Source organism: Stenotrophomonas sp. YJH_SMC_10, from assembly GCF_059371555.1.
Genome location: NZ_JCAFUS010000006.1, coordinates 114,414 through 228,123, shown reverse-complemented (window position 1 = coordinate 228,123; position 113,710 = coordinate 114,414). Strand labels below are relative to the sequence as shown.

Annotated in this window: 96 protein-coding genes, 1 tRNA gene, 2 pseudogenes and 1 riboswitch (2 of these 100 only partly in view); of the genes and pseudogenes, 37 read left to right on the top strand and 62 right to left on the bottom strand. The window is 68.0% G+C overall.

The window, feature by feature from the left end:
* Nucleotides 1–3,270, bottom strand: partial view of a sensor histidine kinase gene (locus AC5P9C_RS10735; RefSeq protein ID WP_049465678.1) — the 5' portion only. 273 nt of this gene lie to the left of the window's left edge; only the first 3,270 of its 3,543 coding nucleotides appear in the window; the start codon lies at nucleotides 3,268–3,270; the stop codon falls past the left edge of the window.
* Between the two features lie 164 nt (nucleotides 3,271–3,434).
* Between AC5P9C_RS10735 and AC5P9C_RS10730 the strand changes: the two genes are divergently transcribed.
* From AC5P9C_RS10730 to AC5P9C_RS10720, 3 genes are read left to right on the top strand one after another with little or no spacing between them, the layout of a single operon-like run.
* A complete protein-coding gene (locus AC5P9C_RS10730) occupies nucleotides 3,435–4,079 on the top strand; it encodes a YceI family protein (RefSeq protein WP_343542155.1) in 645 nt (214 codons plus the stop codon).
* Nucleotides 4,076–4,648 carry a cytochrome b gene (locus AC5P9C_RS10725; protein WP_049465672.1) on the top strand — a complete coding sequence of 191 codons (573 nt, stop codon included), beginning with the start codon at nucleotides 4,076–4,078 and terminating at the stop codon, nucleotides 4,646–4,648. Before AC5P9C_RS10730 ends, AC5P9C_RS10725 begins: the two co-directional genes overlap by 4 nt.
* A 3-nt stretch (nucleotides 4,649–4,651) precedes the next feature.
* Nucleotides 4,652–5,224, top strand: a complete 573-nt coding sequence (locus AC5P9C_RS10720; RefSeq protein WP_021202032.1) for a YceI family protein — start codon at nucleotides 4,652–4,654, stop codon at nucleotides 5,222–5,224.
* Between the two features lie 118 nt (nucleotides 5,225–5,342).
* Here the strand turns inward: AC5P9C_RS10720 and AC5P9C_RS10715 are convergent, their stop codons facing one another.
* Entirely contained in the window at nucleotides 5,343–5,573 is a 231-nt protein-coding gene (locus AC5P9C_RS10715) for a glutaredoxin family protein (RefSeq protein WP_312558283.1), read from the bottom strand.
* 100 nt (nucleotides 5,574–5,673) lie between these two features.
* Here AC5P9C_RS10715 and AC5P9C_RS10710 point away from each other — a divergent pair, with 100 nt between their 5' ends.
* Both AC5P9C_RS10710 and AC5P9C_RS10705 read left to right on the top strand, forming a co-directional pair.
* The gene (locus AC5P9C_RS10710) at nucleotides 5,674–7,056 is read left to right on the top strand and encodes an L-serine ammonia-lyase (RefSeq protein WP_024956918.1); all 1,383 of its coding nucleotides are present in this window, start codon (nucleotides 5,674–5,676) and stop codon (nucleotides 7,054–7,056) included.
* A 204-nt stretch (nucleotides 7,057–7,260) separates the two neighbouring features.
* Nucleotides 7,261–8,256, top strand: a complete 996-nt coding sequence (locus AC5P9C_RS10705) for an alpha/beta fold hydrolase (RefSeq protein WP_414615352.1) — start codon at nucleotides 7,261–7,263, stop codon at nucleotides 8,254–8,256.
* Nucleotides 8,257–8,311: 55 nt separating this feature from the next.
* Here AC5P9C_RS10705 and AC5P9C_RS10700 read toward each other — a convergent pair whose 3' ends face one another.
* From AC5P9C_RS10700 to metX, 3 genes are read right to left on the bottom strand one after another with little or no spacing between them, the layout of a single operon-like run.
* Nucleotides 8,312–9,379 (bottom strand): homoserine dehydrogenase family protein, encoded by a 1,068-nt coding sequence (locus tag AC5P9C_RS10700; RefSeq protein ID WP_414615353.1) that lies wholly within the window; start codon nucleotides 9,377–9,379, stop codon nucleotides 8,312–8,314.
* Entirely contained in the window at nucleotides 9,376–10,611 is a 1,236-nt protein-coding gene (locus AC5P9C_RS10695; RefSeq protein WP_049465652.1) for an O-succinylhomoserine (thiol)-lyase, read from the bottom strand. The genes AC5P9C_RS10700 and AC5P9C_RS10695 overlap by 4 nt, the downstream gene beginning before the upstream one ends.
* Nucleotides 10,608–11,639, bottom strand: coding sequence for a homoserine O-succinyltransferase MetX (metX, locus tag AC5P9C_RS10690; RefSeq protein ID WP_049465649.1), 1,032 nt, complete (start codon nucleotides 11,637–11,639; stop codon nucleotides 10,608–10,610). Before metX ends, AC5P9C_RS10695 begins: the two co-directional genes overlap by 4 nt.
* A 77-nt stretch (nucleotides 11,640–11,716) precedes the next feature.
* Nucleotides 11,717–11,835: riboswitch (SAM riboswitch) on the bottom strand.
* Between the two features lie 148 nt (nucleotides 11,836–11,983).
* On the opposite strand from metX, the gene AC5P9C_RS10685 reads away from it, so the two are divergent.
* The 4 genes from AC5P9C_RS10685 to AC5P9C_RS10670 all read left to right on the top strand — a co-directional run bounded on the left by AC5P9C_RS10685 (nucleotide 11,984) and on the right by AC5P9C_RS10670 (nucleotide 17,393).
* The gene (locus tag AC5P9C_RS10685; RefSeq protein ID WP_343543432.1) at nucleotides 11,984–12,868 is read left to right on the top strand and encodes a M23 family metallopeptidase; all 885 of its coding nucleotides are present in this window, start codon (nucleotides 11,984–11,986) and stop codon (nucleotides 12,866–12,868) included.
* A gap of 66 nt (nucleotides 12,869–12,934) precedes the next feature.
* Nucleotides 12,935–14,539 (top strand): peptide chain release factor 3, encoded by a 1,605-nt coding sequence (locus tag AC5P9C_RS10680; RefSeq protein ID WP_049428108.1) that lies wholly within the window; start codon nucleotides 12,935–12,937, stop codon nucleotides 14,537–14,539.
* A 160-nt stretch (nucleotides 14,540–14,699) separates the two neighbouring features.
* Nucleotides 14,700–15,338, top strand: coding sequence for a PAQR family membrane homeostasis protein TrhA (trhA, locus tag AC5P9C_RS10675; RefSeq protein WP_049465643.1), 639 nt, complete (start codon nucleotides 14,700–14,702; stop codon nucleotides 15,336–15,338).
* An 81-nt stretch (nucleotides 15,339–15,419) separates the two neighbouring features.
* Nucleotides 15,420–17,393, top strand: a complete 1,974-nt coding sequence (locus tag AC5P9C_RS10670) for an AsmA family protein (RefSeq protein ID WP_103282544.1) — start codon at nucleotides 15,420–15,422, stop codon at nucleotides 17,391–17,393.
* Between the two features lie 480 nt (nucleotides 17,394–17,873).
* On the opposite strand, the gene AC5P9C_RS10665 is transcribed toward AC5P9C_RS10670, so the two are convergent.
* From AC5P9C_RS10665 to mtgA, 3 genes are all read right to left on the bottom strand, one after another.
* Complete coding sequence (locus tag AC5P9C_RS10665; protein WP_049469311.1) at nucleotides 17,874–18,305, bottom strand: CBS domain-containing protein; 432 nt, start codon at nucleotides 18,303–18,305, stop codon at nucleotides 17,874–17,876.
* Nucleotides 18,265–19,284, bottom strand: coding sequence for a glycosyltransferase family 2 protein (locus tag AC5P9C_RS10660; RefSeq protein ID WP_495205158.1), 1,020 nt, complete (start codon nucleotides 19,282–19,284; stop codon nucleotides 18,265–18,267). The genes AC5P9C_RS10665 and AC5P9C_RS10660 overlap by 41 nt, the downstream gene beginning before the upstream one ends.
* A gap of 63 nt (nucleotides 19,285–19,347) precedes the next feature.
* The gene (gene mtgA / locus AC5P9C_RS10655; RefSeq protein WP_049469305.1) at nucleotides 19,348–20,097 is read right to left on the bottom strand and encodes a monofunctional biosynthetic peptidoglycan transglycosylase; all 750 of its coding nucleotides are present in this window, start codon (nucleotides 20,095–20,097) and stop codon (nucleotides 19,348–19,350) included.
* A gap of 77 nt (nucleotides 20,098–20,174) precedes the next feature.
* On the opposite strand from mtgA, the gene hslO reads away from it, so the two are divergent.
* The 3 genes from hslO to AC5P9C_RS10640 all read left to right on the top strand — a co-directional run bounded on the left by hslO (nucleotide 20,175) and on the right by AC5P9C_RS10640 (nucleotide 25,299).
* The gene (gene hslO / locus AC5P9C_RS10650; protein WP_049469301.1) at nucleotides 20,175–21,068 is read left to right on the top strand and encodes an Hsp33 family molecular chaperone HslO; all 894 of its coding nucleotides are present in this window, start codon (nucleotides 20,175–20,177) and stop codon (nucleotides 21,066–21,068) included.
* Between the two features lie 116 nt (nucleotides 21,069–21,184).
* A complete protein-coding gene (locus tag AC5P9C_RS10645) occupies nucleotides 21,185–22,033 on the top strand; it encodes an XOO1806 family protein (RefSeq protein WP_057493486.1) in 849 nt (282 codons plus the stop codon).
* 383 nt (nucleotides 22,034–22,416) lie between these two features.
* Nucleotides 22,417–25,299 (top strand): TonB-dependent receptor, encoded by a 2,883-nt coding sequence (locus tag AC5P9C_RS10640; RefSeq protein ID WP_074725014.1) that lies wholly within the window; start codon nucleotides 22,417–22,419, stop codon nucleotides 25,297–25,299.
* Between the two features lie 137 nt (nucleotides 25,300–25,436).
* Here AC5P9C_RS10640 and AC5P9C_RS10635 read toward each other — a convergent pair whose 3' ends face one another.
* Complete coding sequence (locus AC5P9C_RS10635; protein WP_005418411.1) at nucleotides 25,437–26,039, bottom strand: TetR/AcrR family transcriptional regulator; 603 nt, start codon at nucleotides 26,037–26,039, stop codon at nucleotides 25,437–25,439.
* A 152-nt stretch (nucleotides 26,040–26,191) separates the two neighbouring features.
* Here AC5P9C_RS10635 and AC5P9C_RS10630 point away from each other — a divergent pair, with 152 nt between their 5' ends.
* The 3 genes from AC5P9C_RS10630 (at nucleotide 26,192) to AC5P9C_RS10620 (ending at nucleotide 30,126) form a co-directional block, all read left to right on the top strand.
* Complete coding sequence (locus AC5P9C_RS10630; protein ID WP_053461095.1) at nucleotides 26,192–27,109, top strand: alpha/beta fold hydrolase; 918 nt, start codon at nucleotides 26,192–26,194, stop codon at nucleotides 27,107–27,109.
* Nucleotides 27,106–29,583 (top strand): acyl-CoA dehydrogenase, encoded by a 2,478-nt coding sequence (locus AC5P9C_RS10625; RefSeq protein WP_343542547.1) that lies wholly within the window; start codon nucleotides 27,106–27,108, stop codon nucleotides 29,581–29,583. The genes AC5P9C_RS10630 and AC5P9C_RS10625 overlap by 4 nt, the downstream gene beginning before the upstream one ends.
* Nucleotides 29,584–29,658: 75 nt before the next feature.
* Nucleotides 29,659–30,126, top strand: coding sequence for a hotdog fold domain-containing protein (locus tag AC5P9C_RS10620; protein WP_064239027.1), 468 nt, complete (start codon nucleotides 29,659–29,661; stop codon nucleotides 30,124–30,126).
* Nucleotides 30,127–30,644: 518 nt separating this feature from the next.
* Here AC5P9C_RS10620 and AC5P9C_RS10615 read toward each other — a convergent pair.
* Nucleotides 30,645–30,995 carry a DUF1304 domain-containing protein gene (locus AC5P9C_RS10615; protein WP_343542546.1) on the bottom strand — a complete coding sequence of 117 codons (351 nt, stop codon included), beginning with the start codon at nucleotides 30,993–30,995 and terminating at the stop codon, nucleotides 30,645–30,647.
* 76 nt (nucleotides 30,996–31,071) lie between these two features.
* Nucleotides 31,072–32,400, bottom strand: coding sequence for an NTP/NDP exchange transporter (locus tag AC5P9C_RS10610; protein WP_414615360.1), 1,329 nt, complete (start codon nucleotides 32,398–32,400; stop codon nucleotides 31,072–31,074).
* A gap of 284 nt (nucleotides 32,401–32,684) precedes the next feature.
* Here AC5P9C_RS10610 and AC5P9C_RS10605 point away from each other — a divergent pair, with 284 nt between their 5' ends.
* The gene (locus AC5P9C_RS10605; RefSeq protein WP_049469759.1) at nucleotides 32,685–34,085 is read left to right on the top strand and encodes a serine hydrolase domain-containing protein; all 1,401 of its coding nucleotides are present in this window, start codon (nucleotides 32,685–32,687) and stop codon (nucleotides 34,083–34,085) included.
* 141 nt (nucleotides 34,086–34,226) lie between these two features.
* Here the strand turns inward: AC5P9C_RS10605 and AC5P9C_RS10600 are convergent, their stop codons facing one another.
* Entirely contained in the window at nucleotides 34,227–34,985 is a 759-nt protein-coding gene (locus AC5P9C_RS10600; RefSeq protein WP_057494972.1) for an SDR family NAD(P)-dependent oxidoreductase, read from the bottom strand.
* A gap of 114 nt (nucleotides 34,986–35,099) precedes the next feature.
* Between AC5P9C_RS10600 and AC5P9C_RS10595 the strand changes: the two genes are divergently transcribed.
* Nucleotides 35,100–35,993, top strand: a complete 894-nt coding sequence (locus AC5P9C_RS10595) for a LysR family transcriptional regulator (protein WP_343541652.1) — start codon at nucleotides 35,100–35,102, stop codon at nucleotides 35,991–35,993.
* A 119-nt stretch (nucleotides 35,994–36,112) separates the two neighbouring features.
* Here the strand turns inward: AC5P9C_RS10595 and AC5P9C_RS10590 are convergent, their stop codons facing one another.
* From AC5P9C_RS10590 to nudE, 10 genes are all read right to left on the bottom strand, one after another.
* Nucleotides 36,113–36,607 carry a hypothetical protein gene (locus AC5P9C_RS10590; RefSeq protein ID WP_049469766.1) on the bottom strand — a complete coding sequence of 165 codons (495 nt, stop codon included), beginning with the start codon at nucleotides 36,605–36,607 and terminating at the stop codon, nucleotides 36,113–36,115.
* 775 nt (nucleotides 36,608–37,382) lie between these two features.
* Complete coding sequence (gene gcvH / locus AC5P9C_RS10585) at nucleotides 37,383–37,778, bottom strand: glycine cleavage system protein GcvH (RefSeq protein ID WP_049469771.1); 396 nt, start codon at nucleotides 37,776–37,778, stop codon at nucleotides 37,383–37,385.
* A gap of 94 nt (nucleotides 37,779–37,872) precedes the next feature.
* Nucleotides 37,873–38,985, bottom strand: coding sequence for a glycine cleavage system aminomethyltransferase GcvT (gene gcvT, locus AC5P9C_RS10580; RefSeq protein ID WP_057494970.1), 1,113 nt, complete (start codon nucleotides 38,983–38,985; stop codon nucleotides 37,873–37,875).
* 131 nt (nucleotides 38,986–39,116) lie between these two features.
* Complete coding sequence (locus tag AC5P9C_RS10575; protein WP_053461103.1) at nucleotides 39,117–39,560, bottom strand: NfeD family protein; 444 nt, start codon at nucleotides 39,558–39,560, stop codon at nucleotides 39,117–39,119.
* A 1-nt stretch (nucleotide 39,561) separates the two neighbouring features.
* On the bottom strand, nucleotides 39,562–40,521 hold the full coding sequence (locus AC5P9C_RS10570; RefSeq protein WP_049469781.1) for an SPFH domain-containing protein: 960 nt from the start codon (nucleotides 40,519–40,521) through the stop codon (nucleotides 39,562–39,564).
* Nucleotides 40,522–40,587: 66 nt separating this feature from the next.
* Entirely contained in the window at nucleotides 40,588–40,890 is a 303-nt protein-coding gene (locus tag AC5P9C_RS10565; RefSeq protein WP_064239033.1) for an Mpo1-like protein, read from the bottom strand.
* 125 nt (nucleotides 40,891–41,015) lie between these two features.
* Nucleotides 41,016–41,345, bottom strand: coding sequence for a YnfA family protein (locus AC5P9C_RS10560; RefSeq protein WP_049395784.1), 330 nt, complete (start codon nucleotides 41,343–41,345; stop codon nucleotides 41,016–41,018).
* On the bottom strand, nucleotides 41,342–42,181 hold the full coding sequence (mazG, locus tag AC5P9C_RS10555) for a nucleoside triphosphate pyrophosphohydrolase (RefSeq protein WP_343541654.1): 840 nt from the start codon (nucleotides 42,179–42,181) through the stop codon (nucleotides 41,342–41,344). Before mazG ends, AC5P9C_RS10560 begins: the two co-directional genes overlap by 4 nt.
* A 14-nt stretch (nucleotides 42,182–42,195) precedes the next feature.
* Nucleotides 42,196–42,999, bottom strand: a complete 804-nt coding sequence (gene cysQ, locus AC5P9C_RS10550) for a 3'(2'),5'-bisphosphate nucleotidase CysQ (RefSeq protein ID WP_049469789.1) — start codon at nucleotides 42,997–42,999, stop codon at nucleotides 42,196–42,198.
* Entirely contained in the window at nucleotides 42,996–43,559 is a 564-nt protein-coding gene (gene nudE / locus AC5P9C_RS10545; RefSeq protein ID WP_053506078.1) for an ADP compounds hydrolase NudE, read from the bottom strand. The genes cysQ and nudE overlap by 4 nt, the downstream gene beginning before the upstream one ends.
* A gap of 77 nt (nucleotides 43,560–43,636) precedes the next feature.
* On the opposite strand from nudE, the gene bioA reads away from it, so the two are divergent.
* The 4 genes and pseudogenes from bioA to AC5P9C_RS10525 form a co-directional block, all read left to right on the top strand.
* A complete protein-coding gene (bioA, locus tag AC5P9C_RS10540; RefSeq protein ID WP_057494967.1) occupies nucleotides 43,637–45,028 on the top strand; it encodes an adenosylmethionine--8-amino-7-oxononanoate transaminase in 1,392 nt (463 codons plus the stop codon).
* The gene (locus tag AC5P9C_RS10535) at nucleotides 45,019–45,756 is read left to right on the top strand and encodes a 16S rRNA (uracil(1498)-N(3))-methyltransferase (protein ID WP_343543571.1); all 738 of its coding nucleotides are present in this window, start codon (nucleotides 45,019–45,021) and stop codon (nucleotides 45,754–45,756) included. Before bioA ends, AC5P9C_RS10535 begins: the two co-directional genes overlap by 10 nt.
* 157 nt (nucleotides 45,757–45,913) lie before the next feature.
* Nucleotides 45,914–46,027, top strand: a pseudogene (locus AC5P9C_RS10530) (16S rRNA (uracil(1498)-N(3))-methyltransferase); the annotation flags it as partial.
* A gap of 154 nt (nucleotides 46,028–46,181) precedes the next feature.
* A pseudogene (locus AC5P9C_RS10525) lies at nucleotides 46,182–46,295 on the top strand (16S rRNA (uracil(1498)-N(3))-methyltransferase); the annotation flags it as partial.
* 102 nt (nucleotides 46,296–46,397) lie between these two features.
* Here AC5P9C_RS10525 and AC5P9C_RS10520 read toward each other — a convergent pair.
* The 7 genes from AC5P9C_RS10520 to pilG form a co-directional block, all read right to left on the bottom strand.
* Entirely contained in the window at nucleotides 46,398–46,862 is a 465-nt protein-coding gene (locus AC5P9C_RS10520; protein ID WP_049468090.1) for a chemotaxis protein CheW, read from the bottom strand.
* Nucleotides 46,859–48,184, bottom strand: coding sequence for a chemotaxis protein CheB (locus AC5P9C_RS10515; RefSeq protein WP_154331062.1), 1,326 nt, complete (start codon nucleotides 48,182–48,184; stop codon nucleotides 46,859–46,861). Before AC5P9C_RS10515 ends, AC5P9C_RS10520 begins: the two co-directional genes overlap by 4 nt.
* Nucleotides 48,171–54,899: an Hpt domain-containing protein gene (locus AC5P9C_RS10510; protein ID WP_414615313.1), complete on the bottom strand. Its 6,729-nt coding sequence runs from the start codon at nucleotides 54,897–54,899 to the stop codon at nucleotides 48,171–48,173. The genes AC5P9C_RS10515 and AC5P9C_RS10510 overlap by 14 nt, the downstream gene beginning before the upstream one ends.
* 100 nt (nucleotides 54,900–54,999) lie before the next feature.
* Nucleotides 55,000–57,036, bottom strand: a complete 2,037-nt coding sequence (locus tag AC5P9C_RS10505; RefSeq protein ID WP_049468083.1) for a methyl-accepting chemotaxis protein — start codon at nucleotides 57,034–57,036, stop codon at nucleotides 55,000–55,002.
* A 41-nt stretch (nucleotides 57,037–57,077) separates the two neighbouring features.
* Nucleotides 57,078–57,608, bottom strand: a complete 531-nt coding sequence (locus AC5P9C_RS10500) for a chemotaxis protein CheW (protein WP_049468081.1) — start codon at nucleotides 57,606–57,608, stop codon at nucleotides 57,078–57,080.
* A complete protein-coding gene (locus tag AC5P9C_RS10495) occupies nucleotides 57,608–57,970 on the bottom strand; it encodes a response regulator (RefSeq protein WP_005410717.1) in 363 nt (120 codons plus the stop codon). Before AC5P9C_RS10495 ends, AC5P9C_RS10500 begins: the two co-directional genes overlap by 1 nt.
* Before the next feature lie 18 nt (nucleotides 57,971–57,988).
* On the bottom strand, nucleotides 57,989–58,390 hold the full coding sequence (gene pilG, locus AC5P9C_RS10490; RefSeq protein WP_005418455.1) for a twitching motility response regulator PilG: 402 nt from the start codon (nucleotides 58,388–58,390) through the stop codon (nucleotides 57,989–57,991).
* Nucleotides 58,391–58,630: 240 nt separating this feature from the next.
* Here pilG and gshB point away from each other — a divergent pair, with 240 nt between their 5' ends.
* Nucleotides 58,631–59,578, top strand: coding sequence for a glutathione synthase (gshB, locus tag AC5P9C_RS10485; protein WP_057494962.1), 948 nt, complete (start codon nucleotides 58,631–58,633; stop codon nucleotides 59,576–59,578).
* Complete coding sequence (locus AC5P9C_RS10480; protein ID WP_049468077.1) at nucleotides 59,578–60,462, top strand: energy transducer TonB family protein; 885 nt, start codon at nucleotides 59,578–59,580, stop codon at nucleotides 60,460–60,462. Before gshB ends, AC5P9C_RS10480 begins: the two co-directional genes overlap by 1 nt.
* A gap of 522 nt (nucleotides 60,463–60,984) precedes the next feature.
* Here the strand turns inward: AC5P9C_RS10480 and tsaB are convergent.
* The 4 genes from tsaB to mrcB form a co-directional block, all read right to left on the bottom strand.
* Entirely contained in the window at nucleotides 60,985–61,698 is a 714-nt protein-coding gene (tsaB, locus tag AC5P9C_RS10475; protein WP_343541803.1) for a tRNA (adenosine(37)-N6)-threonylcarbamoyltransferase complex dimerization subunit type 1 TsaB, read from the bottom strand.
* A gap of 9 nt (nucleotides 61,699–61,707) precedes the next feature.
* A complete protein-coding gene (gene yoaA / locus AC5P9C_RS10470) occupies nucleotides 61,708–63,756 on the bottom strand; it encodes a DNA repair helicase YoaA (RefSeq protein WP_150826933.1) in 2,049 nt (682 codons plus the stop codon).
* Between the two features lie 559 nt (nucleotides 63,757–64,315).
* A complete protein-coding gene (locus AC5P9C_RS10465; protein WP_080355539.1) occupies nucleotides 64,316–64,852 on the bottom strand; it encodes a hypothetical protein in 537 nt (178 codons plus the stop codon).
* Nucleotides 64,849–67,278, bottom strand: a complete 2,430-nt coding sequence (gene mrcB / locus AC5P9C_RS10460) for a penicillin-binding protein 1B (protein WP_049466504.1) — start codon at nucleotides 67,276–67,278, stop codon at nucleotides 64,849–64,851. The genes AC5P9C_RS10465 and mrcB overlap by 4 nt, the downstream gene beginning before the upstream one ends.
* A 96-nt stretch (nucleotides 67,279–67,374) precedes the next feature.
* Here mrcB and AC5P9C_RS10455 point away from each other — a divergent pair, with 96 nt between their 5' ends.
* Nucleotides 67,375–69,474, top strand: a complete 2,100-nt coding sequence (locus tag AC5P9C_RS10455) for a glycosyltransferase (protein WP_103282532.1) — start codon at nucleotides 67,375–67,377, stop codon at nucleotides 69,472–69,474.
* On the opposite strand, the gene AC5P9C_RS10450 is transcribed toward AC5P9C_RS10455, so the two are convergent.
* Entirely contained in the window at nucleotides 69,471–71,036 is a 1,566-nt protein-coding gene (locus AC5P9C_RS10450; RefSeq protein ID WP_049466501.1) for a hypothetical protein, read from the bottom strand. The genes AC5P9C_RS10455 and AC5P9C_RS10450 overlap by 4 nt on opposite strands.
* A gap of 31 nt (nucleotides 71,037–71,067) precedes the next feature.
* Nucleotides 71,068–73,224, bottom strand: a complete 2,157-nt coding sequence (locus AC5P9C_RS10445; protein WP_049466499.1) for a RelA/SpoT family protein — start codon at nucleotides 73,222–73,224, stop codon at nucleotides 71,068–71,070.
* 130 nt (nucleotides 73,225–73,354) lie between these two features.
* On the opposite strand from AC5P9C_RS10445, the gene AC5P9C_RS10440 reads away from it, so the two are divergent.
* Nucleotides 73,355–73,879 (top strand): hypothetical protein, encoded by a 525-nt coding sequence (locus tag AC5P9C_RS10440; RefSeq protein ID WP_414615281.1) that lies wholly within the window; start codon nucleotides 73,355–73,357, stop codon nucleotides 73,877–73,879.
* Between the two features lie 75 nt (nucleotides 73,880–73,954).
* On the opposite strand, the gene hrpA is transcribed toward AC5P9C_RS10440, so the two are convergent.
* Nucleotides 73,955–78,037 carry an ATP-dependent RNA helicase HrpA gene (gene hrpA, locus AC5P9C_RS10435; protein WP_206631991.1) on the bottom strand — a complete coding sequence of 1,361 codons (4,083 nt, stop codon included), beginning with the start codon at nucleotides 78,035–78,037 and terminating at the stop codon, nucleotides 73,955–73,957.
* 86 nt (nucleotides 78,038–78,123) lie between these two features.
* Here hrpA and AC5P9C_RS10430 point away from each other — a divergent pair, with 86 nt between their 5' ends.
* The 6 genes from AC5P9C_RS10430 to AC5P9C_RS10405 all read left to right on the top strand — a co-directional run bounded on the left by AC5P9C_RS10430 (nucleotide 78,124) and on the right by AC5P9C_RS10405 (nucleotide 85,007).
* Nucleotides 78,124–78,672, top strand: coding sequence for a Dps family protein (locus AC5P9C_RS10430; RefSeq protein WP_005410730.1), 549 nt, complete (start codon nucleotides 78,124–78,126; stop codon nucleotides 78,670–78,672).
* Nucleotides 78,673–79,187: 515 nt separating this feature from the next.
* On the top strand, nucleotides 79,188–80,993 hold the full coding sequence (recQ, locus tag AC5P9C_RS10425; RefSeq protein ID WP_343543610.1) for a DNA helicase RecQ: 1,806 nt from the start codon (nucleotides 79,188–79,190) through the stop codon (nucleotides 80,991–80,993).
* 154 nt (nucleotides 80,994–81,147) lie between these two features.
* A complete protein-coding gene (locus AC5P9C_RS10420) occupies nucleotides 81,148–81,531 on the top strand; it encodes a CopL family metal-binding regulatory protein (protein WP_343543608.1) in 384 nt (127 codons plus the stop codon).
* 75 nt (nucleotides 81,532–81,606) lie between these two features.
* The gene (locus tag AC5P9C_RS10415) at nucleotides 81,607–83,418 is read left to right on the top strand and encodes a copper resistance system multicopper oxidase (RefSeq protein ID WP_414615267.1); all 1,812 of its coding nucleotides are present in this window, start codon (nucleotides 81,607–81,609) and stop codon (nucleotides 83,416–83,418) included.
* A complete protein-coding gene (locus AC5P9C_RS10410; protein WP_343542016.1) occupies nucleotides 83,415–84,413 on the top strand; it encodes a copper resistance protein B in 999 nt (332 codons plus the stop codon). The genes AC5P9C_RS10415 and AC5P9C_RS10410 overlap by 4 nt, the downstream gene beginning before the upstream one ends.
* A gap of 81 nt (nucleotides 84,414–84,494) precedes the next feature.
* Nucleotides 84,495–85,007, top strand: a complete 513-nt coding sequence (locus tag AC5P9C_RS10405; RefSeq protein ID WP_064239052.1) for a GNAT family N-acetyltransferase — start codon at nucleotides 84,495–84,497, stop codon at nucleotides 85,005–85,007.
* A 75-nt stretch (nucleotides 85,008–85,082) separates the two neighbouring features.
* Here the strand turns inward: AC5P9C_RS10405 and AC5P9C_RS10400 are convergent, their stop codons facing one another.
* The gene (locus AC5P9C_RS10400) at nucleotides 85,083–85,391 is read right to left on the bottom strand and encodes a TFIIB-type zinc ribbon-containing protein (RefSeq protein WP_164687660.1); all 309 of its coding nucleotides are present in this window, start codon (nucleotides 85,389–85,391) and stop codon (nucleotides 85,083–85,085) included.
* Nucleotides 85,392–85,540: 149 nt separating this feature from the next.
* Between AC5P9C_RS10400 and AC5P9C_RS10395 the strand changes: the two genes are divergently transcribed.
* Nucleotides 85,541–86,308, top strand: a complete 768-nt coding sequence (locus AC5P9C_RS10395; protein WP_343542012.1) for a CPBP family glutamic-type intramembrane protease — start codon at nucleotides 85,541–85,543, stop codon at nucleotides 86,306–86,308.
* A 94-nt stretch (nucleotides 86,309–86,402) separates the two neighbouring features.
* On the top strand, nucleotides 86,403–86,825 hold the full coding sequence (locus AC5P9C_RS10390) for a response regulator (RefSeq protein WP_049469893.1): 423 nt from the start codon (nucleotides 86,403–86,405) through the stop codon (nucleotides 86,823–86,825).
* 56 nt (nucleotides 86,826–86,881) lie between these two features.
* Here AC5P9C_RS10390 and AC5P9C_RS10385 read toward each other — a convergent pair whose 3' ends face one another.
* Entirely contained in the window at nucleotides 86,882–87,820 is a 939-nt protein-coding gene (locus AC5P9C_RS10385) for an alpha/beta hydrolase (RefSeq protein WP_343542009.1), read from the bottom strand.
* Between the two features lie 84 nt (nucleotides 87,821–87,904).
* On the bottom strand, nucleotides 87,905–88,750 hold the full coding sequence (locus AC5P9C_RS10380) for an alpha/beta hydrolase (protein WP_343542007.1): 846 nt from the start codon (nucleotides 88,748–88,750) through the stop codon (nucleotides 87,905–87,907).
* A 474-nt stretch (nucleotides 88,751–89,224) separates the two neighbouring features.
* Here AC5P9C_RS10380 and AC5P9C_RS10375 point away from each other — a divergent pair, with 474 nt between their 5' ends.
* Nucleotides 89,225–90,304: an acyltransferase family protein gene (locus AC5P9C_RS10375; RefSeq protein ID WP_343542006.1), complete on the top strand. Its 1,080-nt coding sequence runs from the start codon at nucleotides 89,225–89,227 to the stop codon at nucleotides 90,302–90,304.
* A gap of 296 nt (nucleotides 90,305–90,600) precedes the next feature.
* Nucleotides 90,601–90,909 carry a hypothetical protein gene (locus AC5P9C_RS10370; protein ID WP_343542004.1) on the top strand — a complete coding sequence of 103 codons (309 nt, stop codon included), beginning with the start codon at nucleotides 90,601–90,603 and terminating at the stop codon, nucleotides 90,907–90,909.
* Nucleotides 90,910–90,982: 73 nt separating this feature from the next.
* Here AC5P9C_RS10370 and AC5P9C_RS10365 read toward each other — a convergent pair.
* A tRNA-Lys gene (locus tag AC5P9C_RS10365) sits at nucleotides 90,983–91,058 on the bottom strand.
* A gap of 166 nt (nucleotides 91,059–91,224) precedes the next feature.
* On the opposite strand from AC5P9C_RS10365, the gene AC5P9C_RS10360 reads away from it, so the two are divergent.
* Nucleotides 91,225–92,178: a DUF2268 domain-containing putative Zn-dependent protease gene (locus AC5P9C_RS10360; protein WP_343542002.1), complete on the top strand. Its 954-nt coding sequence runs from the start codon at nucleotides 91,225–91,227 to the stop codon at nucleotides 92,176–92,178.
* A gap of 70 nt (nucleotides 92,179–92,248) precedes the next feature.
* Here AC5P9C_RS10360 and queC read toward each other — a convergent pair whose 3' ends face one another.
* The 18 genes from queC to aspS form a co-directional block, all read right to left on the bottom strand.
* Complete coding sequence (gene queC, locus AC5P9C_RS10355; protein ID WP_343542000.1) at nucleotides 92,249–92,914, bottom strand: 7-cyano-7-deazaguanine synthase QueC; 666 nt, start codon at nucleotides 92,912–92,914, stop codon at nucleotides 92,249–92,251.
* A gap of 77 nt (nucleotides 92,915–92,991) precedes the next feature.
* On the bottom strand, nucleotides 92,992–93,693 hold the full coding sequence (gene queE, locus AC5P9C_RS10350) for a 7-carboxy-7-deazaguanine synthase QueE (protein WP_049465524.1): 702 nt from the start codon (nucleotides 93,691–93,693) through the stop codon (nucleotides 92,992–92,994).
* Between the two features lie 109 nt (nucleotides 93,694–93,802).
* Entirely contained in the window at nucleotides 93,803–94,621 is an 819-nt protein-coding gene (gene ybgF, locus AC5P9C_RS10345) for a tol-pal system protein YbgF (RefSeq protein ID WP_312581765.1), read from the bottom strand.
* Nucleotides 94,622–94,624: 3 nt separating this feature from the next.
* Entirely contained in the window at nucleotides 94,625–95,143 is a 519-nt protein-coding gene (gene pal, locus AC5P9C_RS10340) for a peptidoglycan-associated lipoprotein Pal (RefSeq protein WP_049465529.1), read from the bottom strand.
* Between the two features lie 64 nt (nucleotides 95,144–95,207).
* Nucleotides 95,208–96,527 (bottom strand): Tol-Pal system beta propeller repeat protein TolB, encoded by a 1,320-nt coding sequence (gene tolB, locus AC5P9C_RS10335; protein ID WP_049465532.1) that lies wholly within the window; start codon nucleotides 96,525–96,527, stop codon nucleotides 95,208–95,210.
* A gap of 282 nt (nucleotides 96,528–96,809) precedes the next feature.
* Nucleotides 96,810–97,865, bottom strand: coding sequence for a cell envelope integrity protein TolA (gene tolA, locus AC5P9C_RS10330; RefSeq protein WP_053461156.1), 1,056 nt, complete (start codon nucleotides 97,863–97,865; stop codon nucleotides 96,810–96,812).
* Entirely contained in the window at nucleotides 97,855–98,283 is a 429-nt protein-coding gene (gene tolR, locus AC5P9C_RS10325) for a protein TolR (RefSeq protein ID WP_005410751.1), read from the bottom strand. Before tolR ends, tolA begins: the two co-directional genes overlap by 11 nt.
* Before the next feature lie 24 nt (nucleotides 98,284–98,307).
* The gene (tolQ, locus tag AC5P9C_RS10320) at nucleotides 98,308–99,087 is read right to left on the bottom strand and encodes a protein TolQ (RefSeq protein WP_005410752.1); all 780 of its coding nucleotides are present in this window, start codon (nucleotides 99,085–99,087) and stop codon (nucleotides 98,308–98,310) included.
* A 10-nt stretch (nucleotides 99,088–99,097) separates the two neighbouring features.
* Nucleotides 99,098–99,529, bottom strand: coding sequence for a tol-pal system-associated acyl-CoA thioesterase (ybgC, locus tag AC5P9C_RS10315; protein WP_049465537.1), 432 nt, complete (start codon nucleotides 99,527–99,529; stop codon nucleotides 99,098–99,100).
* Complete coding sequence (gene ruvB / locus AC5P9C_RS10310; RefSeq protein ID WP_049465540.1) at nucleotides 99,519–100,559, bottom strand: Holliday junction branch migration DNA helicase RuvB; 1,041 nt, start codon at nucleotides 100,557–100,559, stop codon at nucleotides 99,519–99,521. The genes ybgC and ruvB overlap by 11 nt, the downstream gene beginning before the upstream one ends.
* Nucleotides 100,560–100,685: 126 nt before the next feature.
* Nucleotides 100,686–102,605 carry a potassium transporter Kup gene (locus tag AC5P9C_RS10305; protein WP_049465542.1) on the bottom strand — a complete coding sequence of 640 codons (1,920 nt, stop codon included), beginning with the start codon at nucleotides 102,603–102,605 and terminating at the stop codon, nucleotides 100,686–100,688.
* A gap of 49 nt (nucleotides 102,606–102,654) precedes the next feature.
* Nucleotides 102,655–103,248 (bottom strand): Holliday junction branch migration protein RuvA, encoded by a 594-nt coding sequence (gene ruvA, locus AC5P9C_RS10300; RefSeq protein WP_005418517.1) that lies wholly within the window; start codon nucleotides 103,246–103,248, stop codon nucleotides 102,655–102,657.
* Nucleotides 103,249–103,261: 13 nt separating this feature from the next.
* The gene (gene ruvC, locus AC5P9C_RS10295) at nucleotides 103,262–103,783 is read right to left on the bottom strand and encodes a crossover junction endodeoxyribonuclease RuvC (protein WP_495205157.1); all 522 of its coding nucleotides are present in this window, start codon (nucleotides 103,781–103,783) and stop codon (nucleotides 103,262–103,264) included.
* Between the two features lie 105 nt (nucleotides 103,784–103,888).
* Complete coding sequence (locus tag AC5P9C_RS10290) at nucleotides 103,889–104,620, bottom strand: YebC/PmpR family DNA-binding transcriptional regulator (protein WP_049465548.1); 732 nt, start codon at nucleotides 104,618–104,620, stop codon at nucleotides 103,889–103,891.
* A gap of 177 nt (nucleotides 104,621–104,797) precedes the next feature.
* Complete coding sequence (locus AC5P9C_RS10285; RefSeq protein ID WP_312558259.1) at nucleotides 104,798–105,430, bottom strand: esterase/lipase family protein; 633 nt, start codon at nucleotides 105,428–105,430, stop codon at nucleotides 104,798–104,800.
* Nucleotides 105,431–105,505: 75 nt separating this feature from the next.
* A complete protein-coding gene (locus tag AC5P9C_RS10280; protein ID WP_049465553.1) occupies nucleotides 105,506–106,027 on the bottom strand; it encodes a GNAT family N-acetyltransferase in 522 nt (173 codons plus the stop codon).
* A gap of 31 nt (nucleotides 106,028–106,058) precedes the next feature.
* Complete coding sequence (locus AC5P9C_RS10275) at nucleotides 106,059–106,379, bottom strand: hypothetical protein (protein WP_053461159.1); 321 nt, start codon at nucleotides 106,377–106,379, stop codon at nucleotides 106,059–106,061.
* A gap of 16 nt (nucleotides 106,380–106,395) precedes the next feature.
* Nucleotides 106,396–108,147, bottom strand: a complete 1,752-nt coding sequence (gene aspS, locus AC5P9C_RS10270; RefSeq protein ID WP_343542137.1) for an aspartate--tRNA ligase — start codon at nucleotides 108,145–108,147, stop codon at nucleotides 106,396–106,398.
* A 158-nt stretch (nucleotides 108,148–108,305) separates the two neighbouring features.
* Here aspS and AC5P9C_RS10265 point away from each other — a divergent pair, with 158 nt between their 5' ends.
* A complete protein-coding gene (locus tag AC5P9C_RS10265; RefSeq protein WP_053461161.1) occupies nucleotides 108,306–109,043 on the top strand; it encodes a DUF3011 domain-containing protein in 738 nt (245 codons plus the stop codon).
* 99 nt (nucleotides 109,044–109,142) lie between these two features.
* Here AC5P9C_RS10265 and AC5P9C_RS10260 read toward each other — a convergent pair whose 3' ends face one another.
* The 4 genes from AC5P9C_RS10260 to blaL2 form a co-directional block, all read right to left on the bottom strand.
* Complete coding sequence (locus AC5P9C_RS10260; RefSeq protein WP_343542138.1) at nucleotides 109,143–109,784, bottom strand: hypothetical protein; 642 nt, start codon at nucleotides 109,782–109,784, stop codon at nucleotides 109,143–109,145.
* Between the two features lie 60 nt (nucleotides 109,785–109,844).
* Nucleotides 109,845–111,401 carry an ArnT family glycosyltransferase gene (locus AC5P9C_RS10255; protein ID WP_414615268.1) on the bottom strand — a complete coding sequence of 519 codons (1,557 nt, stop codon included), beginning with the start codon at nucleotides 111,399–111,401 and terminating at the stop codon, nucleotides 109,845–109,847.
* A gap of 104 nt (nucleotides 111,402–111,505) precedes the next feature.
* Nucleotides 111,506–112,735, bottom strand: coding sequence for a cation:proton antiporter (locus AC5P9C_RS10250; RefSeq protein WP_064239063.1), 1,230 nt, complete (start codon nucleotides 112,733–112,735; stop codon nucleotides 111,506–111,508).
* Between the two features lie 84 nt (nucleotides 112,736–112,819).
* Nucleotides 112,820–113,710, bottom strand: partial view of a L2 family extended-spectrum class A beta-lactamase gene (blaL2, locus tag AC5P9C_RS10245; RefSeq protein WP_343543259.1) — the 3' portion only. Its footprint extends 24 nt past the window's final position; only the last 891 of its 915 coding nucleotides appear in the window; its start codon lies beyond the right edge, outside the window — the gene reads right to left on this strand; the stop codon is at nucleotides 112,820–112,822.

Here is a 113,710-nt window from a genome sequence, read left to right as displayed (position 1 = left end):
GCCGTGCAGCACGTGCACCACCGTGTGCCCGCGCACGCGCAACAGGCCGGCGATGACCTCGGCCACCGTGGCATCGTCCTCCACCAGCAGGATGCGCAACGGTGGCAGTACCGGCAGCACTGCCGCCTCGCCCGCCGGGCTGACAGCCTGCCGCGTCCAGGGCAATGGCAGGCGAACGCGGAAGCGCGCGCCCCTGCCGGGCTGGCTGACCACATCGATACGCCCGCCCATCGCCACCGCCAGCTCCTGGCAGATCGCCAGCCCCAACCCGCTGCCCCCGTAGCGCGAGGCAGTGCGCGGGCCGTCAGCCTGCTCGAAGCGATGGAACAGGCGCTGCTGCTGCTCGGCATTGATGCCCGGGCCGCTGTCATGCACTTCAAAGCACAGCCCGCCCTTTTCTTCCAGGCGGACGGCCAGGCCGACGTGGCCACGTTCGGTGAACTTGATGGCGTTGCCGAGCAGGTTCAGCAGGATCTGGCGCACCCGCATCTCGTCGCCACTGACCGTGATCGGCCCGGGCGGGTCCTCGCCGCGCCGGAATTCCAGCTGGCGCTGCTGCGCCATCGGCTGCATCAGGCCCTGCACCTGGTCGAGCAGTTCGCCGAGGTCAAACGGGCGCAGGTCCAGTTCCAGCCGCCCGGCTTCGATGCGGGCCAGGTCCAGCGCATCATTGACCAGCCGCAGCAGGTGGCTGCCGGCCTGCTGGATCGAGCCGGCATAGCTGCGCTGTACCGGGTCCAGCGGGGTGGCCAGCAGCAGTTCGCTCATGCCCAGCACGCCGGTCATCGGCGTGCGCACTTCATGGCCCAGCGTGGCCAGGAAACGGCTCTTGGCCTGCGAGGCCTGTTCGGCCAGCTGCTGCTTGTGCACCGTCAACTGCCACTGCTGGCGACGCCGCAGCCGCGCCCGGATCGACCAGACCAGGATCACCAGCAGCAACGACCCCAGCAGGATGTAGCCGAAGATCGCCATGCCGCTTCGCCACCACGGCGGCAGCACCTTCACCTGCAATTGCTGCGAAGGCGTCCACGCGCCCCGGGCAGTCGCGGCCTGTACCTCGATGAGGTAGCTGCCGGTCGGCAGCCGCGACAGGGTGCGCTGGCCATCACCGCCCTGCTCCACCCAGTCCTGGTCGTAGCCCTGCACGCGGAACCGGTAGCGGTTGCCCTGCGGGCTGGCGTAGGACAGCAGCCGCGCATCGATCTGCAGGTCGCGGTCATCCGGCCCCAGCAGCAGGGTGCCGGTGAGCGGCAACGGCTGCCAGCCGCGGGCGTCGTCGCGGCGCACCCGCACTTCGGCGATCACCAGCGATGACGCCGGCAGCACGGTGTCGTCGGCGTTCACATCGAAGGCAACCAAACCGGTCTGGGTCACCGCCAGCACGCGACCATCGGCGTTCACCGCCGGTGGCCGGCCCGTGAACTCCGCGTCGGACAGGCCGTCGCGCTCGTTGAACTGCTGCAGGCGCCGCGTCTTCGGATCCCAGCGCAGCAGGCCGCGCGGCGTGGTCGCCCACAACTGGCCGTTGGCGGCCAGGGCCAGCCCCCCCATGGTCAGCGGTGGCACGCCGGCGCCGCCGTCGATGCGCTGGATCAGGCGCAGGCTCATGCCGTCCCACTGGTAGCGCTCGAAAGCACCTTGGCGCGCCAGCCACAACTGCTGCGGATCGATCCACACCAGGTCGTAGATCGGCCCCCGCGATACGCCCGGCACCGCCTCGAAGCGTCCGGCCTGCTCACGCCAGATGCCCATGTCACCCATCACCCACGGCCGGCCGTGGGCGTCGAAGCGGATCTGCTCGATCGGCGCATCGGCGGTACCGCGGAAATACTCCAGCGGATAGCGGTGCAGCAGCCGGCCCTCTGCACTTCGCTGCTGCAGTTCCAGGCCCATCACCGACACCCACACCGTACCGTCAGGGGCCTCGCGCATCAGATCGATGCGCTGGCGCAGGTCGGCACTGCCGTCGATCCGCAGGTCACGCAATGCACCGGAGGCCGGATCGTAGAGGGTGATGCGGCCGCCGCGCCCGAGCCACAGGCGACCGTCCGGGCGCGGCAGCACCGACCACACCACGCCGTTGCCCAGCTGCCGATCGGTGGCCAGCAGGCGCAGCGTGCCCTGCGCATCCAGCTGGTAGACCCCGCGCGCCGAGCCGACGTAGTAGTTCTTCCCGTCGCTGGCCGCACTCAACAGGTACTGGCTGTCCAACGGCTTGCCGTCGAGCTGGTTCCAGATCGAGAAGCGCCGCCAGTCCGGTGGCAGATAGGCCAGGCCCTGGGTCAGCAGGGCCACCCACAACCCACCCTCGTGATCCTGCAGCAGATCCAGCACACCGCTGTGCGCGGTCAGGAAGCCACTGCCGCGGTCGCCCTCCAGCCGGCGCAGCGCGGCCGCGTCGCCCCGCAACAGGCCATCGGAGGTGCCGGCCCAGTAGCCCCCCTGGCGATCGGCCAGCACCAGCGCCGAGCGCAGCTGGGCACTGTCGGCCCATCGCGGGCGACTGACCCGATCCTGCGCATCGATACGGTACAGCCCGTCGTTCTGGCTGCCGACCCAGATCGAACCGTCCGCATCACGGCTCAACCGCAGCACGCTCAGCGTTCCCAGCTGCGACGCGGCCACCGGCTCGAATCCGCTGCCATTCCATCGCGCCACACCGGCTTCGGTGCCTACCCACAGGCGCCCCTGCGCATCGACCAGGCTGGTGAAAATGCTGTTGCTGGGCAGCCCATCCGGGTGCGCTGGATCATGGGTGTAGAGGCGCACGCTGCCGTCTTCGCCCAGGCGGCAGACGCCGTGGTTGTTGGTGCCGATCCACAATGCATCGTCGACATAGGCCAGTGCCCAGAACTGCCCCTGGCAGGTGGCATTGACCTTGTCGAAGGTCCGGAAGCGCTCGCGGTCGGCATCCAGGCGGGCCACGCCCTTGCCGTTGATGCCCACCCAGACGCGGTCCAGCGGATCGATCAGCAGGGTCTCGATTTCGTTTCCCGGCAGCGCGCCCGGCTGTTCCGGGTCGTGCTCCCAGACCCGCAGGCTGTTGCCGTCGTAGCGGGCGAGCCCGCCATCGGTGGCGGCCCAGATATGGCCCTGCCGGTCCTCGGCCAACGCCACCACCATGCGCGACGGCAAGCCTTCGGCGGCACCGAAGCGGCGCAGGCGCGGTGTTTCTGCGATATCCAGGGTCGCAGCCGCCGTGGCCAACGCCATCAGCAGCAGTCCCATACCCGCGATGCCACGGCACCACCGGCGCCAGCCGCTCGTCATCCTGAACCCCCTGTCCTGGCCCGATTGTCACACAGGGCCGGGTTCATGGCTGCAACAGCCTGTTTCCAGCGATGGCGCCACCACGAACTGTTGCAGCCATGTACGCAACGTTGTCGGGGGGCTGTGCGTATGATCGCAGCGTCCCCTTCCGGAGCCCGCCATCGATGCGTCCCTGCCTGGCCCTGCTGCCGATGCTGCTCGCCACCGCTCCTGCCTGGGCGGCCGCTGATACCTACCGCCTCGATCCGGTGCATACGCGGGTGCTGTTCTCCATCGACCACGCGGGCTACTCGCAGGCCATGGGCACGGTGTCCGGCAGCGAGGGCCGGGTTCGGTTCGATCCCGACAACTGGCGCGACGCCACTCTGGAGGTGGATATCCCGGTGTCGCGACTGGACCTGGGCGACGCCAAGTGGAACCAGGCCACGCTGGCCCGCAGCCTGCTCGACGGCGAGCGTTACCCGACCGCGCGCTTCGTCTCCAGCCGGGTGGAGGCGATCGATGCCAGGCACGCGCATGTGATCGGCACGCTGACCCTGCGTGGGGTCAGCCAGGAAGTCACCCTGGATGTGACCTTCAACGCGCTCAAGCGTTACCCGCTTCCTCCATTCCGACGTACCGCCGGTTTTTCCGCCAGCACCACGCTGAGCCGGCGCGCGTTCGGCATCACCGCCTGGCCGGGCGTCATCGGTGATGCGGTGCAGGTGCGGATCGAGGCCGAAGCCACCCTCGACCGCAACGATGCCCCGGGAACTCCGGCTCCTGTTTCCCACTCCGACCACACGACGGCCCCCAAGGACCCTTCATGACCGCCAAGAACACCCCCGCCGCGTGGGGAAGTGTCAGCCAGATCCTGCATTGGTTGATCGCACTGCTGATCCTCGCCCTCGGCGTGGTCGGCCTGACCATGGGCGAACTGCCCAAGACGCCCAAGTACTTCTGGGTGTACACCGCGCACAAGTCGATCGGCATCACGGTCCTGGCCCTGGTGCTGTTCCGTCTCGGCTGGCGCCTGTATGCCGGTGCGCCGAAGCCGGTGCCGGGCGTGCCCAGCTGGCAGGAGCGCATCGCCAGTGCCACCCACGTGCTGCTGTACGTGCTGATGTTCGCCATTCCGCTGTCGGGCTGGTTGTACGATTCGGCCAGTGGCCTGCGCCCGTTCCGCTGGTTCGGCCTGGTTGACGTGCCCAAGCTGAGCGCGCCGGATCCGCAGGTCGTCGCGGTGTCCCATGCCCTGCACGAATATGGCTTCTGGCTGCTGATCGCGGTGGTGCTGGCACATGCCGGCGCTGCCTTCTACCACCACCTGTTCCAGCGCGATGCAACACTGTCCCGCATGTTGCCACGCGGTTGGCTCGCCTCCCCTCAGAAGGACTGACCGATGAACCTGAAACTGACCACCCCGGCCGCTGTGGCCGCCGCCCTGGCCGGCATGCTGGCCACTGCCCCGGCGCTCGCCGCCGACTATGCGCAGGCCCCGGGTGCCGGCTCGATCCTGGTGTTTGCCACCAAGTACGACGGTGAAGTGTTCACCGGCAGCTTCCCCGGCTTCGCCACCAAGCTCAGCTTCGACCCGGCCAATCCGGCCGCCGGTTCGCTGGACGTGGTGATTCCGCTGGCCGGGGCCAAGAGCGGCAACAGCGACCGTGATTCGACCCTGCAGGGCGCCGACTTCTTCAATGTCGGCAAGTTCGCCACGGCGCGCTACACCGCCAAGGGTTTCCGCGCGGTGGGCAACGACCAGTTCGCCGCCGATGGCACGCTGGAACTGCGCGGCGTCAGCAAGCCGGTCACGCTGACCTTCACCTGGAAGCCGGGCACCCAGCCGGTACTGACCGGCAAGGCCACGGTCAAGCGACTGGACTTCGGCGTCGGCGGCGGTGACTGGGCCGACACCAAGACCATCCCGGATGAAACCGCGATCAGCACGATCGTGAAGTTCGACGCGAAATAAATCGCTTCCGGTAGTGCCGGCCGCTGGCCGGCATCACCGGGCATCGCAACGCATTGGGTAGTGCCGGCCGCTGGCCGGCATCACCGGGAACAGCCGGGGTGCCGGCCAGCGCCCGGCACTACCGGTCGGCGGCCAACCACGCCTGCACCGTGGCCGCGTCGAACGGCCAGTCCAGCTCGCGGTCGCCGCGCTCGTCACGCAGTACCGGCACCCGCGCGCCGTAGCGGGCCTCCAGCGCGGGCTGGTCATCCAGGAACACCGATTCGAACTCCGGCGCCTGCGCCCTGGCCAGCTCGGCCAGGGCCATATCGCACAGGTGGCAATCGTCACGCTGGATAAGGATCAACACCGGCCGGGCTCCCGTGGCGGAAATGCTGCGCCGCAGCCATGGAACTGCGGCGTGAACCGCTAGAATAGCGGTCTCTTCCGGTACCCGCAGTACGGCAACCATGGCTGTCAGCACGTTCGACGTTTTCAAGATCGGCATTGGCCCGAGTTCCTCGCACACCGTCGGGCCGATGAAGGCCGCCGAGCGATTCATCCATCGCTGGCTGCTCGACCCGGGCCGCCTGCACGAGGTCGCGCGCATCCGCGCCGATGTCTACGGCTCGCTGGCGCTGACCGGCCGCGGCCACGGCACCGACAAGGCGATCCTGCTCGGCCTGGAAGGCCAGCGGCCGAACCTGATCGACCCGGACATCATTCCGGCCACGCTGGAGCGCATCCGCAGCAGCAAGCGCATCCAGCTGATGGGCCAGCACGAGATCGCCTTCGACGAGAAGCGCGACCTCGGCATGAACAAGCGCCAGAAGCTGCCCTACCACACCAACGGCATGCGCTTCACCGCGTACAACGCCGAGGACGAAGTGATCGCCACCCGCGATTACTACTCCGTCGGGGGGGGCTTCGTGGTCAACCAGGACGATGCGGCCGATGACCGCATCGTGCCCGATGAGACCCCGCTGCCCTACCCGTTCAAGAGTGGCGACGAACTGCTGGCGCAGACCGCGCGCAGCGGCCTGAGCATCGCCCAGCTGATGTTCGAGAACGAGAAGTGCTGGCGCAGCGAAGACGAGATCCGTGCCAATCTGCGCGAGATCTGGAGCGCGATGCAGTCCTGCGTGGCGCGCGGCATCCGCGAGGAAGGCGTGCTGCCCGGTGGCCTGAAGGTCGGCCGTCGTGCACCGGCGCTGTACCGCGAGCTGTCGTCGAAGCCGGAAGCGGCGATGCGCGACCCGCTGACCACGCTGGACTGGGTCAACCTGTATGCGCTGGCGGTGAATGAAGAGAACGCGGCCGGCGGCCGTGTAGTGACCGCGCCGACCAATGGCGCCGCCGGCGTGCTGCCGGCGGTGCTGCATTACTTCGATCGTTTCTGCCCCGGCGCCAATGAGCAGCGCGTGTTCGACTTCCTGCTGACCTCGGCGGCGATCGGCATCCTGTACAAGGAAAACGCTTCGATCTCCGGGGCCGAAGTGGGCTGCCAGGGCGAGGTCGGCGTGGCCTGCTCGATGGCCGCCGGCGGCCTGGTCGCGGCCCTGGGTGGCAACCCGAGCCAGATCGAGAACGCCGCGGAGATCGGCATGGAACACAATCTCGGCCTGACCTGCGATCCGATCGGTGGCCTGGTGCAGATCCCCTGCATCGAGCGCAACGCGATGGGTGCGGTGAAGGCGATCAACGCCTCGCGCATGGCGATGCGCGGTGATGGCAAGCACAAGGTGTCGCTGGACAAGGTCATCAAGACCATGCGCGATACCGGCCGCGACATGCAGGACAAATACAAGGAAACCAGCCGCGGTGGCCTGGCGGTGAACGTCATCGAGTGTTGAGGGCGGCCGGCTCCGGCGCGATGGCGACGGGCCACGGGTAGAGTCGACTGTTAGTCGACTATCGCGCGCAGCGCGGGATTTTCACGGCCTGAGGGAAGTGCAGTCGACCAACAGTCGACGCTCCCCCGTCCGCCCTGGCCCGCACGGGCGACACCGTCACCGCGTTCCGGTTAGGCTCGGGGTTTCCCCGCCCCGGATTGCCCCATGCGCGTGATCGCCGCCGCCCTGCTTTCCTGCCTTCCGCTGCCTGCCCTGGCCGCGCCCACCTACGGGCCGCGGCTGGAGGGCTTCGACTATGGCTATCCGGTAAAGACCTTCGCGCTGGAATCGCAGCGCCAGCCGCTGGAGATGGCCTACCTCGACATCGCGCCGAAGAAGGCACCGATTGGCGTGGTGGTGCTGCTGCACGGCAAGAATTTCTGCGCGGCCACCTGGAAGGAATCGATCAAGCCGCTGGTCGCCGCCGGCTACCGGGTGATCGCCCCGGACCAGGTGGGCTTCTGCAAATCCAGCAAGCCCGAGCGCTACCAGTATTCGTTCGCGCAACTGGCCGCCAACACCCATGCCCTGCTGCAGCAGTTGCAGCTGGGCGAGGTACCGGTGCATCTGGTGGGCCACTCGATGGGCGGCATGCTGGCGGTACGCTACGCGCTGATGTTCCCGCAGGACCTGCGCAGCCTGTCGCTGGTCAACCCGATCGGGCTGGAGGACTGGAAGGCGCTGGGCGTTCCGTGGCGCAGCGTGGACGCGTGGTACGCCGGCGAAATGAACATCAGCTATGACAGCATCCGCCGCTACCAGCTGGAGGTGTACTACGACGGCAAGTGGAAGCCGGCCTACGAACCGTGGGCGCGGATGCAGTCGGGCATGTACGAAGGGCCGGGCAAGCAGGCTGTTGCATGGAGCCAGGCGCTGGCCTCGGACATGGTGTTCAACCAACCGGTGGTTTACGAGCTGAAGCACCTGCACGTGCCGACCACACTGTTCATCGGCCAGAAGGACCGCACCGCGATCGGGCGCGACCTGGCGCCGCCGGCGGTGAAGGCGACGCTGGGCAACTATCCGGCGCTCGGCAAGGCGGCGGCTGCGGCAATTCCCGGGGCGACCCTGGTCGAGTTCGCCGAACTGGGCCATTCGCCGCAGGTGCAGGACCCCAAGCAGTTCAACACCGCGTTGCTGAAGTCCTTGAAGTCACGCTGACCGGTTGTGCTCCTGTAGAGCCGAGCATCGGCTCGGCTCTACAGGCACCCTGCGATCAACCCACGATCCGCAGCACGTCATCCAGCAGGGCGGCAGCGGTGACTTCCGCACCGGCACCCGGTCCCTGGATCAACAGCGGCTGGCGCTGATAGCGATCGCTGTGGATGGCCACGCGGTTGTCGGTGCCTGCGCCCTGCGCCAACGGGTGATCGGACGGCAGTTCGCGCAGGCCGACCTGTGCACCCTGGCCGTCAACACGGCCCACGAAACGCAGCACGCGGCCGTTGTCCCGTGCCTGTTGCCAACGCGCCTGCAGCGGTGCATCCAGCTGCTCCAGTGCAGCCACTGCATCCTCCAGCGGCAGCGCTGCCAGCGCGTCCGGGACCAGTGAATCCACCTGCACCTGCGCGGCATCCAGGGCCAGCCCGCTGCTGCGTGCCAGGATCAGCAGCTTGCGGCGCACGTCCTCGCCGGACAGGTCCAGGCGCGGATCGGGTTCGGTGTAGCCGGCCGCCAGCGCCTCGCGCACCGCCGCCGAGAACGGCGACTGCCCGTCGTAGCGGTGGAACAGCCACGCCAGCGATCCGGACAGCACGCCCTCGATGGCATGGATACGGTCGCCACCGGCGACCAGCGCGCGCAGGCTGCTCAACAATGGCAGGCCGGCACCGACGGTAGCGCTGTCGCCATAACGCGCACCACTGTCGGCGCAGCTCTCGGCGATGGCCGTGGCGCGTGCCAGTTGCGCGCCGCGGCCGAGCTTGTTGGCGGTGACCACATGCACGCCCCGCGCCAGCCACTGCACGTGGCGCGCGGCCACCTCTTCGCTGGCGGTGGCATCGACCACCACATCGCCCCGCTCCAGGCCTTCGGCGCTGGCCCAAGGCGGCGAACTGAGGCCGTCGCGCGGTGCGCGGCGCGCCAGCACCAGCGGCAACGCCAGATCGCGGTCGATCGCCAGTGCGGTGCGCGAGTTGGCCAGCCACTGCACGCTGGGCAGTTCCAGCCCGCGTGCCTGCAACGCCTGGTAACGCTGCACGAAGGCCGACCCGACCGTGCCGGTGCCGAGCAGCGCCAGCCGCCCCGTGCCCAGCGCGGGAATTTCAGCGGCGAGCGCGCTCATGCGTCCACCACCTGTTTGCGGCGTGCGGCCGCGTCGATCACCGCTTCGGCGCGCTGCAGCGCGGCGCCGAGATCGGCCAGCAGGTCACGCTCAGCCTCGATGCCGATCGACAGGCGCAGCAGTCCTTCACTGATGCCGGCCGCCGCACGCGCTTCGGCGCTCATCGCCGCATGGGTCATGGTCGCCGGATGGGCGATCAGGCTTTCGACGCCGCCCAGCGATTCGGCCAGGGTGAAGCAGCGCAGGCCATCGACGAACGCGCGCACCGCCGCATGCGGATCGTCACCGGCGCAGTGCGCCAGTTCGAACGACAGCATCGCGCCGAAACCGCTTTGCTGGCGCGCCGCGATGGCGTGGCCCGGATGATCGGCCAGGCCCGGGTAGTACACCCTGCCGACGGCCGGATGCTGGTCCAGCAGGGCAACGACCGATGCGGTGTTCTCCTGGTGCACGCGCAGGCGCGCGTCCAGCGTGCGCAGGCCGCGCAGGGTCAGGAAGGCATCGAACGGCGAACCGGTCAGGCCCAGCGCATTGCCCCACCACACCAGCTGTTCGTGCAGCGCCGGATCGCGCGCGACCACGGCGCCGCCGACCACGTCACTGTGACCATTGATGTACTTGGTGGTCGAATGCAGCACCAGGTCCGCACCGAACGACAGCGGCTGCTGCAGGGCCGGCGACAGGAAGGTGTTGTCGACCACGACGAGGGCACCGGCCTTGTGCGCGGCGTCGATGACGAAGCGCAGGTCGGTGATGCGCAGCAGCGGGTTGGACGGGGTTTCCACCAGCACCAGCTTCGGCTGGGTCGCCAGTGCCTGGGCGAGCGCACGCGGGTCGGTCAGGTCGGCAGTGACCAGTTCGAAGTGTCCCTTCCGGGCCAGCGCATTGAACAGGCGCCAGCTGCCACCGTATGCATCGTGCGGCACCACCAGCGTATCGCCCGGCTGCAGCAGCGCGTTCAGCACCAGGTTGATTGCTCCCATGCCGGTGGCGGTGATGACGCCGCCGGCGCCGCCCTCCAGTTCCGCAAGCGCCTCACCCAGCAGGTCGCGGGTCGGGTTGCCACTGCGCGTGTAGTCGTACTGGCGCTTGTTGCCGAAGCCTTCGAAGCTGAAGTTCGACGACAGCACGATCGGCGGCGTGACCGCGCCATGCGCGGTGTCCCGATCGATGCCGGCACGGACGGCGGCAGTGGTGCGACTACAGGACGGCTCGTTTGCGTGCAGGCTCATGCGGACTCTCCAGAAGTGCGGAAGGCGGTGGCGAGGATCGCGTCGATGCGATCGGTTTCTTTGAGGAAGGCGTCATGGCCGTAAGGCGAGCGCAGCACGCGCAGGCTGCCGCGCGGGCCCAGCCCTTCGACCAGGCCGACCAGGTCGGCCAGCGGCACCAGGCGGTCACCCTCCACGGCCACCACCACGGTCGGCGGCAGGATCGCGGTGGGGTCGACACGATGCAGGTCGATCGATTCGGACAGGCGCAGGTAGGCGGTCACCGGCGTGCGCGCGACGTACTGCGCACCGGCCGCGTCGAGGTAGTCTTCGGCGGCCACGCGTACGCGGCCGTTGATCACTTCCGGCGCGGCATCGAAGCGCTCGCCGAATTCTTCCGGCGTGCGGTAGCTGAGCATGGCGAACTGCCGCGCCAGGGCCAGGCCGTGGTCTTCGCCGCACTGCAGCTGGCCAAGCGCGACCGCACGGCGCTGCAGCGCGCGCCAGGCGGCGGCATAGGGATGCGGGCGATGCGCGCCGCTGGCCAGCACCAGCTGGCGCACGCGGGCCCGGTGCCGGATCGCGAACTGCTGGCCGACCAGCGCACCATACGAATAGCCCACGAACGCCTTCAGCGCACGGATGCCGAGGTGGTCCAGCAGCAGCGCCAGCGCATCGGCCTGGTCGGCGGTATCGATCGGCACATCCAGCGCACCGTCGGCACCGATGAAGTCGAAGGCCAGCACGCGCAGTTGCTGCGGATCCAGCGCGCGCCCGCTGCCCACCAGGTCTTCGGCCCAGCCCTTCTCGCCGAACTGTGCATTGGACGCCACGTGGCGGTGCGCGGAGATGCCACCGGCCAGCACCACCACCGGTGCATCGGCCGGGCCGACCCACTCATAGCGCAGGCGCACCGGGCTGGGGCCGGCGTGGCGCATCGACAGCACCGCGGCGAACTCGCCGCGCTCGGCATGCACGCGGTCTTCGACCGGCACGCTGACGGGGACAAAGGACTCGGAGCGAATGGCGGTACTGGCGGCGAAGCTCATGGCGGGATCCGGTTGGGGAATCGGCCATCGAGCCTTCGCGGGGCCCGCGTTCGAGATGCACGTGGGGTGCATGGTTCGAACCATCTTTCGGTGGACGCCACGGTCCCCGCAGGATTTGGCACCTACGCAGACGCTTGCGCGCCTGCGGGCTGCCCCGGCTTCAAAGGGCCTGTCCCTCTGCCGGTCTCGATGGTGGAGCCACGATGCCAGCCCTTTCCGGCACTGTCAATCCCTTCATGCGGATAAAGCGATGAATATTTTCAGGTCCACACTGCGCAGTCCGTTCCGGTCGCCCCGTTCAGGATCGGGTACAGTCCCGGCGGTCCATTCCGCTGGAAACGCCGATGTCGCGCTTGCCCCTGTCCTGCCTGCTGTTGTCCCTGCTGGCGAGCGCGAGCGTGCACGCCGACGACTGGCGCCAGGGCTGGGGACTGGTTCCCCTGCCTGGCCAGGCGACGCCCGCAGGCGGGTCCGCGGGCGCCGCCCCCATGGCCCAGCTGCGCCTGCAGCCGGTCGGCGGGCAATGGCAGGCACGCATCGACAACGCCCTGGCCGGCCCGCTGCAGATCGAACTGCGCGCGGCCCCCGGTCACCCGGTCGACAGCCTGCCGGTGCAGTCACTGATCCAGGGCGACAGCAGCCTGGTGGTCGGCCACCTGCCCGCCCCGATCGATGGGCGCACGCTGGACCTGCGCCTGCAGTCGGTGCCGGGCAACCCGGCCGCGCAGGCCGAGGATGTTGCCTATCGCCTGCCCTTCGATGCAGCCCGCCTGCGCGTGGACCAGGCGCCGCAGGGACGGTTCAGCCATGGCGACGAGGAGAACCACGATGCGGTCGACTTCGCTCTGCCGGAGGGCACCCTGGTGCTGGCCGCGCGCGAGGGCACGGTGATGCAGATCCAGGATGGCTTCCGTGGCAACGGCCAGGACCGCGAGCGCGATGGCGCCCGCGCCAACTTCATCCGCGTGCTGCACAGTGACGGCAGCATGGCCCTGTACGGCCATCTGCAGGCCGGCGGCATGCGCGTGCGTCGCGGCCAGGCCGTGGGGGCCGGGCAGCCGATCGGCCTGTCCGGCAACAGCGGCTACAGCAGCGCGCCGCACCTGCACTTCGTGGTGCAGGTCAACCGCGGCATGGGCCTGCGCTCGGTGCCGGTGCGCATCTTCGCCGAACAGGGCCAGCTGCAGTTCGCCCGCCACGGCGAAGCCGACGGCGGGACCGGGCGCTGACCGGCCCCGGCCGGTATAATCGGGCGCTTATCTCTTTGAAAAGCGCCCCGGGCGGGCGCCACTGCCATGTCCGAAGTCGCCAACGAAGCGTCGCGTCGCCGCACCTTCGCCATCATTTCCCACCCTGACGCCGGCAAGACCACGCTGACCGAAAAGCTGCTGCTGTTCGGAGGCGCGATCCAGATGGCCGGTTCGGTGAAGGGCCGCAAGGCCGCCCGCCATGCCACCTCCGACTGGATGGCACTGGAAAAGGAGCGCGGCATCTCCGTGACCTCCTCGGTGATGCAGTTCCCGTACGAAGGCAAGATCGTCAACCTGCTCGACACCCCCGGCCACGCCGACTTCGGCGAGGACACCTACCGCGTGCTGACCGCGGTCGACTCGGCGCTGATGGTGATCGACGTGGCCAAGGGCGTGGAAGAGCGCACCATCAAGCTGATGGAAGTGTGCCGCCTGCGCGACACCCCGATCATGACCTTCATCAACAAGCTCGACCGCGAGGGCAAGGACCCGATCGAGCTGCTGGATGAGGTGGAAACCGTGCTCGGCATCCAGTGCGCGCCGGTGACCTGGCCGATCGGCATGGGCCAGCGCCTGAAGGGCGTGGTCCATCTGCTGACCGGTGAAGTGCACCTGTACGAGCCCGGCCGCAACTTCACCCGCCAGGACTCGACCATCTTCCCGTCCATCGATGCCCCCGGCCTGGCCGAGAAGATCGGTGCACAGATGCTGGCCGACCTGCGCGACGAGCTGGAACTGGTGCAGGGCGCCAGCCACCCGTTCGACCTGGACGCCTACCGCGCCGGCAAGCAGACCCCGGTGTTCTTCGGCTCCGGCGTGAACAACTTCGGCGTGCAGCCGCTGCTGGACTTCTTCGTCGAGCATGCACCGTCGCCGCAGGCGCGTTCGACCACCGGCCGCGAGATCGCCCCGGAAGAGAACAAGCTGACCGGCTTCGTGTTCAAGATCCAGGCCAACATGGACCCGCAGCACCGTGACCGCGTGGCCTTCATGCGCGTCTGCTCCGGCCGTTTCAGCGCCGGCATGAAGACCTTCCACGTGCGCACCGGCAAGGAAATGAAACTGGCCAACGCGCTGACCTTCATGGCCAGCGACCGCGAGATCGCGGCCGAGGCCTGGCCGGGCGATGTGATCGGCATCCACAACCACGGCACCATCTCCATCGGCGATACCTTCACCGAAGGCGAAGCGGTGACCTTCACCGGCATCCCCAACTTCGCCCCGGAACTGTTCCGCCGCGCCCGCCTGCGCGATCCGCTCAAGCTCAAGCAGCTGCAGAAGGGCCTGGCCCAGCTGTCCGAGGAAGGCGCGACCCAGTTCTTCCGCCCGCTCACCAGCAACGACCTGATCCTGGGTGCGGTCGGTGTGCTGCAGTTCGACGTAGCCGCCTACCGACTGAAGGACGAGTACGGCGTGGAAGCCACCTTCGAGCCGGTCAGCGTGACCACCGCGCGCTGGGTCCACTGCAGCAACGAGAAGAAGCTGGAAGAATTCCGCGAGAAGAACGCGCTGAACCTGGCCCTGGATGCCGCCGGGCACCTGGTCTACCTGGCGCCGACCCGGGTCAACCTGCAGCTGGCGCAGGAGCGCTCGCCGGATGTCCGCTTCTCGGCCACGCGCGAAGCCGCCCATACCGTTTCGGCGGGCTGAACAACGGGGTCAGGTCCCTTTCCGCAAGGAAAGGGCGCTCCCCCTACCGGCGCAGGCCGGTAATTCATCGACCATACGGTGACGGGCGTGCACATCCCGCCCATCGCGGCGATGATAGGGGGGCGCGGGTCCCCACCTCCCCGCGAACGATGCCTACGCCATGTCCACGACTTCCGTTGCTTCGATCCGCGAAGAAATCGCAAGTGCCTTGACCCACGGCCTGGGTGCCGTGTTCGCGCTGGGTGCCGGCGCGGTCCTGATCACCCTGGCCGCGATCTACGGCGATGGCTGGCAGCTGGCCGGTGCCATCGTGTTCGGCATTGCGCTGCTGCTGCTGTACACCGCCTCGACCCTGTACCACGCCATCCAGCATCCGGTCGCCAAGGGGCGACTCAAGGTGTTCGACCACTGCGCGATCTACGTGCTGATTGCAGGCACCTACACCCCGTTCACCCTGATCGGTCTCCGCGGCCCGTGGGGCTGGGGCCTGTTCGCCGCAATCTGGACCCTGGCCCTGGCCGGTGTGGTGTTCAAGCTGTTCTACACCGGTCGCTTCAAGCGCCTGTCCACGGCCATCTACGTCGCCATGGGCTGGCTGGTGATCGTGGCGGTCAAGCCGATGCTGGCTTCGATCGACGGCTGGACGCTGGGCTGGCTGCTGGCCGGCGGCCTGTCGTACACACTGGGCACCTATTTCTACCATCGCGAATCGATTCCCTATTCGCACGCGATCTGGCACCTGTTCGTGATCGGTGGCAGCGTCTGCCACTTCGTCGCAGTGACCATGCAGGTGCTGTAAACCGGCGTCCGCGCCACTTGTGCACGCCACGCACATGGACGCTTCGCGCCCCGTCCACGATGAGGGGGCAACCATGGCAGCGTGAATGCTGCCGCCTCCCCTGCTGCACGGCGCTCGCCCCGCTGGCGCCTCCGTCGCCCCGGTCCCCGGGGCCGCCGCTGGCTGACCGTGCTGGTCTTCCTGCTCGCGGCGGTGCTGGTGTTGATCGCGCTCTGGGACTGGAACTGGTTCAAGGGCCCGGTTGAACGCGCGGTGCAGGCCCGCACCGGCCGTGCGCTGCAGATCGGGAATCTCGACGTCGACCTCGGCCGCACCAGCACCCTTCGCGCCGATGCGATCACCTTCGCCAATGCCCGCTGGGCAAAGCAGCCGAACATGGCCACGGCCGACCGCGTCGAGATCGACGTGCGGCTCTGGCCACTGCTGCGCGGCCGCGTGGAACTGCCCGAAGTACGTCTGACCCGGCCGGACCTGCTGCTGGAGACTGCCCCGCGCAAGGGTGAGCCCGGCAACTGGGACTTCCTCGGTGACAGCGCCGGCGGGACACGTCCCCAGCTCAAGCGACTGCGCATCGACGACGGTCGTCTGCAGTTCCTCGACGCGCTCGGCCGCACGGATATCCGCATGGAGGTGCGCAGCGGCCAACCGAAGCAGACCGACGGCGCGCCGCCGCTGCTGGTGCAGGGCAAGGGACGCTGGCAGGGCAACCCGTTCACCCTGCGCGGTGGCACCGAATCCCCGCTGGAGCTGACCGACAGCGACCACCCGTTCCGCATCCACCTTGACGGCCGCGCCGGCGCTACCCACGCCGTCGCCACCGGCACGCTCACCAATCCATTCCAGCTGCGCGTGTTCGACCTGCAGTTCGCGCTGAGCGGGCAGGATCTTGCCGACCTCTACCCGCTGCTCGGCATCGCCATCCCGCCCTCCCCGCCGTATGCGTTGAACGGCCGCCTCAAGCGTGACCACGACACCTGGCGCTACGAGCGGTTCTCCGGCAAGGTCGGCGACAGCGACCTGGGTGGCAATCTGCAGTTCGACGTGGGCGGCGCTCGCCCGCGATTGACCGCCACGCTGGAATCCAGGCGCCTGGACTTCGATGACCTGGCCGGCTTCGTTGGCGCCCCGCCAAAGACCGGCGGTGGCGAAACCGCCAATGCGGAGCAGAAGGCCGAGGCGGCGCGGGTGGCTGCCCGCCCGCGCGTGCTGCCCGATACGCCCTACAACCTCGGCAAGCTGCGGGCGATGGACGCCGACGTGCGCTGGAAAGCCCATCGCATCAACGCTCCGTCGCTGCCGCTGGATGACATGGATGCGCACCTGCTGCTGGATGACGGCCTGCTGCGGCTGGACCCGCTGAACTTCGGCGTCGCCGGCGGCGATATCCGCAGCACGGTCCGCATGGACGCGCGGCAACCGCAGATCAGCACCGCACTGAAGGCCAGCGTGCGCGGCGTGCAGCTGGGCCAGTTGTTCCCCGACGCCAAGCTGGCCGAGCAGGCCAAGGGCGGCATCGGCGGCGAAGTGGACCTGAGCGGCCGTGGCAATTCGATCGCGGCAATGCTCGGCAGCAGCAGCGGCAAGGTCGGCCTGGCGATGGGCCGCGGCCATGTCGGCAACCTCGTGATGGAGCTGGCCGGCCTGGACATCACCGAGTCGCTGAAATTCCTGGTGACCGGCGACAAGCAGATTCCCCTGCGGTGTGCCTTCGCCGACTTCGGCGTGCGCGACGGCCTGATGACCAGCCAGGCACTGGCGGTGGACACCACCGACACGATCCTCATCGGCGAAGGCACGGTGAGCCTGCGCGACGAGACCCTGGACCTGCTGTTGAAACCGCGCCCGAAGGACAAGAGCATCCTGGTGCTGCGCTCGCCGCTGCACATCGCCGGTACGTTCAAGGACCCGTCGTTCCGCCCGGACTTCAAGGCGCTGGGCATCCGCGGTGCGGTGGCCCTGGCGCTGGGCAGCATTGCCCCGCCAGCGGCGTTGTTGGCAACGATCGAACTGGGGCCGGGCAAGGACGCCGACTGCGGTGGGCAGTATGCGAAGTAGGGTTACAGCGTTGTTCGCGGCGCCTCCTTTCCCGCGCGTAGAGCCGGAGCAAGGCGACAGGCAGGACACGCCGTAAATACGTCCCTGTAGGCTCGGTCGGCGCATCCATGCGCCTCACGGTCCTGCCTGCCGCCTTGCTCCGGCTCCGGACAGTTTCCTGCGCGCGCGGAACGAGAGCGAAATTCAAAGTCAAAAAAAAAAGCAAAGTCAAAAGCTGTTGCCAACCAAGGTTGGCGGCTACCAAAGGCGAGGCACAGCGCATGTACGCACCGCGCTCGCGGAAATGTTTCCAGAGGCGGAGGGCAGGGGCGTGCAGGACCGTTGGCGCCATGGATGGCGCCATCGAGCCTACAGGGACGTACTTGCGGCGTGTCCTGCACGCCCATGCCCTCTGCCTCTCCGACGTATCAGGAAGGCGCTGCTTCTGCTTCTGCACTTGCTGTTGGCGGGCCGGCGGGCCGCAGGCCCGCCAGCGAAAACTCACCCCGCCACGATGTACTGCTGCAGCTGGTCCAGCTCCCGCCGCTGCGCATCGATCACCGACTTCACCAGGTCGCCGATGGAGATCACCCCCAGCACCTGCGCGCCCTCCACCACCGGCAGGTGGCGGATGCGGTAGTCGGTCACCAGCTGCAGGCAGTGCTCCACCTGCTCGCCCGGCGACACCGTCACCACCTGTGCCGTCATGATCTCCGCCACCGCGGTATCCCGCGACGAACGATCGCGCAGCACGATCTTGCGCGCGTAATCACGCTCGGACAGGATCCCGACCAGTTTCGGCCCGTCCATCACCAGCACCGCACCGATGCCTTTTTCCGCCATCAATCGGATCGCATCGATCACCGCCGCTTCCGGCGCGACCGCATGTACTTCAGGAGACTTGCCGTCCAACAGTTGCCGTACCGTGGTCATCTGCCTGCCCTCCGAGGGTGGGTTGCAGGGCCGAGTCTGCCACGGCGGATGCTAGCCAGGCGTCAACCAGGTACAGCGGCCGCTGCTTGGACTCTTCGTAAAGCCGCCCCAGGTACTCGCCGATCAGGCCCAGCGCGATCAGCTGCACCCCACCCAGGCACAGGATCACCGCCATCATCGTCGGCCAGCCCGCCACCCGGTCGCCATACAGCGCCGCTTTGACGATCACCCACAGGCCGAACAGGAAGGCGACCGCTGCCGTTGCCAGCCCCAGGTAGGTGGCCGCCCGCAGCGGCACGGTGGAGAACCCGGTGATGCCCTCCAGCGCGAAATTCCACAGCCGCCAGAGGCTGAATTTGCTGGTGCCGGCCACGCGCGCGTGGCGGTGATAGGGCACGGCGATCCGCTTGAATCCGACCCAGCTGAAAAGCCCTTTCATGAAGCGGTGGCGCTCACGCATTCCACGCAGGGCGCTCAGCGCGCGCGGCGACAGCAGGCGGAAGTCCCCGGTGTCGGCCGGAATCGGTGTACGCGACAGGCGGCCCATCACCCGATAGAACATGGCTGCCGTGGCGCGCTTGATCCAGGCCTCGCCATCGCGGGCCATGCGCGTGCCGTAGACGTTGTCATGGCCCTCGCGCCAGCGGGCGACGAACTGCGGCACCAGCTCCGGCGGGTCCTGGCCGTCGGCATCCAGGATCATCGCCGCGCCTTCGTGCACCAGGTCCAGTCCCGCCGTCAGCGCCGCTTCCTTGCCGAAGTTGCGCGACAGCTTCAGCGCCGATACGCGCGCATCGGCCTGCGCAAGCCCGGCAATTACCTCCCAGGTGCCGTCGTGGCTGCCGTCGTCCACATAGAGGATGTGACCCTCGATGTCGGGCATGCCGTCGAGCACCGCGCACAGCCGCGGATGCAGCAGCGGCAGTGCCAGGGCCTCGTTGTAGGCGGCGATGACGAAGGTGAGCCGTTCGCGGGTCATGCCCGGATTGTACGTTGCCGGCACGCACGCGGCCGGTCGCATGACGATCACGCCGTATGCGCCTCAGTCCTCCGACAGGTAGGACGCGCCCCCCAGCTGGCGCGCCTGGCGCTGGATCCAGGCGGCACGCCGCTGCACGTAAGGCCCGGGCGCGGCCGCGTTGTAGCGCCGCGGTGCCGGCAGTACCGCAGCCAGGCGCGCACTCTCGGCCGGGCTCAGCCGGGCCGCGTCCTTGCCCCAGAATTTCTGCGCCGCCGCCTGTGCCCCGTACACGCCATCACCGAACTCGGCGATGTTGGCGTACATCTCCAGGATCCGCTCCTTCGGCCACAGCGCCTCGATCAGCACCGTGTACCAGACTTCCAGGCCCTTGCGTATCCAGCTGCGGCCCTGCCACAGGAACAGGTTCTTGGCCACCTGCTGGCTGATCGTGCTGGCGCCGCGCAGGCGCCCGCCCCTGGCGTTGTGATCGCGGGCCTTTTCGATGGCCTGCAGGTCGAAGCCGTTGTGGTCGGGGAAGCGCTGGTCCTCGGCGGCCACCAGCGAGATCGGCAGGCTCGGCGCCATCTGGTCGAGGTCGCGCCACTGGTAATGCAGCCGATAGGACCAGTCCGCCTCGCCCAGCGCCTCGCCGTAGCGCCACAGCATCACCGTGGACACCGGCGGGTCGATGAAGCGCAGTACCAGTACCTGCAGGCAGCTGAAAGCAGCCAGGAGCACCGGCAGCCACAGCAGCCGCTTCCAGCGCCAGCGCCGCCGGCGCGGCGCGGTGGCCGCCGCCTCTACCTTGTGCTGCTCTCCCGCTGCCCCCATTACTGGTGCATCCTTCTTCTGTCTGGTTGTCGGCGCATTATCCGGCAACCGCCCTCGTTTACGCGCGATGTGAGCCGATGACCGCCAACCCCGATTCCCTGATCCGCTTCCTGCTCCCCGCCGCCGGCGTCCGCGGCGTGCATGTGCACCTGCAGGCCACCTGGCAGGAAATCCTGTCCCACGCGGCGTACCCGGACGCCGCTGCCGAACTGCTCGGCGAGGCGTGCGTCGCTTCGGCACTGTTCACCGGCCACACCAAGATCGACGGCCGCCTGTCGGTGCAGCTGCGCAGCAGCACCGCGCTGCGCACCCTGTTCGCCGAATGCACCGCCGCTGGCACGCTGCGCGGTATCGCCCAGCTCAGCGAGGGCGCCGATGCGCCGCGTGACCTGTCCAGCCTCGGCGATGACGCCATCCTCGCCATCACCATCGAGAACCCCGGCCTGGATCCGCGTGAGCCGCAGCGTTACCAGAGCCTGGTTGCGCTGGCCGCGCCGGAACTGGACGAGGCCTTCGAAGACTATTTCCGCCAGTCCGAACAGCTGCCGACCCGCCTGCTGCTGGCCGCCGACCGCAACGGCGCCGCCGGCCTGCTGCTGCAGAAGCTGCCGGGCGACGAAGGCGACGAGGACGGCTGGGCGCGTGCCAGCGCCCTGTTCGAAACCCTGGGCAAGGCCGAACTGCTGGCCACCCCGGCCGAAGCGCTGCTGCACCGCCTGTTCCACGAAGAGCGGCCGGAACTGCTGGGCAGCAAGCCCCTGTCCTTCGCCTGCTCCTGCTCGCGCGAGCGGGTGGCCGGCATGCTGCAGTCACTGGGCGAGGAAGAAGCCCGTGCGGCCGCCGAGGACACCGGCGCGGTCGAGGTGCGTTGCGAATTCTGCGGGCGTGAGTATCACTTTCCATTGACGGAGTTCGGCATACTGTTCCACGGCGCCCAGGGGGCTGTACCGGCGCCTGAACGGCTTCAATGAACGGCAGTCTTGTACCTGGGGAGGATCAAGGCTTGTTAAGAATTCATAAACACCCTAGGATCAAGTTCCCGTCCCCACGGGAACTTCCGTTGTCTGTCCCTGTCTGAACTGGTCCGATGCGTACCTTCCTGCGTCTACCGCTGGCCCTGCTGATCGCCCTTGGCGCGATCACGGGCGCGCATGCGCAGAGCAAGGACACCCGCACCGTGCTGCCGGTATGGAACAAGGGCAGCGGCAAGGTGGAGGCGCTGCTGTACCTGGAGCCGACCGGCGAACAGGCGGCCGGCGCCCGCTGGCATTTCGGCCGCAATTCCCTGGACGCGGCCTTTGGCCTGTCGTCCGGCGATTCGCTGGGCCTGCTCTGCAACAGCAGCAGCGGCACCAGCATCAGCGGACTGGCCAGCCACTGCATGCTGGCCAGCCTGGGCGACGACGATGACCTCAACAGCCGCCGCTTCACCGGCACTGCGGCACTGAACCGTGGCAACAGCCGCCTGGGCATCACCGCCGGCACCGGCCGTGAAACCCTGCCGGCCTGGTTGTCGGGCCCGAACAAGACGCCCTCCCTGCGTGCCGAGCAGAACGATCTGACCGTGTTCGCGCAGAAGAACATCGGGCGCGAAGGCTTCGTGTCCATCGCCGGCACCTATGCCAAGGCCCGCCTGGTCCCGCTGGCCGACGCCTCGCCGGCCCTCGTCGATCGCTGGGACAGCAAGAGCCTGAGCCTCGGTGCCGGTTACGGCAACTTCACCGGCAGCATCATCGGCCGCGTGGTCGACGTCCCGGGCAAGCCCGGCAAGTGGGAAGGCCTGGGCATCGGCCTGACCTGGCGGACCCCGTGGTCGGGCCAGCTCACCGTCGGCGCCGAGAACGTGATCAGCCGCGGCAAGAACCCGTTCTCCCCGCGCAATGAAAGCAACGACGACGGCACCGTGCCGTATGTCCGTTACGAACAGGATCTCTGATCCCGGCAGTCACGCTGTGCAGCGACAGACCCGAGGGCGCCGAAAGGCGCCCTTTGCATGTGCGTGCCGGACGCACAAAGACGCGTTCGCAATGGTCGCTGGGAAATGAAACACAACGCGCCGAAATACTCGGATACATAACAACGGAAACTTTTTTCATCATTCCTTGTTAACAAACGAGGCATGACGAATTGACCCTGCCAGCAACTCTTTGACTGGGTTGGGAAAAGTTGATTTTTACCAGAATCACAGTCTGGATTAACACAGCTTTAATTCTTGGCGAACGCCCGTTACTATCGGGTCAGCCTCGCGATTTGGGAGCGCTTTTTCGCTCCCCCGCCGGGCATTAACCCCAGCCAAGATTTCTTGGAGAGAGAGAGCCAATGAAACTCAAGTCCAGCCAGCTGCGTGACGCAGTTGTGATCGCGCTTGTTGCCGGTGCCACCACCGCAACGGCCCACGCCCAGGAAGCCACCAACCTCGACCGTATCGAGGTCACCGGTTCGCGCATCCGCCAGGTCGATACCGAAACGGCACAGCCGGTGTTGAGCCTGAGCCGCGCCACCATCGAAAAGAGCGGCTTCAAGACGGTCGCTGACGTGCTGCAGAACATTTCTGCCGCCGGCAGCCCGGCCATCAGCCGTTCCGAACCGCTGTCCTCCGGTGAAATGGTCGGCGGCTACTACATCGACCTGCGCAACCTGGGTGCACAGCGCACCCTGATCCTGGTCGATGGCAAGCGCCTCGGCGCCAGCGTCAGCGGCTATCAGGACGTGTCGCAGATCCCGTCGGCCATCGTCGAGCGCATCGACGTGCTGAAGGACGGCGCTTCCTCGGTGTACGGTTCCGACGCCATGGCCGGCGTGATCAACATCATCACCCGCAAGAACTTCGAAGGCCTGGAAGTCAACGCCTACACCGGGCAGTACAGTGAAGGCGACGGCCAGAAGCAGAGCGCCGATTTCGTGGCCGGCTTCACCGGCGATCGCGGCTCGATCACCATCGGTGCCGAGTACTCCAACGAAAAGGCGGTGTGGGCCAAGGACCGCTGGTTCTCTGAATCGTCGCGCACCAATCGCCATCCGACCGCTGGCTGGACCTCGGTCAGCCAGTGGGGCTCGGTGTACGACCCGACCGATCCGGACGCACCGTCGCTCACCCTCAATCGCGGCGGCAATCCGTACAACGCGGCGGACTTCCACGAAACCGACCTGACCCCGATCACCGGTGACGTGAGCAACTCCAACCAGCAGATGCAGCTGCTGACCCCGACCAAGCGTCGCAGCGTATTCGCCAACCTGCAGTACGACCTCACCGACAATGTCCGTTTCAGCGGTGACCTGCTGTACACCCGCCGCGAATCGGAAGCGCAGGTGGCCGGTTACCCGCTGCAGTCCGAAGCCTACGCCAACCTCGGTTCCATCTGGTCGGCCGACAGCTACTACAACCCGTTCGGCCAGGACATGGCGTATGTCCGCCGTGGCTGGGAAGTGCCGCGCGTTTCCAACAACAAGCTGACGACGTTCCGCTTCAGCGGCGCGCTGCAGGGCTCGTTCCAGTTCAAGGACAAGTACTTCGACTGGGAAGCCGGCTACCTCTACCAGAACTCCGAAAACAACCAGAGCCAGACCGGCAACTACAACGTCCTGGCGGCCAACGCCGCCACCGGGGCCTCGTTCTACAACCCGGCAACCGGCCGCGTGGAGTGCGGAACCGCTGCGGGCCTGGCTGCGGGCACCAACCCGGCCTACGGCCCCGGCGCCGGCGGCTGCATTCCGTGGAACCCGGCCATTCCGTTCGGCCGCACCGGTGATGGCGGCTTGACCGGCAATCCGGACCTGCAGCAGTTCCTGTTCCCGACGACGCACAACGTCGGCGAAACCACGATGACGTCCTACTACGCCAACATCGCGGGCAGCATCCTGACCCTGCCGGCAGGCGACCTGGGCTTCGCATTGGGTTACGAGTACCGCGAAGAGAAGGGCAACTTCAATCCGGACGCGCTGTCGCAGTCGGGTTACTCCACCGACCTGGCGGCTGGCCCGACCGGCGGCAAGTACGACGTCAATGAAGTGTACCTGGAGCTGAACGTACCGATCCTGGCCGACCTGCCCGGTGCCAAGGAACTGAGCCTGAGCGCAGCCACCCGCTTCTCCGACTTCAGCACCTTCGGCAACACGACCAACAGCAAGTTCGGCCTGAAGTGGCGCCCGATCGATCAGCTGCTGGTCCGCGCGACCTACTCCGAGGGCTTCCGCGCGCCGACCATCGCCGACCTGTACGGCGGCAGCTCGCAGTCCTTCGAGTACTTCACCGATCCGTGCGATACCTCGTTCGGTCTGGCCGCAACCGATGCCGCCACGGCCCAGCGATGCGCTGCCGCCCTGGGTGCACTGGCCCCGAACTTCCGCCAGCTGAAGCAGGGTTACGTCCCGGCGGAAGGCCCGGATGAGCAGAGCCCGGTGCCGTTCACCTCCGGCTCCAATCCGAACCTGACTCCGGAAACGTCCAAGTCCAAGACCGTTGGCCTGGTCTGGAGCCCGACCTTCGCCCCGGGCCTGAACCTGAGCCTGGACTGGTTCAACATCAAGATCGAGAACACGATCGTTTCCGATACCCCGACGGATCAGCTGAACGACTGCTACGTTCTGGGCATTGCTGAGCGCTGCAGCACCTTCACCCGTGACGCCACGCTCGGCTACGTCAACAACCTGACCTACGGCAGCCGCAACGCCGGCTTCATCGAAACCGAAGGCTTCGACTTCGATGCAAGCTACCGCTATGCGACCGACACCTGGGGCAGCTTCAACTTCAACCTGCAGAACACCTACGTCACCAAGAACGTCCTGAAGACGGCCAATGATGACTCCCCGGTGCAGATCTACAATGGCTTCGGCAGCAACTTCCGCCTGCGTTCGAACCTGACCGTTGGCTGGGAATTCGGCGACTTCGGCATCACCTGGGGCACCCGCTACTTCTCCAGCGTGAAGGAGCGTTGCTACTACGCCACCGAGTGCTCGCTGCCTGACTACGGCTCGCCGGATCCGGCCCGCAACCAGGCGCAGAACAAGCGCGGCGCCACCACCTTCCACGACGTCCAGGTCTCCTGGAACGCGCCGTGGAATGCGACCATCGCGGTCGGTGCACGCAATGTGTTCGACCACTACGGCCCGCAGATGTACTCGGCGCCGAACTCGCAGTACTCCTACTACGGCGGCTACGACATCGGTCGCCTGATCTACATGCAGTACAAGCAGAAGTTCTGATCGGTACTCCGATCAGCTGATGCCGCAACGGCCCCGCACGGGGCCGTTGTTCGTTATGCCGCCTGGAAAGGGGCTGCGCCGCCTGAAAAAAAACCGCGGCATCGCCGCGGTCCTTGTTCACGCTGATCCCGGGGCGCTCATCCGTTCGGAATCAGCGTCTCGATCAGATGCTCGACGTACGCTTCGAAGTCCTCGCGCGCCTGCTTGGGCTGCTGCAGCTGCAGCGACAACTGCAGGAAGCCGACGTAGGCGGCATAGGCCAGGCGCGCTCGATGGCGTGCATCGGTCGAGCTGAGGCCGGCCTGTCGGAACGAGGCGACCAGATAGTCGAGGCGACGCTGCGAGACCCGGTCGATCACCGGCCGCACCATCGGATGGTCCAGCGCCTTCAGCAATTCGCTGTAGATGATGTGCGGCTGCACTTCATGCGCCACCATCTGGAACAGCTGGCGCAGGCGCACGCGCGGGTCCGGCACGTCTTCCAGGCTGCCGAATACCTGTTCCTGCTCAAACAGCTCCCAGCGTTCCAGTGCCGCCTGCAGCAATGCGTCGCGCGAGGGGAAATGCCAGTAGAAACTGCCCTTGGTGACACCCAGTCGCCGAGCCAGGGGCTCCACCGCGACGGCGCCGACACCTTGTTCAGCAATCAGATCGAGGGCCGCCTGGGCCCAGTCTTCGGCACTCAGGCGGCTGTTGCGGCCGGCGCGCGGTTCGCCGGCGGAAGCGTCAGGTTGATTCATGGACTGATTTAACCATACGCCGGGGTTCGTTGCAGTACGCGGTTGCGGTCGAAACCGTCACAGGGTCCCGTGAGCCCCTCTCCAGGCACCTTGCGCAACGCACCATACCCTGCAGTATTGACATCCCTCGGAAGCGATCCATACTAGCAAGTATGGTTACGTCCCCAACTCCCGCTGCGTTTCATGACCTGCGCCTGGACGCCGCCCATGGCGCTCGCCTGGCGGCGACCGTAAGCGACCATGGCCGGCGCGGCCGGGTGCTGTTCGCGCATGGCTTCGGCCAGACCCGCCACGCCTGGAATGCCACCGCCCGCGCACTGAACGCGGCCGGCCTGCAGACGCTGGCCTACGACGCGCGCGGCCATGGCGATTCCGACTGGAATGGCGCCGACCTGCCCTATCACGGCGAACAGTTCGCCGACGACCTGATCGTGCTGGCCGGTGAACAGCCGCGCCCGCCGGTACTGGTTGCCGCCTCGATGGGCGGGCTGTTCGGGCTGCTGGCCGAGTCGCGCTGGCCGGGGCTGTTCTCGGCGATGGTGCTGGTCGACATCACCCCGCGCTGGGATACCGCCGGTGTCGAGCGCATCCTCGCCTTCATGACCGCCCATCCCGACGGCTTCGCCTCGCTGACCCAGGCCGCCGACGTGATCTCGGCCTACATGCCGCACCGTCCGCGGAAATCCGAGCAGTCGCTGCGTGCGCTGCTGCGCGAGGACGGCCACGGGCGTTGGCGCTGGCACTGGGATCCGCGCCTGGTGGCCGAACTGGCTCGCGACAGCGAGCAGCATCAGGATGCGCTGGCCGACGCTGCGCGCCAGGTGAAGTGCCCGCTGCTGCTGGTCAGTGGCGGCCGCAGCGACCTGGTCACGCCACAGACCGTGGCCGAATTCCTGGCGTTGGCGCCGCATGCTCGCCATGTACAGCTGCCGCAGGCCACGCACATGGTCGCCGGCGATGACAACGACGCCTTTACCGCTACTGTGTTGGACTATCTGGACGTGTTGCCCGCAGCGGACGCTGCGGCTTCGTCCGCCACAAACGAGCACGTCACCGGAGCACGCTCATGAGCATCGTTCTTCCCTTCCTCGCCCTGCTGCTGGCAGGCGCGTTCGTCGCCTACCACCGCATGCGGCTGGTTACCTGGACGCTGATCAGCGTGGCCCTGCTGGTCGCCTGCTGGTTCATTCCCTACGTCAACCAGACGGCCACGATCGTTGCCGCAGCGGTGCTGGCCGTCATCGCCGTGCCGCTGCTGCTGCCGTTCATCCGCAAGCCGCTGTTGACCGGCCCGATGATGAAGGTGTTCCGCAAGGTGCTGCCGCCGCTGTCGCAGACCGAGCGCATCGCGCTGGAAACCGGTTCGGTCGGTTTCGAGGGCGAACTGTTCACCGGTGATCCGGACTGGAACATCCTGCTCAACTACCCCAAGCCGCAGCTGACCGCCGAAGAGCAGGCTTTCCTCGACGGCCCGGTGGAAGAGCTGTGCGCGATGGTCAACGACTGGGAAATCACCCACGTCCATGCCGACCTGCCGCCGGAGCTGTGGGCCTTCATCAAGAAGAACAAGTTCTTCGGCATGATCATCCCGAAGGAATACGGCGGCCTGGGTTTCTCCGCGCTGGCCCACCACAAGGTGATCCAGAAGCTGGCCTCGGTGTCCTCGGTGGTCAGCTCCACCGTCGGCGTGCCCAACTCGCTGGGCCCGGGTGAACTGCTGGTGCATTACGGCACCCAGGAACAGAAGGACCAGTACCTGCCGCGCCTGGCCGATGGCCGTGAAGTGCCCTGCTTCGGCCTGACCGGTCCGTTCGCCGGCTCCGATGCCACCTCGATTCCGGACTACGGCATTGTCTGCAGGGGCGAGTGGAACGGCGAGCAGGTGCTCGGCGTCAAGCTGACCTTCGACAAGCGCTACATCACCCTGGCCCCGGTCGCTTCGCTGATCGGCCTGGCCTTCCGCATGTATGACCCGGATGGCCTGATCGGCGACACCCGCGACATCGGCATCACCCTGGGCCTGCTGCCGCGCGACACCGCCGGCGTTGAGATCGGCCGTCGCCACTTCCCGCTGAACTCGACGTTCCAGAACGGCCCGATCCGCGGGAAGGACGTGTTCATTCCGCTGACCCAGCTGATCGGCGGCGCGGCCATGGCCGGCAAGGGCTGGAACATGCTCAACGAGTGCCTGGCCGTGGGCCGCTCGATCACCCTGCCGTCCACCGCCAGTGGTGGTGCCAAGGCCGGTGCTGCCGTCACCGGCGCCTACGCCCGCATCCGCAAGCAGTTCGGCCTGTCGGTCGGCCGCTTCGAGGGCGTCGAGGAAGCACTGGCCCGCATCGGCGGCAAGGCCTACAAGATCAGCGCACTGTCGCAGGCCACCGCTGCCGCGGTCGACCGTGGCGACGTGCCGTCGGTGCCGTCGGCCATCGCCAAGTACCACTGCACCACCATGAGCCGCGAAGTGATCTCGGACATGATGGACGTGATCGGCGGCAAGGGCATCATCCTGGGGCCGCGCAACTTCGCCGGCCGCAGCTGGCAGGCCGCGCCGATCGCGATCACCGTGGAAGGCGCCAACATCATGACCCGCAGCCTGCTGATCTTCGGCCAGGGTGCGATCCTCTGCCACCCGTGGGTGCTGAAGGAAATGAAGGCCGCGCAGGATCCGGATACCCGCGCCGGCCTGCAGGAGTTCGACCGCAGCCTGTTCGGCCACATCCGCTTCGGCATCTCCAATGCCGTGCGTTCGTTCTGGTTCGGCCTGACCGGCGCGCGCTTCGGTGCCGCCCCGGGCGACGCCTACACCCGCCGCTACTTCCGCAAGCTGGACCGCTACTCGGCCAACCTGGCGCTGATGGCCGACATCTCGATGATGACCCTGGGCGGCAAGCTGAAGTTCAAGGAATCGCTGTCCGGCCGCCTGGGCGATGTGCTGAGCCACGTCTACATGACCAGCGCCATGCTCAAGCGCTACCACGACGAAGGCGCGCCGCAGGCCGACCAGCCGCTGCTGGCCTGGGCCTTCCATGACAGCGTGCACAAGATCGAAGAGTCGCTGTCGGCCGCGCTGCGCAACTTCCCGATCCGTCCGATCGGCTGGCTGATGTGGGCGCTGATCTTCCCGCTGGGCCGTCGTGCCGAGGCTCCGGGCGACCGCCTGAGCCGCCGCGTCGCCGCCCTGCTGATGGCGCCGAACGAAGCCCGCGACCGCCTGGCCAGTGGCGTGTTCCTGACCCCCTGCGAGAACAACCCGGGTGGCCGCATCAACAGCTACCTGAGCAAGGCGATCATGGCCGAGCCGGTGGAGCGCAAGTTCCTGAAGGCGCTGAAGAGCAAGGGCATCGAGGCGCTGGACTTCAAGAGCCAGCTGGACGAAGCCGTGGCCGAGGGCGTGATCACCCAGGACGAGCGCAGCCTGCTGGAAGAGCTGCGCACGCTGACCCTGGACACCATCACCGTGGACGACTTCGACACCCACGAACTGCGCGCGGCCAGCTACTACGACCGCCAGCACAAGGATCCGCATTCGCAGGCCGCCTGATCGCCCGCGACACGCGTTGCCTCGACGGCGGGCCTCGGCCCGCCGTCGCTTTATCCGCCGACCGGAATACCCACCATGTCCACGCCCCTGCTCTCGCTCTACAACCGCCTGCAGCGCTGGCCTGCCGGCAACTGGCTGTTCTCGCGCGCGGTGTGTTTCAAGGCGCCCTACTTCGCCAGCATCGCGCCACGCATCACCCGCCTGGAACACGGCCGCTGCGAAGGCACGCTGGCCGACCGCCGCAGGGTGCGCAACCACATCGGCACGGTGCACGCGATCGCGATGTGCAACCTGGCCGAACTGACCGCCGGGTTGATGGTCGATGCATCGCTGCCGAAGGGGATGCGCTGGATTCCGAAGGGAATGCAGGTGCAGTACCTGGCCAAGGCACGGGGCACGCTGCAGGCGGTCGCGCTGCCGGCACAGCCGATTGTCGTTGCGGCCGAGGGGTATGCGCTGCCGGTGACGGTCAGCGTGCGCGACCGCGCAGGGACGGAGGTGTTCAGCGCGGTCATCGACATGTGGATGTCGCCGGCGAAGTAGTGTTCCGGCGAACGGCGCAGCCCCTCGTGGGTGGACGGTTGATCGCGGAAAGCGCTGGTTTCCGGTGGGGGCCGGGGGCGGTGGATTCGAGGGGGACGCCGTGAACCCGTCCCTGGGGGCTTGGCCGCGGCATCCATGCCGCGGACACCCCCGCGAACCCACCGCCCCCAGCCTCTGACAGATCTCTGTGGCGTCCACCCACGGAAGAAAAAAAAGATCAAAAGCAAAAGCAAAAGCAAAAGCGGCCCTTCGGCCGCTTTTTTCATGCGCGCCGAACCCACGAGCGCAGCGACCCGCTGTTGCCCTTGATCTTCTTTTTCTTCTCCGTGGGCTGGCCGCACACGGAAACTGTCCGGGGTCGGGCGGATGGGCTGGGCAGGGGTGTCCGCGGCATGGATGCCGCGGCCAAGCCCCCAGGGACGGGTTTACGGCGTCCCCTGCCCAGCCCATCCGCCCGGCCAGATCCACGACCCGCATTCCGCGACCAACCCACGAGGGGCTGCGCCGTTGGCTGGAAACTACGCCAGCGCGAGAAACACCAGCGCCAGGATCGCCGGCACCGCCTGGATCATGAAAATGCGCCGGCTCACGCTGTACGCGCCATAGCACCCCGCCACCACCACACAGGCCAGCGAGAACGTCACCAGCACCGGCTGCCCGATCACCAGCCCCACCACGATGCCTGCTGCCAGGAAGCCGTTGTACAGGCCCTGGTTGGCCGCCAGTACGCGCGTGGTCTCCGCCTTCTCCGGCGTGTTGCGGAAGGTCTTCAGGCCCAGCGGGCGGGTCCACAGGAACATCTCCAGCACCAGGAAATAGACGTGCAGCAGGGCGACGAGCAGGGTCAGGGCGAGTGCGATCCAGTACATGGGCAGTTCCTTGGACAGGGAAGGAGAATGGGGTCAGCGCCCTTTCCCCGCGGGAAAGGGCTCTGACCCCGGCAAATCAACGGTCGCGCGGCAGTTTCTGTTCTTCGCGCAGCACGCCGAATGCGGCAGCGGTCATGCACGCGGCCACCACCACGCCACCGATGAACACGACGTGCGATCCGAATAGGGACAGGCCCTTGTGCAGCCACGCGAAGCTCAGGTCCGCGCCGCGGTAGACCACGGTGTCGATCGCCGCACCGGCCTTGTAGCGCCACTGCCGGTCGACGCGCGTGTAGATGGTCTCGCGCGCCGGCTTGGCCAGTGCGAATTCGCTGGCGCGGGTCATCACCTGCACCACCGCGACCATCAGCGGCATCGGCGAGGCGGCCAGCACCGAGAAACCGAGCAGGATCGCAAACCCGGGAACCAGCAGCGCCGGCGCGATGCCGTGGCGCGACAGCAGCCAGCGGGTCAGGCCCAGCTGCATCAGCAGCGCCAGCGCGTTCACCGCCAGGTCGATGCGCGAGAAGAACGCGGTACTGGCCGCCGGGTCGGTGAAGGCCGCACGCACGATGCTGGCCTGCTGGTTGTACAACAGCGTGCCGACGCCCACGCCGAACACCACCATCACCGCCAGCCAGCGCAGCAGCGGCTCGCGCACGATCAGTTTCAGGCCATCCAGTACGCTGCCGCCCATCGGCTGCTCGCCGGACACCAGTTGCTGCTCGCGTTCGCGCAGCACCGCCCAGTGCCGCAGCCGCCAGATGCTCAACAGACAGATGGCGAGGAAACCGGCCGAGACCAGCATCAGGTTGGCGATGCCCACGCGTTGCACCAGCGCACTGGTGATGATCGGGCCGAGGAAGGCCCCGAGGGTGCCTGCCGCGCCGATGTAGCCGTAGAAGGCGCGTGCCTGCGCGTTGGAGAACACGTCGGCCATGAAGCTCCAGAACACCGCCACCGCGAACAGGTTGAAGACCGTGATCCAGAAGAAGAACGCCATGCCGCGGCCCGGCACGCCGCTGTCGAACATGACATAGAAGCCCAGCAGGGTAACGATGAAGAAGCCATACACCGCGGGCAGGAACACGCGCCGCGGGAAGCGGCTGACCAGCCAGCCGTAGACCGGCTGCAGCACCAGCATGATCACGAACACGCAGGAGAACAGGAACTGCAGGACGAAATCCTTCAATGCGATGCCATGGCTCTGGAACCAGGCAATCAGCACGGGCGGAAACACCGTTTCCAGGTCGGCGGAAGCGGCCATCGCCTCGCGCACCGGGCGCAGCACGTAGTAGCCGCTGAGCAGGCAGAAGAAGTACAGGAACGACCACCACAGCGCCGGCGACTCGCGCAGCGCCGTCGTCAGTCCGCGCAGTGCCCCCTTGCCCGGTGCCGCGCTCACACAGCGGCCCTCGCCCGCAGACGGCGGTTGGACAGCGGCATGGCAGGCTCCGGGGGGCAGTGAAGCGCGTACGTTAGCCAATGCACCGCAACAGCGCCAGCGTGCCCCGTCCTGGCGCCTGCGACGGCGCAGGACGCAGCCCGGCGGCGACACGTTCCGACACACTTTCGGGGCGTCAAAATTCCAACTTTTTCAACGAGATGCGCATTCATCTTCGCTTTGTTTGTGCACAGAGGAAAAGCGGCGCTAGAATCGCCATCAGCAGTCGCGCACGGGTCCAACCGATGAAAAAGAACAGCCTGCGTCGTCCGATCCGTTCGGCGGCCACCGGTTTGCTGGGCATGTTGATGCCCGTTGCCTTGTCCACCACCGCGCAGACCCCGCCGGCGTTGCCACCGATGCCGGCCAACATTGAATCGGCCGCCACCAGCGCCGTGCCGCACACCCAGCCAGCGGCCTACCGCACCGGGCTGGTGCCGCATGTGCAGGCGCCGGCCCCCGGCTTCAACGTCGCCAACATCGAGTCGATGGCGCAGCAGCTCACCTATGGCGAGCGCGTGCCGGGCATGGCGGTGGCGATCGTGCAGGGCGGCCGCATCCTCAGCGCGCGCGGCTATGGCGTTACCGACGTCAACAATCCGCAGCCGGTCGATGCGCACACTGTGTTCCGCCTGGCCTCGCTGTCGAAGGCGTTCGCCGGCACCATGGCCGGCCTGCTGGTCAACGACGGTACGCTGCGCTGGGACAGCAAGGTCACCGACTACGTGCCGGGCTTCCGCCTGAGCTCGCCGGAAGCAACCGATCGGCTGACCGTGGCCGATGTGCTCAGCCACCGCGTCGGCCTGCCCTACAACGCCTATGACCGCGATATCGAAGGCAACGCCGAGTACTACGCGCTGACCCAGAAGCTGGCCAACACCAGCCTCAAGTGCCTGCCGGGCGACTGCTACGCCTACCAGAACGTGGCCTTCAGCCTGATCGGCGACGTCGTCTATGCCGCGTCCGGCAGCTTTTACGAGCAGTCGGTGGAGCGCCGCATCTTCAAGCCGCTGGGCATGAACGATGCCAGCCTGGGCCTGGCCGGCATCCAGGCCAGCTCGCGCTGGGCGCGTCCGCACGTGCGCAGCCGCAATGGCTGGGTCTCGCTGACGCCGAAGCCGACCTATTACCGCGTGGCGCCGGCGGCCGGCGTCAATGCCAGCGCCAGTGACATGGCGCAGTGGCTGCTGGCCCATACCGGCCATCGCCCCGACGTGCTGCCGGCCCCGCTGCTGGCCACGCTGCATTCGAGCCTGATCAACACCCCGGGCGAAATGCGTTCGGGGTGGCGTCGCGAGCGCCTGCACTCGGCGGGCTACGCCCTGGGATGGCGCACGTTCGACTACGCCGGCCACGACGTGGTGTTCCATGCCGGCGCCGTGCAGGGCTATCGCGGCCTGGTCGCGCTGGTGCCGGAACGCGACCTCGGCATCGCCATCCTCTGGAATGGCGAAAGCGGCCTGCCCAGCGGCCTGCTGCCGACCGTGCTCGACTCCGCGCTGGGCCTGCCGGCGCAGCGCTGGCTGGATGTGGACACCGACTTTGGCAGCGACAACCTGATGGCCGAGGGTGCGAGCCCGGCGCAGCAGGACAAGCGCAAAGGCAAGGGTGCCTCCGGCAATCGCGCGGTCGCCTCGCCGCGCTGATCGGGCGGGCTCGACCGTGAGCCTGAAGGGCGGCCTGCGGGCCGCCCTTTTTGTTGTTGTGTTGAGCCGAGCCACGCTCGGCCGAGCGGCATCGTGGCGAAAAACAGCCGAGCATGGGTTCGGCGCTGCAGCTCCGCGGCGCTAGTGCGCAAAGTAGTGCATGCCACCGTCCACAGGGATCACCGCACCGGTGATGTAGCCAGCCAGCGGCGAGGCCAGGAACGCCACCAGCGGCGCCACTTCCTCCGGCTCTCCGAAGCGTCCGATGGGGATGTTGCGCGCAATGAACTCGCGCCGGCTGGCTTCGGTGGGATGCAGGCGATCGAGGATCTGCGCGCTGTTGATACGCCCCGGCGCGATCGCATTCACCGTGATGCCCTGCCCGGCCAGCTCCGATGCCAGCCCCTTGCTCCACAGATGCAGTGCCGCCTTCGCCGCGGTAGCGGCATTGACCGCGCGTGGCTCCATCGAACCGCTGAAGTTGATCACTCGCCCCCATCGGCGCGCCTGCATGTCCGGCAACAGTGCCTGGGTCAGCCGTCGCGCAGCGGAGAAGTTCAGGGCGATCGCCTCGTCCCATACCTCGTCAGCGGCGTCCACCGTGGTCGGACGCGAGCCTCCCGCCGCATTGACCAGGATGTCGATGCGCTGCAACGCGGCCCGCGATGCCTGTGCGACATGCAGGACATCATCGGCAACGGTGAGATCGCCGGCCACGACGACCGGTGCTGCGCCGCCGTCGGCTTCGATCCGTGCGGCCAATGCCAGCAGCGGTTCCTGGCGCCGCGACGTGATGGCGACGTGCACGCCCTGCGCCGCCAGCTGCCTGGCGACGGCGGCGCCGATGCCGCTGGCCGCGCCCGTCACCAGTGCGGTACGGCCTGCAAGATTCAAGTCCATGGGGGTCTCCTGTCAGTGGGGCCGGTGCATCCGGCCGGTGCAGGACAGGCTGTACGATCACCCCTGATTGATAAACTCCGCGCAGGTTTCAGCATTCAACACCCGGGGTGTCAGATGAACCTGCTGGAAAGCATGCAGGTCTACGTGCTGATCGTGGACAAGGGCAGCCTCAGTGCGGCCGCGGCGGCGATGGAGATCTCCGCGACGATGGCGGGCAAGCACCTGCGTGCGCTGGAAGCCCGGCTGGGGATGCAGCTGTTGAGCCGTACCACCCGGCGCCAGCACATGACGCCATTCGGCGAGGACTACTACACGCGCTGCAGGGAGATCCTGCGCCTGGTGGAGGAGACCGACGCGCAGGCGCAGCACCAGCAGCTCTCACCGGCGGGCACGCTGCGCATCAGTGCACCGGTGATCTTCGGTACACACGCGCTGGTGCCGGCGCTGGCCGAGTACATGGCGCGTCATCCGGATGTCCGCGTCGAAGCCACGCTGACCGATCGTGTGGTCGACCTGGCCGAAGAGGGCTTCGAGGCGGCACTGCGCATCGGAACGCTGGCCGACAGCACCGTGCTGGTTGCGCGTGCGCTGGCGCCCTATCGCCTGATGATGTGCGCCTCGCCCGCGTACCTGGCCCGGCATGGCACGCCACACAGCGTGCAGGCGCTTGCCCGGCACCAGTGCCTGTCGTTCGAACCGAGCGCGCTGGCACAGTGGCTGCAGGGCGATGCTGGCGGGCTCGACCGCGTTCCCGACGGGCGGCTGCAGATCAACAATGGCGAAGCGCTGCGTTCGGCGGCGCTGCATGGCCTGGGCATCGTCCTGCAATCGACGCTGCTGCTGGGCGCCGATGTCGACGCCGGACGCCTGGTGCAGCTGTTCCCCGAACACGGCCAGGCCGGTCGGCCGATGCACGTGGTCTACGCCCACGACCGTTACCGTTCGACCCGCCTGCGCAGCTTCCTGGATTTCCTGGTGGAGCGCTTTCCACCGGCGCCGCACCGATAACGTCGACCGTTTGAAAAGCCGTCGGGCATGGCTTGACGCTACAGGCGGCCCCATAAAAAAACCCCCTCCCCGCTGGGCAGCCAGGGAAGGGGTTTCAGGATGCGGCTATCGGGAAGTACTTAGATCAGCGGCGCCGGGGTTGCCGGCAGAGCGACCGGAGCGGCCTTCTTCTTGCGGGCGGCCGGCTTGCGCTTGGCAACCTTCTTCGCCGCCTTCTTCGGGGCAGCCTTCTTGGTGGCCTTCTTCGCGGTCTTCTTCACTGCCTTCTTGGCGGTCTTCTTGACGGCCTTCTTGGCAGTGGCCTTCTTCGCGACCTTCTTGGCAGGCTTGCGGGCCGTTGCCTTCTTGGCGGTCTTCTTGGTGGCCTTCTTGGCTACCTTCTTCGCGGCCTTCTTGGCAGTGGACTTCTTGGCGACCTTCTTTGCCGCCTTCTTCACTGCCTTCTTCGCAGTGGCCTTCTTGGCGACCTTCTTCGCCGCCTTCTTCACTGCCTTCTTGGCGGTCGCCTTCTTCGCGACCTTCTTCACTGCCTTCTTGGCAGCGGCCTTCTTCGCGACCTTCTTCACCGCCTTCTTGGCGGCGGGCTTTTTCTTCGCAGCTTTCTTGGTTGCCATGGGATGGCTCCTCGTCAGTGATAGGGAGTTGAAACGCCCAGGTGGATCAAACCCGCGGATGCTGCGTGCGGGGACCGCCGGCGCGTCAGGCGCGCCGTTACGGATGCGGCAATGCCCGCCTCGATCGGCGGAGCGGGCACTGGAACGGAAGGTGCCTTGCATTTCTCCGGGGGAAGCGGGGCCGTGTCCACCGTCATCAGGGTCGCGGTGGTCTTGAGGGGGCTGCTTCGCATCGGACGATTGATTCTGCGCACTCGGTTGGGCAGGCAAGGTCTGCTGAGGCGAAACCTAATCACGGTTTTTTTTACTGTCAACAACCCCCGCGAAAAATTTTCACATCCGCGCCATCCCGGACACCGCCTGCGCCGCCGGCACGCACGGCCTGCAATGGCGGTTGACGCGCTGACCACGTACGCCGCAGCGACCAACGCCAATGCACACGTTGAACAAAAACCACTTGAAATAAGCACTCCGCGCAATCATGCGCAGTGCCGCCGCGCGCGTGCGCGTGCTTCGCCGATGGTTGCTGGCACCGCGGCCAACGCCAGCACAACGGGGCCGCAACGGGGGGCGAAAAGTTTTCACATCCGACTGCGTCGGAGCGGGGCGGAAACGTGGATTTGCGCAAAACTGCGCACGCCTGTCGGCACCGTTCGTCTGTCTGCTGATGCCGCACCGAGGGCGCACAGCGAACCGGCCGGCATGAGTCCGATGCGGTCGTCAAAACAAAAACGGCCACCCGAAGGTGGCCGTTCCAGAACCCGGAGGCGACGACTCAGTGGTCGTCGTTCTCCAGGGCTTCGGCGTACGCGTCCGGATCGAGCAGGTCGTTGATCTCTTCGGCGTTGGTCAGTTCGACCACGAACATCCAGCCTTCGCCGTAGGCATCTTCGTTGATGGTTTCCGGCTTGTCGGACAGCGCCGCGTTGACCTCGACGACCTTGCCGCTGACCGGGCTGTAGACGTCCGAGGCGGCCTTCACCGACTCGACGACGGCGATCTGCTCGCCGGCCTTGGCATCGGCGCCGACTTCCGGCAGTTCGACGTAGACCAGGTCACCCAGCAGGCCCTGGGCGTGGTCGGAAATACCGACGGTGACGCGGCCATTGCCTTCGACACGGGCCCACTCATGGGACTTGAGGAACTTGAGGTCGCCGGGGATCTCGCTCATGGGACTGCTCCAGAGATATGCAGGGGGTGGAAAAAACGGGGCTAGTGTAACCAACCGGCCGCCACTGCTGTCAGTGACGACCGGCATGTCCGGATCAGGCGTCGGCGAGCACGCCGGGCTGGGCCTGGCCTTCGCGCACGAACGGGAACTTGACCACGCGCACCGGCACCTGCCGACCGCGGATATCGACGGTGACCTCGCCGAGCTCACCGGCCGGCACACGGGCGAAGGCGATGCCCTTGGCCAGGGTCGGCGAGAAGGTGCCGGACAGGATCTCGCCCTGGCCACTGGCCGTGGTCACCGCCTGGCCGTGGCGCAGCACGCCCTTCTCGTCCATCACCAGACCGATCATCTGGCGCGCGGTGCCGGCGGCCTTCTGCGCCTCCAGCACGTCGCGGCCGATGAAGTCGCGGCCTTCGTCCAGCGACACGGTCCAGGCCAGCGCCGCTTCATACGGGCTGATCTCTTCATCCATGTCCTGGCCGTACAGGTTCATGCCGGCTTCCAGGCGAAGGGTGTCGCGCGCGCCGAGGCCGGCCGGCTTCACCCCTGCCGCCAGCAGGCGGTTCCAGAACGCGACCACGGCATCCTGCGGCAACAGGATCTCGAAACCATCTTCACCGGTGTAGCCGGTGCGCGCGACGAACAGCTCGACGCCATCATCGGACTGCGCCTGCAGGGCGGCGAAACGCCCCAGCTTGGTCAACGCGGCACGGTCGGCTTCGCGGGCCAGGCCGATCACGATGTCGCGCGCCTTCGGGCCCTGCACGGCGAGGATCGCCAGGTCCGGACGCTGCTCGACCGAAACGCCGAACGGCGCGGCCTGCTCGCGCAGCCACGCCAGATCCTTCTCGCGGGTGGATGCGTTGACCACCATGCGGAAGAAATCTTCGTCCAGGTAATAGACGATCAGATCGTCGATGACACCGCCGCGCGGATTCAGCATGCACGAGTACAGCGCCTTGCCGGTCACCTTCAGCTTGTCGATCGAGTTGGCCAGCAGGCGACGCAGGAACGGCTTGACCTGGTCACCGCGCAGGTCGACCACGGTCATGTGGCTGACGTCGAACACGCCGGCGTCGCGACGCACCAGATGATGCTCGTCCAGCTGCGAGCCGTAGTGGATGGGCATGTCCCAACCCCCGAAATCGACCATCTTGGCGCCGAGGGCGCGGTGGGTATCGTTGAGCAGCGTCTTCTGGGTCATGACCGGGTCCGGCAGCAGAGGAAACAAGAATCCCCATTATCCCAGATCGGTCGCCCGCAGGCGTGCCGCACCGCAGCGCCGGAGCGCAAGCGCCGAGCCCACGCCCGGCGCCCGCACGAAGCGGCCCGGCTCTACAGGGAGCGGCCCGCAGCCTCGACCTGCAGCGTGCTGCCCTGCACCGCCACCACCCGCACCCACGTACCCGCCGGCAGCTCCGGGCCGCTCACCGGCCAGGACGCATCGTCGATGCTGACCCGTCCCTGGCCATCGACGATGCCCTGCTGCAGTACCACCTCCCGGCCGAGCAGCTGCTCGGCGCGGCGGTTGAGCAACGGCGCATCGCTGGGCCGTGCCCGCGGCCGTCCCCAGCGCCGGTAGCACTGGATCGACACCACGCTCAGCAGGACGAACGCGATCACCTGCCACAACAGCGGAATGTCGCTGAATACCGCAACCAGCACGAACACGGCCGCCGCGCCAATGCCGATCCACAGCATGAACGCACCCGGCGCCAGCGCTTCGGCCGCGAACAGCAGCAGCGCCAACGCGCCCCAACCAACGACTTCCCAGCGCATGTCAGCCTCCGAGCGGCGGCGGCCGCTTGCCCGCGGCCTTGTTGTCCTGGCTGGCCAGCGCCTGCTTTGCCAGTTCGGCCACGCCTGCGATCGATCCGATCACCCCGCTGGCCTCCATCGGCATCAGCACCAGCTTCTGGTTCGGCGAACTGGCCAGTTCCTTGAACGCTTCCACGTACTTCTGCGCGACAAAGTAGTTGATCGCCTGCACGTCACCCTCGGCGATCGCCGCCGACACCACCTTGGTGGCCATCGCTTCGGCCTCGGCCAGGCGTTCGCGCGCCTCGGCATCGCGGAACGCGGCTTCGCGACGGCCCTCGGCCTCCAGGACGGTGGCCTGCTTTTCGCCATCGGCGCGCAGGATCTCCGACTGGCGTGAACCCTCTGCCTCGAGGATCTGCGCGCGCTTTTCGCGCTCGGCCTTCATCTGCCGCGCCATCGCGTCCAGCAGATCGCGCGGCGGCTGGATGTCGCGGATCTCGATGCGGTTGACCTTCACGCCCCAGGGATTGGTGGCATGGTCGACCACGCTCAGCAGCTGGGCATTGATGACCTCGCGCTGGCTGAGCGATTCATCCAGGTCCATCGAACCGATCACGGTACGGATGTTGGTCTGCACCAGGGCGATCATCGCCACTTCCAGGTTGGCCACCTCGTAGGCGGCCTTGGCCGCATCCAGGACCTGGAAGAACACCACGCCGTCCACGCGCACGGCGGCGTTGTCCTTGGTGATCACTTCCTGGCTGGGCACATCCAGCACCTGCTCCATCATGTTCACCTTGCGTCCCACGCCGTACACGATCGGGATCAGGAAGTGCAGGCCGGGGCTCATGGTGTGCGTGTACCGCCCGAAGCGCTCGACGGTCCATTCGTAGCCCTGCGGTACCATCCGTACCGCCTTGAACAGGATGACCACGGCCACGAAAGCCAGTACCGCGGTAAAAAACATGGTCGGGAACATCTCGCTTTCCTTATCTGTGACGTCCAGGCCCCAGCATAGCGCGTGAAGGCCACATTCACAGGGGAACTACCAGGGCACGCGCCCGCGCAGGATGTCGGCGAACATCATCCAGTCGCCCATGAACGAGTACAGCGGGTGCTGGAATGTCGCCGGGCGGTTCTTCTCGAAAAAGAAGTGACCGACCCAGGCGAAGCCGTAACCGCAGAACAGGGCGGCCAGCACGAGGATGGCTTGCCCGCGCAGGATTGCCGCCGCAACCAGCAGCAGCACCCCGCAGCTGCCGATGAAGTGCAGGCGGCGCGACACCGGGTGGCGATGCTCGCTGAGGTAGAACGGATAGAACTCGCGGAAGCTGGCGAAGCGGGACATGCGCGTGCTCCGGGAACCTGGGTCGTCGCCATCATGCACCATCGCCGACCTTGTGGCGCCGAGCCATGCCCGGCTTGCGCGCGCCAGCGCGGTCGGCAGGAAGCGCCGCCACGCATGGCCCGGCGCTACCCTGAAGAGGTGCGCGGCCCGAACATGATCACCGCCATGCCGGCCAGGCACAGCGCAGCGCCCAGCAGGTCCCAGCGGCTGGGGCGGATGCCGTCGACCAGCCACAACCAGAACAGCGCGGTGCCGATGTACACGCCACCGTAGGCCGCATAGACCCGCCCACTGGCGGTCGGGTGCAGCGTCAACAGCCACGCGAACAGGGCCAGGCTGGCCGCGGCCGGCAACAGCAACCAGACGCTGCCGCCCTTGCGCAGCCATACCCAGGGCAGGTAGCAGCCGACGATCTCGGCCAGCGCGGTCAGCAGGAACAGGCCCAGCGTCTTCACGCTTTCTCCGCCGCCTTGGCCTGCTGCCACAGCGCTTCCTGCGCATCCAGGTCCAGTGCGGGCAATGCGCTGCCCTGTGCTTCGGCCTGCGCCTCCATCGCACGGAAACGGCGCTCGAACTTGTGGTTGGCGCCGCGCAGGGCGGCGCCCAGGTCGACATCGGCATGGCGTGCCAGGTTCGCGCAGACGAACAGCAGGTCGCCGAGCTCTTCCTGCAGCCGCGCCTTGTTGCCCGCGATATCGCCGCGCTCGAACTCCTCCCGCAGCTCCTGCAGCTCCTCGGCCGCCTTGTCCAGCACCGGCAGCGGACCTGGCCAGTCGAAACCGACCTTGGCCGCGCGCGACTGCAGCTTCACCGCACGTTGCCACTCCGGCAGGCCGCGCGAGATGCCAGCCAGTGCGGAGGTGTCCTGCTCGCCCTTGGCGGCACGCTCGGCGCGCTTGATCGCCTCCCAGTTGCGCATCACCCCATCGGCATCGTCGACGCTGACATCGGCGAACACGTGCGGGTGGCGGCGCTGCATCTTGTCGCTGATCGCGCGGGCGACGTCGGCGAAGCCGAACGCGCCCAGCTCCTCGGCCATGCGCGCATGGAACACCACCTGCAGCAGCAGGTCGCCGAGCTCGTCGCAGAGATCGTCGAGGTCGCCGCGGTCGATCGCATCGGCCACCTCGTAGGCTTCCTCGATGGTGTACGGGGCAATGGTCGAGAAGTCCTGCTCCAGGTCCCATGGGCAACCTCCCTGCGGGTCGCGCAGGCGCGCCATGATGACCAGTAGGCGTTGCAGTTGATGGCTTGCCTCGCTGCCGGTGGCAGGGGTGTCGTGCGCGCTCATGCGGCCTCCAGGAATCAGTCGGACAACCAGTCCCGCCACGGCAGGCTGGTATCACCAAGGGCGATGAAATCGCCGTTCAACAGCGTTTCGCGGCGGTTGTAGCGGAACGGCTTGCCGGTCGCCGCCGACAGCACCGCACCACCAGCGGCGTGCAGCACGCACTGGCCGGCCGCGGTATCCCATTCAGAGGTCGGGCCGAGCCGCGGATAGACGTCCAGGCCGCCTTCGGCGATCCGGCAGAACTTGAGCGACGAGCCCTGCGCGATGGTCTCGATGCGGCCCATGCGCGCCAGCAGCGCCTCGGTTTCCGGCGAACGGTGCGAGCGGCTGGCGGCAACGCGCAGCGGGGCGGTGGCCGGCGTGCGGGTACGCAGCACGGTGTCGTGCAGGCCCTGCCGCCGGTAGGCCAGCTCGCCACGCATGGCATGCCAGACGATGCCGGTGACCGGCGCCAGTACCACGCCGAAGGCCGGCGCGCCCTGGTAGATCAGCGCGATGTTGACGCTGAACTCGCCATTGCGCTTGACGAATTCACGGGTGCCGTCGAGCGGGTCCACCAGCCAGTACGCGCCCCAGTGGCGCCGTTGTTCCCACCCCACCTGTGCCGATTCCTCGGACAGGATCGGCAGGTCCGGGGTCAGCTGGCGCAGGCCCAGTTCGATGACCTGGTTGGCGGCCAGGTCGGCAGCGGTGACCGGGCTGTCGTCGTCCTTGATCTGCACCTCGAAGCCATCGGCGTACACCTGCATGATGGCCTGTCCGGCTTCCTGGGCGATGGCGATGGCGGTCTCGCGCAGGTCCGTGGTCAGCTTGATCATCGCGTTCCCTGCAGCCACTGTCGGGCGATGAACAGCGCCGCCAGCGAGCGTCCCTCGGAGAAGTCCTCGCGCAGCATCAGCTGGTCCAGATCGGCCAGCTTCCACGGCACCACTTCCAGTTCTTCCGGCTCGTCGCCGGCCAGCTTTTCCGGGTACAGGTCGCGCGCCACCACCAGCCACGACTGGTGGCTCATGTAGGTCGGGGCCAGGGTCATCGCGCGCAGCACGTCGACCCGGCGCGCACCATAACCGGCCTCTTCCTTCAGTTCGCGGTCGGCGGCCTGCTCGGGGGTCTCGCCGGCGTCGATCCGGCCCTTGACCAGCCCCAGCTCGTAGCGGTGCATGCCAGCGGCGTATTCACGTACCAGCAGCACGGTTTCGTCGTCGAGCATCGGCACCACCACCACCGCACCATGCCCACGGCTGACCAGCCGCTCGAAGCGGCGGCGTTCGCCGTTGGAGAACTCCAGGTCCAGATGCTGGCGCTGGAAGGGGCCGTTCTCCTCATCGGTGATCCGATGGATGATCGGCAAGCGACGGCCGGCACGGTCATCGTTCATGCGGGATCTCCGCGGCGACCGGCGGCTGTGCCGGGGCCGATAGAATGTGCAGGCAGCAACATGTTCATGAGCCCGAAATGCTAGCAGACCCAACCCCTTCCCCGCTGGCCAGCCATTGGCGGCAGCGCGACCTGCAGGTGCTGTGGCACCCGTGCACGCAGATGCGTGAGCATCCGGACACCCTGCCCCTGGTGCCGATCGCCCGTGGCGAAGGGGCCTGGCTGATCGACCACGATGGCAATCGCTACCTGGACGCGGTCAGCAGCTGGTGGACCAACCTGTTCGGCCACGCCGAGCCGCGCATCGGGGGCGCCATCGCCGCCCAGGCCGGGCAACTGGAACAGGTGATGCTGGCAGGCTTCGGCCACGAGCCGGCCATTACCCTGGCCGAACGCCTGCTGGCACTCGCGCCACGCCAGGCCGGCCGTGCACCGCTGGCCAAGGTGTTCTACGCCGACAACGGTTCGGCCGGCGTGGAAGTGGCGCTGAAGATGGCCTTCCAGTACTTCCAGAATCGCGGAGAGTCCCGGCGCACCCGCTTCATCGCGCTCGAGAACGGCTACCACGGCGAAACCCTGGGCGCGTTGGCGCTGGGTGACATCCCGCTGTATCGCCGGGTCTATGCGCCGCTGCTGGCCGAAGGCCTGTTCGCCCCCTCGCCCGATGCCTACCTGGCCGAACCGGGCCAGAGCGCGGCCGATCGTGCACGGCAGGCCGCCGATGGCCTGGCCACGCTGTTCGACCAGCACCCGGGGGAAGTCTGCGCGGTGGTGCTGGAGCCACGACTGCAGTGTGCCGGTGGCATGCGCATGCACGATCCGGTCTACCTGCAGCGCGTGCGCGAACTGTGCGACGCGCACGGCGCGTTCATGATCGCCGACGAGATCGCCACCGGCTTCGGCCGCACCGGCACCCTGTTCGCCTGTGAGCAGGCCGGGGTGATGCCGGACCTGATGTGCCTGTCCAAGGGACTGACCGGCGGCTTCCTGCCGCTGGCCGCAGTGCTGGCCACCCAGGCGCTGTACGACGCCTTCCTTGACGACACGCGCGAGCGTGCGTTCCTGCATTCGCACAGCTACACCGGCAACCCGTTGGCCTGCGCAGCCGCGCTGGCGACGCTGGACATCTTCCGCGACGACGATGTGATCGCCCGCAACCGCGGCATCGCTTCGGTGATGGGCACGCTGGCGGCTCCTTTCAGCGACCATCCGCACGTGGCCGACGTGCGCCAGGCGGGCATGGTGGTCGCCTTCGAACTGTCGCGCGACGGCAACCGGCGCACGCCGTTCGACCCGGCCCTGCGGCTGGGCCTGCACGCGTACAAGGCCGCGCTGAAACGTGGCGTGGTGCTGCGCCCGCTGGGCGACGTGCTGTACTGGATGCCACCCTATTGCGTGGACGACGAACAACTGGAGCTGCTGGCGCATGCGACGCTGGCAGCCATCGACGAGGCGATTGCATGCGCGTGACCCGCTGCCCCATCGACCTGGCGCTGCACAGCGGCCAGACCGTGACCCTGCCGGAAGAGACGGCCAACCACCTGGTGCGGGTGATGCGCCTGCGCGAGGGAGATACCTGCGTACTGTTCAATGGCGACGGCCATGACTACAGCGCGACGCTGACCGTGGCCGGCAAGCGCGAGGTCCAGGCCCGCATCGACGCGGTGAAGGCCGTCGACAACGAATCGCCGCTGGCCATCACCCTGCTGCAGGGCATCGCCCGCGGCGAGAAGATGGACCTGATCCTGCAGAAGGCCACCGAACTGGGCGTGGCGGCGATCATTCCGGTCAACGCCGAGCGGACCGAGGTGAAGCTGGATGCGGCACGGGCCGAGAAGCGCGTGGCGCACTGGAACAACGTGGTGACGTCGGCCTGTGGCCAGTCCGGGCGTGCACGCATCCCGCGGGTGGGTTCGCCGCTGTCGCTGGCCCAGGCCGCCACGGCGCTGCCGGCCGATACGCTGCGCCTGACCCTGGACCCACTGGGCGCGCATCGGCTGTCGACGCTGCAGGCTGCGCCGGCAGGCGGCATCGTGATCGCGATCGGCCCGGAGGGCGGCTGGTCACCCCGTGATCGCGATCAACTGGCTGCGGCCGGCTTCCAGGGGCTGCAGCTGGGCCCGCGGATCCTGCGCACGGAAACGGCCGGGCTGGCCGCGATTGCCGCATTGCAGGCGCGGTTGGGCGACCTGGGGTAAGGCAGATTTGTGGTAGTGCCGACCGCTGGCCGGCATCCACGGGAACATGACGTTGCCGGCCAGCGCCCGGCACTACCAGCTACCCGACCGGCGGATTACCGATCAGGCCGCCAGCGAATGTCGACGCAGGAAGCCGCTCCCGCTGGCGGCATCGTGATTGCAAGCGGCAGGGTTCCAGGGGCTGCAACTGGGGCCGCGGATCCTGCGCACGGAAACGGCCGGACTGGCCGCGATCGCGGCGTTGCAGGCGCGGTTGGGCGATCTGGGGTAAGGCTTCGTGGTAGTGCCGGCCGCTGGCCGGCATCCACGGGATCATGGGGTTGCCGGCCAGCGGCCGGCACTACCGGGAACCCGACCGGCGGATTGCCGATCAGGCCGCCAGCGAATGTCGACGCTGGAAGCCGCTCCCGCTGGCGGCATCGTGATTGCAAGCGGCCGGCTTCCAGGGGCTGCAGCTGGGCCCGCGGATCCTGCGCACGGAAACGGCCGGGTTGGCCGCGATTGCCGCATTGCAGGCGCGGTTGGGCGACCTGGGGTGAGGCTGATGCGTGGCAATGCCGACCGCTGGCCGGCGTCCACGGGAACATGACGTTGCCGGCCAGCGGCCGGCGCTACCGGGAACCCGACCGGCGGGTTCCCGATCAGGCCGCCAGCGAATCCAGCGCCGCTTCCAGGGCATCCAGGTTCGGCAGCAGGGCGCTCTGCTCACCCAGCAGCACGCGCATGTGCACGGTCTGCGGCAGGGTTTCCTCGGAGGCGTCGGCCAGCAGGCCATCGCGTGGCACCGAGATCAGCTGCGGGAAGTTCTGCGTCAGCAGCGCGTAGTACGGGCGCTGCGCGTTGCCGCTGAGGGACTTCAGCACCACCACCTTGTTGTGGCCGGCCACCACCTCTTCGCCCAGCCCCGAAAGCCGCGCGAACGACACCAGCGGCACCTGCCAGCCATGCCAGCCGATCTCGCCGACCAGCCAGCGCGGCGCATCGGAAACCGGCTGCACCGGCACCCGCGACATCATTTCGGCCACGGTGGCATTGGGCAGCAGCACGCGCTCGTTGCCGGCCTGGATCAGGACGCCGCGGATTTCGTCATTGCTGGCGTAGCTCATGGTGCCTCTCCGTTCTCATGCTGTTCGCCCCAGCGCGCGGCAATCGCCTGCGCCAGTTCCTGCGGCTCGCCGGCCACCATGCCGGCAGCGACCACTGCGGTGGCCGCAGCCGGGTCATAGCAGCCCTCGCCCACCTGCCCGGCCACCCATGCACCGGCGGCCGCCAGATCCAGTGCCGGACCGACGTGGGCCAGGTCGGCACCACTGAGCAGCACCAGCGCGGTGTGCCCTGCCGGCAGCGAAGCGAGCGAAATGCCCTGGGCATCGCTCTGGAAATGCAGGCCATCACCGGCCGCGCGCACGCCGATGTCATCGGCCAGCACGTGCACCTCGCCCGGTACGGCGCGCTGGCCAGCCTCGGCCAGCTGCACCGGCAGAGGCGAAACGCGCGACATCTGCTTGACCAGGTTGCCGTAGCGGCCACCGTCCAGGCGCATGTGCACCAGTACCGGGACGCTCAGCGATGCAGGCAGCGCGCCGAGCAGGCGACGCAGTGCATCCGGCCCGCCAATGCCGGCCAACACCAGCAGCGAGGCGGCCCGCGCACCGACCGGTGCCGCAGCGTCCAGGTCGACCAGGCTCAAATGATCGGTATCAAAGGCCGGCTGCGTCGCGGCCATGGGCGCCGCCACGGCGGCCGGTGCCGGGGACTCGCTGGATTCGTCGACCAGCGACCAGGCGGTATGATCGAACGAAACCGGTGGTGCCGCGGGCGCCGCCGGCTCGGCCAGCGGCGGCGGATCCAGCGGCGCCGGCACGACCGGCTGCAGCGCCGCCAGGGCCTGTTCGAGCGCGATCGGCTCGTGCAGGTGCGTCGGCGGCGAATACAGGCCGTCGGCCGGGACGTCATCGGCCCAGCTCAGCGCCTGTTCGAGGTGCGGCTGCAGGGCTTCTTCCTGTGGCGCCGGCGCGGGCGCCGGATGGCCGGGTTCCAGCTGCAGGCCCGGTTCGTCCTCGGCACCCGGCGGCAACACCTGCTGGTGGCCGTGCAGCTTGGCGGCCAGATGCCGGCCCCAACGCTGGGCCTCCCAGCCATCGCGGCGTGCGGCCAGCTCGGCTTCATCGAACACCAGGGTCAGGCCGGGGGCGGAGAGCACGGCTTCCAGGCGCTCCAGCGCGTCCTCGATCGCCGCTTCCAGCGCGATCACCACGAACTGCGGGTCCGCAGCCTGCAGGACCTGTGGCTCCAGGCCGTTCGGATCATCTTCCAGGACCAGCTGCACATCCGCATGCGACAGCGCTTCGCGCAGGCGCTCACGCGCCGCGCCGGGGCGCGCCAGCAGGGCAACGGCCGGGGCCGGATGGGCTTCACTCACGGACACGGGCGATCCCCAGCAGGTCGTACACGTTACGCATCAGGTCCAGTTCCTGGTACGGCTTGCCCAGGTAACGCTGGACACCGATCTCGAAGGCGCGCTGGCGGTGCTTGTCGCCGCTGCGCGAGGTGATCATCACGATCGGCACATCCTTGTAGCGCGGGTCGGCACGCATCGCGGTGGCCAGCTCGTAGCCGTCCATGCGCGGCATCTCGATATCCAGCAGCATCAGGTCCGGCACGCGCTCTTCCAGCCGCTCCAGTGCTTCCACGCCATCGCGGGCGACGCTGACTTCGAAGTTGTGCCGCTCGAGGATGCGACCGGTCACCTTGCGCATGGTCAGCGAATCATCGACCACCATCACCAGCGGCACCTGGCGTTCGTCACGCGGCGCATTGGCCAGCACCGGTGCGGTCGGATTGGCCAGGAAGCGGCGCACCAGCGGCGCAACGTCCAGGATCACCACCACGCGGCCATCGCCGGTGATGGTGGCACCGTAGATGCCCGGTACCGAGGCGATCTGCAGGCCGACTGGCTTGACCACGATTTCGCGGTTGCCCAGCACCTGGTCGATGGCCACGGCCGCGCGCAGGTCACCGGCGCGGACCAGCAACAGCGGCACCTGGTCCTGCCCATCCGCCCGCGCCGGGGCCTGCCCGACCAGGCTGCCCAGGTCATACAGCGGATAGTCTTCGCCGCTGTAGCGGTAGCTGCTGTCGGCGGCCTCGAAACGCTCGCGCGACAGACGACCGATGCCACTGACCGAGGCCACCGGCACGGCAAAGGTGGTGTCGCCGATCTGCACGAACACCGCTTGGGTGACAGCCAGCGTCTGCGGCAGGCGCAGGGTGAAACGCACGCCCTGGCCGCGCACCGACTGGATGTCGACCGAGCCGCCGAGCTGGCGCACTTCATTGCGCACCACGTCCATGCCCACGCCGCGGCCGGCCAGCTGGCTGACCTGGTCGGCGGTGGAGAAGCCGGAGGCGAAGATCAGGTTGTCCAGGTCCTGCTCGCTGGGCTGCGCATCGGCTGCCAGCAGCCCGCGATCGATGGCGCGCCGGCGGATCGCTTCGCGATCCAGGCCCGCGCCGTCATCGGCCACTTCCAGCACGATTTCCGAGCCTTCGCGATGCAGGCGGATGGCGACCTCGCCCTCTTCCGGCTTGCCGGCGGCGCGACGCTGCTCGGGCGCTTCCAGGCCGTGGGCCACGGAGTTGCGCAGCATGTGCTCCAGCGGCGCGACCATGCGATCCAGCACGTTGCGGTCCAGTTCGCCGTGGGTGCCTTCCAGGGTCAGGTGCACCTGCTTGCCGGTGTCCATGCCGGACTGGCGGACCACGCGACGCAGGCGCGGCACCAGGCCGTCGAACGGCACCATGCGCGCGCGCATCAGGCCATCCTGCAGTTCGGAACTGACACGCGACTGCTGTTGCAGCAGCGAGTCGTACTGGCGCGACAGATCGTCGAGCACGCCCTGCAGGCCCCCGAGGTCGGCCGCCGATTCGTTCAGCGCCCGGCTCAGCTGCTGCAGGGTGGAGAAGCGGTCCAGTTCCAGCGGATCGAACTTCTGGTCGGCCTGGTCCTGCTCACGCTGGTAGCGGGCGACGATCTGCGCTTCGGTTTCCAGGTCCAGGCGGCGAAGCTGGTCGCGCAGACGCGCGTTGGTGCGCTCCAGTTCGCCCATGGCACCACGGAAGGCACCCAGCTGCTGTTCCAGCCGCGAACGGTAGATCGCCACTTCACCGGCATGGTTGACCAGGCGGTCGAGCAGATCCGCGCGCACGCGCACCTGTTCCTGCTGCGGGCGTGCCAGCGGATCTTCATCGACCCCGCCTTCGGCCGGCAGCGGCGCCGACAACGGCGCATCGAGCAGGGCCGGTGCCGGGACCGCGTCCGGTGCCTGCGCCGTTTCGGCAACAGTGGCTTCGTACGCGGCTGCCGCTGCGGCTGCGGACGCCGCCGCAGCGGCGGCGATGTCGGTGGTGGTGCGCACTTCGAACGCGTCCACCAGGTCCTGCGCCGGTTCCACCACGCGGTGGTCGCCCGTGCGGGTCAGCAGCTGGTGCAGGCGATCGAACCCGCGCTCCAGCAACTGCACATCGCGGCGTTCGATGTCGGTGCGACCGGCAGCAACGGCTTCCAGCAACGATTCGATGCTGTGGCCCAGATCGCCGATGGCATTGATGCCGGCCATGCGTGCACCACCCTTCAGGGTGTGCAGGTCACGCTGCAGGCCGGCCAGCACCTCGCGGTCCTGCGGCGCATCGCGCAGTTCGCTGATCAGGCCGTCGCAATGGTCGAGCAGGTCCTTGCCTTCCTCGACGAAGATGTCGACCAGTTCGCGATCATAGACGCTGAAGTCAAGTGCATCGGCACTCTCTTCCGCCACCGTCGCGGCGGCAGCCTCGGCTGCCTCGGGTTCAGATGCAACGCCTTCGGCCGGATCGGCTTCCACGTCATCCAACGCGGTGACCGCCCCTGCGTTGCCGATGTCGGCGTGGCCTTCGGCCTGGCCCGGCGCGTCTTCCATTTCGAAGAAGCGCACCGGTTCGGCGGTGCCCGGCGCTGCGTCTGCGGCCGCCTGCTCGTTCACCGTCGCCGGGGACGGCTGATCGGCGCTCTCTCCTTCACCGATCGCCGCCTCCCCGCCGACGTCCGCATCCTCGGCAAAGGCTTCCGCCTCGCCCGGCGCGAGTTCGCTGGCCTGCAGGCCGAGCACGGGCCATTGCCCGTCGTCGGCCAGGGGCTGCTCTTCGTCGATCACGTGCAGGCCGGCCTCGAGCGCGGCTTCCAGCGAGACCGGTTCTGCAAACCCCGGCGCAGCCATTTCATCCTGCAGGCTCGACAGCTCGCTGTCGAGTGGCAGTGCAACAGGCGTCTCGAACTCCACCGCGTCGGCGAGGTCTGCACGCTCCGGCGCTGCCCCATTCAGGTCAGGGGCGACGGATTCGGCAGTCGTCGGATCTTCTTCCGCATCGCGGTCGTCGACCGGCAGCGCACTGGCGTCCAGGTAGGGCGACAGATCGTCGACGACGGTCAGCCCCGCCTCGTCGGACAACGGCGACACGCGCTCGGCCTCCGCCTCGACCTTATCCGCCTCGGCTTCCTGTGCCACCTCCGCGGCCTGGATCGATTCACCCTCCGGCAGGCCCAGCTCGCCCTCGCCCGGCGCGGACGGCCATTCCGCATCGAAATAGCGCGACAGATCGTCGCTGGCAGTCAACTCGCCCACCTCCAGCCCGGCCTCGACCGCCGCGTCGGCAACTGCGGTAGCCCCAGCATCGGCAAGCGCGTCGTGCTCCGGTACCGGTTCGGCAGGCGACAGCGACAGGGCATCGGTTTCGACGTCGACGGGCGCCGATGCGTCCGCCTCCGATTCCGCCGCCGGTTCGTCCTCCAGCGCCAGCTCGTCGTCGTCGGCTTCCAGGCCGACCATCGGCCAGCGCGCTTCCGGCAGCTCGCCGGCCAGCGCCTGCAGGCGCTGCGCCAACACCTGCTGCGGCGCGATGCGCGGCTGTTCGGCCTGCAGCGCTTCCATGGTGGCGGTGATCGCCTGCGCGGTCGCATCCAGGGCGGCCACGGCGTCTTCGCCCGGCACCACCTCGGCCGCCAGGGCGCGCTTGATGTAGGACTCGGCCCCGCCGGTCACGGCGGTGATCTCGGGCACTTCGGTCATCGCGAAGGCGCCGTTCATGGTGTGCACCGCGCGCAGCAGTGCATCGCTGACCGGCAGCGGCGCCTGCTGCGCCGAACGCAGCCAGTCCTGCAGCGTGGCCTGGTGGACTTCCACCTCGGCCTCGAGAATCTCGCGCAGCACGCTGTCGATGTTGGCCGGCGTGCCGATGGCCTCGGCCTCGGCGGTTTCGCCCGCTTCCGGACCTGCAGCCTCGGCCTCGAGAATGCGGCTGATCTCGTCTTCGGCGTCGGCATTGCTCTCCGCCGCCACCGATGCGGCAGCGCCCGGCAGCGGTACGTAGTAGGTTTCCTCGCCTGCACCGACGCGATCGGCGATGGCCTGCATGGCCTGCAGGTCGACGCTGATGCGCTGGCCGTGGCGCAGCGCCGCGTTCAGCTGTGGCAGCGCCGCATGGGCGTTGTCGACCATGGCCAGCACCGCCGGCGACGCGGCGCGGCTGCCATCCAGCACGCGGTTGAGCATGCCTTCGATCTTCCAGGCGAACTCGCCCAGGGTGCGCGCGCCGACCAGGCGGCCGCTGCCCTTGAGGGTGTGGAAGATGCGGCGGATCGGACGCAGCCGGTCCATGTTGTCCGGCTGCATGCGCCACGCCGGCAGCAGCGTGCCGAGGTTGGCCAACTCATCGTCGAACTCTTCCAGGAACACCTCGCGGATGTCCTCGTCGATGTTCTCGGCATCGTCGTCAAAGCCGGCGTCGAAGCCCGCATTTGCGTCGGCGTCGGCCGCATTCGCAACCGCCGTTTCCGGGGTTGCAGCCGCGGCCATCGCCTGCGGATTGAAATCGGCAGCCGCGGCACTCAGCTCGGCGAAGAACTGGGCATCGGCTTCGCTGAAATCGATCGGCGCGATGGTGTCGATATCGATCACCGACACGGCCGGAGCGGACGCTTCTGCAGTCGCAGCCGCCTCTTCGGGCGTCGGCAGCGCAATGGATGGTGCCGGCGGCTCATCCGCGGCCGCATCCATCCCGGGCTCCGTCGCCTGCACGGCATCGGCCTGCGGCGGCATCACCGCATCGGCAAACTCCAGCGAAGCCGGCAACCCGGCGTCGTCATCCAGCGACAGCGTCTCCATCGCATGCAGCGACAGGACATCGTCAGCGTTGTCCAGTGCGTCGGCGTCGAAGCGGAACACCACGTCATCGGCCACCGCAACCGCATCCTGTTCCGCGGCGACCGGATCGAACGCCGGTGCAGCATCGAACTCGGCGACGGAGGCCAGCACTGCGTCGGTCGGCTCGTCGCTGGCAGGCGCATCGACATCCTCAAGCACCTGTGGCGCCTCGGACAGCGACCACTGCGGTGCACCGGCGTGATCGCTGTCGGCCAGTTCGAAGCTGACGGGATCGAAACTGGCGAACGTCGGCGCGCGTTCGTCGGCGGTCGCGAGCGCTTCGGCTTCGGGGTAGAACGGCGCCAGCTCCCACTGCGGGACATCCGGCGCAGGTGCGCTGGACGCGGCAAAGACCAGTGCTGCCTCGGCATCTTCCTGCGTTGGCAGCGGCGAGGCGCCAGCATCCAACGGGCTGGCGGCCACGACGCCTGCGGTGCCCAGCGCGCCGAACATCAGGCTGTTGTCAGGCACCCTCGGTGCCGGCGTGGCCGGCGGCGGATCGAAGGTGAAGTCCGGCAGCGGTACCGGCACGTCGCCGGCCGCGGGCGCAGCAGGCTGCACCGGCACCTCGATGCGCTCGGGCTGCAGCGGCTCGGCCTGCAACGCAACCGGCTCGCGTTCAACCGGCAGCAGTGCCGGCGCTTCCGGTGCGGCAGCGTTGCGTTCGGGCAGCGGCCAGTAGCGCAGTGCCTCGAGGCTGCTGCGGGTGATTTCGAGAATATCCTCGCGACCCGGGCGGCGGTCGCGCAGCGCTTCCAGGTAGTACTCCAGGCTGGCCATGGCATCGGCCAGGGTGTCCAGCTGGCGGCCGCTGGGTACGCGCTGGCGGCCGATCAGCTCGGCCTCGATGTACTGCTGCACGCCGCGCAGGTAGTCGGCGGCAGTACCCAGGTCAAGCATGCGCAGGGCGCCGGACACATCGCCCAGCAGGCGCGGGACATCCTGCAGCTCGGCATGGTTCCAGCTGGTTTCGATGAAGGCGACGAAATGCTCGCGCGCGGCGGCGAAGTTGGCGATGGCTTCATGCGCCAGCACCTCCACCGTGCGCCGGTTCTCGACCGCGCTCGGGTCGTCCTCGCCACTGCCGCCGGCGCCCAGATGGGCGACCTGATCGTCCAGCGACGCATCGACGTACAGCAGCGCGCCGGCGATATCCAGCAGCAGGTTCTCGTCGATCTGCTGGCGGCCTTCGACCACGCCACGCAGCGCGTCGCGCTGCTGCACGACCACGCCGCGGGCCACGCCCAGGCCCATCATGCCCAGCGTATCGGCCACGGCGCCGAGCTCGTTGGCCTGGGTCTGCAGCTGTTCCGGCGCACCGCCGGTGCGCAGGTGCAGGTCCAGCGCATCCTTGATGCGCAGCAGTTCTTCCTTCACCGCACTGCCGACCGTGTCGAGCAGTTCGCGGTTGCGCCCGCTCAGGCTGCCCCGGGCATGGTCCAGCTCGGCCTCGGTGGCGGTGACGCTGTCCGGCGCAAAGGCCAGCAGCACGCTGTCATTGACGCCTTCTTCGCCGCGCGACGCACGGATCTCGTTGAGCAGCGGCATCAGCACGATCGGAATGTCGCGATGGCCGTTCTGCAGGCGCTCCAGATAGTCAGGCAGCAGCACGCTGCCACGCATCAGGGTCGCGCAGGCTTCGTCCCGGTCGGCCACCTGGCCGGCGCCGATGGCATTGGCCAGCTGCTCCAGCTCTTCGGCCACCATCGCCGGGGCATACAGCTCGACCATGCGCAGGGTGCCCTGCACCTGGTGCAGGTAGCCGGCGCAGATGCGCATGCGGCTGGCATCGCTCGGGTCTTCCGCGTAGTACTCGACCTCGTTGCGCACCTGGCGCAGGGTCTCATCCAGCTCGGGCTTGACCCAGCCCAGTGCTGCGTGGCTCATCGCATCGCGCAGACTGCTCATGGACGCGCTCCGTTCGCCGCCGCGCGGTGGCCGCGCGAGTTCTGGCGTGGGGAATGGAAATGCTTCATCGACTGGTTCCTTGCTCGCCGCCCTGCCCGCGTCACGCCGGCAGCTTGAAGTCGGCGACCGAACGGCGCAGGTCCGCCGCCAGCTGCGCGAGGTGGCCGATCGACTCTGCGGTCTGCCCGGCACCCTGCGAGGTCTGGCCGGTGATCTGCCGGATCACGCCCATGGTGCGGGTGATGTCCGAGGCCGCGGCCGACTGCTGCTGGGCAGCGATGGAGATGTTCTTGATGAGGGTATTGAGAGCGTTGGACACGCGCTCGATCTCGGTCAACGCGGTACCGGCGTCCTCGGCCAGGCGCGCACCGGATACCACTTCGGCCGTGGTCTGCTCCATCGAGGTGACCGCTTCATTGGTATCGGCCTGAATGGCCTGGACCAGGTTTTCGATGCGTCGGGTCGCACCCGAGGTACGTTCTGCCAGGCGCTGCACTTCGTCGGCCACGACCGCGAAGCCCCGGCCGGCTTCACCCGCCGACGCAGCCTGCACCGCCGCGTTCAGCGCCAGGATGTTGGTCTGCTCGGAAATGTCATTGATCAGTTCCACGATCGAACCGATTTCCTGCGACGACTCACCCAGGCGCTTGATGCGCTTGGAGGTTTCCTGGATCTGGTCGCGGATCTGGTCCATGCCCTGGATGGTCTCGCGCACCACGCCGGCACCTTCGGCGGCGATCACCACCGAGCGCTGTGCCACGTCGGCCGACTCGGCCGAGTTGCGCGACACCTGCTCGATGCTCGCTGCGATTTCACCGATGCGGTCCGAGGCGGAGGTGATCTGGTTGGCCTGGTGGCCCGCCGCCTCTGCCAGCTGCATCGCGGTGGCCTGTGTTTCCTGGGTGGACATCGCGACCTTGGCCGAGGTGTCGTTGATGGTGGTCACCAGGTGGCGCAGTTCGTCCACCGCATAGTTGATCGCGTCGGCGATCGCGCCGGTCATGTCCTCGGTCACCGACGCCTTCACCGTCAGGTCACCCTCACCGAGCGAGGAGATTTCGTCCAGCAGCCGCATGATCGCCTGCTGGTTGCGGCTGTTGAATTCCACCTGGGTCTGGTAGCGCAGTTCCTGTTCGCGCGAGCGGCTGCGCACGTTGGTGGAGACGAAGCCGATGATCGCGATCAGCGACAGCGCGCCGGACACCACGCCGATCCAGAAGTTCGGGAACAGGCGGGTGTCGGAGACCGAGCCGAACGAGGAGAACGCATCGAACAGCTTGCGGCTGTCGTCCAGCATGTGGGCCGAGCCCTGGCCCAGCGCGGTGGCGGCGGACTGCGCCGCGAACAGCTGGCGCGAGCTGGCCAGGATCGCGTCGGCGTCCTGCTTCATCGCTTCCCACTTCTGCTGCGACTGCTCCAGTGCGGCCACGGCGGCGCCGCCGCGCACGGCGGTGATGCCCAGTTCCTCGTTGCCATTGCGCAGGCCGTCGAGCACCTGCGAGAACACGGTGATGTCACGCGCCAGCGCATCACCGGAGGTCGCTGCGGCGCTGCCACCGGCACGCATTTCGGTCACGCGGCGCGCCATCGAACCGGCCACCACCACCTGCTGCAGTGCGCTGTACACCTGCGACGAAGGGGCGCCGGAGGCGGACATCGCGCGCACCAGCTCGTTCAGCTGGGCCTGCAGGCCCGGTACCGCGCCGGTGAAGTTGTTGGCATTGCCGGCCAGCGCCAGCACCGCCGGCTCGCTGGCCACCAGCTGCCCGGCCTGCTTGCCCAGCGGCGCCCAGGTTTCGCCCAGGGTGGCGATGGCGCCGGACACGCCCGGCTCCTTGCCATAGCGGCCCTGCAGCGTCGACACGTTCTGTTCGATCGCGTTGCGGGTGGCCTTGAAGGCGGTGAAGGCCTGGGCATTGCCGCCGACCGCGTCACGTCCCTGGTTGGCCAGCTGCTGCGACAGCACCTGCAGGTCGGCGGCCTTGGAACCGGCGTCGGCGAGGCGACTGCCCTGCCAGGTGGCGACGCCGGTATTGACGCCGAACAGGATCATCGATGCCAGCAGCAGGAACAGCCAGAGGTTGCTGCCGCCCAGCCGCAGCTTGCCGGTCTTGGTGGCGTCCGAAGCAGTACTCATCGTTCAACCTCGATCTTCAATGCAGGGGGCGATGCCCGGCCTCAGGCCGCGGCTTGCCGGAATTCAGGGGTGCGCGACAGCAGCGAGAGCGAGAACACGCCCCAGTCGTGGCCGTCGGCATGGAAGGCACGGTCAACGAAATGGCCGTAGCGACCTTCGGCCAGCGTGCCCGCTTCGATCTGCTGGTCGAGCTCGAAGCTGCGCTGGCCGAACAGTTCATCGATGGTCAGTGCGACGTCGCCGCCGGCCTGGCGCATGATCAGCACGCGCTGGCCTTCCTGCTGCACGGTGCGCGTGCCTTCCAGGAAGTACTTCAGGTCGACCACCGGGAACAGGTTGCCGCGCAGGTTGCCCACGCCCAGCAGCCAGGGCTGCGCGCAGGGTACCGGGGTCACCGGCGGCATCGGCACGATTTCCACCACTTCGCGGAAATCGGACACCAGCCGGCGCTGGCCGACGCGGTAACCCACGCCACGCCACAGGTCCTGGGCGAACTGCCGCCCGGGCAGCTGCACTGCATGGGCCAGGCTGCGTCGTTCGTAGGCTTCAAGAATGTCGAAGGGCGAGCGCATCAGGCCACCAGTTCGTTGATCCGCGCGATCAGTTCATCCTCGCGCGGCGGCTTGACGATGTAATCGGCCGCGCCCTGGCGCAGGCCCCAGGCCTTGTCGGTTTCCATCGCCTTGGTGCTGACGATGATCACCGGGATGTGCTTGATCGCCGCATCGCGGGCCATCGCCCGGGTGGCCTGGAAGCCACTCATGCCGGGCAGGACCACGTCCATCAGCACCAGCTGCGGCACCTGGTCGCGGACCAGCTGCAGGCCATCCTCGGCGTTGTCCGCTTCCAGCACCTCGTGGCCGGCACGGCGCAGCCACTGGGTGAACACCGCGCGGTCGGTCGGTGAATCCTCGATCAGGACGATACGAGCCATTGTGCCTTTCCCCCCTGGTCAGGCGTTGACGTATGTGCGGATGGCACCCAGCAGTTCTTCGCGCGTGAAAGGCTTGGTCAGGTATTGCTCCGAGCCGACGATGCGCCCCCGCGCCTTGTCGAACAGACCATCCTTGGATGACAGCATGATCACGGGGGTCGCCTTGAACAGCTGGTTCCCCTTGATCAGCGCACAGGTCTGGTACCCATCCAGGCGCGGCATCATGATGTCGACGAAGATGATCTGCGGTTGCTGGTCTGCGATCTTGGCAAGCGCTTCGAAGCCGTCGGTGGCGGTGACCACCTCGCAGCCTTCGCGCTTGAGCAGCGTTTCCGCAGTCCTGCGGATGGTCTTCGAATCATCGATGACCATCACCCGGAGTCCTGCGAGTTCCCCGCCCGCAGTCGTGTTTTCAGTCATTGCCTATCCCCAAGCGCACGGCCCAATCTCTGGCGGGAGCCGCTGCGAAAGCGTATCTATATCGCACTTTCCGCGCCCGCTTCAAGGCCGGCCTGCCGCGCAGGGGGTAGCACCGGGCTGAACGTGACCGGGTTCGCAATGACTGCGCCGCCGGCAGGCGGACGCTGCGTTGCAGTCCGCCGGGGAGGCGCGCGGCCAGCGTTGCCGCTACCATCAACGCCTTGCCTGACAGGTGCGCCCATGCCGTTGAACGTCATCGTGGTGATGGATCCCATCGCCCACATCAAGATCGCCAAGGACACCACCTTCGCCATGCTGCTGGAAGCCCAGCGCCGCGGCCATGCCCTGCACTACGTGCGACCGGGCGGCCTGGCGCTGGAAGGTGGCGTGGCGGTCGCCCAGACCGCGCCGCTGCAGGTGCGCGACGACCCGGCCGGCTGGTATGAGCTGGGCGCGTTCAGCCGTACCGCGTTCGGTCCCGGCCAGATCGTGCTGATGCGCAAGGACCCGCCGGTCGACGCCGAGTACGTCTATGACACCCAGGTGCTGGACGTGGCCGCCGCCGCCGGCGCCTGCGTGGTCAACAACCCGCAGGGGCTGCGCGACTACAACGAGAAGCTGGCCGCCCTGCTGTTCCCGCAGTGCTGCCCGCCGACCCTGGTCAGCCGCGATGCCAAGGCGCTGAAGGCCTTCGCCCTGGAACACGGCCAGGCCGTGCTGAAGCCGCTGGACGGCATGGGCGGCCGCTCGATCTTCCGCAGCGGCCAGGGCGATCCGAACCTGAACGTGATCCTGGAGACCCTGACCGACGGCGGCCGCAGGCTGGCGCTGGCCCAGAAGTTCATTCCCGACATCACGGCCGGCGACAAGCGCATCCTGCTGGTCGACGGCGAACCGGTCGACTACTGCCTGGCGCGCATCCCGCAGGGTGACGAGTTCCGCGGCAACCTCGCGGCCGGCGGCCGCGGCGAAGGCCGCCCGCTGAGCGAGCGTGACCGCTGGATCGCCGCCCAGGTCGGGCCGGAGATGAAGCGCCGTGGCATGCGCTTCGTCGGCCTGGACGTGATCGGCGATTACCTGACCGAAGTCAACGTGACCAGCCCGACCTGCGTGCGCGAGCTGGACGCGCAGTACGGCCTGAACATCGCTGGCACCCTGTTCGACGCGCTTGAGGCCGGCCTGCGCTGATGGAGGCCGCACCCGCCGTCCTGCCGCCGCCGCGGCGCGAAGCGCAACGGCTGGGCGCCACCGTTGCGTTGTCGGTCGTGGTCCACGCCCTGCTGATCCTGGGCGTGGGCTTTGCGGTGAAGGGCGATGCACCCCTGGTGCCGACGCTGGAGGTGATCTTCAGCCAGACGCGCACTGCGCTGACGCCCAAGCAGGCCGACTTCCTTGCCGCGGCCAGCCAGGAGGGCGGTGGCGAGCACGACCGTGCGCAGCGCCCACGCGACAACCAGGCCGGCATCGTGCCGCAGGCCCAGGCCGGACTGAGCCCGGTACCGCAACAGCAGCAGTCGGCCGCCCCGGCGCCCCCGCCGCAGGCGCGGGTGGTCAGCAGCCGCAACGGCGAAGAGGCGGTGGCCCAGGCGCAGGCGCGCCCGACACCGGAGCAGCCGGAACCGGATGCACCGCTGACGGCACGTGAGCAGCGTGATGCCGAAATGGCGCGGCTGGCGGCCGAGGTGCATCTGCGCTCGGCGCAGTACGCCAAGCGCCCGAACCGCAAGTTCGTGTCGGCCAGCACGCGCGAATATGCCTACGCCAATTACCTGCGCGCCTGGGTCGACCGCGCCGAGCGCGTCGGCAACCTGAATTACCCGGACGAGGCCCGGCAGCGCCGGCTCGGCGGCCAGGTGGTGATCAGCGTCGGCGTGCGCCGCGATGGCAGCGTGGAGAGCAGCCGGATCCTGCGTTCGAGCGGGACGCCGCTGCTGGATGAGGCGGCGTTGCGGGTGGTGCAGCTGGCCCAGCCGTTCCCGCCGTTGCCGAAGACCGAGGACGAGATCGACATCCTGCAGGTCACCCGCACGTGGGTGTTCCTGCCGGGTGGCACCCTGCACGACGACCGGTAGGGTTTTGTTGCTCGGGCCTGCGGCCCGGGACCCGCTGGACGTCAACGTCAACGTCAACGTCAACGTCAACGTCAACGTCAAAAGCGGCGGTTGGGCTTTGAGTTTGGCGGGGCGGTGTGGGCTTGCAGGACACGCCGTAAACCCATCCATGGGGGCTCGATGGCGCCATCCATGGCGCCAACGGTCCTGCAAGCCCACACCGCCCCACCTCTGACAGATCGCGGCGTATCACGTCCCGCTCCGCTGTTGATAGGTGTCGACCTTGGTCGACACACATCCACGCCACGCGTGGATGCGAGCGAAGCGACCCGCTTTTGACTTTGACTTTTCTTTTCTTGATTTTCCGTGGCGGACGCACACGGAAACTGTCAGTGGCCGGGCGGGTGGGCTGCGCAGGGGCGTGAGCCGCATGGATGCGGCGACCGAGCTTACAGGGACGTACTTGCAGCGCCCCCTGCGCAGCCCACCCGCCCGGCCAAACCACGGCTTTTGATCTACGCGACCAATCCCGCCACGAGGGGCTCAGCCGTTGGCCTTCGCCTTCGCCTCGCGCGCGGCTTGCTGCTCGACCAGGGTCAGCGCCACGTTGTCGCGCAGGTAGGCCGGCTCGACCTTCTCCGGTGCAATGGCTTCGCCGCGCGCGAACGCCGGCACCGCCAGTGCGAGCACGTCCGACGCACGCGGCAATGCCGTGGCGTCGAAACCGCGCAGGCCTGTACCGAGCTGCGCGACCAGCGCACCCTCGGCTGCGGCGAAACCGGTACCCACACCGTAGACGGACAGCCTTTCCGGCAACGCCACCGCCGCCGGCGCGCAGACGCGCTCGGCATCGCGCGCCACCGGCAGGCCGTCCACGCGCTCGAAGCGGGCGACATACAGTTCGCCCATCCGCGCATCGATCGCCGACAGGAGCTGCGTTTCCCCGGCCGGTGCGCGCAGCGCCAGCACCTGCAGCGTCGAGACCGGCAGCAGCGGGCGGTCCAGCGCGAGGGCGATGCCCTGGGCGATGGCAATCGCCAGGCGCACGCCCGTGAATGCACCCGGGCCGCGACTGAGCGCGATGCCATCGAGCTGGCGACGGCTGATGCCGGCGTCGGCCAGCAACGCCTCGGCCCATGGCAGGCTCAGCTCGGCATGCCGGCGCGGGGCGATCTCGAACCGTTCCAGCACCTGCCCATCGACATGCAGGGCAACGGAACAGGCTTCGGTGGCGGTTTCAAAGGCGAGCAGTTTCATCGGATCGGGTCAGAACAGGGGGAACGTGGCACCGTGAGTGGGCTCCGGGCCCGCCACGGTGGCCTCCGGAGCAGCCGCATCGTCGGCCACGGGCGCCCATTGTGGCGCAAAGAAGGCCTGCACATCGGCCAGGCTGCGGGTGCGGCGGAACGGCGGCAGTGAATCCAGGAAGACCCGGCCATACCCCCGGTTGAGCAGGCGCGGATCGCACAACACCAGCACACCACGATCGCTTTCGCTGCGGATCAAGCGGCCGACGCCCTGCTTCAGGGCGATCACCGCCTGCGGCAGCTGTTCGTCGCGGAACGGATTGCCGCCCTGGCTGCGGATCGCCTCCAGCCGCGCTTCGTAGACCGGATCGTCCGGTGCCGCAAACGGCAGCTTGTCGATCACCACCACGCTCAGCGCTTCGCCGACAACGTCCACGCCTTCGCGGAAACTGGCCGAACCGAGCAGCACGCCGTTGCCCGACTCGCGGAAGCGCTGCAGCAGTGTTGCGCGTGGTGCCTCGCCCTGCACGAACAACGGCCATGGCCCATCCCGCAGTGCCTCGGCGGCCTCGCGCAAGGCGCGGTGCGAGGCGAACAGCAGGAACGCCCTGCCCTGCGAGGCCTGCAGCACCGGCCGCAGGGCCTGGATCAGCGCGGTGCCGAATCCGCGCGCCGCCGGATCGGGCAGGCCTTCGGGCAGGTAGCACAACGCCTGCTCGGGCCAGTTGAACGGGCTTGGCTGGACCAGCGTGTGGGGATCGTCCAGGCCCAGGCGCGTGGCGATATGGTCGAAACCACCGCCCACGGTCAGCGTGGCCGAGGTGAAGATCCACGCCGCACGGCTGCGTTCGCGATGCTCGCGCAATGGGCCGGACACATCCATCGGCGTGCGCTGGCAGCGGAACCCGCGCGGCGTGAGTTCGTACCACAGCACATCGGCGGGACTGGCAGCGTCGGCCGGGTCGGTATCGAAATCGAGCGCTGGCGCATCATCGCCCAGCCAGCGACCGAGCCGCGAGACTGCCTCGCGCGCCCGTGCATGGCAGGCATCCAGGCCCGCCGCCGCTTCGCGCAGCGGCTGCAAAGCCTGCTCGAGCGTCACCAGGCCGGCCATCACCGTATCGAATCCGTCGCGGACCTGCGGCATGGCCAGCGCACGCCACTGCGTACCCCGCAGCGGCAGCCCTTCCATCGCCGAACGCAGCGCCAGCAATGCCTGCTGCAGCTGATCCACCGGTTCCTGCAGGGCCGACTGCGCGCCCCCTACGCCGCGCGCCTCGGCCAGGCAGTCGCGGCCCAGTTCCTGCCATGGGCGCATGCCGAACCCCTCGCCGAAGAACTGCGCAGCCAGTTCGGGCAACTGGTGTGCCTCGTCGATGACAAAGGCCTGCGCCCCCGGCAGCAGTTCGCCAAAACCGTCCTGCTTCAGGGCCAGATCGGCCAGCAGCAGGTGATGGTTGACCACCACCACATCGGCGGCCTGCGCACGTTGCCGCGCACGCACCACGAAGCAGTCATCCCAGAACGGGCAATCGGTACCCAGGCAGTTGTCGACGGTGGAGGTGACCATCGGCAGCAGCGGCGAATCATCGGCCAGGCCATCGAGCTCAGCGATGTCGCCGAACTCCGAGCGACCGGACCAGGCCAGGATGCGCTGGAACTGCGCGGCCTGTTCGGGGTTGGAGAACCGCGGTTCGCCGCGGGCCTGCTGCAGGCGGTAGCGGCACAGGTAATTCGCGCGCCCCTTCAGCAGTGCACTGCGCAGGCCGACGCCGAGCGCCTGGCGCACGCGCGGCAGGTCGCGATGGTAGAGCTGGTCCTGCAGCGCGCGGGTACCGGTGGAGATGATGGTGCGCAGCCCGGAAAGCAGCACCGGCACCAGATAGGCGAAGGTCTTGCCGGTGCCGGTACCGGCCTCGGCCAGCAGCAGGTCACGCTGCTGCAGCGCGTCGGCGATGGCTTCGGTCAGGTGCAGCTGTGCTGGACGCGGGACAAAGGCATCCAGGTGCGAGGCGAGCGCGCCGCCGTCGCTGAGGGCTTCGCGGCTGGCATGGACAAGGTCGGACATCAGAGGGAGAGGATACCCGGCCGGGCGCTGCCCGGCACCCGTTTCAAGCCAGGGCAACAGCAACGGCAACGACAGTCATGGCTCTGGGTTGCACTGAGGGCAGGCGGGGGACTGTGAGTTTGCGGGGACGCCGTAAACCCGTCCTTGGGGGCTTGGCCGCGGCATCCATGCCGCGGACACCCCGCAAACCCACAGTCCCCCGCCTTCGACAGTGTCCCGGTGACGGAGGCACGCGCTTCGTAGAGTCGAGCTTGCTCGGCTGGGTTATCAAAAGCGGTGGAGGGAACGGGGAAAGAGGATGAATTACCGCGCGCGCGCAGCGCGCGACCCGCTTTTGGTTTTCTTTTTCTTTTCCGTGGCTGGACGCACACGGAAACTGTCAGAGGCCGGGCGGGGTGGGTTCGCGGGGGTGTCCGCGGCATGGATGCCGCGGCCAAGCCCCCAGGGACGGGCTCACGGCGTCCCCCGCGAACCCACCCCGCCCGGCCAAGCGCGGCTTTTGCTTCTGGCTTCAGCGACCAACCCACAGCCACGAGGGGCTGCGCCGTTGGCTGGAAATTCAGTACCGCTTGATCCCCGGCACCGTGCAGCCTTCAATCTGCGCGTGCGCCGACACCGCATTCTCCTTCTCGCCCCGCGCCAGGCGCGACTGTTCGATCGTCGCCCAGTGCCGGCGGCACAGCGGCCCGGTCTTCGAACCCAGATCCACCGCCTTGCGTGCGAACGTCTCCGCCTGCGCCCACTGGCCCTGCAGCAGCGCCAGTTCAGCCCGCTCCTGCAGCACGGCCGGGTCCCCGGCCACGATGTCGAGCGCATGGTCCAGGCTGCTGGCGGCACCGGCCAGGTCGTTGGCCTGGCGCTGCGCCTGTGCGGTCAGCCGCAGGTCTTCCACCTGCGAATCACGCAGCGGCTGCACCGACAACTCCTTGTCATCCGGGCCCGCGGCCGCGTCCACCGCGGCCAGCCGCTGCGCCGGCGTCGTGGTATCCACCGGCTTGACCACCGGCGGTGCAGTACTGACGCAGGCGGCCAGGGCCAGGCTGAGGCCGGTCAGGGCAAGGGGCTGCAGCAGGATTCGCATGTTCATCGGCATCATCGGCTTGGCGGAGGAGAGGCGGCGGCAGGCTCGGCAGGGGCGTCCGGCTTGCGGTCCAGGCCGAACCAGCTGCGCCAGCCACCGCCCTCGCCTTCAGCCTCGCCCTGCCCGTCCGGCGGCGCGGCCGGTGCACACGGGGCGTAGGCCGGGGCATAGCCCACCACGAACGGGAAACGGCGCGCGCCGGGGCAGCCTTCATCGGTGCTGTTGAGGCCGGTCGGGGCGACCGACTGCCAGTCCAGGCCCTTGTTGCTGACCCGCAGCGGCGCGCTCGGCAGGCGCTGGAAGATGCCCGACCAGACCCGCATCGCACCGGTGGCGCCATACAGGCCGGCCTGCTCGTTCTGGTCGTTGCCGATCCAGATCACCGCCAGGTGATCGCCGGTGTAGCCGGCGTACCAGCTGTCGCGCCCGTCGTTGGTGGTACCGGTCTTGCCGGCCGGCTGCAGGCGGCCAAGGCCGTCGGCATTGAGCCGCTGCGCGGTGCCGCTGGCGACCACCTGCTGCAGGCCGACACTGATCAGGTTGGCGGCAATCGAGTCGCCTTCCTGTGCCGGTGCCGGCGTCTTGTCGTAACGCTTGAGCAGCTTGCCCTGCGGATCGAGCACGCCACGCACCGCGTGCAGCGGCTGGATCTCGCCGCCGGACGCCAGGAACTGGTACAGCTGCGCCATCGCGTACGGGCTCTGGTCGGTCGAGCCGAGGATCACCGCCGGGTTGGCGTCGGCCTTGATGCCGGCCAGGACATGGATCAGCTGGGTCACGCGCTCCGGGCCGACCTGCATGCCCACGCGCACCGTGGCCTGGTTGTAGGAATGCGCCAGTGCGTCGATCAGGCGCACCGTGCCGTGGCTGCGGTTGTCCGCGTTGCCGGGACTCCAGTTGCGGCCGCGGCCGAGCTGCACCGTCACCGGCGAGTCATCGACCCAGCTGGCCAGCGAGTAACGGTCCGGCTGCGCCAGGGCCAGCAGGTAGACGAACGGCTTGAGCAGCGAACCGACCGGACGCTGCGCCTCGATCGCGCGGTTGAAGCCGACCTCGGACACCTCGCGGCTGCCGATCACCGCGAGCACGTCGCCGTTGTGCACGTCGGTCAGCACCATGCCGGCCTGCAGCTCGGGGCGGCGCTTGCTTTCCAGCGACTTGATGGTGCGGGTCACCGCGCCTTCGGCGTAGGCCTGCGCGGACGGCGACATGCCGGTCATCACGCTCAGGCCCGCACCCTGCAGCGCCGATTCCGGGTAGTCATGGCCGAGCTGGCGACGGACCAGGTCAACGTAGGCCGGGAAGCGGTTGGCCGCGACCAGGCCCGGCGTCTTGGGAACGCCCAGCGGTGCCTTCAGTGCGCGCTGGTACTCGGCGTCGTCGATCAGCGTGGCCTCGTGCAGCTTGCCCAGCACGAAATTGCGGCGATCCAGCGCGCGCTCCGGGTTGCGCCGCGGGTCGTAGAAGGACGGTCCCTTGACCAGGCCGATCAGCAGGGCGATCTGCTCGGTCTCCAGCGACTGCAGGTCGCGGCCGAACCAGAACTCGGCACCGGAGGACATGCCATGGATCGCCTGGCTGCCGCGCTGGCCCAGGTACACCTGGTTGAGATAGGCCTCGAAGATGGTGCGCTTGTCGTAGCGCGCTTCCATGATCAGCGCGTACAGCACTTCATTGAACTTGCGGGTGATCGTCTGTTCCTTGCCGATGCCGAGCAGGCCGCTGCGGGCCAGCTGCTGGGTCAGCGTCGAAGCGCCCTGGCGGCTCTGGCCACCGGAGCGGATCGTCACCCACACGGCGCGCGCGATGCCGGACAGGTCGATGCCGTGGTGGCGGTTGAAGTCCTTGTCCTCCACCGCCTGCAGGCCGGTCACCAGCAGGTCCGGCGCCTCGTCCATGCGGATCAGCCGGCGTTCTTCCTGCTTCTGCCCATAGAGGGTGGCGATACGCGCCGGATCCAGCCGCGCCGCCTTCAACGCCTTGCGGCTGTCGGCGTCACGCAGCGAGGCCACGCCGCCATCGGCCAGCGTCAGTTCCACCCGGCGCGGGGCCACCCGGCCGTCAACGTCGTTGTAGCCGCGGCTGGCGATCACGAAGCGCCCGCCGTTCACCGCGTAGGTGGCCGGCTCCTTGCCCTGGCCGTCATCGCGGTAGGCCGAGGCGGCCAGCTCGGTCTTCAGCGTGGACGCATCCATCGCCTTGCCGGGGGTCAGTACCAGCGGGCGCGCGTACACGCGCGTCGGGATCTGCCAGCGCAGCTCGCCGAAACGCTGGGTCACCTGCTGGTTCAGGTACAGCGTATAGGGAATGAGGAACCCCAGTCCCAACGCGACCGCAGCCATGCTCCAGGTGATCAGCCGGCGCCGCCACAGCGGACCGCTGTCCTGCTGGTCGTCGTCGTCGAAATCGTCGATGTCGTCGGAATCGTAGCGTCGGGGCACGGGAATGCGAGAATGTAGGGTCTGGCGAGTCTACCCCAGCCGCTGCGGCTGGCGGGTTCTCCCGGGTTCCCCTGCTTAAGCTGGAGTTGCAACCGGATGGCGATGTCCCTGGCCGAGATCCGATACCTGATCAACCGCCTGTCGGGCCTGGCCCGCCGGAGCCTGGCAAGCCTGCGCACCCGTGGCTGGCGGGCCACCTGGCAACGCATCCGCGTGCACACCCAGCGCGCCGTTCCCGCACCGCGCACGCCGCTGTTCCTGCCGCCAGCCCAGGAGTTCGCCCCCTTCGCGGTGCCGTTCAGCGCGTCGCCGGAGGTGAGCATCATCATTCCGGTCTACAACCATGTCGACCACACCCTGGCCTGTCTGCGCGCGCTGGCGGCGCATCCGCCGGCGGCCGCATGCGAGATCCTGGTGGTGGATGACGGCAGCAGCGATGCCACCGTGCAGTGGATGCCGCAGGTGGCCGGGCTGCGCTATGAAGTACGCGAGCACAACGGCGGCTTCATCGACGCCTGCAACGATGGGGTGTCGCGCGCACGCGGCCGCTACGTGGTGCTGCTCAACAACGATACCGTGCCGCAACCCGGCTGGCTTGATGCCCTGCTGGATACCTTCGGCAGTGTGCCCGGCGCCGGCCTGGTCGGCAGCCAGCTGCTGTACCCGGATGGCCGCCTGCAGGAGTCGGGCGGCGTGATCTTCACCGATGGCAGTGGCTGGAGCTATGGCCGCTTCGAAGCGGCTGACGACCCGCGCTTTGCCAGCCTCCGCGACGTCGACTACTGCTCCGGTGCGGCGCTGATGCTGCCGCGCGCGCTGTGGCAGCAGCTGGATGGCTTCGATACCCGCTACAGGCCGGCGTACTACGAGGACACCGACCTGGCCTTCCGCGTGCGTGCACATGGCCTGCGCGTGCTGGTGCAGCCGGCCAGCCGGGTGGTCCACGACGAAGGCACCAGCAACGGCACCGACACCGGCAGCGGGGTGAAGGCCTACCAGGTGCGCAACCAGGCCATCTTCGCCGCCCGCTGGGCCGCCGAACTGGCCCGCCACCCGGCGGTCGGCGACGTGCCGTCGCCGGCGTTGCTGCTGCGCGGCCGGCGCCAGGTGCTGATCCTGGACGAGGAAGTGCCGCAGCCGGATCGTGATTCCGGATCGCTGCGCCAGGTCAATCTGATGCGCCTGCTGCTGCAGGGCGGTGCGCATGTGGTGTTCGTGCCGACCCGGCGCGAGCATGCCGGCGCGGCGACCGAAGCGCTGCAGCGGATGGGCGTGGAAGTCTGGTACGCACCGTTCCTTGACGGCGTGGCCGGCTGGTTGCGCAGCCACGGCTCGCGGTTCGACGTGGCGATGCTGGTGCGCCACCACGTCGCCCACGAGTGCCTGCCCCTGCTCAAGCGCTATGCGCCGCAGGCACGCACGGTGTTCGACACCGTCGACCTGCACTACCTGCGTGAACGCCGCGGTGCCGAAGTGGCCGGCGATGCGGCCCTGCTGCGCGCCGCAGAACGCACCCGCAGCAGCGAACTGGCCGTGATGGAACAGTGCGACATCACGGTGCTGGTCAGTGCCGCAGAGCGCGAGCAGCTGCAGGCCGATGCGCCACGGGTGCGGGTGGAGCTGATCTCCAACCTGCACGAGGTTGCCGGTGCCGGCGCGGCGTTCGAGCAGCGCCACGACCTGGTGTTTGTCGGTGGCTTCCGCCATCCGCCGAACCTGGATGGCATGCAATGGTTCATCGGCGAGGTCTTCGCGCGCATCCGTGCCCGCCTGCCGGAGGTACGCCTGCACTGCATCGGCGCGGCGGCCCCGGAATCGCTGCTGGCACTGGCCGCGCGCCAACCCGGCGTGCAGATGCACGGCTTCGTCGAAGACATCACGCCCTACATGGACGGCGCGCGCATCGCCATCGCACCCCTGCGGTTCGGCGCCGGAGTGAAGGGCAAGATCAACCTGAGCATGGCCCATGGCCAGCCGGTGGTCGGTACCACGTGCGCCGTGGAAGGCATGCACCTGCACCCGGGCAAGGATGTGCTGGTGGCCGACGACGCCGAAGGATTCGCCGATGCGGTGATCCGCCTGTACCAGGATCCGCAGTTGTGGCAACAGTTGTCCGACGCCGGTCTGGCCAATGTCGCCGAGCATTTCTCGCTCGAAGCCGCCCGCGCAACCGTGCAGCGCGTGTTCTTCGACTAGTCCACCCGTCCACCGGCGCGGCGCAGGCGATCTTCAAACGCCGGCAGTTCGGCCAGGTCCGGTTGCAGCAACCGCGCCTGTTCGGCGGCATGTTCGGCAAAGGCCAGGTCGCCGCTGCCGAGCCGTTCGCTGCCGATCGCCAGCCAGCGCTGGGCCAGGCGCAGCCGCGCCGAGGGCAACCCCGACGCAGTCGGTGACAGGGTCTGCCAGGCCTGCAGGCAGGCACCTGCGGCCTGTACGCGGTTCTGCCGCAGATTGTCGTCGAAGCAGCGGCGACTGGCGGGCAGCAGGCGCGCGGCAGCGGCCTTCACCCGCGCGTCGCGGGGCGCCAGTGACTGGGCTTCGCGCAGCGCGTCGAACGCGCTGTGTCCCGGCGGGCTGATCCACTGTCCTGCACGCTCGGCGCGCTCGATCTTCCGCAGGTGGTCGCGCAGCTGGCGTTCGCGCTGCGCACTGCTGACCGCAGGCTGCTGCAGGGCCTGTTGCGCCTGCCGCGCGCGCTGGAGGCGTTGCGTCAGCTGCTGCTGCACTGCCTGCGACGCCCCCAGCTCCACGGCCAATGCCGCATCACGTTGCGCCGCGTCGAACTGGAAATCGTCGGCGAGCTTCTGGCTGCGCGCCACCACCGCCTGCAAGGCCTGCTCACGCCCGCGCTGGGCGTTGGGATCATCGGCGGCCACCGCCAGCACCGCCAGGAAGCCCCTGGCCGCTGCGTCCAGCTGCTGCCGTTGCAACGAACGCTGCGCCTGCCGAAGGCGCTGGTCGACCGCGCGCGCCAGGGCTTCCTCGCTGGCTGGCAGATCGGCATGCCCGGCATCGAACTGACGGGCGCGGCGCAGGATCGCCGCTGCGTCGGCAAGCTCCCCTCGCCCGGCCCGCATGCGCGCCTGCTGCAGCAGGTCGCTCAATGCGTCTTCGCGCCCTTCCAGTGCGGGCAGGTTGTCCGGCTGCAGGGCCAGGATGCGTTGGAACAGGGGCAATGCACTGCTCTCGCCGTCATCCAGGCGCCCGGCCGCGAACGCATTGCGCGCCTGTGCCAGCAATGCCCCGATTCCCGCACCGGCACTGCGTCGCGCCTGCAACTGACGGGCAACCGCTTCGGCTTCAGCCTGCGGCACCTGCAGTTCGCGGGCCAGTGCCAGTGCCCGTGCACTGCCCTCCAGGTCATCGGCCTGCAGGCGGTCGCGGGCCTGTTGCAACGCTGCCGCGCCGGTATTGGCCAGGCCCTGGCGCGCCTGCGGCCGATCGCCATCCAGTGCCAGCACTGCCTGGTAGCGCTCGCGTGCACCGCTGCCATCAGCATCGCTCAGGCGCCCGGCGGCCAGCGCCCGATCCCCTTCGGCCAGCAGCTGTTCGATCTGCGGCTCATCCCAGAACCAATCAGCCAGCGGCTTGCGCAGCAGGACCAGCAGCACGAACACCGCCAGCGCTGCCAGCAGCGCCCAGCGCCAGATCCGGCGCGCATGGCGCGCCTGCAGCCACCACCAACGCCCCTCGCGGCGGACGCGGTCCAGCGCCGGGTGTTCAGCGCCATGCGGGCGATGCGGGGGCTCGCGTTCCATGCGTGCAAGGGTAGCCGGGGCAGCGTGAAGCTCAGCCGAGGCGACGTGCCTCGCTCACGCCCGGCAGCGCGTCGAGCTTGCCCAGCAGGGTCGACAGCTGGCCGTAATCGCTCACCTTCAGCCGCAGCCGCAGGTGCGCACGGCCGCTGTTGCGCACGTTGTCGCTGTGGATGTCGAGCACGTAAGCGTCCTCCTGGGCGATCAGGTTGGTGATGTCCTTCAGCAGCCAGCGGCGGTCGACGGCGTCGACCACCACGTCCACTTCATAGCCACCGCCGGCCTGGCCCCATTCCACCGGCAGGATGCGCTGCGGGCTGGTGGCCGCCAACCGGGCCAGCGCTGCACAGTCTGCACGATGCACGGTGACACCCCGGCTACGGGTCAGGTAGCCGACGATCGGCTCGCCGGCCACCGGTTGGCAGCAGCGTGCCAGCTGCACCAGCAGGTTGCCCACGCCCTGCACGGTGAACTTCGATTTGCCCAGATTCTCGCGACGCGCGGTCGGCCGCGGCAGGGTCGGCGCCGGCGGCGGCTGGCTTGCGGCGCGCTCCGCCTCCAGCAGCGCGCGGCTGACCTGGTTCGGGCCGGTATCGCCCAGCGCCACCTGGATGTACAGGTCATCGACACTGTCGGCATGGAATTTCTTCGCCGCGATGGCCAGGTCCGAGTGCTGCAGGCCCAGCCGCTTCAGTTCGCGCTCGAGCAGCTCGCGGCCGGCCTGCACGTTGCGCGCACGGTCCAGCTTGTGGAACCAGCTGCGCACCTTTTCGCGCGAGCGGTTGCTGGCCAGGAAGCCGTTGGCCGGCATCAGCCAGTCGCGACGGGGGTCGGCCTCCTTGCCGGTCAGGATCTCGACGCGGTCGCCACTGCGCAGGCGATAGGTCAGCGGCACGATGCGGCCGTTGACCTTGGCACCGCGGCAGCGGTGGCCGACCATGGTGTGCACCTGGTAGGCGAAATCAAGCGGGGTGGCGCCCTGCGGCAGGTCCAGCACCTCGTCCTTCGGGCTCAGTGCATAGACCCGGTCCTCGGTCAGCTCGGCATCGAGCGCCCCGGCCAGTTCATTGCCCTGCCCGTCCTGGGCCTGCTCCAGCAGCTGGCGCATCCAGGTGATCTTGCGATCAAAGGCCTTCTCGGCGCCCTTGCCGCCTTCCTTGTACTTCCAGTGCGCGGCGACGCCCAGCTCGGCCTGCGAGTGCATTTCATGGGTCCGGATCTGCACTTCGATGGTGCGCCCTTCCGGACCGACCACCGCAGTGTGCAGCGAGCGGTAGTCGTTGGCCTTGGGCCGTGCGATGTAGTCGTCGAACTCACTCGGTACCGGTGCCCACAGTGCGTGCACCACGCCCAGCGCGGCATAGCAGGCAGCGACATCGTCGACCATCACCCGCACTGCGCGGATGTCATAGAGCTGGTCGAAGGCCAACCGCTTCTTCTGCATCTTCCGCCAGATGCTGTAGATGTGCTTCGGCCGGCCACTCACTTCGGCCTTGATGCCCTGCGCGACCAGTTCGCGCGACAGCACCTTCTTGACGTTCTCGACGTAACGCTCGCGGGCGATGCGGGTTTCGTCCACCTCGCGGGCGATGCGGCGGTAGGTCTCCGGTTCCAGGTGGCGGAACGCCAGATCCTCAAGCTCCCATTTCAGCTGCCAGATGCCCAGGCGGTTGGCCAGGGGAGCGTGGATGTCACGGGTCAGCTGCGCCAGTGCGCGGCGCTGCCCGTCGTCCAGCTTGTCGGCCGCACGCATCCGCGCCAGCTGGCGTGCCAGCAGGATCGGCACCACGCGCAGGTCACGGATGATCGCCAGCAGCAGCCGGCGCAGGCCTTCACTGTTGCGCCCGGCCTCGCGGCCGGCATGCAGCGCCCACACCGGATCGGCGGCATCCTGGCCGTCGAGCAGGCCGATCACCGCCGCCTTGTGGTTGCCCAGCGGCAGCTGGTCCAGGCTGGCACGCAGGCCCGGCAGGTCAAACAGCAAGGCGGCCACCACCGCGCCTTCGTCGGCCGAGAGCATCGCCAGCGCGTCGAGGGTGTCGCCCAGCACCGACCAGGTGGCACGCATCTGGTGGTCGCACGCCGGCGCTTCCCAGTGCTCGCGCAGGGCCTGGCGCAGCGGAGCAGGCAGCACCGCTGCCGAAGGACGGTTCAACAAGGCATCCAGGCCGGGGACGGAAGCGCGGTTCACAGCATCGAGCAGGCAAGACAGAGGGCCCTACACTAGCGCCGGTACCGTTCAGGGACAATCACTGCGGCCACCACCACCCGGCATGAGGACATGCCGCTACACTCGCGAACATACCCAGGAGAGACCCGCCATGCCTTCGATTGCCCCGCGCGTCCGTCCACGGCTGCTGGCCTGTGCCGCCGTGCTGCTGTCCCTGTCCGCGCCTGCGCTGGCCCAGCGCGTGGTGGAGGGCGATCTGCAGCAGCAGATGTCGCCCGCCGAGTTCAAGGCCGCCGGCCTGGACAAGCTCAGTGCCGGTGAACTGGCCACGCTCAACCGCTGGCTGCAGGGCAAGGTCGAGGCGGCCACCACCCAGGCCGTCGCCGCCGCGCGCGAAGAAGGCCGCCAGGAAGTGATCAAGAAGAACCGCGGCTTCCTCGACTTCGGCAGCAGCGAGCCGATCGAAAGCAACCTGCAGGGCGAGTTCCGTGGCTTCGGCCAGGGCCACCGCTACGTGTTGCAGAACGGCCAGGAATGGGAGCAGATCGATGCCACGCAGTACTCCGGCGGCCGCAAGGATGCCCCGAAGGTCAGCATGCGCCCGGGCGTGATGGGCGCCTGGTACATGAAGGTGGACGGCGTGAACGTGCAGCCGAAGGTACGACGCACCAAATAGCGCCCGGGCATTCCGGCCGCGCCGGATTCATGCCTGGCCGCCAGGGTCGCCGGATGGGGCGACCCTGGGGCCCGATCAGGCCTGGCGCAGCGCGGCCACCCGCTGCGCCAGCTTCTTCGCCGAGATGCCGGTGCGCGCGCCCAACTCCTGCGCGAACAGCGACACCCGCAGCTCTTCCAGATCCCAGCGCAGCGCCTGCCATTGCGGGCGATCACGCAGGCCCTGCTGCTCGCCCGCCTCCAGCGCTTCCAGAAACGGATGCAGTTCCAGCATGCGCGCCTGGTCACGCGGCGGATCGCGTTTGGCGCGTTCGGTGCGCAGGATCATCGCCTTCAGGTAGCGTGGGTACTGTGCCAGCGCGTCGGCCGGCGTGTCGCGCAGGAAGCCGGGGTGGATCAGCCCGGCCAGCTGCGCTTCCATGTCGTCCAGGTTGCCGCGCGCCCAGCCCATCAGCGGCGCCTCCAGCATCGGCTTCAGTTCGGCCACCAACGCCAGGATGGTCTCGGCCAGCTTCAGCCGCGACATCGCCTCGCCAAACAGGGCCTTGGCAGCGTGTTCGCGACGCTGCTCGAACGCCGTCGCATCGCGGATTTCCTCCAGGCCCTCGGCCAGCACTGCATTCATCGCCGCATCGACCAGGTCGCCGCGCAGCCGCTCCTGCGATTCGATCGCCGCGTAGAGAAGACCGGTCTTGGCACCGACCGGCAACTGCTTGCGGGCCTGCTTCACCTTGTCGGCCAGGGCAATCTCGAGCAACCGGCGCACACCCAACGGGTGCGCTTCCTGCGCCTGCTGGCGGTCGGCGAAGATGCGCAGCGCCACGCTGTCGCCTTCGTCGAGCAGCGCCGGATAGGCCGGCACGCCGGCTTCGCCAGGCACCTGCAGCGGGATCGGCGTGGCCGGGAACGTACGCAGGCCATCGGCTGCCATCTCGCGCCCAGCGCGTGCAGCGAAGGCATCGCCGGCACGGCCACCGAATTTCGCGCGCAACGCATCCAGATCCCGCGAGGTTGCCAGCACCTTGCCCTGCTCGTCGCGCAGGCGCAGGTTCATGTGCAGGTGCGGCTCGATCGCACCAGGCTCGAAATCGAGCGCAGTCACCGTGGCACCAGTGGCGCGTGACAGGAAGCGCGCCAGCTCACCGGTGATGGCATCCGCGCTGGGCTGCGGAAACGCTTCGTAGAACGCGCGGCCAAAATCCGGCGCCGGCACGTAGTTGCGGCGCAGCGCCTTGGGCAGGCTGCGGATGAGTGCCGAGGCCTTGTCGGCGACGAAGCCCGGTGCCAGCCAACCCAGCTGCACCGGGTCCAGCGCGTTGAGCAGGTGCAGCGGTACGTCCAGGGTCACGCCATCATCGTCGGCGCCCGGCTCGAAGCGGTAATGCAGCGGCAGCCGCGCCTGGCCCAGCGCCAGGTACTTCGGATAGCGCTCCTGTTCGCTGCCCTCGCCTGGCAACAGATCAACCAGCGACCAGTGCAGGGACTTGCGCTGTTCCGGCGCCAGCCCCTTCCACCAGGCATCCAGGCCGGCGGCCGAATGGATCTGCGCGGGTACCCGGTCCAGGTACCAGCGCGCCTGCCAGTCCTCGTCGGCAACGATGCCGGCGCGGCGCAGCTTGGCCTCTTCCTCGCGGGCGATCTCCAGCACTTTCTGGTTGTCGGCCACGAAACTGGCGCGGGTATTGATCTCGCCGGTGACCAGCGCCTGGCGCACGAAGATGTCATGCGCTTCGCCCGGTGCGATGCGGCCGTAGTGCACCGGTTTTTTCGGCGCCAGCACCAGGCCGAACAGGCTGATCTGCTCGGACGCCAGCACCTGGCCCTGCGCGCGCGACCAGTGCGGGTCGAAGTGCTTGCGCAGCAGCAGGTGTGGCAGCTCTGCAATCACCCAGTCCGGCTCGATCGCGGCCAGGGTCATGCCCCACACCTTCTGCGTATCCAGCAGGTTGGCCACCAGCAGCCACGGCGGCGGCCGCTTGGACAGCGCCGAACCCGGGAACGGCAGGAAGCGACGCTGGCGCGGCGCCTGGAAATCGCCCTTCTCGGTGCGGTGGCCGATCTGCGTCGGCAGGCCCGCCACCAGCGCGCGGTGCAGGGTCTGGTAGGCAGCGGCACGCACACGTTCGCTGAAACCCCCTCCCGCCGGTGCCTGCTCCTTCTGCGCACGCACGGCCACCGGGGCCGGTGCGGCCTCGGCCTTGCCTTCGCGGGCCAGGCGTGCGGCGCGGTGCAGCTGGCCACGGGTCGCCTTCACCGCCGCCGCGTCATCGCGCGCCGGGGCCGGTGCACTGCTGCCGGCCAGCAGCGGCGCCATCGACGCCTCGCTGGCCTCTTCCTTCCAGCCCAGTTCCTCGCACAGCAGGCGCAACTGGCGATGCAGCTCGCGCCACTCGCGCATGCGCAGGAAGCCGAGGAAATGACGGCCGCACCAGTCGCGCAGCTTGGACTGGGTCAGGTCTTCATGGGCCTGCCGATAGGCATCCCACAGGCGCAGCACGCCAACGAACTCGGAACGGCCATCGGCGAACTGCGCATGCGCGCTGTCGGCCGCGCCGCGTGCTTCGGGCGGACGTTCGCGCGGGTCCTGGATGCCCAGGAACGAGGCGATCACCAGCATCGGCCGCAGGCAGCCGGCGGCCTGCGCGGCGACCAGCATGCGCGCCAGCTTCACGTCCACCGGCAGGCGTGCCATCTGCTTGCCGATGGTGGTCATGCGTCGCTCGGCGTCGATCGCGCCCAGTTCGGTCAGCTGCTGCCAGCCATCGGCTACCGCGCGCTCGTCCGGCGCTTCCAGGAACGGGAAGTCCTCGATGCGGCCCAGGCCGAGCTGCAGCATGCGCAGGATCACCCCGGCCAGGCTGGAGCGGCGGATTTCCGGATCGGTGAACTCCGGCCGCGCCTGGAAATCGGCTTCGGCGTACAGGCGGTAGCAGATGCCCTCGGCGATACGACCGCAGCGGCCCTTGCGCTGGTTGGCGCTGGCCTGCGAGATCGGTTCGATGTGCAGGCGATCCAGCTTGTTGCGCGGGCTGTAGCGCTTGACGCGGGCAAAGCCCGGATCGACCACGTAACGGATGCGCGGCACTGTCAGCGAGGTTTCCGCCACGTTGGTGGCCAGCACGATGCGCCGGTTCGGCCCGGGATTGAACACCCGGTCCTGGTCCTGGTTGGACAGGCGCGCGTACAGCGGCAGCACCTCGGTATTGCGGTACTTGCGCCGTTCCAGCGACTGGTGCGCGTCGCGGATCTCGCGCTCGCCGGGCAGGAAGATCAGTACGTCGCCGCGCGCGTCCAGGCGGGTGATCTCGTCGATGGCCGACACGATGGCGTCGTTGACGGTGCGTTCGCCCTGGTCTTCGCCCTCGCCCTCCAGCGCGCGGTAGCGCACTTCCACCGGGTAGGTACGGCCTTCCACGCTGATCACCGGCGCATTGTCGAAATGCTGGGCGAAGCGTTCGGTATCGATGGTGGCCGAGGTGACGATCAGTTTCAGGTCCGGGCGCTTGCGCAGCAGCTGCTTCAGGTAGCCCAGCAGGAAGTCGATGTTGAGGCTGCGTTCGTGCGCCTCGTCGACGATGATCGTGTCGTAGTTCGACAGCCAGCGGTCGCTGGCGATCTCCGCCAGCAGGATGCCGTCGGTCATGAACTTGATGCGGCTGTCTTCGCTGACCTTGTCGTTGAAGCGCACCTGGTAGCCGACCAGCTGGCCCAGTTCGCTCTGCAGTTCCTGCGCCACGCGGCTGGCCACCGCACGTGCGGCAATCCGTCGCGGCTGGGTGCAGCCGATCATGCCGGCCTGGCCACGGCCTGCGGCCAGGCACAGTTTCGGCAGCTGGGTGGTCTTGCCCGAGCCGGTTTCACCGGCGATCACCACGACCTGGTGGTCGCGGATCAGCCCGACGATGGCATCGGCTTCACGCGCAATCGGCAGCTGCGGGTCCAGAGTGATGGACGGCTGCTGCTGCGCCCGCACCTGCCGGCGCTGCACCGACGCCTGCAAGGCCTGCTCGAAGGTGGCGGCCAGCGCCGCATCCTGTGGCTTGGCCTGGCAACGCGAGAGCATCCCCAGCAAACGGCCCCGGTCGCGGCTCATGGCACCGTCGATGGCGGCACGCTGTTGGCGCAGGCGGGGCGACGGATTTTTATCGATAGAGTTCATCAATCGGTTCGTTCAAAACTTTGAAAGCGACCAGTCATCACGACCGGTTTATTGTGAAGGCCAACGATTCCACAAGGAGGAACCCCATGGCGAAGACCAAGAGCACGACCAAGGCCAAGACCGGCAAGCAGAAGCTTGCAGCGGCGGCACCGTCGGCGCCGAACATCGATATCGGGATCACCCAGGGCGACCGCAAGAAGATCGCCGACGGTCTGTCGCGCTTCCAGGCTGACGCGTTCACGCTCTACCTGAAGACGCACAACTTCCACTGGAATGTGACCGGGTCGATGTTCAACTCGCTGCACACCATGTTCGAGACGCAGTACACCGAGCAGTGGGCGGCACTGGACGATGTGGCCGAGCGCATCCGCGCGCTGGGCTTCAATGCCCCGGGCTCCTACCGGGAATTCGCTGCGCTGACCTCGATCGCCGAGGAACCGGGCCTGACCGACAGCGCGGACTGGCGGGAAATGGTACGCCAGTTGGTGGTCGCCAACGAAGCGGTCTGCCGTACGGCACGTGAAGTGCTGGAGGTGGCGGCCAAGGGTGACGACGCCCCGACCGAGGATCTGATGACCCAGCGGCTGCAGACCCACGAGAAGTATGCCTGGATGCTGCGCTCGCTGCTGCAGTAAGAGTTTGGGGGGCTCGGCAGGGCTGCGCCCTGCACCCGCGGTAGTGCCGGCCGCTGGCCGGCAACAGCAACAGCAGAAGCGGGTTTCCTGAGGGTAGGCGGGGTGGGCCCGGTGGCAGGGGACGCCGTAAACCCGTCCTTGGGGGCTTGGCCGCGGCATCCATGCCGCGGACACCCCTGCCACCGGACCCACCCCGCCTTCGACAGATTTCCGCGATCTGCCGGCAAAGCCATTGGGGTCGGATCCGTTTTCCGACGGAAAACGGATCCGACCCCATTTTGTTTGTCGATATCTGACAGATTTCATCCACGCATGGCGTGGATCTACCCGCCACCGGGCCAGGTCTGGGGGAGAGCCCCCTGAGTCAGGGGGCGGACGCGAAGCGGCGGGGGTCTGGGAGCTGGTAAGTGGGGCCCGCGTTTCGCGCAGCGAACCGTGGGAGCGGCAGCGCGCATGCGATGGCGCGTTCCCAGGGCGCAGCCCTGTCGACTCCCCCGCCGGGGTAAACTAGCCGGATGCCTTCCCGTCCCGCGCACGACCTGCTCCAACGCGTATTTGGTTACGACGATTTCCGTGGTCCCCAGCAGGACATCGTGGAGCACGTCGCTGCCGGTCACGATGCCCTGGTGCTGATGCCCACCGGCGGCGGCAAGTCGCTGTGCTACCAGGTGCCGGCCCTGCTGCGTGACGGTTGCGGCATCGTCATCTCGCCGCTGATCGCGCTGATGCAGGACCAGGTCGAAGCCCTGCGCCAGCTGGGCGTGCGTGCCGAGTACCTGAATTCAACCCTGGATGCCGAGACCGCCGGCCGCGTCGAGCGCGAACTGCTTGCCGGCGAGCTGGACATGCTCTATGTCGCCCCCGAGCGGCTGCTGACCGGCCGCTTCCTGTCGCTGCTGTCGCGCAGCCGCATCGCCCTGTTCGCCATCGACGAAGCGCACTGCGTGTCGCAGTGGGGCCATGACTTCCGCCCCGAATATCGCCAGCTGACCGTGCTGCACGAGCGTTGGCCGCAGATCCCGCGGATCGCGCTGACCGCCACGGCCGATCCGCCGACCCAGCGCGAGATCGCCGAGCGCCTCGACCTGCAGGAAGCGCGCCACTTCGTCAGTTCCTTCGACCGCCCCAACATCCGCTACACCGTGGTGCAGAAGGACAATGCCCGCAAGCAGCTGACTGATTTCCTGCATGGCCATCGTGGCGAGGCCGGCATCGTCTACTGCATGTCGCGGCGCAAGGTCGAGGAGACCGCCGAATTCCTCTGCGGCCAGGGCTTCAACGCCCTGCCCTACCACGCCGGACTGCCGCCGGAGGTGCGCGCCAACAACCAGCGCCGCTTCCTGCGCGAGGACGGCATCGTGATGTGCGCCACCATCGCCTTCGGCATGGGCATCGACAAGCCGGACGTGCGCTTCGTTGCGCATACCGACCTGCCCAAGTCGATGGAAGGCTACTACCAGGAAACCGGCCGCGCCGGTCGCGATGGCGAGGCGGCCGAGGCCTGGCTGTGCTACGGCCTGGGCGATGTGGTGCTGCTCAAGCAGATGATCGAGCAATCCGAGGCCGGTGAAGAACGCAAGCAGCTGGAGCGGGCCAAGCTCGACCACCTGCTGGGCTACTGCGAATCGATGCAGTGCCGTCGCCAGGTGCTGCTGGCCGGCTTCGGTGAGACCTATCCCCAGCCCTGCGGCAACTGCGACAACTGCCTGACCCCGCCAGCTTCGTGGGATGCGACCATCCCGGCGCAGAAGGCGCTGAGCTGCGTCTACCGCAGTGGCCAGCGCTTCGGCGTCGGCCACCTGATCGACATCCTGCGTGGCAGCGAGAACGAGAAGGTGAAGCAGCAGGGCCACGACAAGCTCAGCACCTATGGCATCGGCCGCGACCTGGATGCACGCACCTGGCGCAGCGTGTTCCGCCAGCTGGTGGCGGCCAGCCTGCTGGAAGTGGACAGCGAGGGCCACGGTGGCCTGCGCCTGACCGACGCCAGCCGCGACGTGCTGACCGGCCGGCGCCAGATCAGCATGCGCCGCGACCCGGCCAGCAGCAGCAGCGGTCGCGAGCGCAGTGCGCAGCGCACCGGCTTGTCGGTGCTGCCGCAGGACCTGGCCCTGTTCAACGCGCTGCGCGGCCTGCGCGCCGAACTGGCACGCGAACAGAACGTGCCGGCCTTCGTGATCTTCCACGACAGCACCCTGCGCAACATCGCCGAGCAGCGCCCGACCAGCCTGGATGCGCTGGCCCGGGTCGGCGGCATCGGCGGCACCAAGCTGAGCCGTTACGGCCCGCGCCTGGTCGAGATCGTGCGCGAGGAAGGGTAACGCCGGGCGCCCTGCAGAGCCGAGCCCACGCTCGGCTGCCGTTGCCGCAGAAGCCGCCTAGCGCGGGCGTGGCGCTACATTGGTGCAGGTCCAATCTTGAACACGACATTCAGCAACAAGTGCATCCGCGCCCGCTTGCGGCTAAATTGACGCCATGTCCCTTGCCTCGACCCTGCTGCGTGTCGTGCTCATGCTCAGCCTGTTGCTCAACGGGCTGAACGCGGCCATGGCCGGTGGCCACGAGGACATGGGGCGGATGGCGCACGCCATGGCCGCCGCTGCGGTGGACAGCGGGGCCGACTGCCATCACCACGCCGGCATGCAGGCCGCCCCGGCCCCGCAGGCCAAGGCCCCCGCCCACGACGCCCACTGCCAGATCAAGGACTGCGTGCGCAGCTGCGCCCAGCACCCGCTGCTGGTCGTGCAGCCGTTGCCGTTCATGGCCGGCCCCGCGTTGTCGCTGGCCCCGCAGCCGATCCCGGCCAGCGAGCGTCCGGCGCCGCCGCTGCCGCCGATCTCGCGCCCTCCCATCGGCTGATTCCACACGCATCGTGCGCCCTGCGCACCGCAGCCGGCCGCCTGCCGGCGTCTTTACGTGTCTGGAGTCACCACCATGAATACCCGCATTCCCCCCGGTCCGGGCGCTGTGCCCATGCCGTCGCGCCGCCTGTTCGTGCAAGGCCTGGCTGCTGGCGGCGTGGTCGCTGGCATCGCCGCCGTCGGCGTGCCGCAGCGCGCGCTTGCCGCCGCCCGCGCCACGCCTCGCCTGGCCGGCGCCCCCGCTGTCCTCAGCGACACCCGCATCGAACTGGCCATCGGCGAATCGCTGGCCAACTTCACCGGGCGCACCCGTCCGGCGATCACCGTCAACGGATCGCTGCCGGCACCGATCCTGCGCTGGCGCGAAGGCCAGACCGTGGACCTGTTCGTGCGCAACACGCTGGAGCGCCACCCGACCTCGATCCACTGGCACGGCATCCTGCTGCCGGCCAACATGGACGGCGTGCCCGGCCTGAGCTTCAACGGCATCGGCCCCGGCGAGACCTACCACTACCACTTCCAGCTTAAGCAGTCGGGCACCTACTGGTACCACAGCCATTCGATGTTCCAGGAGCAGGCCGGCCTGTACGGTGCACTGATCATCGATCCGGCCGAGCCAGCGCCGTACCACCACGACCGCGAGCACGTGATCCTGCTGTCCGACTGGACCGACATGGACCCGGGTGCGTTGTTCCGGCGCATGAAGAAGCTCGCCGAGCACGACAACTACTACAAGCGCACCCTGCCCGACTTCCTGCGCGATGCGAAGCGTGACGGCTGGTCGGCCGCGCTCTCCGACCGCGGCATGTGGGGCCGGATGCGGATGACGCCCACCGACATCTCCGACATCAACGCGCACACCTACACCTACCTGATGAACGGTACGGCGCCCGTCGGCAACTGGACCGGGCTGTTCCGCAGCGGGGAAAAGGTACTGCTGCGCTTCATCAATGGCGCCTCGATGACCTACTTCGATGTGCGCATTCCCGGCCTGAAGATGACCGTGGTCGCCGCCGATGGCCAGTACATCCATCCGGTCAGCATCGATGAGTTCCGCATCGCTCCCGCCGAAACCTACGATGTGCTGGTCGAGCCCACCGGCCAGGACGCGTTTACCATCTTCTGCCAGGACATGGGCCGCACCGGCTTCGCCGCCGGCACGCTGGCGGTACGCCATGGCCTGCAGGCGCCGATCCCCGCACGCGACCCGCGCCCGTTGCTGACCATGAGCGACATGGGGCATGACATGGGCGGTGGCGGTCATGGCGGGCACGACATGACCGCGATGAAGGGCATGGAAGGCGGCTGCGGCGCCAGCATGGGCCACGGTGCGCATGGCGGCGGCGATGCCGCCAGCAAGGCGCCAAAGCACCCGCCCAGCGAGCGCAACAACCCGCTGGTGGACATGCAGAGCTCGGCGACCGAACCAAAGCTGGACGACCCTGGCATCGGCCTGCGCGACAACGGCCGCAAGGTGCTGACCTACGGCGCGATGCGCAGCCTGTTCGAGGATCCGGATGGCCGCGAGCCGGGCCGCGAGATCGAGCTGCACCTGACCGGGCACATGGAGAAATTCTCCTGGTCGTTCGACGGCATCCCGTTCGCCAGCGCCGAACCACTGCGACTGAACTACGGCGAGCGCATGCGCATCGTGCTGGTCAACGACACCATGATGCAGCACCCGATCCACCTGCACGGCGTGTGGAGCGATCTGGAGAACGCGCAGGAGGAATTCCAGGTGCGCAAGCACACCATCGACATGCCGCCGGGCACCCGCCGCAGCTATCGCGTGCGCGCCGATGCGCTCGGCCGCTGGGCGTACCACTGCCATCTGCTCTACCACATGGAAGCGGGCATGATGCGCGAAGTGAGGATCGAAGAATGAGCCGCTCACTGCTTCCCCCCAGCCTGCTGGCCCTGGGCCTGGCTGCCGCGTTGCCGGCGTTCGCGCAATCGCATGCCGGGCATGACATGGGCGCGATGGAGCCACCGGCGAAGACCGCGGGAACGCCGGCCGAACAGGTCGATCCGGTCGATCATTCGAAAATGGACCATTCGACGATGGATCATTCGAAGATGGACCATTCGAAGATGGACCATTCGACGATGGATCACTCCATGATGGACCACGCAGCAATGGGTCACGCCTCGCCCGCCTCGCCCGCATCCACCGAACCGCGCGAACCCATCCCGGTGCCCACCGATGCTGACCGCGCTGCGGCCTTCCCGCCGATCGCCCATGGCGCGATGGAGCACGCGCCGGAGATCAACAGCCTGCTGCTGATCGACCGCCTCGAACACTGGGACGGCAAGGACAGCACGGGCCAGGCCTGGGAGGCCACCGGGTGGGTCGGTGGCAACATCAACCGCCTGTGGCTGCGCACCGACGGCGAACGCAGCAAAGGCCGCACCGAGTCATCGGCGGTTGAAGCCCTGTATGGCCGCAGTGTGTCGCCGTGGTGGGACGTGCTGGTCGGCGTGCGCCAGGACTTCCGGCCGGCCGACTCACGCACCTGGGCAGCGCTCGGCATCCAGGGCCTGGCGCCGTACAAGTTCGAGAGCTCGGCCACGCTGTACATGGGTTCCGGTGGCCAAGTGCTGGCCAAGGCCGAGGTCGAGTACGACGTGCTGCTGACCAACCGCCTGATCCTGCAGCCGCTGCTGGAAGCCACCGTGGCGGCCAAGGATGAACCGGAGTACGGCATTGGTCGTGGCCTGAACAAGGTCGAAGCCGGGCTGCGCCTGCGCTATGAGTTCAGCCGCCGCTTTGCGCCGTACATCGGCATCAGCCACGAACGCACGTTTGGCGACACCGCCGACTATGCCGGGGACCACGCGCGCGACACGCGCTGGGTCGCCGGCGTGCGCATGTGGTTCTGAGCAGCGGTTCGCAGGCAGTGGCCAGCCCCGGCAGCCGCCGGGGCCGGCTACACTGCGCCACGCTCCATTGCAGGCACCCCCATGTCATTGCAGATCCGCCGCGCCACCCTGGCCGATGTCGACGCCCTGTCGGCCATCGCGATCGCCACCTACAACGAAACCTGGGGCGATTCCTATCCGCCGCAGGAGCTGCATGATTTCCTGCAGACGCACTACAGCAGCGAACCGCAGCGCACCGAACTGTCCGACCCACGCAGCGCGATCTGGCTGCTGATGGACGGTGACGCCGTGGTCGGCTATCTGGCTGCCGGCGCCAACACCCTGCCCCATGCCGATGCATGCGAGGGCGACATCGAACTGAAGCGGTTCTACATCCTGGCCGCACACCAGAACGGCGGCCATGGTGCACGCCTGATGGACGCGTTCATGGCCTGGCTGGATCAGCCGCACCGCCGCACCCTGTGGGTGGGCGTATGGGAAGAAAACTTCGGCGCGCAGCGCTTCTACGCGCGATACGGCTGCAGCAAGGTCGGCGAGTACGACTTCATCGTCGGTGACACGCACGACCGCGAGTTCATCCTGCGGCGGCCATGATCGCGTCTCTGTAGAGTCGAGCCACGCTCGACCATCGGCGGCAACATCCAGTCGAGCATGGCTCGACGCTGCAAGCTAGAAATCGAACAGCTCCGACAGGAAGCTGTCCTTCTTCTTTTTGCGGTAGCCCTGGCCCCGGTTGTCCTCGTAGCGCTGGCCGAGATGGCGGGTATCACGGTGCATTACCGGTGGCGGCGCGGACGCCGGCGGAGCCTGCACGGGCGCTGGCGGAGGTACTGCAGCAACCGCACCCGCACGCTCGATGATCTTGTCCAGCTCGCCACGATCCAGCCATACCCCCCGGCAGCTCGGGCAGTAGTCAATCTCGATGCCATGGCGTTCGGCCATCTGCAGGGTCTGGGTCTTGCACACGGGGCACAGCATCGGCGTCGCTCCTGTCGGTGTGGTAACGACTCTACCTGCGCGGCGATGACTCTGCGGCAACACATGACCGATGGCACAAGGACTTCCGGCGCGTGCCAGCCCACCTGCCGCGCAGCACACTGCGGTCTCGTTCCGCCGGAGGTGCGTGCATGACTGTGCTGTCCCGCCAGCCCGCCGCCGTACGCGTGCTGCTGGTCCTGCTCGGCGTCGGCCTGGGCCTGAACCTGCGCGATATCGCCGCGGCCATCGGCACACCGATCCCGGCGCTGCCGATCCCCTATGGCGGCAGCCTGCTCGACAACGCACTGGCGGTGCTGATGGCAGTGCTGTTGGCCCTGCTACTGCGCCCCCGCGGCATGGGCCTGCTGGCCAGCCTCGGGCTGCGCGGAAACGGCTGGGGCGGACCGTTGTGGGTGCTGCTGGCCAGCCTGACCTGCTGGCTGGGACTGGCGCTGCTCGGCACGCCGAACACCGCGCTGACCGCGTTGGACGCCACGATGCTGGCGGTCCTGTTCCCACTGGCTGAGGAAGTGCTGTTCCGCGGCCTCGGCGTCGTGCTGCTGGTGAAGATCGTGCGCGCCCCCTGGCCATGGCTCGCGCTGCCGCAGGCGCTGTTGTTCGGCATGGTGCACTGGCTCGGATTCGGCGGGCTTGATGGTGGCGGCACCGCACTGTTCGTCGGTGCGGTGATCGCCCTCGGTGGCTTCATCTTCGCCTGGCTCGACCACCTCGACGGCGACACCCTGTGGTGCGGCCTGGTCCTGCACGTTTCGATGAACCTTGCCTGGAATGTGTTCAGCCTCGACGACGCCGTCGCACTGGGCTGGCAGGCCACCGGCCTGCGCATCGGCACCGCCCTGCTGGCGGTCGCGGTCCTGGCCTGGCAGGTGCGCCGCCGGCGCCAGACGCACCTGTAACGCCCACTTAGCTTGCCGTGCACGCCGGTATCACCCCCGGCTTGCGCATACTTGCGCGCCTTTCGCTCCCCCTGTTGTCCGGAGTTGCCGCGTCATGTTGCTGTCCAAGCGCCACGTTGAGCCCCGCGTCCTGTTGATCGAGGACGCAGAAGAAACCCGTGAACTGAGCCGCTTGGCGCTGGAAAGCCAGGCGTGCCATGTGGTGGGCGTGAGCTCTGCCGAAGCGGCACTGGGCCTGCTGGCAGCCGGCGAACGTTTCGACCTGCTGTTCACCGATGTCAACCTGGGCCCGATCAGCGGCATCGAGGCCGCCAACCGGGTCCGCAACCTCCACCCCCAGCTGCCGATCCTGGTGACGTCGGGCATGGACCAGCACGCGGTGCTGCCCCAGTTGCGCGACGGCATTCATTTCCTGCCCAAGCCCTACAACATGAGCGAACTGCTCGATGCGATCCGGCTCTGCTTCCGGCACGCCGATGTGGGCGTATTGACCGGACCGGATGCACAGGCCGCCTAAGGCATTCATCCACACCACACCCCGGTATCCATGCCATGCGTGGATGCCACCGGCCATCAACCGCCGGTATACGGCCCCTCGCCCGGCATCACTTCCAGCAGCGCACGGGTGATCGCCCGCGGGTAGACGGTCAGGTGGTCCTCACCGTCGATCACCACGTTGTCCACCTTCAGCTTGCGGCCGCTGCGCTGAAGCTGGGCGGTGAAGTCGGCGGTCTGGCGCAGCATGTCGTTGCCGGTTGAATAGCGCGGCCCGGGCTTGTCCGTTTCATAGCTGCCCACCGACAACAGCACGCGCGTGGGCTGCGCCGGGACGACGGCGGCGTCCTGCATGCGTGGCAGCAGCAGCTGGTCGAACCACAGCGACGGACTGGACAGGATGTAGGTGCTGAACAAGTCCGGCTGGGTGGTCAACACATAGGCGCCGAACAGCGCGCCATAGGAGTGGCCGGCGAACATGCGGCGGGTGGGATCGGTGCGGTAGCGCGCATCGACCACTGGCAGCACCTGCGCTGCCAGGAAATCGCGGTAGTGCGCGGCCCCGCCGTAGGCGACGTCGTCGCTGTAGTAGCCATCGACCGTACGCGCCGGGGTGCTGGGCGTGTAGTCGCGTGAGCGGCTCTGCTTGGAGGTCAGGCCCTCCTGCGGCGGCAGCCCGACCAGGATAAAATCCTCGATGTTGACGCCCTTCTGCCCGACCAGGTTGCGCACGCTGCGTACCAGCGGGAAGCTGTACAGCGCATCGGTCACGTACAGCACCGGGTAGTGCTTTTCCGGATGCGCCGCATAGTCGGCCGGCAGTGCGACCCAGATCGGGTAATCGCGCCCCGCCGGGTCATGCACGCGCAGCGCTTCGGTCTCCGGCAGCACCACACCTGGCGTGGCAGTCGGCGCACTGTCCTTCGCTTCATTCTGCATTGCGGGCGGCGCCACCGACATCGCACAGCCACTCACGGCCAGGCAGGCCGCCACACTCCATCCACGCACACGCTGCATCCACACTCTCCCGTTGCGGGCGACGCACCCGAGTGGCGTCGCCACCGCATACTCACACGTCGCGCGGCGCCTCGCCACGCGCGGTCAGGGCGAGGCCGGCGGCGCCGGGAACAGTGTGCGCAGCGCCTGCAATGCGGCCGGATGATAGATCGTAGCGTGGGTTTCTTCCGGCAACGGCAGGTACTTCACCAGCGGCGACGGCGAAGCCTGCTGCAGGATCTCGGCCAGTCGTGCAGTGGATGCGGCCAGCTCCGGCTGCCCGCTGCTGGCCAGGAATACGCGCGGCTGCGCACGCGTCACCGCCGGCAGCTGCTTGGCCGCCCCGGCCAGCATTGCACCACGGTTCCACCACAGGCTGGGGTCCAGCGCGATGTAGCTGTTGAACAGTGTCGGTTCCTGCAGCAGCGTTTCGACCACGAACAGTCCGGCCAGCGACTCGCCGATCAACGCGCGTTCGTCGGTAGTCGGGTAGCGCTGGCGCACCTGCGGCATCAGTTCATCGCGCAGGAACGTGCGGTAGGCCGCCGAGCCACCAATGCGTGGCGCGATCTTCTGGTCCTGCGGGTCCCTGCTGGGGCCGGTCATGTCGCGGCGGCGCTCGGTGTTCTCGATGCCGACCAGCAGGAACGGGCGCATGCTGCCGTTGCCGGTCAGCACCTGCACCAGCCCGGCCACATGCAGGAAATCCTCACCGACGCCGCCGTCGGGCATGTACAGCACCGGCAACGGCGCCTTCGGGTCCAGGCCCCACGGCTGCGGACGGTAGACATTGATGCGGCGGGTTTCGCCCAGCGCCTTCGACTCGATGGTGAAGGTTTCGCCGATCACCAGTGGGGTTGCGGCAGCCTGTGCGGATGGCGCGGGTTCTGCCGCCTTCAGAGGTGCTGTGGAGACAACCGACAACAACAGTGACAGCACGATCAGGCGCATGACGGGCCCCTTCCTGGGAAAGACGCCGAGCATAGCGTCAAGGCCAGGGCATTGGCGACTCCGCATGCCTGCACGTGTACAACGGCACTGCGCGATGCTTGAAGTCCCTCAAAGAATGGCTGGCATCCGGGTGCTACCCTGCATCGTTTCCTGCAAGGGGTTCGGATATGGGAGGTTTCAGCATTTGGCACTGGATCATTCTTCTGGCCGTCGTTCTCATCCCGGTCGGCATCGCCGCCGTCATCGCAGCGATTGTTCTCAAGCGAAGGTAGTACCTTCTCAGCTGCGGCCTCCCTTGTTCGCAGGGGGGCTGCGCCGCGCTGCACGCCATCAGCGCGTGGCCCGAACCTCCGGTTCTGCGGGTCGGCCAGGCGTCGCACACAGTCGTGCAAGCCAACCCGACGCACTGGCCGGTCCGGTGCCGCCCCAGGACGGGACCGGGTCAGTACAATGCGCGGCAGCAAGGGAGAAAAGATGAGTCAGCACGCCAGTCCACACCGCTTTCTGTCGCTGCAAGTTCTACGCGGCGTCGCAGCGCTGGCCGTGGTCGTGTTCCATCTTCGGGGTGTCGAGATCAAATATCTGCCTGGTGAGGCGATCCTCGACGGGATCGGGCGCTACGCGGACGCCGGCGTGGATCTGTTCTTCGTGTTGTCCGGCTTCGTCATGACCACCCTCACCGCCGGTCGCGAGGGAGGAATTGCCGCCGCCGGCACCTTCCTGGCCCGGCGTGCGTGGCGGGTGCTGCCGCCGTACTGGATATTCACTACCTTGGTGGTGGTGTTGATGGCCCTGGTCCCGACGATGGTGAACTCGTCTTACCACGACCAGAGCATACTGGCCTCCTATCTGTTGATTCCGCACCAGCAACTTCCAGTGTTGACGGTAGGGTGGACTCTGGTGCACGAGGCCTACTTCTATCTGATGTTCGCCGTGGCGATCGCCTTTGTCCCGGCTCGAGCCCTGACCACGTTCCTGCTCGGGTGGGCCGCTCTGATCGGCGCCGCCCATCTGTTTGCACCGGCGGCCACTTCGCCAGCCCATGTGCTGGTCATCAATTCGCTCACCTTCGAATTCATTGCGGGTGCGCTGCTGGGCCTGCACTGGCGCTACCTTCCGCGCAGCCTTGGCTGGCCCTTGGCACTTGGCGGGGGAGCACTCGCGGTGGCCGCAGCCAGTCTTCTGCCCACCGAAGGCCCGTCGATCATGCCGGTGTGGACCCGGGTCATGCTGTTTGGCACGGCCAGCGCGCTCCTTGTCGCCGGGGCAGTGCTGATCGAAGCGCGTGCACGGCGAGCGCCACCGAACAGCCTGATCCTGTTGGGCGATACGTCCTATGCCCTGTATCTGTCCCATATCTTCGTGATCTCGGTCGCCGGCCGCCTATGGTCGATGCTGCTGCCCACAGGGGCCTGGTGGAATCACGGCCTCTTCGTTGCTGCGACCCTGCTGGCATGCTGCGTGGTCGGCTATCTGGTGCATCGCGTGGTCGAACGGCCGTTGCTGCTGTTGCCGCAGCGGATGGCACAGCGCGGGCTCAGCAGGCCTGCATAGTTCCAGGCCTTGCCGGGACAGGCGCCTGGGAAAGTGTCGTCTTTGAATCGTCACTGACGGCACGCACAGCGAATGGCATACAAAGCCAGCACGACACGTGCGTACATCCGCCATTGATGGCGGACGCGGAACTCGCCTCATGCGCCTCCGTTCGGGCCGGGTCATCCGCATTCCGCGCTTTGCGCCGTGCCCGACCCCAGCCGCCGGACGCCGAAGCAGGAACACTGCGCCATGATCCGGGCCATGCTCGGCCTGGTTCCTTCTCGGACCCCATCCAGACTTGCAAGGAGGTTCACATGCTGAATGCCGTGATCATGACCGCGCTGGCCGCCGGCTCGCCAACCTACGCCGATTGCCTGCTTGGCAACATCCAACCCGGGTTGTCCGACCCTGCGGTACAACTGATACAGCAGGCATGTGCTGCGAAGCATCCGGAGAGCTTTGCCGCAGCGATGGAGCTGGAACGCAGATTCAGTGAACAGCGGCAGGCCGACTTCGCGGCGGTCCAGGCGCAGGCGGCACGTTCTGCGAATGCGGCAGCGACGACTGCACAGCAAGCTGCCGACGTGGCGGCCGCCAAAGCGAAGGCGGCAGGGACGCAGTAAAGGCGGCGAACAGGTGCAACAAAAAAGCACCGCCAAGCGGTGCCTTTCGGAATGATCTGGATACCGGATGCAATGGTGGGCCGTGAAGGATTCGAACCTTCGACCAAAAGATTAAAAGTCTTCTGCTCTACCGACTGAGCTAACGGCCCAATGCATCGCCCCGGCCTTTCGGCGGGGTGGGCATTCTACCCTATTTTGGCCGGCCGCGTGGAACCCTGGTGTGTCGGGTTGCCGGCCAGCGGCCGGCACTACCAGCGGGATTAAACCTTTGGCGCCACTGGCGCATCCCATCCGTGGTCCTGTCTGGAGCCATGGATGCGTCTGATCGTCAGCCTGCTTGCCGCCCTGCTGCCCTGCGCAGCCCTGGCCGCCCCATCCCAGGTCGTCACTGACGACATCGCCCGCTTCTGGGCCACCTATGACGCGGTGCGCGCCGAACCCGATGCCGAGCGCCGGGTGGCGCTGGTCCAGCAGCGCTACATCGATCCGGGCAGTCCCGGCCTGCATGCGCTGATGCAGGTGCGCCACTACACTGCCCGCGAATACGCCGAGGCCATGTGGGCCTGGCCACGCTTCTGGACGTCGGTACGGCCGTTGACCGCAAATGCGCAGCAGGCCAGCGCCACGCTGGAGCGCGATCTGGCCGCCTTCCGGGCGCTTTACCCGGCACTGCGCCCGGCCACCATCACGTATGCAGTGGGCGTGCTGCGCACAGGCGGCACCACGCTGGGCGACAAGGTATTGATCGGTGCGGAGATGGCGCTGGGCGATGAGCGCGTGGACGTGAGCGAGCTGCCCGCGCCGATGCGCAGCCGGCTGCGGATCTTCTACGACAGCCGTCCGGGTGCGAACAACGCGCAGAACAACCTGCACGAGTACGTGCATACCCAGCAGCGCGAGACCACCGGCAGCCTGGCCCAGTACACAGTGCGCGAGGGCGTGGCCGAATACGTGGCGGAGCGCATCAGCGGGCGTCGTCCGGCACTGCCGCTGTACACCTATGGACCCGCGCACGAGGCAGAAATCCGCGCGCGCTTCCTTGCCGAGATGCACGGGGACAACCTCGACAACTGGCTGTACAACAGTGCGCGCAATCCGTTCGGTGTGAGCGATCTGGGCTACTACGCCGGCTACCGCATCGCGCAGGAGTACATGCGCCAGCAGGCCGATGAGAAGGACGGCATCGCGCGGATGATCGAGCTGGACTATGCCGATCCGAAGGAGGTGGCCGACTTCATCGAGGCATCGGGATGGTTGCAGGCCCGGTAGGACAAGGAGTGCGAACCCGCGGTCCGCACCTACAGTGAAGCCGGCCAGCGGCCGGCTCTGCCAGACGCGGTCAGGCGTACAGCGTGGGGTCGGGCACGCCGGCTTCGGCGAAGCCCTGCGCGCGCAGGCAGCAGGCGTCGCAGTGGCCGCAGGCGGCGCCGTTGGCGTCGGCGTTGTAGCAGGACACGGTCAGGCCGAAGTCCACGCCCAGGCGCACGCCTTCGCTGACGATCTGGCCCTTGCTGAGGAACTGCAGCGGCGCATGCACCTTGATGCCCGCCCCCTCCACGCCGGACTTGGTGGCCAGGTTGGCCAGTGCCTCGAACGCAGCCACGAACTCGGGGCGGCAGTCCGGGTAGCCGGAGTAGTCCACTGCGTTGACGCCGCAGAAGATGTCGTTGGCGCCGAGCACTTCGGCCCAGCCCAGGGCCAGCGACAGCATGATGGTGTTGCGCGCCGGCACGTAGGTGACCGGGATGCCGGCACCGCCGGCCTCGGGCACGTCGATGTCGTCGGTCAGCGCCGAGCCGCCAATGCTGCGCAGGTCCACGTCCACGGTCTTGTGCGCGACCACGCCCTGGGCCTTGGCCACGCGGGCGGCGGCGTCCAGTTCGGAGGTGTGGCGCTGGCCGTAGCGCACGCTCAGGGCGTGCACGGCGAAGCCCTGTTCCTGGGCCAGGGCGATGACGGCGGCTGAATCCATGCCGCCGGAGAGAAGCACGACTGCCTTCTTCATGGGAAATCTTCCGGTTGGGAGGGGAAAGCCAGCACGCTGTCCCGCGCCGGAGCTACATCAGGGAACGCTGCACCGGCTCATCGGCCGGGCTCGTCGTTCCACAGGATTTTATGCAACTGCATCTGGAAGCGCACCGGCAGCCGGTCTTCGACGATCCAGTCGGCCAACTGCCGTGCGGTGATCTCGCTCTTGCTGGGCGAGAAGAACACGGTGCAGCGCTTTACCAGATCGTGCTCGGCCAGCAGGGCCTTGGCCCAGTCGTAGTCTTCGCGGCTGCAGATGACGAACTTGATCTGGTCACGCGCGGTCAGCAGCGGCAGGTTTTCCCAGCGGTTGCGCGCCACTTCGGCCGAACCCGGGGTCTTGATGTCCACTACCCGCGACACGCGCGGGTCCACCGCGCTGACGTCCAGTGCGCCGGAGGTTTCCAGCGAGACGTCCATGCCGGCATCGCAGAGCTTCTGCAGCAGCACCAGGCAGCGCTTCTGCGCCAGCGGCTCGCCGCCGGTCACGCAGACGTGGCGCACGCCCTGGGCCAGCACCTCGGCCACGATATCGTCGATATCCCACCAGGTGCCGCCATGGAAGGCATAGGCGGTGTCGCAGTACTGGCAGCGCAGCGGGCAGCCGGTCAGGCGCACGAACACGGTCGGCCAGCCAGCGGTATCGGCTTCGCCCTGCAGCGAGGTGAAGATCTCGGTGATCTTCAGGCGCGGCAGGGGCGATTGCACGATGTCGCTGGGCGTGGCGACGGCGTTGGACGGGGTAACGGCGGTCATGGCAGGCAATTCTTCAGGGGCGGGCGACCGGTGTATCGGCGCCGGAAACGAAAGCAGCCGAGCATGGGCTCGGCTCTACAGGGTGCGCAGTGTACGCCCGTCAGGCAGGTCAGCGGATCTGCTTGCCCAGCCGGATCGACTGCAGGCGGTCCTGCGCGGTGCGCGCGGCGTCCGAGCCGGGGTACTGCGCCACGACGGCTTCCAGCGTCTGCTGGGCCTGGTCGACCTTGCCCTCGCCGTATTGCGAGAGGCCAACCTTGAGCAGGCCGCCAGCGGCCTTGTCGTGGGTCGGATAGCGCGAGAGCAGTTCACGGAACTGGGCCTCCGCCATCGGGAAATTGCGGGTGGCGTAGTAGCTCTCGCCCAGCCAGTACAGCGCGTTCGGCGCATAGACGCCGTTCGGGTACAGCTGCAGGAAACTCAGGAACAGCTGCGCCGAATCATCGTACTTGCCGGCCTTCAGTGAATCGAAGGCGACGTTGTAGGAGGTGCGCTCGTCGCCAGTGGCGGCAAGGCTGCCCGCATCACCGTGGACGGAAGGCGGCCGCTCGGAAGTGGCCGCCGCTGCGGGTGTTGCCGGGGCCGGGGCGGCCTTCGGCGCGCTCGCCGGAACGGGCGGCAGGGCCGGGGCGGCATTGCCCCCTTCCAACCGGTTCAGGCGGCTGTCCAGATCCAGGTACTGATCCTGGGCGGACTGCTTGAGCTGGGCATTGTCGTGCTGCAACTGCTCGATCGAGGCCTGCAGGCTGGTGACCTGCTGCCGCAGCTGATTGATCTGGTTCAACAGGTCCTGGTTGGCACTGTTGTTGTACATCTGCTGCTCGAGCGCGCCGACACGGTCGGCCAGGCTCTGTCGCTGTGCGTACGCCGGTGCGGCAGCCACGAGGGCTGCCGCAACGACCAGCATCAGTTTGATGCCGATGCGCATGGATTACTGCGCGGTGTAGACGATTTCGACGCGACGGTTCTGCGACCAGCAGGACTCGTTCGACTCGGTGCAGACCGGACGCTCTTCACCGTAGGACACGACGGTCAGCTGCGAAGCCGAGCCACCGTTGGCCTGCAGGGCCGAGCTGACGCCGTTGCCACGACGCTCACCCAGGGCCTGGTTGTACGCACGCGAACCGCGCTCGTCGGTGTGGCCCTGCAGGGTGATGCGCGAGGACGGACGGTCACGCAGGTACTTGGCGTGGCACGCCATGATGGCCTGGAATTCCGGCTTCACGTCTTCCTTGTCCAGGTCGAAGTAGACAACGCGCTGGCGCAGGCAAGCGTCGGTGTCCAGGTCGCCCGGGCCGTACAGGCCGGAGGTCGACGGGCCGGTCGGGGTGGTGGTCGAGGTGCCGGTGTCGACCGAAGCCGGCACTTCTTCCTTGACCTTCTTCGAGCAACCGGCCAGGACGGCCACAGACAGCAGGGAAACAAGCAGAACGCGGGTGGACTTGTTCATGGCGATACCTTTGTGGCTCCTAAGCCGATGAGGGGTTCAAGACAGCGAAAATATTAACACTCTTTTAGCGCTGGGTACGGTATGGGGACCATGCCGGTTCGCGCACATCTCCGTCAGCCAGAACCAACCGCTGGCGCACGCGCGCATCGGCGGAAACGGCATACAGCACACCACGGCCACCCTCGCGGGCGGCGTACAACACCATGCTTGCGTTGGGCGCAAAGCTCGGAGATTCATCCAGCGAACCCGGGGACAGCGTGCTCCAGCGGGGCGAGCCCAGCGAGCTGTCCATCATCGCGATCTTGTAGCTGTTGCCCGAGCCCTGGGCGACGGCGATCTTCTTGCCATCGTAGGACACCGAGGGCTTGGCATTGTAGTTGCCCTGGAAGGTCACGCGCTCGGCGCTGCCGCCACCGGCACCGACCTTGTAGACCTGCGGACGGCCGCCGCGGTCGGAGGTGAAGTAGACGGCGCTGCCATCCGGGGCCCAGGTCGGCTCGGTATCGATGGCGAAGTGGTTGGTCAGCTGGGTCAGCTGCTTGCTGCCCAGGTCCATCACGTAGATCTCCGGGTTGCCCGAGCGCGACAGGGTCAGGGCCAGCTTGCGGCCGTCCGGCGAGAATGCCGGGGCGCTGTTGATGCCACGGAAGCTGGTCACCAGCTCGCGTGCACCGGTGCCGATGTTCTGGATGTAGATCGCCGAATTGCCACGCTCGAAGCTGACGTAGGCCAGCTTGCTGCCATCCGGGCTCCACGACGGCGACAGCAGCGGCTCGGCCGAACGCACGATGGTCTGCGGGTTGTAGCCATCCGAGTCGGCCACCATCAGCGCATAGCGCATGGCGTCGCCCTTGCCGCTGGCAGTCACGTAGGCGATGCGGGTCCAGAAGGCGCCGCGGATGCCGGTGATCTTCTCGTAGATGGCGTCGGCCATCTGGTGGGCAACGTCGCGCATGGCATTGCCACGGGCGGTCATTGCCAGGCCGAGCAGGCGCTCGCCCTTGGGCACGTCGAACAGTTCGTACTCGACGCGGTAGGCGCCGGCACCGGCATCGAGCACGCGGCCGACCACGATGTAGTTCTGCTTCAGCGCGCGCCAGGTGGCGAACTGGATGTCGCCGCCGCGCACCGGCTTTTCGACGATCTGCGCTTCCGGCAGCGTGCGGAACTGGCCCGAGCGCTCCAGGTCGGCGCGGACCACGCCGGCGACGTCGGTCTGCGGAGCGGCCGACGAACCCTGGTAGGGCATCGGCACGATGGTGATCGGCAGGGCGGAGGCATTGCCGCCGATGATGTCGATATCCAGCCCCTTCTGCTGCGCGACGGCAGCAAAGGGCAGCAACAGGGCCGCAAACACGGCAAGCCAGCGAGGCATCTTTTTCATGGAGCGCTCAATAGGGGGAAACCGGAACGAGGGATAACAAAGCGGCGGTGAACCGCTTCGCAATCATGAACCAAGGGTACGTGAATTCCGGGTCAGTTCCAGCCCGTCCTCTCACACACCGTTAACGTCGTGGCTAACATCGCGCCGCCTGCCCCGGTCACCGCCCAGCGCTACGGTGCCCGACGACCGCCCACAGCCTGTCGGGTCAAGCCCCGGTCCGCCAGCGGCAATTGCGACATCAGTCGGCGCGGGCGGCCCGAGAGCCGCCCTGCCCTCCCCGTCTCAGCGATCCTGGGCGGTAAAGGTGAAGTTGAGCGTGCGTGCGAACACCGACTCGAAGCCGCGGTACGGCAACGGCTGCGCGTTGAGCACGGCGGCCTCGATCGAACGCTTGCCGGCCTCGTCGTAGGGGCAGTTCGGGCTGACCTTGGCCTGCATCACCGTGCCGCCCGGAATCTGGGTAATGGTGATCTGGCAACGCTGGCCCAGCGGCACCGTATCCGGGCGCACCCACTGCGACAGCACCTTGGCCTGGATTGCTGCGGCGTACTTGGCTGAAAGATCGTCGCTGCTGCCGCCACCACCGGCGGCCGGCTGGGAGGCGCCGCTGGCACCGGCGGCCGCACTGCCGGCGGCATTGCGCGCGGCGGCGACCTGGCGCAGCTTCTGCTCGGCCAGCTTGGCTTCCTTCTCGGCCTGCTCGCGGCGGGCCCGGATCTCGGCGATCTTCTTCTGCTTCTCGGCCTCGGCCTTGTCGGCGGCCACGCGTTCCTGCTCGGCCTGCTTCTTCTTCTCGTCCGCTTCCTGCTGCTTGGCCAGGCGCAGCTTCTGCTCCGCTTCTTCCTGGCGCTTGCGCTCGGTCAGGTCGATCTGCTCCTGGCGGCGCTTGGCTTCCTGCTCCTGCTTGGCCTTCTCCTGCGAGATGGCCAGCGCGCTGACCGCTTCCTGGTCCTTGGTATCCGGCTGCGCGACGCGCTCCTGCGCCTGTTGCTGCTGCGGCGTGGGGGCGTCCTGCGGGCGCGGTTCGGGAATCGGCTGCGGCGGCGGGATGGTGTCTTCCGGCACCGGGATCGGTTCGGCGACCGGCGGCGGCAGGTCCTCCAGCTTCTCCGACTGGCGCAGCGCCTGGCGCGCGGCCGAGGCCTCGGACGCGGACAGCGCCAGGCTGGCCTCGACCGAGGGATCGCCTGCGGCGGCGTCGGTATTGCGCTGGGGCGACCACAGCCAGGCCACGATGAAGACCAGCGCGACCAGCAGGTGCACCAGCAACGCCAGCGCCAGGGGCAGGCCCCAGCCGGGTTCGCGCTGATGCGGGGGTGGCAGGGCGTCAGCGTGCATCGGTGGCCAGGCCTACCTTGTCTACCTTGGCGCGCTTGATCACGTCCATCGCGGCAATGACCTTCTCATAGGCCACGGCGCGGTCGGCGGCGACGATCACGCGCACGCCCTTGTCCTGGGCGGCGATGCCGGCCAGGCGGCCTTCCAGTTCCTCGGCCGACACGGCGGTCGGTTCCTTGGCGTCGGGCAGCTTCAGGCTGAGCTGGCCGTCCTGGCGCACCGAGACGATCACCGGGTCCTGCTTGCTCTCCAGCGCCTTGGCATTGGACTGCGGCAGGTCGACGTCGAAGCTCAGGGTGAGCAGCGGCGCGGTGACCATGAAGATGATCAGCAACACCAGCATGACGTCGATGTAGGGAACGACGTTGATTTCCGATTTCAGCTTGCGGCGCTTGCGGCGACCGATGGCAGCGGACATGGCTTGGACTCCCGGGTCAGGCGCTTACTCGTCGCCAGCGCTCTGGCGCTGCAGGATGGAGCTGAACTCTTCGGCGAAGGTCTCGAACCGCACCGACATGCGCTCGACGCGGGTGGTGAAGCGGTTGTACGCCCACACCGCCGGGATCGCCACGAACAGGCCGATGGCGGTGGCGAACAGGGCTTCGGAAATGCCCGGCGCGACGGCGGCGATGCCGGCCTGCGCACCGCTGCTGATCATGTCGTGCATGGTCACCATGATGCCGAACACGGTACCGACCAGGCCCACGTACGGCGCGGTGGAGCCGATGTTGGCCAGCAGCTCCAGGTTGCGCTCGAGCTGGTCCACTTCACGGGTATAGGTGGTGCGCATGGCGCGCTGGGCGCCTTCCAGCTGCGCACGGCCATCCAGGCGGCGCTTGTCGCGCAGGCGGGTGTACTCGCGGAAGCCGGCTTCGAAGATGGCTTCCAGGCCGGTCACGCTGCGGCTGCGGTCGGTGGCCGCGCTGTACAGCTTGCCCAGGTCGGCACCGGACCAGAAGCGGTTCTCGAACTCGTCGGCTTCGCGGGTGGCCTGCTTGAACACGCGGGCCTTGCGGAAAATGATCACCCAGCTGACGAACGAGCCGACCAGCAGCAGCAGCACGATGATCTTCACCGGCAGGCTGGCCTTGGCCATCAGTTCGAGGTAGTTGATGCCGCCGCCGGTGGTGGCCTGGGCAAGGGTCTGTGTCGCGGCGTTGCTGACGTCGGCCGGCAGTGCCTCGGTGACCGTGGCCTGCAGGGCCAGGAGCGTTGCGATCATCCGTTGTTCCTCAGTGTTCGGATTCGGGGTGGAGGTGGGGTTGCAGCACGGCAAGGACGGCCTCGTCCATGCCACGCGGGCGGAAACTGGCCGCTTCCAGTGCGGCGATGCGGACCTGGGCCGACAGCAGCAGCTCGCCGTCGCGCAGGATCTGCTGGTCGAAGACCATGCTGGCCTTCTTCAGCTGGACCAGGCGGGCAGTCACCTGCAGGGTGTCATCCAGCCGTGCCGGCCTGATGAAATCCATCTGCATCGAGCGCACCGCGAAGACCATCCCGTGCTCGGCGCGCATGCGCTCCTGGCCGTAGCCGAGCGCGCGCATCCATTCGGTCCGGGCCCGTTCCATGAAGGCCACGTAGCGGGCGTGGTAGACCACGCCACCCGCGTCGGTATCTTCCCAGTAAATGCGTGTCGGCCAACTGAATCGCGGCTCAACCGACATCGGGAACCTCCGCGAACAGGTCCTGCGGCGGATTCTTCGGCTTCAGGCCCATGTGCCGGTAAGCCTTGTGGGTGGCCATGCGGCCGCGCGCGGTACGCACCAGGAAGCCCTGCTGGATCAGGTACGGCTCGACCACGTCTTCCAGCGTGCCACGCTCCTCCGACAGCGCCGCGGCCAGCGATTCGATGCCGACCGGGCCGCCGTCGAAGTAGTCGACCAGGGTCTTGAGCAGGCGCCGGTCCAGCTCGTCGAAGCCCTCCGGGTCGACCTTCAGCATCTTCATCGCGGCCTGTGCCACCGCCTCGTCGATATGGCCGCCGGCCTTCACCTGGGCGTAGTCACGCACCCGGCGCAGCAGGCGATTGGCGATACGCGGGGTGCCACGCGCGCGGCGCGCGATCTCGCCGGCGCCATCGGCGGTGCAGTCGATGCCGAGGATGGTGGCCGAGCGGCGCACGATCCGGGTCAGTTCTTCGACGCTGTAGAACTCCAGGCGCTGGACGATGCCGAAGCGGTCGCGCAGCGGAGCGGTCAGCAGGCCGGCGCGGGTGGTGGCACCGATCAGGGTGAACGGCGGCAGGTCGATCTTGATCGAGCGGGCGGCAGGGCCCTCGCCGATCATGATGTCGATCTGGAAGTCTTCCATCGCCGGGTACAGCACTTCCTCGACCACCGGCGACAGGCGGTGGATCTCGTCCACGAACAGCACGTCGTGCGGCTGGAGGTTGGTCAGCAGCGCTGCGAGGTCGCCGGCCTTCTCGATCACCGGGCCGGAGGTCACCCGCAGGGCCACGCCCAGCTCGTTGGCGATGACGTGGCTGAGGGTGGTCTTGCCGAGGCCGGGCGGCCCGAAGATCAGCACGTGGTCGAGCGCGTCGCCGCGGGCCTTGGCCGCTTCGATGTAGATCTCCAGCTGCTCGCGCACCGGGGCCTGGCCGAGGTAGTCGGCCAGGCGCTTGGGGCGGATGCTGGCGTCGGCGGCGTCATCCTCGCGGGTGGCGCCGGCGCCGATGATGCGGTCGTCGGTCATACCGTGATTATGCGGTAAATGGTTGCATTCCGGGGCCGGAAGCACGGTAGTGCCGGCCGCTGGCCGGCAACCCCATGAACACCAGTGGTGCGGCGGATGCCGGCCAGCGGCCGGCACTACCAGACCTCAGATCTCGACCTGGGCCCCGAGTTCCACCAGGCGGTTGCCCGGAATCCGGAAGAAGCCGGTGGCCGGGGCGGCGTTGCGATGCATCAGCGCGAACAGCTTGTCGCGCCAGATCGGCATGCCGCGGTTGGCGGTGGCCACGATGGTCTCGCGGCTGGCGAAGAAGGTGGTGTCCATCGGGTCGAAGTAGATGCCGCCGTGGTCACACGAACGCATCAGCGCCAGCGGCACGTCCGGGGTCTCCATGAAACCGAAGCGCACGTAGACCCGGTAGAACTCGTCGCCCACCGATTCGATCTTCAGCCGCTGCCCTTCCATCGCATAGGGGATCGGCAGGGTTTCCACGTGCAGGAACACGTTGCGCTCGTGCAGCACCTTGTTGTGCTTGAGGTTGTGCATCAGCGCATGCGGCGCCACGGTCGGGTCGGCGGTGAGGAACACCGCGGTGCCCGGCACGCGTACCGGCGGGGCCAGCATCAGGCCCGGCAGGAAGGTATCCAGGCGGATGCCGTCCTTGCGGATCTCGTCGCGCAGCAGCTCGCGGCCACGGCGCCAGGTGCGCATCATGGTGAACAGGAAGATGCCCAGCACCACCGGGAACCAGGCGCCCTGCAGCAGCTTGGCGCCGTTGGCGATGACGAAGCCGAGGTCGATGATGAAGAACACCACGCACAGCGGCAGCAGCCAGCCACGCGACTTCGGCCACAACGTCCGCGCCACCACGGCCAGCAGCAGGGTGTCGATCAGCATCGTGGCCGACACCGAAATGCCGTACGCCACGGCCAGGTTGGACGAGCTGCGGAAGGCCAGCACCAGGCCGAATACCATCACCGCGATGCCCCAGTTGATGCCCGGGATGTAGATCTGGCCGATGGTGTCGTGCGAGGTGTGCTTGATGCGCATGCGCGGGATGTAGCCCAGCTGCATGGCTTGGCGCGAGACCGAGAATGCGCCGGTGATGACCGACTGCGACGCGATCACCGCCGCCATGGTGGCCAGGATGATCATCGGGTACAGCGCCCACGACGGCACGGCCTCGAAGAACGGATTCTTCAGCGCCTCGGGGTGGTTGAGCACCAGCGCGCCCTGCCCCAGGTAGTTCAGCACCAGGCACGGCAGCACGAAGAAGTACCAGGCATGGCGGATCGGACGCAGGCCGAAGTGGCCCATGTCGGCGTACAGCGCCTCACCGCCGGTCACCGCCAGCACCACCGCGCCAAGGATGAAGATGCCGTGCCAGCCATGCTCCATGAAGAAGCGGATGCCCCACCACGGATTGAACGCCTTCAGCACCTCCGGTGCGTCGACGATGTTGTAGATGCCGATCGCCGCCAGCGACAGGAACCAGATCGCCATGATCGGCCCGAACGCCTTGCCGATCTTCTCGGTGCCGAAGCGCTGCGCGGCGAACACCGCCAGCAGCACCACCAGGGTGACCGGCACGATGAAGACATGCAGGCCCGGCGCGGCCACCTCCAGGCCTTCCACCGCACTGAGCACGGACATCGCCGGGGTGATCACGCCGTCGCCGAAGAACAGCGAGGCGCCGAAGATGCCCAGGATGCCCACCACGTACGCCGAGCGCGAGCCGTTGCGCAGCGTGCGCTGGGTCAGCGCCATCAGCGCCATGATGCCGCCTTCGCCGTCATTGTCGGCGCGCATGATGATGGTGACGTACTTCAGCGTCACCACCAGGTTCAGCGCCCAGAACGCCAGCGACAGCACGCCCAGCACGGTGTCGTGGTCGCTGTTGAGCCCGTAATGCGGCGAGAACGCCTCCTTCAGGGTGTACAGCGGGCTGGTGCCGATATCGCCGAAGACCACGCCGATCGCACCGATGACCAGCGCCAGCCCTCCAGCGGAGGGGGCGTGGCCGTGGCCGCCGGGCGCGGCTGCGTGCGGGGTTTGACTGCTGGACATGGGACTCCTGGCGAAGCTCAGGCGGTTCGTTGAGGGAAAGGAAGGCCGTTCAGCGCAGCGCCGACTGCAGCGCCTTGCGGATCACGGTGGCCACTTCGTCGCCTTCATTGAAGGCATCGCGGGCCATGCGCGCGGCTTCGGCCGGCTTGTAGCCCAGCTGCTGCAGGGCCACGGTGGCATCGGACAGCGGATCGGCCGGCGCCGGGCCGCTGCCGGTGGGCAGCGCGCCGCCGGCACCGAACTGGGCGGCACGGTCACGCAGTTCCAGCACCATGCGCTCGGCAGTCTTCTTGCCGATACCCGGGATGCGGGTCAATGCGGTGATGTCGCCGGCCTGGACCATCCGCGCGAATTCCTCGACGCTGACGCCGGACAGCACGGCCAGCGCGATCTTCGCGCCGATGCCGCTGACCTTCTGCACGTCGCGGAACAGGCGCCGCTCGCCCTCGCGCAGGAAGCCGTACAGCGAGACGCTGTCCTCCTTCTGCGCGTAGTGGGTGTACAGGGTGACCTCGCGGCCGAGCTCGGGTAGGTCGTAGAAGGTGCTCATCGGCGCCTCCAGTTCGTAGCCCACTCCGTTCACGTCCACCACCAGCCACGGCGGCGCCTTGTAGGCGACGATGCCGCGCAGTCGACCGATCATTGCGTGCAGCTCCTCATTTGCGGCCCCACGCCTGGCGGGCACTGAGCCCCAGGCGGTTGGCCGTTGCCCTTACGTGGGCATGGGTGATCGCCACCGCCAACGCGTCGGCCGCGTCGGCCTGCAGCTTGGTTTTCAGGTTGAGCATGAGCCCGACCATGTGTTGAACCTGTTGCTTTTCGGCGCCACCACGGCCCACCACGGCGAGCTTGATCTCGCTGGCAGCGTATTCGTGCACCGGCAGGTCGCGCAGCACCACCGCCGAGATCGCCGCGCCGCGGGCCTGGCCCAGCTTCAACGCCGAATCGGGATTGCGGGCCATGAACACCTTTTCGATGGCCACTTCGTGCGGCTGGTACTCGCGGCACAGGTCGGCCAGGCCCAGCACCAGCAGTTTCATGCGCTGCGGGAAGTCGTCGGCACCCAGCAGCATCAGCGGCTGGTGGTGCACGTAACTGACGCGGCCGGCAGCATCGACATCGATGATGCCGACCCCGGTCCGCTGCGAACCGGGATCGATGCCGAGGATGCGGGTCATGCCGCGCTCCTGGCGGGGCGGAACGGAGTGCGCTGGCAGGCGTATGGGCTCATGACTGTCCGCGGTGACCGTTCAACGGCCCGCGCCCAGGCCGTCGGGGACGGCTCAGGCGTAGGCGTCGGCGCCGAGTTCGGCGTTGGAATACACGTTCTGCACGTCGTCCAGGTCTTCGAGCATGTCCAGCAGCTTCTTGACCTGCAGGGCGACCTCGCCCTCGACCTTGATGTCGTTGTCGGCGCGGAAGGTGATCTCGGCGTGGTCGGCGACATGCCCGGCAGCGGCCATCGCGTCCTTGACCGCGTTGAACGCGTCAGGGCTGGTGACCACGTCGATCGAACCGTCGTCGGGATAGACCACGATGTCGTCGGCGCCGGCCTCGATGGCCGCTTCGGTGATCGTTTCCTCGTCGGCGCCGGGGGCGAAGCTGAGCACGCCCAGGCGCTTGAACATGAAGGCCACCGAGCCTTCGGTGCCCATGTTGCCGCCGCACTTGCTGAACGCATGGCGGACGTCGGCCACGGTGCGCACGCGGTTGTCGGTCAGGCAGTCGACGATCACGGCCACGCCACCCGGGGCATAGCCCTCGTAGCGGATTTCCTCGTAATCGACGCCTTCCAGTTCACCGGTGGCCTTCTTGATGGCGCGCTCGATCACGTCCTTGGACATGTTCACGGCCAGGCCCTTGTCCACTGCCACGCGCAGGCGCGGGTTGTTGTTGGGGTCGCCTCCACCGCCGCGCGCGGCAACGCCGATCTCGCGGATGATCTTGGTGAAAATCTTGCCGCGCTTCGCGTCGGACGCGTTCTTGCGGGCTTCGATGGAGGGGCCTCTACCCATGGGTGCTACCGTTTGGCTGCTTCAGGATCAAGGCGCGGATTCTACCTGATCGGGGGCGGCAACCGTGTCTAGGCCCCCTATTGTTGTAGCGCCGAGCCAATGCTCGGCTCAATCGGCCCGACGGAATGCCGCCGAGCATGGGCTCGGCGCTGCAAGGCGGCCCTGCGTTCCCTGCCTCTAGGCCGCCGCCGCGTCGCGGCTGTGGTCGAAGTGGCCGTGGCGCAGGAAATGTGCGGTCTGCCGCGCGGCATCAGGCGACACCACCAGGCCGCTGTGGCTGGTGCGGACCACGCAATGGTCGGCCAGGCCCGGCAGCCGCGTCTCGGACAGTGCCACGGTGCCGTCGGACGCATCGTCGATCGCACCCAGCAGGCTGCCCAGCCCATGTGGCACCGATCCGGCGATCAGCCCGACTTCGGCATTGCCCTGCCAGTCCGGCAGGCCATCAAGCAACAATTCGCTGCTGCGCCCCAGTGCCAGGCCCCAGCCGTGCTCGGACAACGAGCGCGCGGTTCCACTGCCGCGCAGCGGCGAACCGAGGCAGACCACGCGCTGCACCGGCAGTTCCGGGTTGCGCCGCAGCGCCTCCAGCGCCAGCAGTCCGCCCAGGCTGTGGCCGACCAGCGACAACGGGCCGGCGTCGGCCAGCCGCTCCAGCAGCTGCGGCACGGCCACGTCGGGGCCGCCGAACACCGAGGAGTAGCCGAACGCATGCACCTGGAAGCCGCGCGCGCGCAGGCGCCAGGCCAGCGGCCCGACCCAGGCGCGGGCATTCCAGATGCCATGCAGCAGCAGTACGGGGGGAGTCATGCAAACAGCCTGGCGGTCAGCGGGGCAGGAACGTGGGGTGATTGAACACGCGCGCGCAGCAAGCCGCGGTGAACGTCAGGACGCGCGCGGTGCGCGGCGCAGGATGAATTCCAGATCGTTGGTATCGCCAACCGGGAACAGGTACTCGCCGGCCTTCTCGAAACCGTAGCGTGCATAGAAGCGCTGCGCGCCGAAGTTCTCCGACCATACCCCCAGCCAGAGCGTGCGCGGGCCTTCGTGCTCCAGCCAGGCCAGTGCGGTTTCCAGCAGGCGGCTGCCCCAGCCGCAGCTCTGCTGGGTCTTGATCAGGTACAGACGCTTGAGTTCGCCGTCACCGGGTTTCACCTCCGGATGCGGCAGGCCGCAGGGGCCGGCGGCGGCATGGCCGACCGCCTCCCCGTCCAGTTCCAGCAGCCACACCGCGTAATCGGGGTGGGCCAGGATCACGCGCTGGCGCTCGACCGAGTAGGCCTCTTCGAGGAAGGCCTGCAGGTCCTGCGGTGGATACAGATGGCCGAAGGTTTCGGTGAACGTGCGGGCGGCCAGCGCCGACAGGGTCGGCGCGTCGTCCACGGTGGCGCGGCGGATCGAATACATGCAGGAAGTTGACGCCAGGGCGAAGCGCCGGTCAAGCCTTTTCAGGCGATTCCGCGTCTTCGTCTTCGTCCTCGTCCTCTTCCTCGTATTCCTCTTCGTCCTCTTCTTCCTCGCCGTCCTCGTCCTCGTCGTACTCTTCCTCTTCGTCGTCCTCGTAATCCTCGACGCCGAAGTCCTCACCGTCCCAACGGCCTTCGCCGTCGGCGACGAAGGTCAGCGCCATCGCCGCCGGGTTGGTACCGACACGGACCAGCCAGCCACCGAACACGCGTGCACGCTCGGTGACCAGGGTGGCCTCGGAGCCTTCATTGCCCAGCTTTTCCCACTCCAGCGAAAACGCAAATTCGGTCATTGCCTGGATCTCCTGATCAGTTGGTCTTGGGGCGAACCTGGATGTGCACTTCGGCCAGCTGCGCGTCGACGATCGGCGACGGCGCGTCGGTCATCAGATCCTGTGCACCGGTGGTCTTCGGGAACGGGATGACGTCGCGGATCGACTCCGTGCCGGCCATCAGGGCGGCGATGCGGTCGATGCCGAAGGCGATGCCACCGTGCGGCGGCGCGCCGTAGTTCAGCGCGTCGAGCAGGAAGCCGAACTTGGCGCGGGCCTCTTCGGCACCGATGCCCAGCAGTTCAAAGACCGCACTCTGCATGTCCGGACGGTGGATACGGATCGAACCGCCGCCGATTTCATTGCCGTTGAGCACCATGTCGTAACCGCGCGAGACGGCGGTACGGGCATTGGCGCGCAGGTCGGCGATGTCGTCCACGGCCGGTGCGGTGAAGGGGTGATGCAGGGCGACGTAGCGCTGTTCTTCCTCGTCCCACTCGAACATCGGGAAGTCGGTGACCCACAGCGGCGCCCAGCCGTCGGCGAGCAGGCCGAAGTCCTTGCCGGCCTTCAGGCGCAGCGCGCCCATGAAGTCGGAGACCTTGTTGTAGCCACCGGCACCGAAGAACACGATGTCGCCGTTGCCGGCACCGACATGGGCGACCAGCGCGGCGAAGCGCTCCTCGCTGAAGAACTTCTGGATCGGCGAGCTGACTTCGCCGTTGTCGGCGATCTTGATGTAAGCCAGGCCCTTGGCGCCGTACTTGGCGGCATGCGCGGCGTACTCGTCGATCTGCTTGCGGCTCAGCGACGCGCCGCCCGGGATGCGCAGCGCGGCGACGCGGCCTTCGGCATCGTTGGCCGGGCCGGTGAACACCGGGAACTCGCTGTCCTTGACCAGTTCAGCCACATCGACCAGTTCCAGCGCGATGCGCAGGTCCGGCTTGTCCGAACCATAGCGACGCATCGCCTCGGCCCAGGTCATGCGCGGGAAGCTGGCATCCAGCTCGACATCGACCACCTCCTTGAAGATGGCGCGGATCATGTCCTCGACGAAGTCCTGCACGTCGCGCTCGCGGACGAAGGCGAACTCCATGTCCAGCTGGGTGAATTCCAGCTGGCGGTCGGCGCGCAGCGCTTCGTCGCGGAAGCAGCGCGCGATCTGGTAGTAGCGGTCGAACCCGGCCACCATCAGGATCTGCTTGAACAGCTGCGGGCTCTGCGGCAGGGCGTAGAACTCGCCCGGGTGCATGCGCGCCGGCACCAGGAAGTCGCGTGCGCCTTCCGGGGTGGCCTTGGTCAGGATCGGGGTCTCGATGTCCTGGAAGCCCTTTTCGTCCAGGTGGCGGCGCAGGGCCTGCACCAGCTTGATGCGGGTGCGCTGCATGCGCTGCATTTCCGGGCGGCGCAGGTCCAGGTAGCGGTACTTCAGGCGGGTTTCCTCGCCCGGGTTCTCGTGGGCGTGGAACGGCAGCGGCGCGGCCTTGTTCAGCACGGTGATGGCCGTGGCGATCACTTCCACCTTGCCGGTGCGCATCTTGTCGTTCACCGCGTGGCGGGCGCGCACGACGCCTTCCACCTGCAGTACGTCCTCGTAGCCCAGCGACGCGGCCACGGCAAACACTTCGGCGTTGTCGGCCTCCACGGTCACCTGCACGATGCCTTCATGATCCCGGAGATCGATGAAGCAGACGCCGCCCTGGTTACGGGCCACGTCGGTCCAGCCGGCGAGGGTGACAGTCTGGCCAATCAGGGTCTCGTCGACCAGGCCGCAGAAGTGGGTACGCATGGGGGGAAGCTCCGCTGGAGAACGCCGGCACCGGATGGGGGCCGGAAAGCCTCGTATTCTGCGGCCGAGGCCCCGGCCGGGGCAAATCCGGGCAGTCACGCCGGCTTGATCGCCCCGGTCCCTATAGTCGGGCACCTGCCACCGTATGGGATGCCGCCATGAAATCGTTGTCCCTGGCCAGCCTGGCCATGACCCTGAGCACGCTGGCCGTGCTCGCCCTGCCCTCTGCTCCGGCCGCTGCGCAGGACGGGGTGATCCGCTGCGAAAGCCAGAACAACCGTGAACGTGTCTGCAGCACCGGCTGGCGCAATGCGCAGCTGGTCCGCCAGCTGTCCGGCAGCGCCTGCGACGAGGGCCGCACCTGGGGCAGCCGCAATGGCAGCATCTGGGTCAGCAATGGCTGCCGCGCCGAGTTCGTTGAAGCCCGCGGCGGCTGGGGCGGCGGCAATGGCGGTGGCTGGGGCGGCAACAACGGCCGTCCCGGCGAAACCATCCGCTGCGAGAGCCAGAGCAACCGTGAGCGCAGCTGCCCGGTCGGCTGGCGCAACGCCCGCCTGGTCCGCCAGCTGTCCGGCAGCCCCTGCGACGAAGGCCGCACCTGGGGCGTGCGCAACGGCGCGGTCTGGGTCAGCAACGGCTGCCGCGCCGAGTTCGCCGAGGCCCGCGGCTGGGGCGGCGGCGGCGGTGGCTGGGGCGGCGGCAACAGCAATTATTCGATCACCTGCAGCAGCAACAACAACCGCACGCAGAACTGCGACTGGGATGAGCGCCAGGGCCGGCCGGTGCTGCAGCAGCAGCTGTCCGGCAGTGCCTGCCAGGAAGGCCGCAGCTGGGGCTATTCGCGCGGCCAGGTGTGGGTGAGCAACGGCTGCCGGGCGCGCTTCGGCGCGCGCTGAGCCCCGGGGTCGGATCCCTGGCCGACGGCCAGGGCTCTGACCCCGGTCAGGTATCCCGCATCTACGCATGGCGTGGATCCACTGGGGATCTTTCCGGGGTCAGGGTGCGGGTGCCTTCTCGTCGCCCCACGGTGGCGGCGGCAGGTCGACCGGCCTGCTCAGGTCGAACTTCACGCGGAAGCGCCGGCCTTCCGGTCGCGTCAGCTCGTAGACGAAGGTCTGGTCCGGATCGATTTCCATCGCCCAGGTGTTGAAGGTGGAGGCCCGCATGTCGGCACGACGGAACATCGCCACGGAATCGGTGTCGGCCGGGAACTGCTGCCGCTCGGCGGTGCCCGGCGGCGTGCTGTCGCCGCCATAGAGGGTGATCGCATCGGCGCTGCCATCCGGGTGGCGATGATCGTGCTTCAGCCGCAGGCCATTTTCGGTACGGGTCAGCACCCACGTGCGCGAATGGTCATCACCGACATGGAAGGGGATCCGCAGCTCATGGGCCGGGTCGGCACAGCCGCGCACATGCATGACCAGGCGCTGGCCGGCGAACGGGTCCTTGCCGGTGGGTGCCGGCGTGTCCTCCACCACCCGGCCCTCGAAGGCCTGGCCGCAATGCGCGGCGATGGCCGCCATGAAGGCATCGGCCGGTGCGGTCGCCAGATCATGGGCGACCGACTCGGAACGCTGCGAGCAGGCAGCAAGGGTGAGCAGGAGGGCGGAAGCAGCAGCAACGGCAGGCAGTTTCATGCCCCCAACCCTAACGACCCGGGCCGGTGCGCGCAAACCCTGCGCACCGGCCACGTCACCTCATCGGTGCAGCCAGACCTCGCAGCCGCCGATCTCCTGCTTCTGGCCACCGGCGGCATAGCGGCGGATGATCTCCGCCTGCCACTGCACGCGTCCGGGGCTGCTTCCCACCTGGCTGGGGCAGTTGACCAGTGCGGCCAGCGGCAGCCCACCCAGCGCGGCATCGTCGGCGGCCAGCGACGCGAGCACCTCGTCCGACGCCCAGTCTGGAATCATCGCCGCGCGGCGGCCGGAGAAGTACGGCAGTTCGGAGGACCAGTCCTGCCCGAACGCGACCACCACGCCCTGCGCCGTCGTGCCGGTACGGATGGCCTCGGCAATCTGCGAAACCGCTGTCGGCTCGCGCGCTTCCCTGATGTCCTTCAGCGACTTCACCAGGCCGAAGCCCACCGACAGCACGCACAGGACGATCGCCAGCGCGACGCCGCGGCGCGGCTTGCCCGCCGCTTCGGCCGCCAGCACCGTCGACCACAGCACCAGGCCGATGATCGAGGTGGCGAACACGATGTTGGCCGCCTGGTAGTAGGGATGGGCGATGTGCAGGTTGGTGAAGACCAGGAACGGCGCCAGGTAGGCCAGCAGCAGGATCCCCACCGCTGCGCGCGTGCGCTTCTGCCACAGCCCGGCGATGACGAAGATGAGGAAGATCCAGTTGGAGCCGATCGCACCGGAGAAGCGCTTCTTGAACACCGTGCCCCACCAGGTGGCCGGATCCAGGCGCTGCTGCAGGGTGCCGTAGTTCCAGGTGGACAACGCATCGGAGGTGATCTGCCGGCCCAGCGCCGACTGCGCCTTCAGCGCGTCGGCATGCTGCAGCCACAGGGTGAGCGTGGCCAGCACGGCAAGTGCGGACAGGCCACCCCAGAACAGCAGGCGCCAATGCTGCCGCAGCCATTGCGGGCGCCAGCCATGTTCACGCAGCGCCAGCCACAGGAAGGCCAGCGCAACGAACGCGGCAAATCCGAAGAACGAGGTGACCTTGATGGCCGCCGACAGCACCGCGGCGACGATGGCAACCACGCCCACCCACGCGCGCGGCTGGCTGCGCAGGCGCGCCATCGCCCAGACAAAGAGCAGGCCGAAGAACACGGCGCTGGACTCCATCATCACCGAGCGCCCCCAGAACTGCGCGTACGGCGAGACGGCAAATGCGCCGGCCACGCACAGCGCCAGCGTGCGGTCGGGGCGCCACGCCAGCAGCGTGCGGTAGACCAGCCACACGCAGCCGACATGGAAGAGCGCAGACACCAGGCGCCCGCTGTTGTCGGCGCTCATGCCGGTGAGGCTGGACAGCAACGCCGCCAACCACTGGTAGAAGGGGAATTCGAAGGGAATCGACCAGGGCGCGCCCAGCACCGGGGTCACGTAGTCCAGCCAGGGGCCGCCGCGCAGCAACCAGTCGATCGACAGTGCAGTCTGCGTCTGCCGGAAACCGGAGGCATCGACCGGGGGCATCGACCAGCTGCAGGCCAGCAGGATCAGCAGCGCGGCCGCCGAAAACCACAACAGGATCTTGCCCGGCAACAGGCTGCGGTCTGGGTTGCTTTCCTGGGTCACGCCTGTTGCTCCTGACAGTGGCCGCCCACGGCAGGGCGCGCTTCACGGGCGCGCAGTGTCTGCGTTGGCGCACCGGAGTGCAAGCCGCTGCACGCGGCTGCGGCTCAGCCCGGCGGCGGCAGTGGTGCCTTCAGCGGCTCGGCATGGCCGCCGTCGGTGGCCGCGACCGGTGCGATTTCGCCCTCGCCCGCAGGCTCCTGCTCGACCGGATCGACGTCGAACGGCGTGCGGAACACCAGCGACGGCAACAGCGTGGTCAGTGCGGCGTACAGCAGCAGCGCGCCGAACAGCACCGCCGGAATCTGGAAGCGCTCGCGCATGATCGCCGCCAGCACCAGGGTGAAGATCAGGGTCGGTGCCAGCGCCAGCGAGACGCGCAGGCTGCTGCGGAAGCTCTCGCCGAACATCACCCGGCGCTGCAGCCAGACCACGCCGATGCGCAGCGGCAGTACCACCAGGGTGATCACGATGCCCAGCCCCAGCGCCTCGAAACTGAGGGCTTCGCTGGGCACCTTGGTGCCAGCGTTGAAGAAGTAGAACGGCACGAAGAACGAGGCGAACAGGCGCAGCGCGTGCAGGTTCTCGTGCGAGGCCAGCAGCGGCATGCGCTGGTGCAGCAGGCGCGCGACCAGGCCGGCGATGAAGGCGCCTACCAGGTAGTACACGCCCAGCAGGTAGGTGATGTACGCCGCCACCATGCCCACCATCACCAGCAGCGAGAACTCCGAACCGGGCGCGTGCGGCGCCACCCAGCGTCCCAGCGCGATGAACAGCAGCGGCAGGCCCACCATCATCGCCAGCAGGGCCAGGCTGGACAGCGCCATGTGGCCCGGGTCGCCGGCCTGCAACACAATGAACAATGCCGCCAGCGCCAGCAGTTCGCCGGCGATGGCCTTGCTGGTGACCCAGAACCGCTCGTCTTCGCTCAGGCCCAGCCGCGAGAGCGAGTCCATGATGAAGCCGGTGGACGGTGTCAGCAGCGCCAGCGCCAGCAGTCCGGCCGCCTGCCACGGCAGGCCCGCGTAGCGCCAGGCCAACCAGCCGACCCCGAACAGCGTGGCACTGCGGATCACCAGATGCGCCAGCAACGGCCACATGCCGCGCCGCAGCGCCTGCAGATCCACCTCCAGGCCTGCGAACAGGAACAGCGAGGAAATCCCCAGCGTGGCCAGCAGGCCGATCACCGCGTCATGCGCCTGGTCGCCCAGCCACAGCATGCCGATGATGCCGAACAGCAGGCAGGTCAGCGGTGCGGGCAGGCTGAAGCGCTGCAGCGCGCGCGGGATCACCAGCAGCGCGAAGATCAGCAGCAGGTAGATCAACTCATGGCTCATCGGGGTCTTCCGTGGGGTTCGAACGCGCGCAGGATGCGCGTGCCCGACCGATCCGGCAAGCCATTTCGAATGACCCCGGTTACCTCATCCGATCATTGCATCGGCCAGCGCGCCCACCCGTGCAAGCACCGCTGCGCGCTGGTCGTCATCGACCGACGCGCCCTGCAGATAGGCGGTGACCACCCACGCCGCGCCGCCCGCATGCGGCCACAGCACGGCGATGTCGTTGCGCGTGTCATCACCGTTGCTGCCGGTCTTGTCCCCCACCCGCCAGCGCGTGCCCAGCCCGGCGCGCAGGCAGGCATCGCCGGTCTGGTTGTCGATGAGCCAATCGGCGAACTGCTGGCGCGATGCAGGCTGCAGGCCATTGCCCACCGCGAAGCGGGCCAGGCTGGTGGCCATCGCGGCCGGGCTGGTGGTATCGCGCGGGTCTCCCTTCACGAACAGATTCACGTCCGGCTCGTTGCGGTCATTGCGGGTAATGCTGTCGCCCTGCCCGCGCAGGAATGCCGTCAGCGCCGGCGGCCCGCCCACTACCTCCAGCAGCAGGTTGGCCGCCGTGTTGTCGCTGGTGGTCAGCGTGCCCCGGCACAGGTCGCGGACAGTCAGGTCCTTGCCCACATGGCGGCGCGCCACCGGGGCGTAGGACAGCAGATCCTTCGCGGCGATGGGCACACGGGTGTCGAGCGAAACGCGGCCTGCATCGGCAAGGCTCAGCACATGGGCAACCAGCAGCGACTTGAACGTGCTGCACATCGGGAAGCGCTCATCCTGCCGATGCCCGCCGATGCGACGGCCGTTACCGGTATTCAGCACGGTGACGCCCAGGCGGCCACCGCTGGCTTTCTCCAGCGCGGCGAAATCGGCGGCGCCGGCAATGGCGGCGTTCGCGGCGGGTATGCCGGACGCTGGGGCAACAGCTCGCGCCAGCGCCGGGGCAAGCAGCGAGGAAGCAACGGCAGCACCACTGAACTG

Bases quoted from the DNA above. Each gene is read 5' to 3' on its own strand.
- AC5P9C_RS10660 (WP_495205158.1), bottom strand. From the start codon at position 19,284: ATGACCCGCGAACGGCTCACCTTCGTCATCGCCGCCTACAACGAGGCC.
- AC5P9C_RS10730 (WP_343542155.1), top strand. From the start codon at position 3,435: ATGCGTCCCTGCCTGGCCCTGCTGCCGATGCTGCTCGCCACCGCTCCT.
- AC5P9C_RS10705 (WP_414615352.1), top strand. From the start codon at position 7,261: ATGCGCGTGATCGCCGCCGCCCTGCTTTCCTGCCTTCCGCTGCCTGCC.
- mazG (WP_343541654.1), bottom strand. From the start codon at position 42,181: ATGAGCGCGCACGACACCCCTGCCACCGGCAGCGAGGCAAGCCATCAA.
- AC5P9C_RS10405 (WP_064239052.1), top strand. From the start codon at position 84,495: ATGTCATTGCAGATCCGCCGCGCCACCCTGGCCGATGTCGACGCCCTG.
- pal (WP_049465529.1), bottom strand. From the start codon at position 95,143: ATGAACAAGTCCACCCGCGTTCTGCTTGTTTCCCTGCTGTCTGTGGCC.
- AC5P9C_RS10605 (WP_049469759.1), top strand. From the start codon at position 32,685: ATGAAAAAGAACAGCCTGCGTCGTCCGATCCGTTCGGCGGCCACCGGT.
- AC5P9C_RS10250 (WP_064239063.1), bottom strand. From the start codon at position 112,735: ATGAGCCATGAGTTGATCTACCTGCTGCTGATCTTCGCGCTGCTGGTG.
- metX (WP_049465649.1), bottom strand. From the start codon at position 11,639: ATGAGCTTCGCCGCCAGTACCGCCATTCGCTCCGAGTCCTTTGTCCCC.
- nudE (WP_053506078.1), bottom strand. From the start codon at position 43,559: ATGAACGATGACCGTGCCGGCCGTCGCTTGCCGATCATCCATCGGATC.
- trhA (WP_049465643.1), top strand. From the start codon at position 14,700: ATGTCCACGACTTCCGTTGCTTCGATCCGCGAAGAAATCGCAAGTGCC.
- AC5P9C_RS10450 (WP_049466501.1), bottom strand. From the start codon at position 71,036: ATGGAACGCGAGCCCCCGCATCGCCCGCATGGCGCTGAACACCCGGCG.
- AC5P9C_RS10630 (WP_053461095.1), top strand. From the start codon at position 26,192: ATGGTTACGTCCCCAACTCCCGCTGCGTTTCATGACCTGCGCCTGGAC.
- AC5P9C_RS10710 (WP_024956918.1), top strand. From the start codon at position 5,674: ATGGCTGTCAGCACGTTCGACGTTTTCAAGATCGGCATTGGCCCGAGT.
- AC5P9C_RS10395 (WP_343542012.1), top strand. From the start codon at position 85,541: ATGACTGTGCTGTCCCGCCAGCCCGCCGCCGTACGCGTGCTGCTGGTC.
- queC (WP_343542000.1), bottom strand. From the start codon at position 92,914: ATGAAGAAGGCAGTCGTGCTTCTCTCCGGCGGCATGGATTCAGCCGCC.
- AC5P9C_RS10285 (WP_312558259.1), bottom strand. From the start codon at position 105,430: ATGACTCCCCCCGTACTGCTGCTGCATGGCATCTGGAATGCCCGCGCC.
- mtgA (WP_049469305.1), bottom strand. From the start codon at position 20,097: ATGGGGGCAGCGGGAGAGCAGCACAAGGTAGAGGCGGCGGCCACCGCG.
- AC5P9C_RS10700 (WP_414615353.1), bottom strand. From the start codon at position 9,379: ATGAGCGCGCTCGCCGCTGAAATTCCCGCGCTGGGCACGGGGCGGCTG.
- AC5P9C_RS10265 (WP_053461161.1), top strand. From the start codon at position 108,306: ATGAAATCGTTGTCCCTGGCCAGCCTGGCCATGACCCTGAGCACGCTG.
- AC5P9C_RS10510 (WP_414615313.1), bottom strand. From the start codon at position 54,899: ATGAGCAGTCTGCGCGATGCGATGAGCCACGCAGCACTGGGCTGGGTC.
- AC5P9C_RS10640 (WP_074725014.1), top strand. From the start codon at position 22,417: ATGAAACTCAAGTCCAGCCAGCTGCGTGACGCAGTTGTGATCGCGCTT.
- AC5P9C_RS10520 (WP_049468090.1), bottom strand. From the start codon at position 46,862: ATGAGCTACGCCAGCAATGACGAAATCCGCGGCGTCCTGATCCAGGCC.
- AC5P9C_RS10645 (WP_057493486.1), top strand. From the start codon at position 21,185: ATGCGTACCTTCCTGCGTCTACCGCTGGCCCTGCTGATCGCCCTTGGC.
- ybgF (WP_312581765.1), bottom strand. From the start codon at position 94,621: ATGCGCATCGGCATCAAACTGATGCTGGTCGTTGCGGCAGCCCTCGTG.
- hslO (WP_049469301.1), top strand. From the start codon at position 20,175: ATGACCGCCAACCCCGATTCCCTGATCCGCTTCCTGCTCCCCGCCGCC.
- AC5P9C_RS10575 (WP_053461103.1), bottom strand. From the start codon at position 39,560: ATGCGCTGGGAAGTCGTTGGTTGGGGCGCGTTGGCGCTGCTGCTGTTC.
- pilG (WP_005418455.1), bottom strand. From the start codon at position 58,390: ATGACTGAAAACACGACTGCGGGCGGGGAACTCGCAGGACTCCGGGTG.
- AC5P9C_RS10415 (WP_414615267.1), top strand. From the start codon at position 81,607: ATGAATACCCGCATTCCCCCCGGTCCGGGCGCTGTGCCCATGCCGTCG.
- AC5P9C_RS10620 (WP_064239027.1), top strand. From the start codon at position 29,659: ATGTCCACGCCCCTGCTCTCGCTCTACAACCGCCTGCAGCGCTGGCCT.
- AC5P9C_RS10720 (WP_021202032.1), top strand. From the start codon at position 4,652: ATGAACCTGAAACTGACCACCCCGGCCGCTGTGGCCGCCGCCCTGGCC.
- AC5P9C_RS10280 (WP_049465553.1), bottom strand. From the start codon at position 106,027: ATGTATTCGATCCGCCGCGCCACCGTGGACGACGCGCCGACCCTGTCG.
- AC5P9C_RS10595 (WP_343541652.1), top strand. From the start codon at position 35,100: ATGAACCTGCTGGAAAGCATGCAGGTCTACGTGCTGATCGTGGACAAG.
- AC5P9C_RS10570 (WP_049469781.1), bottom strand. From the start codon at position 40,521: ATGTTCCCGACCATGTTTTTTACCGCGGTACTGGCTTTCGTGGCCGTG.
- AC5P9C_RS10430 (WP_005410730.1), top strand. From the start codon at position 78,124: ATGGCGAAGACCAAGAGCACGACCAAGGCCAAGACCGGCAAGCAGAAG.
- AC5P9C_RS10495 (WP_005410717.1), bottom strand. From the start codon at position 57,970: ATGGCTCGTATCGTCCTGATCGAGGATTCACCGACCGACCGCGCGGTG.
- hrpA (WP_206631991.1), bottom strand. From the start codon at position 78,037: ATGAACTCTATCGATAAAAATCCGTCGCCCCGCCTGCGCCAACAGCGT.
- AC5P9C_RS10615 (WP_343542546.1), bottom strand. From the start codon at position 30,995: ATGTACTGGATCGCACTCGCCCTGACCCTGCTCGTCGCCCTGCTGCAC.
- AC5P9C_RS10635 (WP_005418411.1), bottom strand. From the start codon at position 26,039: ATGAATCAACCTGACGCTTCCGCCGGCGAACCGCGCGCCGGCCGCAAC.
- AC5P9C_RS10420 (WP_343543608.1), top strand. From the start codon at position 81,148: ATGTCCCTTGCCTCGACCCTGCTGCGTGTCGTGCTCATGCTCAGCCTG.
- tsaB (WP_343541803.1), bottom strand. From the start codon at position 61,698: ATGAAACTGCTCGCCTTTGAAACCGCCACCGAAGCCTGTTCCGTTGCC.
- AC5P9C_RS10725 (WP_049465672.1), top strand. From the start codon at position 4,076: ATGACCGCCAAGAACACCCCCGCCGCGTGGGGAAGTGTCAGCCAGATC.
- AC5P9C_RS10385 (WP_343542009.1), bottom strand. From the start codon at position 87,820: ATGCAGCGTGTGCGTGGATGGAGTGTGGCGGCCTGCCTGGCCGTGAGT.
- gcvT (WP_057494970.1), bottom strand. From the start codon at position 38,985: ATGACCCAGAAGACGCTGCTCAACGATACCCACCGCGCCCTCGGCGCC.
- AC5P9C_RS10410 (WP_343542016.1), top strand. From the start codon at position 83,415: ATGAGCCGCTCACTGCTTCCCCCCAGCCTGCTGGCCCTGGGCCTGGCT.
- AC5P9C_RS10505 (WP_049468083.1), bottom strand. From the start codon at position 57,036: ATGAGTACTGCTTCGGACGCCACCAAGACCGGCAAGCTGCGGCTGGGC.
- AC5P9C_RS10305 (WP_049465542.1), bottom strand. From the start codon at position 102,605: ATGTCCAGCAGTCAAACCCCGCACGCAGCCGCGCCCGGCGGCCACGGC.
- AC5P9C_RS10590 (WP_049469766.1), bottom strand. From the start codon at position 36,607: ATGGCAACCAAGAAAGCTGCGAAGAAAAAGCCCGCCGCCAAGAAGGCG.
- queE (WP_049465524.1), bottom strand. From the start codon at position 93,693: ATGACCGCCGTTACCCCGTCCAACGCCGTCGCCACGCCCAGCGACATC.
- tolB (WP_049465532.1), bottom strand. From the start codon at position 96,527: ATGAAAAAGATGCCTCGCTGGCTTGCCGTGTTTGCGGCCCTGTTGCTG.
- ruvC (WP_495205157.1), bottom strand. From the start codon at position 103,783: ATGACCCGCATCCTCGGCATCGATCCCGGTTCGCAGCGGACCGGGGTC.
- ybgC (WP_049465537.1), bottom strand. From the start codon at position 99,529: ATGTCGGTTGAGCCGCGATTCAGTTGGCCGACACGCATTTACTGGGAA.
- AC5P9C_RS10260 (WP_343542138.1), bottom strand. From the start codon at position 109,784: ATGAAACTGCCTGCCGTTGCTGCTGCTTCCGCCCTCCTGCTCACCCTT.
- ruvA (WP_005418517.1), bottom strand. From the start codon at position 103,248: ATGATCGGTCGACTGCGCGGCATCGTCGCCTACAAGGCGCCGCCGTGG.
- ruvB (WP_049465540.1), bottom strand. From the start codon at position 100,559: ATGACCGACGACCGCATCATCGGCGCCGGCGCCACCCGCGAGGATGAC.
- AC5P9C_RS10600 (WP_057494972.1), bottom strand. From the start codon at position 34,985: ATGGACTTGAATCTTGCAGGCCGTACCGCACTGGTGACGGGCGCGGCC.
- yoaA (WP_150826933.1), bottom strand. From the start codon at position 63,756: ATGTCCGACCTTGTCCATGCCAGCCGCGAAGCCCTCAGCGACGGCGGC.
- AC5P9C_RS10440 (WP_414615281.1), top strand. From the start codon at position 73,355: ATGCCTTCGATTGCCCCGCGCGTCCGTCCACGGCTGCTGGCCTGTGCC.
- AC5P9C_RS10500 (WP_049468081.1), bottom strand. From the start codon at position 57,608: ATGCGCTCGCCCTTCGACATTCTTGAAGCCTACGAACGACGCAGCCTG.
- AC5P9C_RS10370 (WP_343542004.1), top strand. From the start codon at position 90,601: ATGCTGAATGCCGTGATCATGACCGCGCTGGCCGCCGGCTCGCCAACC.
- recQ (WP_343543610.1), top strand. From the start codon at position 79,188: ATGCCTTCCCGTCCCGCGCACGACCTGCTCCAACGCGTATTTGGTTAC.
- AC5P9C_RS10465 (WP_080355539.1), bottom strand. From the start codon at position 64,852: ATGATGCCGATGAACATGCGAATCCTGCTGCAGCCCCTTGCCCTGACC.
- aspS (WP_343542137.1), bottom strand. From the start codon at position 108,147: ATGCGTACCCACTTCTGCGGCCTGGTCGACGAGACCCTGATTGGCCAG.
- AC5P9C_RS10375 (WP_343542006.1), top strand. From the start codon at position 89,225: ATGAGTCAGCACGCCAGTCCACACCGCTTTCTGTCGCTGCAAGTTCTA.
- AC5P9C_RS10480 (WP_049468077.1), top strand. From the start codon at position 59,578: ATGGAGGCCGCACCCGCCGTCCTGCCGCCGCCGCGGCGCGAAGCGCAA.
- AC5P9C_RS10400 (WP_164687660.1), bottom strand. From the start codon at position 85,391: ATGCTGTGCCCCGTGTGCAAGACCCAGACCCTGCAGATGGCCGAACGC.
- AC5P9C_RS10290 (WP_049465548.1), bottom strand. From the start codon at position 104,620: ATGGGTAGAGGCCCCTCCATCGAAGCCCGCAAGAACGCGTCCGACGCG.
- AC5P9C_RS10625 (WP_343542547.1), top strand. From the start codon at position 27,106: ATGAGCATCGTTCTTCCCTTCCTCGCCCTGCTGCTGGCAGGCGCGTTC.
- AC5P9C_RS10685 (WP_343543432.1), top strand. From the start codon at position 11,984: ATGTCGCGCTTGCCCCTGTCCTGCCTGCTGTTGTCCCTGCTGGCGAGC.
- AC5P9C_RS10275 (WP_053461159.1), bottom strand. From the start codon at position 106,379: ATGACCGAATTTGCGTTTTCGCTGGAGTGGGAAAAGCTGGGCAATGAA.
- AC5P9C_RS10695 (WP_049465652.1), bottom strand. From the start codon at position 10,611: ATGAGCCTGCACGCAAACGAGCCGTCCTGTAGTCGCACCACTGCCGCC.
- cysQ (WP_049469789.1), bottom strand. From the start codon at position 42,999: ATGATCAAGCTGACCACGGACCTGCGCGAGACCGCCATCGCCATCGCC.
- gshB (WP_057494962.1), top strand. From the start codon at position 58,631: ATGCCGTTGAACGTCATCGTGGTGATGGATCCCATCGCCCACATCAAG.
- AC5P9C_RS10565 (WP_064239033.1), bottom strand. From the start codon at position 40,890: ATGTCCCGCTTCGCCAGCTTCCGCGAGTTCTATCCGTTCTACCTCAGC.
- AC5P9C_RS10665 (WP_049469311.1), bottom strand. From the start codon at position 18,305: ATGACCACGGTACGGCAACTGTTGGACGGCAAGTCTCCTGAAGTACAT.
- AC5P9C_RS10680 (WP_049428108.1), top strand. From the start codon at position 12,935: ATGTCCGAAGTCGCCAACGAAGCGTCGCGTCGCCGCACCTTCGCCATC.
- AC5P9C_RS10455 (WP_103282532.1), top strand. From the start codon at position 67,375: ATGGCGATGTCCCTGGCCGAGATCCGATACCTGATCAACCGCCTGTCG.
- bioA (WP_057494967.1), top strand. From the start codon at position 43,637: ATGCTAGCAGACCCAACCCCTTCCCCGCTGGCCAGCCATTGGCGGCAG.
- AC5P9C_RS10380 (WP_343542007.1), bottom strand. From the start codon at position 88,750: ATGCGCCTGATCGTGCTGTCACTGTTGTTGTCGGTTGTCTCCACAGCA.
- AC5P9C_RS10390 (WP_049469893.1), top strand. From the start codon at position 86,403: ATGTTGCTGTCCAAGCGCCACGTTGAGCCCCGCGTCCTGTTGATCGAG.
- tolA (WP_053461156.1), bottom strand. From the start codon at position 97,865: ATGCACGCTGACGCCCTGCCACCCCCGCATCAGCGCGAACCCGGCTGG.
- tolR (WP_005410751.1), bottom strand. From the start codon at position 98,283: ATGTCCGCTGCCATCGGTCGCCGCAAGCGCCGCAAGCTGAAATCGGAA.
- tolQ (WP_005410752.1), bottom strand. From the start codon at position 99,087: ATGATCGCAACGCTCCTGGCCCTGCAGGCCACGGTCACCGAGGCACTG.
- gcvH (WP_049469771.1), bottom strand. From the start codon at position 37,778: ATGAGCGAGATCCCCGGCGACCTCAAGTTCCTCAAGTCCCATGAGTGG.
- AC5P9C_RS10535 (WP_343543571.1), top strand. From the start codon at position 45,019: ATGCGCGTGACCCGCTGCCCCATCGACCTGGCGCTGCACAGCGGCCAG.
- AC5P9C_RS10360 (WP_343542002.1), top strand. From the start codon at position 91,225: ATGCGTCTGATCGTCAGCCTGCTTGCCGCCCTGCTGCCCTGCGCAGCC.